Below are 114,313 nucleotides of genomic sequence, written 5' to 3'. Positions count from 1 at the left end.
GTCTACCAGCGCCTGGGCATCCCCACCGTGGCGACCGTGCGCTGGACCGCGGACGCCATCCTGCGCCGGATCGCGCCCGGCGACGAGCAGCTCGCCGCCGCACCCGAGTGGCAGGACGCCTCGGGCAGCCTGACCATGAACGAACTCACCCTGCCGGAGCGCTGGGCGGGCGAGAGCGTCGCCGCTCTGGAGGCCGACTCCCCGCTGCGTGTGGTCTACCTGGTCCGGCAGGGGCGTATCACCCTGGCCCGCTCCGAGGAGACCCTCGTCGAGGGCGACGTGCTGCACGTGGTCGCGCACAGTCGGGAGATGGACGACCTGGCCGAGCGGCTGGGCGAGGGACACGCGGACGAGACGGGGCGTGGGTGACATGCGGATCGCCATCGCGGGAGCCGGGAGCGTGGGCCGCTCCATCGCCACGGAGCTGGCGGGCAACGGTCACGACGTCCTGCTGATCGACCGGGACACCCGGGCGATCGGTGTCGACGACCTCCCCCAGGTGGAGTGGCTGCTCGCCGACGCCTGTGAGCTGGCCACCTTGGAGGACGCCCGGCTGGGCGACTTCGACGTGGTCATCGCGGCCAGCAGCGACGACAAGGTGAACCTGGTCGTGTCCCTGCTGGCCAAGACCGAGTTCGGTGTGGACCAGGTGATCGCCCGGATCAACGACCCGGACAACGAGTGGCTGTTCAACGACTCCTGGGGTGTGGACCTGGCGGTCTCCCCGCCCCGCCTGATCGCGGACCTGGTCGAGGGCGGCGTCCCCGAGGAGGAGGACTACGCGGAGGAGGGCACCCTTCCCCCGCTGCCCGGAGCGGAGATCGCCGAGTCGGTGTTGCGCGCGACGAGCCCGTTCGCGGGAGGCCGTGAGAGCGAGCTGACCGCCGCGCTGCCGGAGGGCGTGGCCCTGGTCGCGGTGGTCGGTCCGGGCGGGGTGCGTCCGCCCGCCCCGGAGCGGACGCTGTCGGTGGGCAACACCGTGGTGTTCCTGGCCGAGCCCGACGCCCTGGGAGCCCTGGAGGAGCTGCTGGACCCGGCGGACGGGACCGCACCCGAGGACTAGGTCGTGGGCCGGCCCGCTCCGGAACCGTTCGGTCAGCGGCCCTCGGCCGGGTCCTCGGCCTCGACCGCGTCACCGGGCTCGGCCGGGGTCTGCGCCTGCCCGTGTTCCAGCGGGGTGCGGCCGCGGGCGAGCAGCCACACCATGCCCGCGAAGGCGGCCACCTGGAGCGGCCATCCCATGGCGACCTTGGACAGGCCCAGGAGGGCGAAGGTGTTGGCCCAGTCGTTGTTGGCCGCGAGCCAGAGCGGGTACTGGACCAGGACCCGGATGACACACGGCAGCACCAGCAGCCAGGTCAGCCGGGAGGCCAGTGTGACCACCGCGGGGTTGCTCCGCCAGGAGGTGAAGTCCTCCTTGTTGCCGATGAACGGGCCGATCATCAGGCCGATCGCTGGCCAGCGCACCAGGACCGAGATGCTCAGCACCACCGCGTAGACCGCGTTGTAGATGATGCCGGGCAGGAAGGCGTCCTCGGCGTTGCCGCTGCGCATCGCGAAGACCGCGGCCAGGCCGATGCCGAAGAGGCTGGTGATCACGTACTGCACCGAGGAGCGCTGCACGAGCCGGATCACGCCCAGGAGCAGGGCCGCGCCCACACCCAGCATGATCGACAGCCGCAGCTCGGAGCTGATGATGTAGGAGATGGTGAAGGCCAGGGTGGGGATCGCGGTCTCGACCATGCCGCGCTTGCCGCCCAGGGCCTCGGCGAGCTTGGTCCGGACCAGCGCCTCGACCGTCCCCTCGGTGACGACGGGTGTGCCCGCCCGGTCCTCGGCCTGGGCCGCCTCGTCGGAGGCCCCCTGCTGCTCAGTCATCCCGCTCCCGCTCCGGTTCTCGCTGTGGGGCCCGCAAGCCGCCGACCATGATGCACCACCCTATGTGAGCCAGGAGCCGACACACTCCGTGTTTGCGCGAACGCGTGCAGCCACACGCCCCCAGCCGCCCGATTTCGTCACGCCTTGCCGCCTGCGGCTTCCCACCCCTCGGCCGAGTCCGTTCGGCGCCCGCCATTCAATCCACCACGCCATTTCACTATAAAATTTATACCTTTCTTCCCTGGGCTCGCGCACCCTCGAACCCCGAGGACGGCATGCGCTTTCTTCAATACTGCGTACTCGAGAACCTGATCACGGGGAGCCTGTTCGCCCGACGACGGCCTGACGTCGCCCTTCGCCGCTCCGACACCGAGAGTGACCAATTGGTGACGATTGACAGGCATGAAGATTTATTTTCTTATAGTGATTGTCCTGCTTCTCCGACTCTGGGAGAGACCAGCATGTCGATCCAGCACACCCCCGCAGAGAAGTCCGGCATCACCTCCTACGTGCCTCCGAACCAGGCGCGTTACAACGACCCCGCCGAGTACATCGACTTCGCCCGGCCCATCGCCGAGAACTACCTCCCCTTCGACAGCCGTTCCAACGGCGACTTGGAGGAGGCGGCCTTCGGTCTGGAGACCGCCCTGGAGCGCGAGCGGGCCCTCTGGGAGTTCGCCGACCGCAGCTCGGCCCAGGCCCTGCCGGTCATCGAACGGTTCCTCAGCCGGGAGACCGACTCCATGGCCCGGCAGGGAGCCCTGTGGCTCGCCCTGAAGACCGTGGGCGCCGAAGCCGTTCCGCTGCTGGAGGCCCACCGCGACGCCGAGGACCCCGAGGTGGCCGACTGGGCGCGCGTGCTGCTCACGGACGCCACCGGGCAGGCGGAGTCCCGGGTCTACACCTCGGCCCTGGTCGAGGAGTCCGGCCACTTCGACCAGACCGTCCCCCTGATCCTCAGCGGCAACGTCATCGTGGACCAGCCCGACGGCCCCGTGCGCGCGGTGGTCTCCCCGCAGTGGTTCGACTCGCTGATGGGCCGGGTCCTGGCCTCGACCAACGTCAACACCATCCGAACCGACCTGACCATCGAGAAGCGCATCGCGGGCTTCCACGAGGACGGGTCCCCGTACCTGGAAATCTATCCCTTCCGCGGTACCTCCGTCTCCTACGCGGGCAACCACCTGGAGCACACCTACCTCTCCGAGACCCTGCGGCCCTACTTCCCCAGCGGGATCGTCGAGGAGGGGGAGCCGGTGAACGTGCCCATCGCCCTGAACCGGATCGCGATGACCAGCCTGGCGAAGCAGGGTGAGTTCGACATCGGAGGCACCGGTGTCCGGGCGGACCGCCTGCGCGCCGCCGAGGCACCCTTCGTGAAGAGCGTGCGGGGCCGTTACTTCGGATGGGCCGCCGTGAACCTGGAGGCCGTCCTGGAGGCGGGCGAGGTCCGGGCGGGGCACATCCAGCTGGCCAACCCCACCGACCCCGTCGCGGGCGAGCGCACCAACGCGCGGCTCTACGGGACCTTCCGCGGGAAGGCCGGCGACTACACCGGCGCGGGTCGCCAGATGACCCTCAACTCCGAGAAGTGCCACGGCCGCCCCGACGGCAGCATCGACGTCCTGACCGACGCCGAGGCACAGGCCTGACCGCAGTGAAGCCGATCCGCGCCGGGCGCCCAGCCCGGCGCGGATCTTTCGCGTACCGAGAGCGAGGCCGCACAGGCCTGGAGAGGAAACACCGATGACAGTGACCACCGAGGCGCCCTACAGCGGACTCGCGGCGGTCTACGACCGGTGGATGGCCGCTGACCGCGTTCCCTACCAAAGCTGGGCGACACACGTGACGGACCGCTTCGAAGAGGCCTGCGTTCCTGTCAGGAGTGTGCTGGACCTGTGCTGCGGAACCGGGATGATGCTGACGATGCTCCAGGAACGCGGATACGAGGTGACCGGGGTGGACGCCTCGGCGCAGATGCTCGCGCACGCGCGCCGCCGCGCGGCCGCCGGCACGCGCTTGCACCTGGCCGCGCTGCCCTCGCCCCTGATCGCCGGGACGGGCCCCTTCGACGCGGTCACCTGCTGCTACGACGGGGTCAACTACTTCGCGTCCCCCGGGCAGCTGGAGGCGGTTCTCGCCCAGGTACGCGGTCTCCTCCGACCCGGCGGGGTGTTCGTGTTCGACCTGGGCACCCGCAGGTCCTTCCAGCAGATGGCGACGGTCGGCCGCACGTGCGCGGACTTCGGGGACTTCGCCTACCTGTGGGACACGCGCCCGATCGGGGGCACCCCGCGTTTCGACTACCTGGTCACCGTGTTCACCCGGGAGGAGGACGGCCGCTACACCCGCACGGACGAGACGCACCGGCAGCGGTGGTTCTCCACCCGCGAGCTGCAGGAGGCGGTCACGGGCGCGGGGTTGGAGACCGTCCTCGTGTGCGACGACTACGGAACCGCGGCGCCCGGTGACCACACGCTGCGGGAGACCTGGACCGTGCGGCGTCCCCGGTGAGGGGGGCGGTCGTGCCGGGAAGGTGCCCGGCACGACCGCGAGCGGGCGGGTTCCACCGCTCAACGGGTGTCGGCGGCCTTCTCCTTGTCGGCGAGGGAACGCAGTTCGCGGTCGACCTCGGCGACAGAGCGGTCGAAGGCCAGCACGACGGTGAGCACACCGCAGACGAGGACCAGGACCATGGCCAGGTCCAGGGAGGTCCATTCGGCCAGCCATCCGTAGACGGTGGGCGAGAGGATGAAGGCCCCGTAGGCGGGCAGCATGACGGCCCCGGCGATCGCTCCGGTGTGCATCGGCGCGATGCGCGAGGCGGCGCTGATCCCGGTCGGCTGCATTCCGGCGTTGGCCAGCCCGGCCAGGGTGAAGGCCAGGACCGAGGCCCATACTCCGGCACCCAGCATGAGCACGGCTCCGGCGACCGCCATGCCTGCCCCGGACAGCACGAAGGACACACGCACGCCCGCCCTGGCCAGCAGCCAGGCGTTGCCCAGGCGGCCGACGAGCATGGTGAAGCTGAACATCGAGAACGCGGCGGCGCCGACCACGATCGGGACGTTCATCAACTGGTCGACGTAGATCACCACCCACACCTGGACGACGCTCTCCACGGCGATGCCGAGGGCGGTCAGCGCGAAGACCACCCGGAACAGGCGGCTGTTGGCCATCAGGGAGCGCACGCCGAGGTCGGGCGCCTCCACGTCCGCGTCGCCCTCGTCCGACTCGGGCGGCGCGGGGTAGCGGACCAGGAAGGTGGCGATGAGGAACGGCAGCATCACCGCGGCGCTGACCAGCAGTACCCAGCGGTAGTCCATGCCCAGGCTGATCAGGACTCCGCAGCCCAGGGCACTGATGACGGTCCCACCGCTGTTGACCGCGTACATCACGTTCATGACGTCTCGGCCGGTGCTGTTCCCCAGGTCCATGAAGACGCTGTTGGTGGAGGTGTCGATCAGTGCGCTGGCCGCACCGGCCAGCGCGAAGGCCACGAGCAGGCCGAACGTGGTGTCGCTCCATGCCAGGACCACGAGCATGCCGATCATCGCCGTCTGTCCCCAGACCGCCAGGTCGCGGTTGCCGTAGCGGCGGTACAGGTACTTCGTACCGAGGAGCGTCACCAACGCGACGACGGGGAACAGCAGGTGCAGCGTGCCGAACACGCCTTCGCCCACGTTCAGGGCGATGATCACTTCCGCCCACATGACGGTCATGACACCGATGGCGAGCCCGAAGGCCAGGAACTGCCCCCCGGAGACCAGGGTCAGGGCACGTGTGCTGGAAGGCGGCCGGTGAGGGCGTTGACGACTGTTCTGCATGTTCGGGCTCCTTGGAGTACCTGGGGGCTCACGCGGACCGGGACGCTGTGAGGTAGTCCCGGAACTCGCCGGAGTTCATCACGTGGTAGAGACTCGCGAACTCGCCCCGGACGATCCGTCCGATGTCGGTCATGGCCACCAGTTGGCCGTAGAGCCGTTCCAGCTCGGGGTCGGCGTCCACCAGGGGCATGACCCTGTCGAAGTCGGCGCGGTCATGGAAGTAGTTGAGCTCGACGTAGAGCGACTCGTCGGGTCGGACCTCGACCGCGTCCGGTATCGCCCCGCAGCCATACTTGGCCTGGGGGTCGGCGACCTCGAACACGCTCCCGCCGATCGCCCCGTGTCGTACGAAGACCTCGATCGCCTCGCGGACGAGGTCGGTGAAGTCGGACCCCTTCCCAGAGGGAACGCGGTGCAGGAACCAGATGATGTACATGGGACCGCCTTAGCCCTGGAGTCGGTGTGCCACCAGAGAATGACGCTATAAGAATAGGTAGTATCCTGCAACACATGAACACACGGCAAAGCAATGTGGAACCGTCGTGACGAACAAACGAGACTACGGCCAGTTCTGCGGGCTGGCGGCCGGCCTGGACATCGTGGGCGAGCGCTGGACCCTGCTCATCGTGCGCCAGCTCCTCATCGGGCCGGCCAGGTTCAACGAGCTCCTGCACGACCTCCCGGGCCTGGCCCCGAACCTGCTGTCCACACGCCTGCGATCGATGGCGGAGAACGGCTTGGTCAGCGCTTCCCCCGCACCCGGGGACGCGCGGGGGAAGGTCTACGAGCTCACCGAGGAGGGGCTCGGCCTGCGCGAGCCCGTGCTGGCCCTGGCCCGGTGGGGGTTGGGCCAACTCAGCAAGAGAGAAGTGGGCGCGGGTGCCGTACGGGCCGGCTGGGGGTTCCTCGCGATCCAGGCCATGGCCATCCCGGAGCTCGTACCGCAGGTCAGCGAGCAGTACGAGTTCCGTATCGACGACGAGGTGTTCGGCGTCCGCGTGGGCGGAGGGAAGGCGGAGTTCGTGCGCGGCCCGGTCACGCCGCCGGATCTGACGATCCACAGCTCAGCGGAGACCTTCGTCCGCGTCGGGACCAGGATCCTGACCCCGTTCGAGGCCCTGGCCACCGGCGACATGCGCGTGGAGGGGTCGGCGGAGGCCGTTCAGCGGTGCAGCCGCATGCTCGGCCTGTCCTGATCGAGGCCGGGGACGGAACACTTCTCCACACGGAGTGTTGATCACTCTTGATATTGATGATTATAGTGATCTCGCTAATAGCCTCTCACGGCACCACCTGATCCCGGACCGGGACCAACCGGAGGTAAGCGATGACCGCTTCGACGCTCTACTCGACCCTCGCCCGCGATCAGAAGTCGATGGTCCTGGTGCGGCGGCTACCCGCCGACCAGGAACAGGTGTGGGCCGCTTGGACACGGATCGACCTGCTCGAACTGTGGTTCGGGCCCGCTGTGAGGGGCGAACCGGGCGACGGAAACCGTTTCGTCCTGGAGGGTCGGGGACAGCACGGCGACACCATCACCTGTGAGGTGCTCTCCTGGGAACCGCCGCGCCACATGGAACTGGCCTGGACCTACACGGGTGAGCCCGAGACCAGGGTCACCCTGGACCTGGCCGCCACCGAGGACGGGTGCACCGAGCTCACCCTGAGGCACGACGGGATGGTCCCGCCGGTCGTCCCGGTCGAATACGCCGCGGGTTGGCACATGTACACCGACTCGCTCGAAGCGCACCTCACCGGGGCCCCGCCCCTGGTCGAGTCCGACGCGCGCTTCTCGGAGCTGATGCCCGACTACCTGCGGACCATCCAGGACTGACCGGTACCCGACGCGCCGCCCAGCCCGCCCCGGGGGCCGGCACGCACGTCATCCGCACGCGATTCCCGACCCCCGACCCCCTATCGGCGAGGAGCAAGCGAGCATGCACGACAACGTGACCGACCGTTCGGCGACACCACCCACCGGCGGAACGAGGCGAACCGCTCTCGTGACCGGCGCGGGACGCGGGCTGGGCGCCACGCTCACCGCGTTCCTGTGCGCGCGGGGCTGGACCGTGGTGGCGACCTCCCGTTCCACCGACGAACTCACCGCCCTGGCGGACAAACTCAACGCCGAGGGGCCGGGCCGGGTCGTGGCACTGCCCGGAGACGTCCTCGACCCCGACCACCGCGCCCGTCTGGTGGTGGAGGCGGACTCCCTTCCCGGCTTCGGCCTGGTCGTGAACAATGCCGCCCTCATGGGCATGAGCCCCATCGCCCCGCTGATCGAGGCGGACGCCGGCGTCTACCAACGGGTCCTGGAGACCAACGTGGTCGCTCCACTGGCTCTGATCCGTGAAGCCGTCCCCCGCCTCGGCGCCGGATCCCTGATCGTCAACATCTCCAGTGACGCCGCGGTGGAAGTCTTCCCGTGCGCGGGGGTCTACGGCGCCAGCAAGGCCGCCATGGACCAGGCCGGACGCATCCTCGCGCTGGAACTGGCCGAGGCCGGCATCGGCGTCGTCGCGGTCGACCCCGGCGACATGGGCACGCGTATGTACGCCGAGGCCGAGCCCGGGGCCGACCTGTCCGCACTGCCCGCCCCCGAGAGCACCCTCCCCTTCTGGAAGTGGCTCCTGGACCAGCCCCCGGCCGAGGTCAGCGGCGAACGCTTCACCGCGCAGAGCCACACCGGCTGACCCTCCCCGCCGATGCGGGGCCGGGCACGAGCTCCGGCCCCGCTCCTCCCCGTGCCCCGAACCCCGCAGGAGCCCCGCCATGCCCTGGTCCCCCAACCCCGCGAGTCGTCTGGCCGCGGTGGCCGTTCTCACCGCCGCCCTGCTTCCCGTCGGCCCGGCCGTGTCCGCCGCCGATGTCACCGACCTCAGCTCCCAGGCCACACTCGAGGTCGTCCACGAAGGTCTCGACAACCCCCGCAAGATCACGTGGGACCCCCTGCGCGAGCGGCTTCTGGTCGCGGAGGCCGGCACCGGCGGAGAGGGGCCCTGTGCACCCGGTGTGGGAGGTTATCCGGCCTGTTACGGGCCCACCGGCGCGATCTTCTCCCACACACCGGCCACGGGGGCCTCGACCCGTGTCGTGGAGGGCCTGCCCTCGGTGGACAACGAGGTCACGGTCATAGGACCGCACGGCGTGGACGTGTACCGGGGCCGGATCCACGTGGCGTTCGGCCTGGCCGGGAGCCTGTCCACCCGTGACGGCATCGGTGACCGCGTCCTGCCGCTGGGCCAGGTGGCCAAGGTCGGCCCGAGCACCAGGGTCTTCCCCTACGGCGACCTCGCCGCGTTCGAGGAGGAGCACGACCCCCATGTCGTGGAGCTCAACTCCAACCCCTACGGTCTGGCCGTCGGCCCCTCGGGGACCGTCGTCGCCGACGCGGGAGGCAACTCCGTCCTGCACGTGTCCCCGCGCGGCCGCGTGGAACTGCTCGCCCTCATCCCCGACCACGAAGTGGACGGCGGTACGGTCGAGGCCGTACCGAGTGCGGTCGTGGAGGGCCCCGACGGCGCCTACTACGTGAGCGAGTTCAGCGCCGAGGAGGAGACCGGGACCGCCCGGGTCTGGCGGCTGACCCTCGACGGGGACCTCGAACTGTACGCCGAGGGGTTCACCGCGGTGAACGACATCACCTTCGACCACGAGGGGCGTCTCGTGGTCCTGGAGATGGCGGCTCAGGGCCTGGAGTCACCCGACCCCACGGGCCGCCTCGTGCGGGTGGAGCCGGACGGCTCCCACGTGGTCCTGGCCTCGGAGGGCTTGGAGCACCCGGGCGGTGTCGAGATCACCCCCGAGGGGGACTTCTACGTCACCACCCGGTCCTGGGACCTGGTCGCCGAAGGCCCGGGACAGCTCGTACGCGTCAGCACCGACGCCTGAGAAACGGGTTCCGCGGACGCCCGCCCCCTTCGGGCCCGCGGAACCCTTCCGGCGCCCTCGTCCGCCGACTTCCTTCGAGCAGAACGACTCCGTTCTCCTCGTTCCGGATTCTTTTTCGGGCACGGCCGTAATGCCGGGGCGGAAGCGGGGAGAATATGCCGGTTTTTTGCGAGTATCGTCCTCGAACTGTTTCCGGCCGGACCGCGGCATTCTCCGTTTCGGCCGCCCCGAGGCTGACCAGCCGATAAATGCGTGAAAGCGCATTCCATTACGAGCCCTGGATGCCATGAGCCCTCGAAAGCCCGACCCGCGGTCACGCGCCGTACTGATCGACACCGCTGCCCGGCTGTTGGCGGCCGAAGGTCCCCCCGGCCTGTCCACACGGCGGATCGCCCGGGAGGCGGGCTGCTCCACCATGGCCGTCTACACCTACTTCGGCGGTATCGGCGAGCTGGTCCACGCCATGGTCGCCGAGGGTTTCCTCCGACTCCAGGAACACCTGACCCGCGTGGCCGCCACGGATGACCCGGTCGCCGATCTGGCCCTCCTGGGGCGGGCCTTCCGGGAGAACGCCCTGGGCAACGAACACCTGTACTCGGTGATGTTCGGCGGGTGCTCACTGGCCGGGTTCCGCGTCTCCGAGGAGGACAGGCAGCACGGCCGCTACACGCTGCGCAACGTGAGCGCCTGTGTGGCCCGGTGTGTGGCCGCCGGACGCTTCCACACGGCCGACCCCGAGCTGGTCGCCCACCGCCTGTGGTGCGCGCTCCACGGTTTCACCACCCTGGAGCTGGGGCGCTACCTGATCCCGCCCTACGACGCGGACCGGTGCTTCGAGGACCAGCTCGTGTCCCTGATGATCGGCTGCGGCGACGCGCCGGACGCGGCCCGGGCCTCCGTGACCCGGTCCGCCGGGCGGGTCCCGCCCCGGGGGGCCGTGGGGGCCTGAACCCTCCGGGGCGGTGACGCGGACCGGACGCGACCGTCAGTCGGCGGTACCGGCGGCGGGCACCGGACGCAGCCCGTGGAATGCGCTGTCGTGGAACAGCAGGGCCGAGCGGTCCGGCCCCGCCGCGGCGTCGAGCACGGCCGCGACGAAGACCGTGTGGTCCCCGGCCGCCACCGCCCGGACCACCTCGCACTCCAGCCAGGCCAGCGCCCCGGTGATCAGCGGCGCCTCCGTGTGCGGACCGCTGTGCCATGGCGGGCGCGCGAACAGCGCCCACCCGTGCGGACGCGCCCGGTCGGCGAAGTGGCGTGCGACGTCCTCCTGGTCCGCGGACAGGACCGAGACCCCGAAGCGGCCTCCCGACGAGAGGGGCCCGTGCATGCGGGCCGCGCGGGACACGCAGCACAGCACCAGCGGTGGATCGAGGGAGACCGAGGAGAAGGAGTTGGCCGTCATACCGTCGGGCCGGTCCCCGCCGACCGTGACGACCACGACCCCGGTGGCGAACGCGGACATGACCCGGCGCAGGTCCGTCACGATCGGACCACCGCCGCTCGTGCCGTGGAGACCGCGTACGGGGCGAGGGCCCCGCGCAGTTCCTCGGGAACGGTGGCGGGGACGGTCGCGGAGTTCGGCCCGCGCATACAGGCGATGCGCTGCCGCCCCCGTGCCACGAGCGACTCCTGCCCCAGGGGGCCGAGACGGACGTAGTCGAAGGCGAACTGGACCTGGGTCCGGGTCAGCTCCTCGAGCCGCATCCGGACGGAGAGCTCGTCGAAGGCCGTCAGCTCGGCGAGGAACTCGCAGTCCACCCGGAGGGTGAAGAGCTTGAGGTCGTCCCGCAGCTCCGCGAGGACGCCCGGGGCCCGGTCCCGCAGGAACATCTCCCTGCAACGCCCCTGCCAGCTCAGGTAGTTGACGTAGTAGACGTTGCCCACGAGGTTGGTCTCCTCGAAGCCGACCGTGTGCAGGATCTCGTAGTAATCGGACATCACTCTCCTCCTTCGTGCAGGACCGCGAAGACCACCGGCGCGGGGTCCCCGGTGAGGGTGGTCCGCCAGGTGGCGATGCGGGCGCCCCCGCAGGCGAGCACGGTCCATCCGTGCTCGCCCGCCGAGTCCAGGACCAGGGAACGGCCCGGCTCGCCCACCTTGCGCAGGCACTCCAGGGCGCTCCACACCCGGGTCGCCGCGGCGTCGTCGGACTCCCCGGTCTCGGTCGCCACCAGGTCCCGCAGCGGCATCAGGTCCGCTCCGAGCAGACCCCTCCAGTCCGCCTCGGAGCGCCGCACGACGGTCTCCACGTCACAGGCCAGAAGCTCCCTCCCGACCACGGCCAGAGTCACCCCGGCCCCGTGCGAGGCCGAGACCCGGGCACCCTCCACCTCGGGACGTCCGTCGGGCCGGTAACGGATCCGGACCGGCCGGTTCAGGGCGCGGCCGACGGCCAGTGCGGTGTGCTCCCGGCCGCCTCGGTCCGGCCCCGCGGAGTCGGGTTCGACGACCACCGTCCTGGCCCCTCCGAGTACGTGTTCGAGCCGGCGTTCCAGGTAGGGGCCGAGCAGCGGCGGTATCCACGGGCCGGTTCCGCCGGTAGCGCGGACCACGCGCAGCCTCAGGCCCTCCCAGCGTTCGACCAGCGTGCCGGAGAGGTCGCGCAGTTCCACGTCGTAGATGTGGGAGTCCCCCTCCTGGGCCCGTTCCCCGGCGCTGAGCAGCAGGTGGGCGGCCCCGTCGCGGGGGGAGGCGCAGACGATGCGCTCCACGCTCTCGGGCAGCAGGGTCCCGTCGGGCACGCAGGCCTGGAGGGCGTGCATCGCGGCGTCCCGGGCCCCGGGGTCGGCGAGGACCCGGTCCTGGGGCATGAAGGTCCCGAACCAGTCGTGCCGCGCTTCGGCGGACAGTTCGGCGACCACGTGACGGGCTCCGGTCCGGTGGTAGGCGAGCAGCCGCTGGAACCTCTTCCCCTGGAAGAGCAGGTTCTCGTAGAGCTCGGAGGGTTCGACCGGGACCCGCGGCAGGGCCCCGGGGGCCGACGCCGTCGAGCGGTGCGGTTCCTCCCGGCCCCGCTCCCCCGGCCAGCGCAGGAGCGCCCTGAAGTGGTCCGCGCCGTAGCCCGTCTCCGCACTGCGGACGACGACCTCCACGCTCTCCCCGTCACGCACGAGTGCCGCCACCCGGACGGTGGTCGTGCCTTCGGGCCGGACCACCACCGGACGGGCGAACCGCACCGACTCCATGACGGGCGCCGTGGTGTGCCCGCTCACCGCGGCCGCGACCTGCGCCATCGCCTCCATCCCGATGACGGCGGGGAAGAGCAGGTCGCCGTCGAGGCGGTGGTCGTCCAGGTAGGGGTCGTCGGCGGGGGAGAGCACGGCCTCGGTGACCAGCTCCACCCCGGGGTAGTGGACGAGCACCCTCTCGGTGAACCGGCCCAGGGGGATCTCCGGGCGCTCCAGGGAGAGCGTGGGCAGCGCACCGGTGCGGCCGCCGACCACCAGGACGGGGCCCGCGGAGCGGTCGTCGAGGATCCGGTGCAGGACAGCGGTCCCCTCCTCCACCGAGATCGGGGTGATGCCGTCACGCATCAGCGCCTCGACCACGCCCATCCTCTCCCCCATCCCGGCTCCGGACCACACCGACCACTCCAGGGCCAGGACACGGGTGCGCGGGTGCTCCTCGCCGTACTCGACGACCCGCTCCGTGAGCCAGTCGTTGGCGGTGGAGTAGTGGGCCTCGCCCCGCAGCCCCGCGCGACCGATGATGCTGCCGAAGGCGACCAGCAGGCGGAGCCGCTCCGGGTCCACCGCGTCCAGGACCGTCTCCAGCCCTTCGACCTTGGGGGCCAGTGCCTCCCGGAACAACGATTCGGAGAGACCGTGCAGGGCCTCGGGTTCGTTGCGCCCGGCCCCGTGGAACACGGCGGTGACGACGCCCAGCCTCCCCTGCAGTTCGCCCACGGCCGCACGGACCTCGTCCGGTCGGGTCACGTCCGCTCGGGCGTAGGCGAAGCGGACCCCGGCCCCGGACATCCTCTCCAGGTTCGCGGCGAGTTCGGGGTCCTCCTCGGGGGCGCGGCCGAGCAGCGCCAGGGCCGCCCCGTACTCCTTGGCCAGGGACAGGGCGCACTCCGCGGTGATCCCCTTGCCCCCGCCGGTGACCAGGACGACGTCCCCCTCGCCGAGGGGCGCCTCCACCGTGCCCGCGGCCTCGGCCCCGGGCGGGAGCACGCGCAGGACGGGGACGGTCCGGCGGCCGTCGGCGTCGTAGCGCGCCTCGGTGTACGCCGTGGTCGCGGCGGTCTCGGCCGCCACGGCGCGCACCGCCCGCGCGATTCCGGCGGCGGAGTCGGGTTCGGGTTCGTTCAGCGTGACCACGGTGGTGGCCGTGCCGGGAGCCTCCTGGTGCAGCGTCCGGGCCACCCCGGCTGCTCCTCGGCGGCCCTGGACCACCACGAACCGCGTCGGCCGCCCGGCCGCCACGGCGGCGCGAGCCGCCTCGAGGAAGGTTCCGACGAGCTCGGGGCCGCCCCGCGCGGGCAGACAGAGGAGGACGCCGGAGCCCAGGGCGGACAGGGCCAGGCGCAGGGGCTCGGCCAACGGGTGGCCGGGCGGGGCGTACACCCGCCACTCCCCCGCGCCGCCGTCGGGGAGCGGCGGTTCGGGGGGCGGGGCCTGGCCGACGTGGGCGACCTCGAAGGCCCGCACCCAGGGAGCCACCCCCGGGGCCTCCGGGGGTTCGGCCTCGGCTCCGGGGGTACCGGCGAGCTGGTCGATCATCCCGGCCAGCTCGCCCAGGGTGGAGGTGGCGTATCCGCTGACGGCCTCCAGGGGCGGCAGGCCGAGTCGGCGGGTGGCCTCGTTGACCAGTTGGCCGACCGTGATGGAGCTCAGGTGGAGGTCGTCGAGCGGTTGCGTGTCCGCGCTCACCGTGGACGCGGGGAGCTCGAGGCGGTCGGCCACGAGTGCGCACAGGAGTTCCAGGGTGTCGGCACCGCTGTCTTCCTCCGGGTCGTGTTCCACCGCGGCGGTGCCGCGGACGGGTGCGTCCGCCGTGCCCGCGGTCCGGCCCAGGGCCGTGTCGGGCGCCGCCTCACACGGGCTGGCCAGGAAGGTGAAGTCCTCGGGCGGGCGGCGGAGCAGGCGGCCGGTGAAGAGAGCCCGCAGGTCCACCGGAGCACCCAGGGCGTAGGCGGCCGCGACCGTTCCCAGGAACGGCTCCAGGGAGGCGGAGTCCGTGTCGACGGCGACCACGGGGACATCGGGGACCGCCTCGGCGGCCAGCCCCGAGAGCACCTGCCCCGGGCCCACCTCCACCAGCAGGTCCGCGTCGCGGGCCAGGCACAGGACCGCTTCGTGGAAGCGGACGGGCAGGACGACCTGGTCCCGGAGCAGCGCGCGGACGTCGGTGTCGGGTCCGAGTTCCCGGCCGGTCACGGTGGACACCGCGCCCGGAGCCGGAGGAGCCGGGGTGAGCTCGCCGAGGGCGCGGGCGATGCCCTCGGCCGCGTCGGCCACCAGCGGTGAGTGGAAGGCGTGGGAGACGGGCAGCCGTGTGGCACCGACACCGGCGGCACGGGCTCTGTCCACGACACCGTCCACGGCGTCCGCGGTACCGGAGACCACCGTCTGCCGGGGGCCGTTGTAGCCGGCGATCACCGGGTCCGACGCGGGGTGGAGCAGGGCCGCGGCCATCTCGGGGGAACAGGCCAGACCGGCCATGGCCCCGTCCGGTCGGCCCGACCGCGCCATGGCCCGGCCCCGGGCGGCGGCAAGCGCCATGGTTTCCTCGGCTCCCAGGACGCCCGCCCAGCACAGGGTCGTCAGTTCTCCGAGGCTGTGGCCGACGGCGCCGTCCGCCAGGATCCCGAGATCGGCCAACAGGCCCAGGGCCGCGAGCGAACCGGTGACGATCCGCGGCTGTGCCACCTCGGTGGCCACCTGGTCCCCTCCCCGAGGGAGGTTGGCGGCGGTGAGAGCGCGCTCCACGCCGGGGAAGCGCCCGCGCAGAGCTCCGCCGCCCCCGGTCCCCGAGCCCTGGCCGGGGAAGAGGTAGCGGACGGACGGCGCGGTGGTCCGGTGGGCCAGGAAGAGGCCGGCCCTGGGGGACACCACCTCGGTCGTCCCGGAGTCCAGGTGCGCCAGCAGGGCTCCCACCCCCCGCTGTGCGGACTCGGGCGAGGCGGCGACCACCGCGGCGCGGGCCGGCCGCCCCTCGGCCCGGTCCGCGAGAGCGGCCGCGAGGTCCGTGAGCTCGGCGGAGGACAGCCGGGGAAGCACCTCGGCGAGGTCCGCCAGGCGCCGGCGCACCTCGGCGAGGTCGGCTCCGTCCACAACGAGCAGCTCGGCGTCCTGGCGTCCGCTCACCAGGTCCCGGGAGCGGGAGGTGAGGCCCGCACCCGGACGGCCCGCGGTGGCCTCGACGGTGACATGGGTGTTGATGCCTCCGAACCCCATCGCCGAGACCCCGGCCCGTACCGGCCGCCCCTCCGGCCAGGGCAGCGCCCGGTCGGGCACCCGGAGCGCCGCCGACTCCTCGAGTACCGGATGGGGGTCGTGGTGACCGGTCCCGGGCGGAATGACCCGGTGGTGCACCGACAGGACCGCCTTGATCAGACCCGCCACCCCGGCGGCCGCCTTCGTGTGGCCGATATTGGCCTTGACGGAGCCGAGCGCCGCCGGCGGGGCGTCCGGGTCGGCGTCGGTCCGGGCCCCGGACAGCGCCGCCAGTTCGGTCGCGTCGCCCAGCGCCGTCCCGGTGCCGTGTCCCTCGAAGTAGCCGACCGTCTCGATGCCGTACCCGGCCCGCGCGTAGGCGCGTTCCAGGGCCAGGCGGTGTCCCTGCTCCTCCGGCCGGGTGATACCGCCCCGACCGTCGGAGGAGATCCCCCACCCGGTGATCACGGCGTAGGGGCGCCGGCCTTCGGCGACGGCGTCCTCCTCACGGACCAGGACCAGGGCGCCGGCGCCCTCCCCGGGCCAGAAGCCGTTGGAGGCCTTGTCGTAAACCCTCATCTCGCCGGTGGCCAGGGCCCCGGTCCTGGCGAAGCCGACCATCTCGAAGGGATCGATGGACAGGTCCACCCCTCCGGCGACGGCGACGTCGAGATCTCCCTGGACCAGGGCGGTGGCCGCGGTCGCCACCGACAGAAGGGAGGAGGAGCAGGCGCCGTCCACCGTGTAACCGCCGCCCGCCAGGTCGAAGTGGTTGCACACCCGCCCGGCGATGGTGTTGGACAGGCCCCCGGCCAGGGTGTCCTCGTCCATGCGCGGGAACGGTTCCTTGTAGGAGCTCTCCAGCTTCGCCAGGAAGCCGTCGGTCTCCTCCCGGTCCCATCCGTGCCCGAGCAGGGCGGCGGACACGGTCCTGCGCACGTAGGGCCAGCGCAGCCGCAGCGTGTTCGCGCGGGAGAACTCCCCGGTGAGGCTGTTGCCGATGACCACGCCGGTGGTGCGGCGCGGCAGCCCCTCACCCGACGGGAACCCCGCGTCCCGGAGCGCCCGGGACACGGTCTCCAGGGCGAGCCAGTGGGTCATGTCCGTCGAGCGGAACGAGGATCCTGACACACGGTAGCGGACCCGGTCGAAGGAGAAGCCTCGGAGAACCGCTGCCTTCCGCGCGTAGAAACGGTCCTCCGCGTCCCTGTCCGCGGACCAGTAGTCAGCCAGATCCATCCTTTCCCGAGGGATCTGGCGAAATGCTCTGCGTCCGGCGAGAACGTTATCCCACAAATCATCGGGAGTACTCGCGTCCGGATAGCACAAACCCATTCCGACTACAGCGATTCGAACGGTTTCCAAGACCCACTCCGAACACTAGAGAATTGATCAGGAAATACTCGATCAAGTACCAAGCATGGGAGATCAGGAGAAAACCGTCTTCTTGTCTTCTGCTGTTCCGGGCAGCCGCTGTTCCATAACAGCGTGATTGTTGCTATACGGCGGAGCCCCTCACCCGGGCGGGTGGTCGGGCGGGTCCCCGCCTCCCCCGCGCCGGGGCCGGAACGCGTAACCCCCCAGGCCCAGGCCGAACAGGACCATGCCCGAGGTCATGATCCATTCGTTCGAGCCCTCCGGACCGTAGACGCGGTTGGCCGCCCCCACGTCCACGGAGGGGACGGCCCGGTCGATCGGGCAGGAGGCGCGGTCCCTGCCGTAGAGGTAGACGTCGGCTCGAACGGGGCCGCCGGTCTCGGGCACGTAGGTGCCGTAACAGGTGCAGGACTCGTGCCCGGGATGCTCCACACAGTCCAACCGGGATCCCGTGAAGGTCCCCGGGGTCCCCTCGGCCCGCGCCGCGCGCAGGCTTCGGTCGGCGTTCGCGGCCCCCAGGGAGACGGTCAGCAGCGCCACGAGCAGCAGGATCCCGGTGAACACCGGGTCACGGCGCCGGGTCGGGCTCACCCGCGCACCCGCCCCGGTTCGCGGGCGCACGAACACCCCGGCGCCTCGCGCCCGGCGGTGTCCGGCCGCGAGTGCAGGTACATGGCCACGGCCATCGGGACGAAGACGACAGTGTTGTAGAACAGGTGCAGTTCCACCCGCGGGATCAGCATCTGGACGATGCTGACCGGCGCGTCGCCCCCGCCGATGTTGGCCCCGTTGGTGACCTGGACGAGCAGGATCAGGTGCTCGAAGTGGTGCCAGACCTGGAGCAGCAGGGACGCCGTCCACCAGGCCCGGCTCCTGCCGTGGAATCCGGGGAGGAGTAGCAGCAGTCCGACGAGCATCACGAACGCGTAGCCGTAGTGCATCCACTCGGAGGTGACCAGCCAGGGGAAGGGGATGCCCAGGACCCCCCGGGCCTCGGGCACGGGCCAGTCGAGCACGTAGACCTGGACGGCCTGGACGATGTGCTCGGCCCAATGGGCGACGACGACGACCAGGTAGATCCGCAGGCACAGCCGGTGCCCGTCGGTGTTGAGCGCGCGCAGGGCCCGGTTGCGGGGTCCGATGCCGGCGACGTTCTCGACGGGGGTCGCGCTCACGTTCTCGCGGGGGGCTCCGCTTGGGTCGTTCACTGGCCGTTCCTGCCTTCCGAGGTGGGGGTGGAGACCGGCTCCGCGCTGGAGACGGCTGGTTCCGTGGCGGATGCGGTGGGCCCCGCACCGGAGACGGCGGGCGCCGGGCCCCTGGTGAACACAGGTGCGGCCAACAGGACGGCTCCCCTCAGGACACAGGTGATGATGAGGGCGAAGAACAGGCCGAACACGATGTGGTTGACGACCAGGAGGCCGTACACCGCGGCCGTGGTCAGCCCGAAGACCACCTGGTTACGCGGTTTGGAGGGCGTCGTGCCCGGATCGGTGATCATGTAGTTGGTGAAGAGGATGAACGCGACGCCGGTCATCGGCAGTAGCGCCGCGACGAGCATGTGGTCCAGGAACAGCCACCGGAGCACGGCCTGGAGCGCGAACCCTCCCACCCAGCCGAGGATCAGCGGCCAGCGCTTGGTCAGGTTGACGTTGAGCATGGTTCCGGCCATGAGGATGCCCAACGGGATGAGCCAGTCCAGGGTGTCGACCGTGTTGTTCGTGAAGTGGTACGGCGGGGCGATGCCCACCCAGGGGAAGAGCAGCAGCGTCACCACGATCCCGAAGTTGGACGGGTTGAGGAAGTGCCTCTTGCGCCCGCCGACCGGGATGCGGAACACGTACTTGCTGCTCACCGCGATGGACACCGCGAACAGGTAGGGCCAGACGGAGGAGTTCCCCCACAGGAGCAGCGCGCAGGCCAGGCCCGCGATGTGCGTGGGGAGCAGGTGGTCGATCATCCGGACGAGCCCGCCCGCGTATCCGGGGGCCCGGTCGGCGGCCCGGGCGTCCAGGGTCTCCAGCGTCAGGTCGAGCACGTATCCGAACAGGACGGCCAGCACGGGGGTGACGGGCGCCTGCTCGAAGCCCAGGAGCAGGTGCCCCAGGACGGTGAACACGGTGATCGAGGTCGCGAACATGCGCAGGGCCAGGACCCGGCGGTCCAGCGGCGGGGCCTTCGGGCTCCCGGCCCCGCGTGGCGGGGCACCGCCGACCGCACCCGTGTCGGTGACGGTGGCGGTTGCGGTACCGGCGTCAGTTTCGGAACCGCCGGTGCGGGGTGTGGTCACGGTCATCGGACTACCGCCGTTCCGTCGTCGTCGAGCAGGATCGTGTGGGTCCCCGGACCGACCTCCAGGTCGGCGGTGTGCCCGGTTCCGTCGGCGTCGCGCCAGGAGACGGTGACCGGCAGGGACCCTTCGGGCGCGGCCAGGTGGACGATGGAGTCGGAGACCCCCACGTGACCGTTGGCGGGGTAAAGCTGGCGGCGCTGTTCCGGATCGCCGGAGCCGCCGGCGCGCACCGAGGCACCGATCGCCGGAACCCGCGCCCCGTCGACGGCCCCGGGGCGCACCAGGCGCAGAACGGCGGCGGGCGGAGCGTCCGGAGCCCGGTTCAGCAGGAGCCGGGAGTCCTGCCACTGGTTGGCGACCACCGCGTCCAGCAGTCCGTCACCGTTGACGTCGCCCAGGGCGAAGGACCGCGTGACGTCGTACTCGGCGATGCCGAGGGGCTCGGCGAGGTCGGCGTAGCTCCCGTCCCGGCCCCGGACCCAGAAGGGGTTGGTCTCGTTGCCTGACAGGTCGTCCCCCGCGGAGAAGTTCGGCCAGGCCCACGGGTACTTGAGCAGCTGGTCGTTGCCCATCGCGATCTCCTGCAGCTCCGGCCAGCGGGTCTGGTCACCCTGCAGGAAACCGGTGGCCTGGAGGATTTCGTCGGTACCGTCGTTGTCGAAGTCACCCGCCTTGATGTCCCAGGCCCAGCCGCTACGGGAGATCCCCAGTTCCTCGCTGGTCTCGGCGTAGGGAATCGTTCCGTCGAGGAGTTCGGAGCCCTCACCGGTCGGTGTGAAGGCGAGGTTGCTCTCATGGAGCGCGTAGGGGCTGGTGATGTTGCTGACGACGATCATGGGCAGATCCGCGCCCTCGTCATAGGTGAAGGCGACGCCCATACCCTTGAAGGAGCCGTTCCCCATGACCTGTGACTTCGGAGTCACCATGTCCCGGTCGCCCTTGACCGCCTCCAGCCGGACGTCTCCGGGCGCGGAGCGGTTGACGAGCATGTTGTCGTTGCCGAAGTCGTTGGCCAGGTAGACGTCCGGAACCCCGTTTCCGCTGAGGTCCTGGAATCCGATGGCCAGGGTCCACGCGGCGGTCACGTGCTCGGGAAGCGCGGTGCTGGCGTCGGTGAACGCCGGGGGTGTGTCCCCCTCCCCCGCGGGCTCGGTCAGCAGCAGGCGGTTGCGACCGCCGTTGGTGGCCAACCCCATGCTCTGCTGCATCTCCATACGGGTGTCGGCCTCGGCGTCGGGGTCGAGCACACTCGCGCCGTCGGGGAAGTAGTTGCCGACGAACACGTCCAGGTGTCCGTCGCCGTCGATGTCGGCGACGTTGAGCGCGGTCGTGTTCCACACCTGCATCGGCTCGACCATCTCGTGGGCGGTGAAGTTCGCCGTATCGGGCGTGGCCCCGGGGCCGGCCGTGTTCATGAACAGGACCGGGGAGCGGCCCCAGTAGTAGACCATGAGGTCCAGGTCGCCGTCCTCGTCCAGGTCCGCGGGCACGCACCCCATGGGCGCCATGGTGTGGTCGTAGGGCAGGCCCTGCGGGGTCAGGGCCACCACGGGGTAGTCGTCCGCACCGCTCCCGGGCGCGTTGCGCAGGGTCACACTGTCGTCCCGGGGATCGACCAGACACACGTCAGCGGATCGGCCCAGGCCGCGCAGGTCCAGGAGGGTTCCTCCCGCACCGACCGCGGAGATCCACCCCGCGAAGTGATCCAGACCCGGTGCGGTCTCGCGTTCGGTTCGCGCGCCCTCGGGCGCCGAGTTGATCATGAGGGAGTCGAAGGCGAAGGCAGCGGCCCGTCCGTCCCTCTCGGTGTCACTCACGGAGGGGCGCACGGTCAGGGTGCCCAACGCACCCACCAGCGCCAACGCGAGCGCTAGCGTCGCCAAACGGTACATCAGCCGCATGAAGGCTCCTAGAAAACGTCAGCGATGCCCTCTTCTGGATGGGCAACGCTGTCCAGAGTCCAGGAGATCAGTGCGGCATTTCCATATTCATTCTTGCCCTTTGCGGAAGAGGGCGACAGAAGTGCCCATCAACACAAGAAGAGGCCCTGAGCAGCACTTATGTCAGACATTACGCAAGAGGAAAAACCAGAGAACGGAGAGGGAAGGGCTCCGATCCGCCCCACGCCGAAGCTCTTCCCAGCACTCAGCGCGGGCGGGGGAGAACCGATTCCGGAATCACCCTTTTCCCCCGTTCCTACGGGCGAACTCCTCGGCCAACGACGAGCGCCACAACTCGTACCGGGGACGCTCGGGGCCGGTCTCCGGGACCTCGGGGCCGGGGCGCAGGCGGCGACACGTGCGCGCCGCTCCTTCCGTGTCCGTCCCGCACAACACGCCCGTGGCGATCTCGTTGTGCGGGACGACCAGATCCGCGCGCACCCGCGCCTCCGCCGCGAAGGCACTCCCCTGCGCGAGCTCCCACCGGTGTTCGCCCGCCCCCTCGCGAAGCCGCGCCAAGCCGTCCTCCCCGACACCGCCGGCGTAGGTGACGGCCAGACCGACACCCGCGTAGAGATCGGCCCGGCGCCCCGGCGGAAACGACTCGACCAGCGCTACGGCCGTGTCGGGGTCCGCCCCGGCGACGAACCACAGGGCCCTGCCGATGCCCTGGTCCGCGACGCGGAGCGCGTAGGTACCGTCACCGGTCCGCCGGGCCGCGCGATGGTCGCGCCGCCTTCGGCGCACGTACTCGTCGGTGTGGAAGTAGGCCTGGTGGAAACCGTATCCGTCGTGAACCAGCCACCGCAGGAGCGGATCCAGGGAGCGGGTGTCCGGCCACAACGGCCGCGGCAACCGGGCCATCGCCCAGCCGATGCCGATGTAGGCCATGTAGATGTGGTCCGAACCCGGCCCGTCGAGGAACCGCGGCGTCCTCCCCTTCCCCGGAAGCAGGCCGTCCAGGAGGGCGAAGCCCATGGCGGCGCCCTCGTAGGCGAAACCGCGGTAGCGGCGGTCCATCCCGACGAGTCCACGATCGGTGCGCTCCGGCGAAGCGGTCTCCACAGCGTCTCCGAGCCCGGTCAGGAAGGACGCCCCCACTGTCTCCAGGACCAGTCGGGCCTGGTCCCCCGCCTCGTGGAAACCCCTGACACCGAGTTCGACCTCGGTCGCTCCGGGGGTCATGATCCGGCGCCGAAGCGTACCCATCGCACTGGACACACCGTCCTCCTGCTCTCACGAGTGGTGTTCTCCTCCGCGCTTCCTATGCTCGCCGCGCGCGGGGCGGCGATCTACTCCGCGATTGCCGAAAGACGGCGCACTCGCGGCGGCGCCCCGCGGCTTCGCCCGCTCGGGTCAGGCCCGCACCGGCCTCGACGTGTCCGCGAGGGTCACGGCCACCGGTGGGTCGGCCTCCGCGGGAGGCTGCAGGGCCAGGTCGACGTGCGCGTGGCTCCCGGGCATGACACTGACGGATCTTCGGGTGGCCGCGGTGAGCACCCTCGTGTCCGCCCCCCTGATCCGCGGCGCCGCCACGGCGAGTACGTGGTGCGATCCGCTGGGCAGCCCTTCCATCTCGAACTCCGTCCGTCCCGACACCGGAAGGACCTGGAAGGCCACGGGCGATCTCTGCGGGGCCGCCTCGGAGAACACCCCGACCATCGCGTCCACCGCGCCCGCCGCCAGGGGGACCTCGATCGTTCCCCGGAGCGTGGTCGTGTGCCAGCACGGCAGGCTGGGGCGCCGACTCGCCGCCATCGCCATCTCCCCGGGTTCCGGCATGCGGGAGAAGTCGAAGGAGGCTGCGACGAGGAGCCTGGAGACGGTGGGATCCCGGTACTGGGTCGGCGACATGCCCACCACGCGGGTGAACCTGCTGGTGAAGGTGCCCACGCTGTTGTACCCGACACTGCACACGATGTCGGAGACCGTCAGGTCGGTGGTGAGAAGCAGGCGCTTGGCTGCGAAGAGCCGGACGGCCGTGAGATAGCGCCCCGGGGTCAGCCCGATAGCCCGCGAGAAGATCCTCGAGAAGTGATAGGGGCTCACGAACACCTCGGCGGCGATCTCATTCAGAGTAATGGGATCCGAGTAACGGCTCCGCATGATCCCCACAGCCCTACGAACGGATTCTTCCACTTTTGTCTCCTCACCGGAACCCGAGGGCCCAGACCAATATACAGAAACAGGGATTTCGACACAGAGAACAAAAACCAAGGACGGGAAAGAAGGCCGAGAACCCCTCGGAGACATCGAGATAAAACGTGGGCCACTCATTCCCCAAAAACCTCCCGCCATCGCTCTGCGTCAGCAACCGAACCCACCTGGAGAACAGGACCCAGCCGAGGAAGCCCGTACACCGCACCATGTTCACACCGACCCATCCGGGGCTCATCTTCCAGATTGCGGTATTCCGATCCGGGAAGCAACGAAAACCGGGGAACCCAATCCGGGTATCCAGGAGGCCGAAAAACATCGGAAGCAGGACGCCTCGAATAACATCAGCATTGCATGTTTCAACAGTTCACCCAGATGGGAACATGAATACGAACCAACGGAACGCCATCCCTGCAGGCACCCGGTCGCAGTGGAATGGCAAGTGATCATTTCGAGCCGGAATTCGACGGAAAACCGAAGCCGGAAGAGGGCCCTACCTGGGAAGAGCTGACCCGACGGGTCCCGACGGGCCCGACCGCCCACGCCCTGGCGCGCTGTCGGCCCCGTTCCGTACGCTGGCGGCCCGCCCGCTTTCGTGAGGAGTCAGGTTGAAGACCACCCGGCAGGAAGAGCCGCACGAGGAGCACCTCCGCTTCGCCCTCGCCCTGGACCCGGAGCTGGTCCGGGAGGGAGCCTCACACGTGTGGTCGCCGTACTCGGTCGGGGCCGTGCTCGGTCTGCTGGCCACCGGCGCGGGCGGCGCCACCCTGCGGGAGCTGGTGGACCTGGTCGCCCCGGTGGACGCCGATCCCCGGGGACACCTGGCGGCCCTGAACGCGGCGGTCGAGGCCGCCGACGGCCTGGACCTGGCCACCCTCAACGGCCTGTACGTGCCCGCGGACCTGCCGCTGCGCCCGGAGTTCGAGGAGCGGGTGGCGGGCCAGTCCAGTGCCGAGGTGGACCGGGTCGACTTCCGGGGAGACGCCGAGGGCGTGCGCCGGAAGGTCAACGGCCGGGTCTCGGAGGTCACCCAGGGGCTCGTCCCCGAGCTGCTCGTCCCCGGAACCGTCCACCCCGATGTGCGGATGCTGCTGGTCAACGCCCTGTGGGTGAAGATGGTGTGGCGGGAGCCCTTCGAGGTCTCCCGGACCCGCGACCTCGCCTTCCACGCGCCGGGCGGTACCCGCCGGGTCCCCACCATGCGGCGCACCGGCCAGATGACGTACGCCGAACACGCCGGCCTGCGGATGGTGACCCTGGAGGGCGGGCACGGGCTGGCCCTGGACGTGATCGTCCCCGGCTCCTCCGGCACCGGGACGCCCGTGTTGGCCCCGGACGAGCTGCGGGGGCTCTACCGGGCGCGTCGCCGGGAGCAGGTGAGCCTGGCGCTGCCGCGCTTCGCCGTGGAGACCGACACCTCGTTGCTCGAACCCCTGGCCGCCACGCCCGCGCACGTGCGCGCCCTGGCCACGGACCAGGCCGACTTCAGCGGGATCAGCGCCGAACCCCTCAAGGTCGACGCCATCGTGCACCAGGCCGTGCTGCGCGTGGACGAGAAGGGCGCCGAGGGCGCCGCGGCCACCGCCGCGGTCATGCTGATGTCCGCAGCGGTCCCGCCCAGGCCCAAGGAGTTCGTCGTGGACCGGCCGTTCCGGTTCGTGCTGCGCCGCCGGGGCGCCGTCCTGTTCACCGGCAGGGTGACCGACCCCGTCGACCCCGGACCCGCGTCCTGACACAGCCCCGCGCCCCGCGGACTCCGCACACACCGCCCGCACCCGTTCGCAGAAAGCCCTCGATGCGCCCGCCCCTCGACCCCGATCACGCCCACTTCGCCGCGTTCCTCGACTGGGCGCTGACCACACCCGGCACCTCGCACGTGTGGTCCCCGCACTCGGTGGGCACGGCCCTGGCCCTGCTCGCCCTGGGCTCCCGCGACGAGCTGAGACAGAATCTGACCCACGCGCTCGTCAACGGTCTGCTCGACGCCACGGACGAGGAGCGTGCCCTCGCTCTGACGGCCCACCTGTCCGAACTCGACAGCGCCGTGGCCCCGCCGGGGGCACGGGCCGCGGATCCCGACGTGGTCTCGGTGAACGGCCTCTACGTGAGCGCGGCGGAACCGGTTCTGCCCGGTTTCGAAGCCGTGCTGCGCGCCCGGCCCGGCTCGGGTGTGCGTTCCGTCGACTTCACGTCCGACCCGGAACGGGTCAGGGAGGACGTCAACGCAGCGGTGGGCGGGGCCACCCGCGGACTGATCCCCCAGGCCCTGCCACCGGGATCCGTCACCGCGGACACGGTGGCGGTGCTGGTGAACGCCCTGTGGGTGAGGATGGACTGGATCACCGCCTTCAGTTGCCACCGCACCACCGATCGCGTCTTCCACACACCGGACGGGGAGCGCGCGGTCCCCACCATGGTCAACACGATCAGCGCAGGGCACGCCCGCGCCGCCGGATGGCGCATGGTGACCCTGCCCGGCGAGCACGGCACCGCACTGGACGTCCTGATGCCCGAGGACGGTGTCACCGATCCACCGACACCGTCACCCGAAACCCTCTCCGGGCTGCACGAAGCGCTCAGGGTGGAACCGGTACGGGTGGCCCTGCCCAGGTTCCGCGTGGAGAGCTCCTTCGAACTCGCTCGGGACCTCGGGGAGATCCCCTTCCTGGACGTCTTCGGCGGGTTCCATCCGGAGCTGGACGGGATCACCGGCCACCCGCTCCGGTTGGACTCGATCGTGCACCAGGCAGTGCTGAGCGTGGACGAGGCCGGGGTGGAGGGCGCCGCCGTCACCGTGACGGCCGTGCCCGGTTCCGCGTCCAGGCCGCCCGAACCGGTCGCCTTCACCGTGGACCGGCCGTTCCGGTTCGTGCTGCGCCGCCGAGGCGCCGTCCTGTTCACCGGCAGGGTCCTGGATCCCGTGGACCCCGGCCCCGCGCAGACGGACCGCCGGGGCGTCCCCGCTCCCTGAACCCGCACCCGCCCGTGACCCCGGTCGCCCCCGGCCCACCGGGCCACCGGGCCACCGGTCGGCCGGGGCACGGGCTCCGAGGCGGTCAGGAGGGGTCCAGGAAGTCTCCCGTGACCTCGGCCAGAGCCTCGTGCGCCTCTTCGTCGGTCAGCTCCGGCGCGCTGTCACCGGACTGCTCGCCGTAGGCACCGAACTGGGCGTGGTTCATTCCCTCGATCACCTCGGTGACGGCGTTCTCCGGCAGGTACGGAGCTCTTTCGGCCATCTCGTCGGCGGTGAGCACACCGTCGTTCCCCCCTGCCACCGAGAGCACTCCGAGGTCGTCGCGCTCGGCCAGCCCCGAACTCTCGGTGGGGTAGGAGGCCCACAGGACCAGTCCCGCCCACTCGACGTCCCCGTCACCGCTGCCCAGGTACTGCGCGGCGAAGGCCCCGCCCATGGAGTGCCCGCCCAGGTACCACTCGGAGATCCCCGGCGCCGCCTCGACGGCGCTCTCACCGCGGGCGGGGTCGAACAGGGCCAGGTTGAGGCGCAGGTCGGGCACCACCACCGTGGCCCCGCTCCGGGCCACCACCGGCGCCCAGGCGGCCGCGTAGGCCTCGGCCTCCACCCGAGCCCCGGGGTAGAAGACCACCCCGACCCCCGAGGGGTCCTCGGCCGGGGCGATCACCACGCTGCCGTCCCGGCGCTCCACGACGACGGCCGGGTCCTCCTCGGCCCGGAGCAGCGGCCCCGGCTCGGCGCGGTAGGGGGTGAGCGCCCAGACCGCGAAGGCCACCCCGGCCACCAGCAGCAGCGCCGTGAGCACCGCAGTCGTCCACAGCAGGGCGCGAACGCCCCTGCTCCTGTTCCTGGCCATGACGGCCCCTCCATCGGTGAGAACGACCACCGGGGACCCCGGTGGCTCAGGTGTCGAAGACCTCGAACAAGGTGGCCAGCGGCACGCCGGCCCGCTCCCCCGCGCGGACCGCGGCCTCCCGCAGGAAGGTCTTCTGGTCGAATCCGTCCAAGTTGGCGAGGTAGACCTCGTGCGCGTCCAGGGACGCGATGCCCGCGGCGAGGTCGTCCTCGTCCAGCTCCACGAAGTGGGTGGCGGACGGGGACGCGCCGAAGGCCGCGAAGCGCACACCCGACCAGGGTTCCTGTCCCTCGACCAGCTGTTCGATGAACACCCACCGGTTGGCGGCGTCGCGGACCGCGTCCAGCAGGGCGGGGCCCAGGACACGGTGGTCGGCGTGGTTGAACCCCCCACCCCCGTCGAAGTACTCACGGAAGTTGATGGAGACGACCACGTCGGGCCTGTGCCGGCGGATCGCCCCGGCCAGGGCTCTGCGCAGCGGAAGCCCGTACTCGAGGGTGCCGTCGGGGAAGTCCAGGAACTCCACCGTGGCCGCGCCCACGGCCGCGGCCGAGGCGCGCTGCTCCGCCATCCGCAGGGAGGCGCAGGCGCCCGGGTCCAGGGAGTCGATCCCGGCCTCGCCCTTGGTCACCAGGAGCTCGACCACGTCCTTGCCCTGGGCGGTCCAGCGGTGGATCGCCGAGGACGCGCCGAACTCCAGGTCGTCGGGATGGGCGACCACCGCCAGGACACGTTCCCAGTCCTCGGGAAGCGGCCGGGGGGCGCTGTTCTGCGTCGTCTGTGTCATGAAGCACACACTACGGAACGGCGCACCCCCGGGCACGGTTGTCCACAGGACGATCTGCCGAGAACCCGGTCTTCCGCGAACCGGGCCCCCGGCCCGCGCCCCTCAGGAAGTGCTGGGAGGACCGCTCGCCGAGCCGTTGGGCGAGCCGCCCGCGTTGCCGCGCTGGGCCGCCTGCTGTGCGGCGCGCTGCTGTGCGGCGGCCGCCATCTGCTCCTGGATCTTCTTCGGCACCGTGATCTGCAGCAGCTCACTGGGCGGTACCGGCTGGTCGCCGCGCACCACCACGATGTTGGCGAAGACCTGCTCGATCTCGGACATCATCTCGGGCTTGGTGGCGCCCTCGCCGCGGATGACACCGCGCAGCACCCAGCGCGGGCCGTCCACGCCGATGAAGCGCACCCGCTGCCCCAGCTGCCTGCCGTCCTCGGTCTTCTTCCCCTTGATGGGGATGAGCGCCTGGAGCTCGGGGCCGAAGGTCCCGTCGTGGTCCTCGGCCTTGCCGCCCTGCGCGGTGACCTGCTCGCGCAGTTCCTCACGCATCTCGTCCCACAGCCCGGAGGACTTGGGCGCGGCGAAGGGCTGCACCTGCAACGCGGTCTTGCCGCGCACCAGGGTGACCCCGATGATCTTCTGCTTGTTCTGCTTGTCCTGGGCGACGTTCACCTGGATCTCGGTGCCCTGCTCCATCGGCAGGAGCATGCTGCCCAGGTCCATCCGGTCGGCCTCGGGGACGTCCTCGGTGGAGTCCCACGGACCGGTCCGACGGTACTGGTCCGCGTCCTTGGCGGGCTGTTCCGAAGCACGCTCCGGCTCGATCTCGTTGTCGAACGAGACCGCGCCGGCGGCGCCCTGCCGCTTCGGCCGGGCCTCCGTCTCCGTGGCTCTCTCGGTCTCTTTGTCCCGCTTCTTGCGGCGGCGTCCAAACACGCCTTCACCTCTCCGCTTGTTCCGTAGGTCCCGGGATCACACCGGGGAGTGGGGGACGTTCACCGCTGCGCGGTGTGGCCCCCGGTCGAACCGAAACCACCCGCACCGCGCACCGAGTCGGGGAGCGTGTCCGCCTCGACGAACACCGCCCGCTCCACGCGCTGGATCACCAGCTGCGCGATCCGGTCGCCCCGTGCGAGCTTGACCGGGGTGCCGGTGTCGGTGTTGAGCAGGGTCACCCTGATCTCGCCCCGGTATCCGGCGTCGACGGTGCCCGGGGCGTTGACGATCGTGACCCCGTGCCGGGCGGCGAGCCCTGAGCGCGGGTGCACGAAGGCCGCGTAGCCGTCGGGCAGGGCGATGGCCAGACCGGTGGGGACGGTCGCCCGTTCACCGGGTTCGAGATGGACGTCGGTGGCGGCGTACAGGTCCGCGCCCGCGTCGCCCGGGTGGGCGTACTCGGGCAGGGGGAGGCCGGGGTCCAGGCGACGGACCGTGATCGGCAGCCGTCCGCCTTCCAGGGATGAGGTACTCACATTCGCCGAGCCTATCGCTCCCCGGGCGCTGCCTTGGTGCTCAGCGTGCCGGTGGGCCCGCGGCGCGGGTGTACGGGGGCGTTCCGGGGCCGGACACGGCGACGGGGCGGGCCCGAGGTGTGCTCGGACCCGCCCCGTGAGTGCCGGTGTCGCTACCGGTGCCGACCTACTCGGGCGCCTCGGTGGGCTCGGCCAGCGTCACCTCGACGCTGAGATCGCCGTCGTCGGTGGTCTCGAACTCGATCCCGGCGGTGCGGCCGGCCGCCGCGATGTCAGCGGATGCGGCACGGGCGGCCTCGGCCTGCTTGCCGCGCACGCGGACGTTGTCGACCTCGGCGCGCATGGACAGCTTGGCCTCGGACTTGGCCTTGCGGACCGAGCGCAGCACCTCGGCGGTGGCGGCCAGGACGGCCGGGTCACCGCCGGCGGCCGCGGCGCGGTACTCGGCGGCCTCGGGCCAGCTCTGGGCGTGCACCGAACCGTCCTGCCACCAGCTCCAGACCTCGTCGGTGACGAAGGGGACGAAGGGGGCGAAGAGCTTGTGCAGGGCGCCCAGGGCGATGAGCAGCGCGGCGCGGGCGGAGGCGCCCACGGCGGACTCGGTGTCGTAGGCCCGGGTCTTGACAAGCTCCAGGTAGTCATCGCAGAAGTCCCAGAAGAAGCGCTCGGTGCGCTCCAGGGCCCGGGTGTGGTCGTAGGCGACGAAGGCGACGGTGGCCTCCTCGACCACATCGGCCAGCGCGGCCAGCATGGCCCGGTCCAGGGGCTCGGTGACCTGCGCGGGGTCGGTGGTGGCGTTCTCACCGGCGACCGACATGACGAACTTGCTGGCGTTGAGGATCTTGATGGACAGCCGTCGGCCGACCTTCATCTGGCCCTCGTCCATGGCGGTGTCGGTGCCCAGGCGGCCGCTGGCCGCCCAGTACCGGACCGCGTCGGAGCTGTACTTCTCCAGCAGCGCGACCGGGGTGACGACGTTGCCCTTGGACTTGGACATCTTCTTGCGGTCCGGGTCCAGGATCCAGCCGGAGATGCCCGTGGTGTTCCAGGGCAGGCTGTCGTTCTCGAAGTGGGCGCGGACCACGGTGGAGAACAGCCAGGTGCGGATGATGTCCTGGCCCTGCGGGCGGAAGTCCATCGGGAAGACCCGCTCGAACAGGTCCTGGTCGCGTTCCCACCCGGAGGCGATCTGCGGGGAGAGCGAGGAGGTCGCCCAGGTGTCCATGACGTCGGGATCTCCCATGAACCCGTTCGCCTGGCCGCGCTGGTCCTCGGTGTATCCGGCGGGCGCCTGCGAGCTGGGGTCGACGGGCAGCTGGTCCTCGGTGGGCAGCAGCGGCCGGTCGTAGTCCGGGTTGCCTTCGGCGTCCAGCGGATACCAGACCGGGAAGGGGACGCCGAAGAACCGCTGGCGGCTGATCAGCCAGTCGCCGTTGAGGCCCTCGACCCAGTTCTCGTAGCGCTGGCGCATGTGCTCGGGGTGCCAGGAGAGCTCGCGGCCGCGCTCGATGAGCTGGGCGCGGATGTTCTCGTCCCGGCCGCCGTTGCGGATGTACCACTGGCGGGTGGTGACGATCTCGAGGGGCTTGTCGCCCTTCTCGTAGAACTTCACCGGGTGGGTGATGGGCTTGGGCTCGCCCACCAGGTCACCGCTGGCCCTGAGCAGCTCGACGGTGCGCTCGCGCGCGGTGTGGACGGTGGCCCCGGCCAGCTGGGCGTAGGCCTCGCGGGCGGCGTCGGAGTCGACGCCCTTGGGCGGGTCGGCGATGACGCGGCCGTCCCAGCCGATGATGGGGCGGGTCTCCAGCTGGAGCTCGCGCCACCAGGTGACGTCGGTGGTGTCACCGAAGGTGCAGATCATCGCGATGCCGGACCCCTTCTCGGGGTCGGCGAGGCGGTGCGCCCGGACGGGGACCTCGACGCCGAAGACCGGGGTGGTCACGGTGGTGCCGAACAGGTCCTGGTAGCGCTCGTCGTCGGGGTGGGCGACCAGCGCGACACAGGCGGCCAGCAGCTCGGGGCGGGTGGTCTCGATGTGGACCGGGGTGCCGTCGGGCTTGTGGAAGGCGACCTTGTGGTAGGCGCTGGGACGCTCCCGGTCCTCCAGCTCGGCCTGGGCGACGGCGGTGCGGAAGGTGACGTCCCACAGGGTGGGCGCCTCCGACATGTAGGCCTCACCGCGGGCCAGGTTGCGCAGGAAGGCGCGCTGGGCGGCGGCGCGGGAGTTGTCGTCGATGGTGGCGTAGGTGTGCCGCCAGTCGACGCTCAGCCCCAGACGGCGCCAGATGGACTCGAAGACCTTCTCGTCCTCGACCGTGAGGATGTCGCACAGCTCGATGAAGTTGCGGCGCGAGATCGGGATCTGCCGCTTGGGGTCGGGCTTCTCCGGCGGCTGGAAGTCCGGGTCGTAGGGGACCGAGGGGTCACAGCGGACGCCGTAGTAGTTCTGGACCCTGCGCTCGGTGGGCAGACCGTTGTCGTCCCAGCCCATGGGGTAGAAGACGGCCTTGCCGTTCATCCGCTGGAAACGCGCGACGGTGTCGGTGTGCGTGTAGGAGAACACGTGGCCGATGTGCAGCGAACCCGAGACCGTGGGCGGCGGGGTGTCGATCGAGTAGACGTCCTCGCGGCTGCGGGTGCGGTCGAAGTGGTAGACGCCGGACTCATCCCATACGTCGACCCACTTCGCCTCGATACCGTCCAGCGAAGGCTTGTCGGGCATGCGGAAGGAATGAGAGCGGTTGGTCATGGGGGCAATGTTAGTGCTCCTGCGACCCTGGTCGCTCCCGCTTTTCCGCCCCGGGCGGGGAAAACGGGGTGATCCCGACCGCGGCCGACGCTGCGGGGGCGGGGGCGGCGTGAAAGGATTCCCGTGCAGACGTTGCGCCTTCGCGCGCACCATCGTACGCACAAGGGAACGGTGAACGATTCACATGGCTAAGAAGGACGGTGAGGTCGGACCGGTCGTCCTCGGACTCATCGCGGGGTTCGCGGCCGAGTTCGTCACGCGCAAGGCTCTGACCTTCGCCTGGACGCGCGCGACCGGTGAGGAGCCGCCGACGGACCTGGAGTCCCCGGACGTCAGCCTGGGCCGGGCCCTCAGCTGGGCCGTGATGGCGGGTGTCGGCGTGGAGGTCGCCAGGGTGCTAGCCGTACGCGCCGCCCGCAAGCAGCTGGTCGGGTCGGGCGGACGCGACCTGGAGGTCTGAGCCCGTGCCCTGACCGGGCACGTAGCGACGACGGTGGGCGGCTCACCACACTGGGGATCCCCCATGTGCGGTCGGCCGTCCACCGTCGTGCTGTGCGCCGCCGTGCTGCGTGCCGACCGGTCGGGCCGGCCGGGCCCCGGCTGGGGGGAAGACGCGCGATGCGCCCCCGGAGGGGACGCATCGGATCGCGGCTCGGGTGTCCCCGGTCGTGACCGACAGCCGATGGTCGAACAGTTCCTGTCCCGCGTCCCTCAGCGTCCTCGAGGGCTGTGGGGCGCCGTGCACGAACCCGTCGCCGTCGGTGTCAGGCGCATTCCTTGCAGACCAGCTGACCGGCGCGCTGCTCAGCGAGCTGACTGCGGTGGTGCACCAGGAAGCAGCGCGAGCAGGTGAACTCATCAGCCTGGCGGGGAAGCACGCGCACAGCGAGCTCCTCGCCGGACAGGTCGGCACCGGGCAGTTCCATGCCCTCGGCCACCTCGTCGGGGTCGACGTCGATGGTGCCGGTGCCCTTGTCCACGCGCCGCGCCTGCAGCTCCTGGAGGCTGTCCTCGTTGATGTCCTCGTCAGTCTTGCGCGGGCTGTCGTAGTCGGTCGCCATCTCTGCTAACTCCATCCCCCTCGTTTAGTGCCTCGTCGCGCGGGTGTAACGCTTGAGAGACCTTCGTTGTGCCCGGATCGGCCGATGAGTTTTCCCGATGTCGATGAACGGTGCCCCCTCCCGGGTCACTGTTCACAGGTCAGCAGCACTTTGACGAGACCGTGACCGGAGGCGGCCAAGGTTCAGTGGCCCCTCGCGGGTCGTTCCCTGCTGTACTACCCGACGTCGGACGCCTCTTAGACCAGAAAACACGTTTGCGCCCACATGCCGGACAAGCGTGGAGCACTCCCCCGAGTACGGGCGAAAACCAAGACATGCCCACGTCAGGAGGGATTCCCTCCGTGTCCACGCCCGGGGAAGCATACCCACCCCGGGTCGACGCTCGTGACAGGGGTGGGCGTGTCTTCGGACACGTATAGATACCACGAAGCGGGGCCGTATGCAGCTTCACCCTCGTTACCGGTGACACTCGGGCCCTCCGTTCCCCTATCCCGGGGGTACGGGAAGGCACACGGTGATGACCAGACCGCCGCCCGCGCGGGGCCAGGCGGTCACCACGCCCTCGTGCGCGCGCACCACCGAACGCACGATGGACAGGCCCAGGCCGGCGCTGCGGCCCGAGCCCACGCGGTCGCCGGAACCGCGGCGGAACGGCTCGAAGAGCCCTTCGATCTCGTAGGCCGGGATGACCTTGCCCGAGTTCTCCACCTGGATCGCGGGCATGCCTTCGTACATGCCGCTGCGCACGGTGATCTCGCCTTCCTTGACGTTGTACTTGAGGGCGTTCTCCACCAGGTTGGCGACGAGGCGCTCCAGCAGCACGGGGTCGCCGATCACCGGTGCCGGGCGCAGGTCCTGGCGCAGCGACAGTCCCGACTGGTCGATGTCGCCGCTGAGCTGGCTGAGCACCGTCGTGGCGACCTCGCTCAGGTCGACCCTGGCCTTGACCTCGAGTTCGCGGTCGGTCTTGGCCAGGAAGAGCAGGCCGTCGATGAGGCGCTCGTGGCGGGCGTTGGTCTCCAAGAGGGTCTGGCCCACGGTCTTGAGGTCCGGTGAGACCTCCGGGGCGCCCAGGGCCACCTCCAGGAGGGTGCGGTTGATCGCCAGGGGCGTACGCAGCTCGTGGGAGGCGTTGGCGACGAAGCGCCGCTGCCCGTCGAAGGCCCGGTCGAGGCGTTCGAGCATGCCGTCGAAGGTGTCGGCGAGTTCACGGATCTCGTCGTCGGGCCCGGACAGGGCGATGCGTTCGTGCAGGGAGCGTTCGGAGAGCCTTCGGGCGATCCGGGTGATCTTCTGCAGGGGTGACAGTGCACGGCCCGCCACGGCGTATCCCAGTGCCACCGCGAGCAGGCCCACGAGGAACAGGGCGAGCAGTGAGAAGCGGGTGACGTGGGTGAGGACCTGCTCGATGTAGTGGCTGTTCTCGATCAGCTCGGCGGGGCTCTCCTCGGCGAGGAGGGCGTTGAGCAGGACCGCGACGACCAGGTAGTTGACCAGGACCAGCAGGGAGCCGGCCGCGAAGAACAGCATCCCGTAGATCAGGGTGAGGCGGGCGCGCAGGCTGATGTTGTCGGTGAAGCGCCGGACCGTGGCGTGGGCGGTGGAGCGTTCGGCGTCGGCCCCGCCCGGGGCGACGGAGTTCAGGCTGCGCCAGGTCCCGGTGTCCCCGGGGCGCGTGGGTTCGACCTGTCCCGGCTCTGGACGCTCCCCCGGTCTCACAAGCGGTACCCCGCCCCCGGGACGGTCTGGATGACCGGAGGGTCACCGAGTTTCTTGCGCAGGGTCATCACGGTGACCCGGACGACGTTGGTGAAGGGGTCGGCGTTCTCGTCCCAGGCCTTCTCCAGCAGTCCCTCGGCGCTGACCACGGTTCCCTGGGCGCGCATGAGCACCTGGAGGACCGCGAACTCCTTCGGGGTGAGCGATACCTCACGGCCGTCGCGGTGAACCTGGTGGTTGGCCGGGTCCAGGGTGATGCCGCCCCGCTCCAGCACCGGCGGCAGCGGGGGCGCCGAGCGTCGGCCCAGGGCGTGCACCCGGGCGATGAGTTCGGCGAAGGCGAAGGGCTTGGCCAGGTAGTCGTCGGCCCCGATCGTGAGCCCCTCGACCTTGTCCTCGACACCGTCGGAGGCGGTGAGCATCAGGATGCGGCCGTTGTAGCTCTCGTTGACCAGGGAGCGGGCGACGTCGTCGCCGTGGGTTCCGGGGAGGTCGCGGTCGAGGACGACGACGTCGTAGTCGTTGACCGCTGTGTACTCGAGGGCGGCGTCCCCGTCGTAGACGACGTCGACCGCCATGGACTCCCGCCGCAGTCCGACCGCCACTGTGTCAGCCAGGACCCGTTCGTCTTCGACCACGAGTACGCGCAACGTTGTCCTTCTCAAGCATCGGTGTCTGGAAACAAAAAGGGGGCCGCTGCCGGCGCATCCCCCAACACACCGGCAGCGGCGTTCTTGGTCCCGGCCGCGTCAACCGTTCTCTCACAGTGGGAGTAAGGAGACGGTAAACCCGTGTGGGCTCCGGGGGGAGCCCCTCTCTCCTCGCCCCCGTGTGGCACGGGCGCTGGACCGGGAGCTTCGCAACTCCCCTACGCACGGGGTGGCCGCCGCCGACGAATCCCCCAACCGTCGGCGACGGCTCAACCCCGCACATCTCAAATCTGACACATCAAGAATAAGAAACAAGTAAGCACAAGCCCTGTTCGGGAAATGTGTCTTGTGACACTCTTTTCGATCGCTTGCCCCGAGTGTTCGTGTCGGTCGGACGCGCACCCCCCACGCGGTCCCGCGGCCCCTCCCGACGGGCCGCTTTCCATCCTGCGGAAGCGGGCCCCACCCCCGTGGAAAATTACGGAAGGATCACGCGCGGGGGGGCGGTGGTTTGACGTGGCTCACAGTGCGGTAGAGGTAGGAGACGCACGCGTGGACACCGGGCACCGCCCCGGACCGCGACGAGCACGCATGTCACAGGGTCGTGACGACTTCGATTCGTGCGGACGCGCAGGCGTGCGCATACGGATGTACACCGGGGCATCGACATGTCCCGGTGCCTACCCCTGGAAGAGGTGCAATGGGCGAGTTCATGGCGGAGATCAAGGTCCGTATCAGCGAGACCTACCGGTCGCTCGAGTCGGCGCAGGCCGCCGGGGACGACTTCCTTGCCGACACCCATGCGTCGGAGCTCGAGGATCTCTACCGCATCGCTGCCCGCAACGGCGTCGACACCCACTGCTGACCGGAGCGGCCGACGCTGTCCCCGCCCCTGAGGGGGACGGGGACTTCTGACGCCGAGGCGGGGCGGGTACCCCAGGGATCCCGACCCCGCCTCTCCTGTACCCCGAACACCGACCGTGCCCCGGACACCGACCGTGTCCGGGGCACTCGCATGTCCGCGCGGGGCGCGGCTCAGGCGTCGGTGTCGGCTCCGAGCGGGGCCAGGAGCGCGTCGAGCTGCTCGTAGAGGCCGGGGCGGGCGACGATCACCAGGTCGTTGCCGGGCGGACCGCCGTGCAGGCCGCCCACCCGCAGCCCGGCCTCGCTGGCGACCAGGCCCGGTGCGGCCCAGTCCCACAGGTGGAGGCCCCGCTCGTAGTAGGCGTTGTAGCGCCCGGTGGCCATGCCGGTGATGTCGACCGCGGCCGAACCGCCCCGGCGGATGTCGCGGATGTGCGGGATCACGCCGGTGAGGACCCTGGCCTGCTGGAGGCGGCGCTCGGGGAAGTAGCCGAAGCCGGTGGCGACCAGGGCCCGGTCCAGCGGAACCGCCTCCGGGGCGCGCAGGGCACGGCCGTCGAGCCGGGACCCGCCGCCGAGGACCGCGTCGAACATCTGCCGGTGGAGGGGCAGGTGGACCGCGGCCGCCACGACCACACCGTCGATCTCCGCACCGACGGCCACACCCCAGTCGGGGCTTCCGTACAGGTAGTTCACGGTGCCGTCGATGGGGTCGACGACCCACCGCACCCCGCTGGTGCCGTCGGCGCCGCCACCCTCCTCACCGAGGACCGCGTCGTCCGGCCGGGCCGCGAGCAGCCGGTCCCGGATCAGGTCCTCGGTGGCGCGGTCCATCTCGGTGACGACGTCGGTGGGGCTGGACTTGGTCTCCAGGACGGTGATGCCCTCCTGCCCCTTGGCCGCGAGCTCCCCGGCCTCCGCCGCCACCGCGACGGCGAGGTCCCGCAGCTTCTCCGGGTCGTGTGGGGACTGGGTGGTGCTCACTGGTGCCCTTCCGCTCGTGGCCGCCAGGCGCGGTCGTGCCTGGACGCTTCCGCCAACGAACTCTACGCCGCGCCCCGGCCGCCGCGGCGTGTCAGGGCCCCGGGGCCGGGTCGGTGCCGCCGGCCCGCGGGGAGCGGGCAGGTCGGCGGCGGGCGAACCCCGGTGCGTGTTCGGAGCGCAGTCCCAGGCCGATGAGGCGGGCCGGCACCGCGGTCAGGAACGGCAGGTGCTCCACCAGGGCCAGCACCGGCCGGGGCGGCCCCAGCCTCCTGCCCTGGATCATCGGTTGTGCCAGGAGCTTCTCCATGACCCGTTGCAGGAGTTGGACGACGACGGTCGGCAGGAGCCTGCGGCGCCGTACCCGCGCCAGGGCGCCCGCGTCGGCGCGGCCGGCCCTGAGCGGCCCGGCCAGCAGGGTCGCCGCCGCGACCGCGTCCTGGACGGCGAGGTTGATGCCCACTCCGCCGATCGGGGACATCGCGTGCGCGGCGTCGCCGATGCACAGCAGCCCGTCGGTGTGCCACCGGCGCAGGCGGTTCAGCCGCACGTCCAGGTGCTTGACCTGGTCCATCGACTCCAGGGCGCCGACCTGGTCGGGGAGTTCCGGGAGGAGTTCGGCGACGTCGGCGCGGAACGCCTCCACTCCCCGGGCGCGCAGCTCCCGGTCGGTGCCCTTGCGACCGATGTAGGCGACCTGGAGGAAGTCCTCCCTCGGGATCACCACGAGGAACCGGCCCAGCCCGACCCGCGGGGTGAGTGCCGTGACGTGCTCCGATGCTCCGGGCAGCCGGAACCACCAGGCGTCGATGCCCACGGGGAACTCGCGGGGGACCAGCCCCGCCTCCCGCCGGACGAGGGACCCTCGGCCGTCGCAGGCCACGGTCAGGTCCGCGCGGATCTCCCCCTCGCCTCCCGGCCCCCGGTACCGGGCCCCGACCACGCGACCGCCCTCGCGGAGCAGCCCCGTGACCTCGGTCCCCGTCCTCAGGGTGAAGGCGGCCTCCTCCCCGGCCGCGGAGGCGAGGAGGTCGAGCAGGTCCCACTGGGGAACCATGGCGATGTGCCGGTACGGGCCGGGCAGCCGCCGGAAGTCGGCGACGGTCACGACCCGTCCCCCGCCGAGCGGGAAGGCCACCCGGTCCAGGGCGCTCTGCGGCAGTGCGGCGAACCGCTCCCCCAGGCCCAGTTCGTCCAACAGGCGCACGGTGGAGGGGTGGACGGTGTCGCCGCGGAAGTCCCGCAGGAAGTCGTCGTGCTTCTCCAGCACGGTCACCGCCACACCCGCACGGGCGAGCAGCAGGCCGAGCATCATGCCGGCGGGTCCGCCGCCGGCGATCAGGCAGGTCGTGTGTTCGGTCATCGGGAACCTCCCGTTCCAGGAAAGGCGGGGCCGTCCCTGTTCAGTGCGGCGGTTCGGTCGCCACGGCCCGGAGGAAGGCGTCGCTGAACACGGCGCAGGTCCCTTCCAGGTCGGGAAAATCGACGTCTGGTACCCCCGCCAGGGCCGGGCGGAGGGAGAAGTGGACCACGACGGGCGAGAGCAGCTGCTGGACGAGCAGGGGCAGGGGCAGATCGCGGACGCGCCCGCCGGCGACCTCGCGGGACAGCCAGCCGCCCATGACGGACAGGGCCCGGGGGAGGAAGCGGGTGGCCATCAGGTTCCGGGTGGGACCGGTGGGCCTGGCGAACACGTCCGCGATGAGTGCCGGCATCACCCGGGGCTCGCGGACGAGGGTGCGGGCGACCAGCAGGTGGACGCCGTGGACGGTGGCGGACAGGTCCTCGCCCGCGTCGGCGAGGTAGGCCTCCAGGCCGGGCAGAGGGCTGTGCCGTTCGAAGATCTCCGCCAGCAGGCCGTCGCGGGAGCCGAAGGCCGCGTAGACGCTGTGCACCGAGCAGTCGGCGGCTACCGCGACCGCCTCCGCGGTGGTGGCGGCCAGACCCAGCTCCCCCATCATGCGGGCCCCGGCCTCGGCCGCCCGTTCCCGGACGGGCGGCCGTCCGCCCGGATCGACTCCGGCCGCACGGACCGCCTCGTCGAGCACCCCGCGCGTGCCTCCGAGGCGGCGCAGGAGGGTGCTGCGGGAGACACCCGCCTCCCGGGCGATCTCGACGAGGGACACGTCGGCCACGTCCTTCCCCGTCCGTTCGGCCGCGCGGATCGCCGCGCCCACCAGATCGTCCGGGACTCGTGCGTGCTCGAAATCTGACATCAGGGCCAACATAGGCCGTAATCGAGTATCAGACAAGGATCTCAGCCGGTGAGCCCGTTCAAGTAGCGACGGCCCCGTCCCGGAACCGGGTCGACGAGCTCGTCCCCGCCTGCCGTCGGGGTCCGGGCCCGGTGGCACCGGACCCGGACCCCGACGGATCCGCCTTCGACGAGCCGGCCCGCCACCGGGGGCCGACCGGCTCTTCGGCCCTAGAGCAGCTCGGGCTTGATCCACTCCTTGCCGTGGACGTGGTGGTCCAGGAAGGCGTAGACCGTCTCGTACCAGACCTGGGCGTTGCCGGGCGTCAGGATCCAGTGGTTCTCGTCCGGGAAGTACAGGAACTTCGCGTCGACCTCGTGCAGGAGCAGGTCGCGCCACAGGCGCAGGCCCTCGCCGATCGGCACCCGGTAGTCCTTGTCACCGTGGATGACCAGCATCGGGGTGCGGATCTTGTCGGCGTGCAGGTGCGGCGAGTTCAGCTGGTAGCGCTCCGGCTGGGCCAGCGGGGTGCCGAACTCGCTCTCCCACACCGGCGGGTAGTCGGTGGTGCCGCTGAACCCGTCCAGCTGCCACAGGGAGGCGTGCGAGACGATCGCCTTGAACCGGTCGGTGTGCCCGGCGATCCAGTTGGCCATGTAGCCGCCGAAGGAGCCGCCCATCATGGCGGTGCGTTCGGCGTCGATGTCCTCGCGGGCCTCGGCGGCGTCCGTGATCGACATGACGTCGGCGTGCGTGCGCGGACCCCACTGGCCCCAGGCCCGGCGGAGCATGTCCTGGCCGTAGCCGGTGGACAGCGCGGGGTCCGGGAGCAGGACGGCGTAGCCGCGGGCGGCCAGCAGCCACGGGTTCCAGCGCCAGGACCAGCCGTTGAAACTCATGTAGGGGCCGCCGTGGACCCAGAGCATGAGCGGGGCGGGGGACGCGGCGGAGGCCTCCTCGGGCAGCACCAGCCAGGACCGGATCCGGGTGCCGTCGTCGGCGGTGGTCTCGACCTCGGTGAGCGTGCCCGGCATGGTCAGCTCGGACCCGGGGGTGCGCAGGTAGGTGGGCCGGCCGTCGGTGGCGTCGGCGTCCAGGCGCACCGGAGCGGGCGGGGCGTCCCAGGCGTCGCGCAGCGCGTAGACGTGGCGGCCGTCGGGGGACGGGTTCAGCGCACTGTAGGCGCCGTGGTCGCCGGTGATCCGGGTGAGCGAGCCGGTGGCCAGGTCCAGGCGGAAGACCGGGCGGCGGCCGTTCTCGTCGGCGATGAGGAAGACCGTGCCGGAGTCCGCCGACCACACGTAGCCCCGGGGCCAGAGCTCGTGCTCGGGCAGCAGGTCGCGGCCCTCGCCGGTGGCCAGGTCGGTGATCCACAGCGTGGCGTTGCGGGGCTCGCCGTCGTAGCTGCCCTCGTCACTGGCGGAGACCAGGACCTTGGTGCCGTCCGGGGAGACCAGGGGCCCGTCGAACTCGAACCCCGCGTCGGGGCCGCCCGCGACGGTGCGGCGCTCGCCGGTGGCCACGTCGATCGCGACGACCTCGTCACGGCGGGCCCCGCCGGAGGTGGGCACGGCCCAGCCGGTGAGCAGGGTGGAACCGTCGGGGGTCAGCGCCGGGGAGGCGCCGAGCAGGGACAGTCCGGCGTCGGGGGTGAGGTCCCGGGGCTCGCCGAGGCGGGCGTCCTCGTCCTCGGGCGGGGTGGCCGTGAAGACGCGGGGGTGGTCCGGACCGACATCGCTGTCCCAGGAGCGGACCGGCAGGGCCTCGTGGAGGATGGCGGTGACCCCGGCCTCCTCCCGGGCCTTCCTGGCCTCGGTGTCGGCCTCGTCGTCCTCGGACCCGGGCAGCACCTTGCCGGTGAAGGCCACCAGGCCGGAGTCGCGGGCGACCGTGAAGGCGCCCACGCCGCCGGGCCGGGAGGCGACCTGGCGGGCCTCTCCGCCGTCCGCCGGCAGCAGCCACAGGGCGGACTTGGGCTTGTCCTCGTCCTTGGCCTCGGGGTCGGCCCGGCCGGTGGTGAAGAGCACCGATCCGTCGGGGAGGAACTCGACGCCGGACTCGCCCTTGGTGGAGCGGGTCAGGCGCCGGGGTGCGCGCCCGCCCTCGGACTCGGGGGCGGTGTCGATCTCCCACAGGGCGCTGCGGAAGGACTTGGCGTCGGGGGCGATGTCGCTCACGGGCGCGACGAGGCGGGTGCCGTCCGGGGACAGGCGCAGCCCGTTCACGCGGCGCAGGCGGACGTACTCCGGCAGTTCATACCAGGAACGAACCAAGACAAAATCTCCTGAAACCGTCGACTTGTGGTCGGAGCCGACCCTATCGGTCCTGGTGACCCGGGTCACTACCTCTTTTTTCGTTTTCCCACCTCAGAGGGCGTCAACATTGTTGACCCAGACCTGGGTCGTTCGCCGAGCGCGAGGGGATCGCGAGGACCGGGGGGTACCTCGCGCTCGGGACCCGGGTCAGGGCCGGTCAGCGCTGCTTACAGCACCGGCCGCCGCTCTCGGCGCAGCGGGGCAGGGAGCTGAGCCGCCGCTCATCGGTGCGCCCGGTGTACTCGCGCACCAGCTCCGTCACCATGGACACGAACGCGGGGTGCGTGCCGGGGCTGAGCGCGCGCTCGTAGCCGATCCCGAGCTTGTCGGCGGTCTCCCTGGCCTCCACGTCGAGGTCGAACTTGACCTCCATGTGGTCGGAGACGAACCCGTGCGGAACGACCACGACGGCGGGCACGCCCTCGGCGGCGAGCTGCTCCATCCGGTCGTTGACGTCGGGCTCCAGCCAGGGCTGGCTGGGCGGACCGCTGCGGCTCTGGTAGACGAGCTCGTAGGGGTAGGCGCGGTCCAGGCGCTCGACCACCAGGCGGGCCACCTCGGCGAGCTGGGCCCCGTAGGCGCCCTCCGGACCGAAGCCCTGGTCCGGGCCGCCGCTGGCCTCGGCCATGGCGGTCGGGATGGAGTGCGCGGAGAACAGCAGGCGCACGCCCTCTCGCTGGTCGGCGGGGAGCTTGTCCAGGGAGTCCTGCGTGTACTCCGCCAGGGGCTCGACGAACCCGGGGTGACTGTAGAAGGGCCGGATCAGGTCGACCTCGGGGGCGTCCTCGCCCAGGTCGGCGAGGGCCCGCTGGATGTCCTCGTGGTAGGCGGTCCGGCTGGACCAGTTGCAGTAGGCGGAGGTGGGCAGCGCCAACACGCGGCGCACCCCCTCCTCCTTCATCTTCGCGAGGGTGTCGGTGAGCATCGGCTCCCAGAACCGGTTTCCCCAGTAGATCGGAAGGTCGATGCCGTTGGCGTCGAAGTCGGCGGTGACGGCGGCGAGCAGGTCCCTGCACTGCTGGTTGATCGGGCTCACTCCACCGAAGAGGAAGTAGTGCTCACCGACCTCCGCCAACCGTTCGCGGGGGATGTTGCGCCCGCGGGTGACGTTCTCCAGGAACGGGATGACCTCGTCCTCGCCCTCCGGGCCACCGAAGGAGATCAGCAAAAACGCGTCGTAAGGCCTCATGTACTTCATGAAACCAGCTCCCCGGGGCCTCCTCGATCCGACCCCGGGCCATGTCGTGGGACTTTCGTACCTTCCGTGACCAGGGCCACTTCCGCTCTGGCCACACAAGTGACTGATCGGTAATGTCGCGACATGACTGATGTGTTGTGGCACACCTGGGCCGACACCCACCAGGCCCGCCCCCGCCGTACGGCTGCCCCCAACAACACCGGCGAGGTCGTCGCCGAGATCACCTCCGCAGCCGCCGAGGACCTGCGCGTACGCATGGTCGGCTCCGGCCACTCCTTCACGGACGTGGCCATCACCGACGGCCTGCTCCTGGCCCCCACCTCCCTGACCCGCGTGCGCTCGATCGACCCCGGGGCGGGCACCGCCACGGTCGAGGCCGGGCTGCCCCTGTGCGACTTCAACGACGCGCTGGCCGCGCACGGTGTGGCACTGGCCAACATGGGCGACATCGCGGTGCAGACCGTCTCCGGGGCGGTGCAGACCGGCACCCACGGCACCGGTCGGGACGCGGGCGGTCTGGCCAGTCAGGTCGTGGGGCTGGAAATGGTGCTGGCCGACGGCTCCGTGGTCGAGTGCTCGGCCGAGCGGGACCCGGAGCTGTTCCACGCGGCCCGCGTGGGGCTGGGCGCCTTCGGTGTGGTGACGGCACTGACCATGGCGGTCCGCCCCGCGTTCCTCCTCCACGCCCGCGAGGAGCCCATGCCCCTGGACGAGGTGCTGGAGCGCCTCCCCGAACTGCGCGCGGAGAACGACCACTTCGAGTTCTACTGGTTCCCCCACACCGGGAACACCAACACCAAGCGCAACAACATCTCCCAGGGGCCGGCGGCTCCGCTGTCGGGCTTCAAGAGCTGGCTGGACGACGACTTCCTGTCCAACACCCTCTTCGAACGGATCAACCGGGTGTGCCGCCGCTTCCCGGCGGCGGTCCCTGCGGTGAACCAGATCAGCTCGCGGGCGCTGTCCGCACGCACCTACACCGACGTCTCGCACAAGGTGTTCACCACGGTGCGCGACGTGCGGTTCGTGGAGATGGAGTACGCGATCCCGGCCGAGCACCTGGCGGACGTGCTGCGCGAGGCCCGCTCGATCGTGGACCGCGGGGACCACCGGGTGAGCTTCCCCGTGGAGGTGCGGTTCGCCCCGGCCGACGACGTGTGGCTGTCGACCGCCTACGAGCGGGAGAGCGCCTACGTGGCGGTGCACATGTACAAGGGGACACCCTACGAGTCCTACTTCGCCGACCTGGAGGCGGTCTTCACCTCCGTGGGCGGGCGGCCGCACTGGGGCAAGATGCACACCCGCGACCGCGCCTACTTGGAGAGCGTGTACCCGCGACTGGGCGACGCGCTCGCGGTGCGGGACCGGGTGGATCCGCAGCGCCGCTTCGGCAACGCCTACCTGGACCGGGTCTTCGGCTGACCGACCCGCTCAATACGACGGACCCCGGCCCTCGGGAACGCGGGGCCGGGGTCCGCTTCGCGTGTCCTGGGAACCGCGCCTCCCGGAGGGGCCGTGCGTCCTGGAGACGGTGTGCCCCAGGGACGGTACCTCCCGGCGAGGGTGTGCCACACGGACGGTAGGCCCCGAGGGCCGCTGTCCGTCCGGGGCTCAGCCGGCGGGGGCCGGGGCGGGTTCGGCCGGGGCGTCGCCCTCGGGCTGGTTCTCCTGGCCGGTGTCGGGCGCCTCGCCACCGCCGCCCGGTTCCACCGGCTCCTCTTCTCCGCCCGCAGGCGGATCGGTCGGCTCGGTCTGTCCGCCGCCGGGAACCTCGGGCTGGGGCTCGACCGGGGGCGCGGTGGGTTCGGGGTCGACCGGCTCGTCGGTCCCCTGTTCCCGGATTCCGGGGTCGTTCTCCCCCTGGGGCCGGTCCTCCCCCTCGGTCTCCGGGGCCTCCTCCTCGACCTGTTCCGTGGTGGAGTGACCGCCGAGCAACGAGGGCGAGGTGGACTCGTCCTGCCCCTGGGTCCAGGCGGTCAGCGAACGCCCGGTCAGCAGCTCGAAGGCCAGGATCACCAGCATGACCAGGGTGAACACCACAGCGGCGGAGATGACGGCGGTACGCCGACTGCGCTTGGGCGGCTCGGCTCCGGTCCCCTCGCCCAAGCCGTCCACGTCCTCCCCGTGGCCCGTGTCCCCGTGCCCCCTACCGTCGGGTCCGTCACCGACCAGGGGCATGAGCTCGGTGGCGTCGGCGGCCGGTCCGCCCACCACCGTGGGGTCCTCGGGGTCGCCGAAGCCGTGCGCGACCGTCCGGCCGGGCAGGTCCCGCCCCACCACGGGCATGGCCATCGTCCGGGTGGCGTCGGCGTCGGAACCGAAGGGGGTGCGGGCGTCGGGGTCCGCGGCGCGGGTGGCGCCGGTGTCGAGCCCCACCTGGTCGGCGTTGGCCTCGGCCTCGACGAGGGCCTGCGCGCCGGCCTGTCTCGCGGCCTTCTTCTCCGCCAGTTCCCTGGCCTGCTCGCTGCTGCGGGTGATCCAGTGCTGGATCACCGGGGCGGCGGTGGTGCTGAGCACGGCCATGACGCCGGTGCCGATGACGGTCCCGTAGACGTTGAGGTAGGAGGCCAGGGTGGCGGCGGTCAGAGTGGCGACACCGGCTCCGGCGACCTGCGCCACGCTCAGGTCGATGCGCTTCTTCCTGCTCTTGTCCTCCTCCGCCTCGGACTCGTCCCCGTGATCGGGTCTTGGCATCGTGCCGTCCCCCTTCGTCGGCCGCGCTCGGGCGCGGCGGGGCTCCTGGTCGTGGGATGGGCGTGTGGTGGGGCAGACACTCCCGCAAGCCCCAAACATCACAAAACGCCCATCAATGGAGACTTCACCATAAGGGGGACTGGCCGCTGATAACGCCATGAAATTAGAAGGATCACTGTGTGGCATCCAACGGCGTGTCGAGTTGCGGATGGCAAGGGGCATCATGTTCGGACCTGGCCCGAGATCGGAGTTTTTCCCAGGCCTGGGGTGATTCGGGGCACCCGGGATACCATCACGGCGGAGCCTTCGTACGGGATCGGCGACATTCCCCCACGATCGCTCCCGGTCGCGGAAGGTTCAGCGTGTCAAGATTGGCACCGGAAGCGACCATAAGAGCCCCGGAACCCCGGGGCGGCTCCCACCGTGGTGCCCACCACGGGCCGGGAGGCGGGCACAGTTCGGACATGCCGGGCGCGGTACTGGCCGAACAGTTGTCGGCCGACCAGACTTGGAGAACGCGGGGGACGGTCTGCCCGGACCGACCTTCGACGGGACGCGAAAGGGAGGGCGATGCACGAGCTTCGCCTCGTGGCTGTGAGTGAGGACGGCACCTACCTGGTGCTCGCCAGCACCGGCCGTGGCACCCGCTTCATGCTGCCCGTCGACGACCGCCTCCGTGCCGCAGTACGCGGCCAGTTCTCCCGGCTCGGCCAGTACGAGATCGAAGTGGAGAATCCGTTGCGCCCCAAGGAAATCCAGGCCCGCATCCGGTCCGGCGAGACCGCGGAGGCCATCTCCGAGATCTCCGGGATACCCATCGAACGGGTTCGCTGGTTCGAGGGACCCGTCCTCCAGGAGCGCGAGTACATCGCGCAGCAGGCCCAGCGCGCCACCGTGCGCTCACACGGCGACGCCGCCCCGGGCCCCTCCCTGGAGGAAGTGGTCACCAAGCGAATCGGTGCCCACCAGCTGGAGACCGGCGACGCGGTGTGGGACTCGTGGAAGCGGGAGGACCGCTCCTGGCAGCTCAAGCTCGTCTTCCTGCACGGCGGCGACGAGCGCGTCGCCCACTGGCTGTACGAGCCCAGACACAACAGCGTCACCCCCGCCGACGAGGAGGCCACCCGGTTCTCCTCCAACGAGCCCCTGGACGCGGTCCCCGCAGCCGGGGCGAACGTCACCCCCTTCGCCCCGCGCCGCAGCGAGGCCACCACCGATTTGCCCCGCCTGGACGCACAGTCCGCCGCCGAGCGACGTCCTGACCACGTCGCCCCGCGCCGCCTGTCGCCCGCGCAGGACACGCCGTTGGACGAACCGCTGCGCCCCGTCGCCCGCCGGCCCGAGACCGACCAGTTCGGCGTCCCGCTCCGCGAGGAACGCCACCGGCAGGAGCCGCAGCACCAGGAGCCCCCGCACCGCAGGCCCCTCGAACGGCCCAGTGAGAGGTTCGCGGAGCGGCGGAACGAGGCACCGCCCGCGGCGCCCCGGCCGGAGACCCCGCGGCCCGCCGCGCCCCGGCCCGAGCCGGTCCACCAGCGGTTCGCCGATCCGGCCGAAGCGCATCCCGCACGTCCCGAGCACCAGCAGTACGAACCCCGCCGGCCCGAGCCCCAGCGGCCCGAGCCCCGCAGGCACGCCTTCGAGGAGACCGAGCCCGCCGCCTACGAGACCCCGGAGCGCACCGAACCGCGCCAGCCCGAACCCCGGCAGAGGCCCGAACCGCCCGCCGCACCGGACTGGCTGGACACCCGGCCCGCACCCGCGCCCGCTCCCCAGGCCGAACCGGAGGAGGCGGCCCCGGACACGGAGGACCCCGGGCAGCAGCGCCCGCGCCGCCGCCGCGCCACCATCGACCTCACCGACAAGGGCACTCCGCGCCGCGCCGCCGAACAGCCGCCCACGGCCCCGGCGATTCCGGCAGCGGCCAACGGCTCTCCCAGCGGCGGCCCGGCCAAGCGCAAGGGCCGGGGGCGCCGCGCCTCGGTGCCGTCCTGGGACGAGATCATGTTCGGTTCGAAGAAGAACGAGTGAACCTCTGAGCGCCCCGGCGCTTCGGACTCGGGGTCCGGAACGCCGGGAGCAGTGACGACAGGGGAGGGCGGTCGCCGTGCGCGACCGCCCTCCTTGCGTTCCCGGGGGTTCTCCCCCGCCCTCAGGCCCGGTCGCCGTCCCGGTCCCGGCCGTCCTCGTCCGTGGCCAGGAAGGGGCGGACCATCTCGGGGGTGATCCGCGCGGCGAAGTCCACGGACTCGTCCAGTGAGGCGTCCATCGCGGTGTAGCCGCCCTTGCCCGCCCCCACGGTGACCTGGAGGTCGGCGAGGGAGGACCGGCGCTGGAAGAGGGTCTGGGTCCAGGTCCAGCCGATCACCGCCGACCGCTCCACCGTGGCCTGTGAACGCGACAGCGAGCCCGAACGCACACTCACGCGCTCACCGTCGTAACCGTGCCCCAGTGAGCGGTAGCGGTCGACACCGAGCGGAACCCCCAGCAGGGCCAGGATCCCGGCGACCACCGCCAGCCAGGTGACGTCCAGGACGGCCGCCGCGGCCGCCACCCCGGCGAAGGGCAGCACGGAGCGGATCAGGCGCCGGTACAGCGCCGCCCGGGGGTGGCGGGTCAGCGGCCCCCGGAACAGGGCCAGGGCCCGGTCCACCACCGGTTCCACCCGCGACCGCGGACCGACCGGCAGCAGGACCGCGCGGGTGGCGGCGTCCCCCAGGCCGGTGACGATGGCGCGCAGCCCCACGGCCCCGCGAGTGCGTTCGAGGGGGTTGTCCAGCAGTTCGTACCCGCGGATGCGCCGCTTCTCCAGGGTGACGCTGCGCCGGGTGAACAGGCCGCGCTCGGCGACCAGGGAACCGTCCCGGTCCCGCAGGGAGAACCCCCAGTGGGTGAGTGCGTAGGAGACCACGGCGAACACCGGCATCAACAGCACCAGCACTGCGACGGACACCGTCCCGAAGAGGACGAGGAAGGCCCGGTCGGCGGTGGTCACCCAGTCGACGAAGAAGTCGGTGGCCATCTCCCCCGCCGACTGCTGGACCATGCCGAACAGGGTCGCCAGGACCACGAACGGGGTCAGCAGGTACCCGATGCTGAGCGCCCCGTACAGGTACCAGCTCCCGGGCATCGTGAAGTGGGTGACGGTGTCGTCGGCGCCGTCGGTGTCCTGGGCCGCGGTCGGGACGGCGCCCGCCGGGAGCGGGGACCCGGCGCCGTCGCGGCCCTCGGGCCCGGAGGTGCCTGATCCCCCGGGGCCGCCCCCGTCCCGGACGTCCTCGCCCTCCCCGGTGTCCCTCTCCTCCCGTACGCCCTGCCCCTGCGGCGTACCCCGTTCCGTGAGCACGGCCTTGCGGTGCAGCAGGACCCGGCGCAGCCGCTCGGCCTCCTCCGCCGAGACGGCGTCGAGCTTTCCGTCCTCGGTGTCTCCGACCGAACCGGCGGCCGCCTCGATCCGGACCACGGCCACACCCAGCATCCGGTGCAGGAGGGTGCTGGTGACGTCCACGCCCCGGACCCGTTCCAGCGGGATGGTGCGCCGCGAACGCCGGATCAGGCCCTTGCGGATCTCGATCCGCTCCTCGCCCACCTCGTAGCGGAAGGTCTTCCACGTGACGAGCCCGCCGATGAGGAGCGCGACGACACCCAACCCGGTGGCGGTCAGCAGCCAGGGGTTGAACCCGCCGACCACCAGACCGGCGAGGACGGGCAGCAGGAGGCTCCTGAGCTGGTTGATCGGCCCGACGACCATGCTGCGCGGGCTGAGCTGGTGGGCGCTCTCCTCGCCGAAACCGACGACGGGGGCGTGGGCGCCCCCGGAGTCCTCGCCCCACCAGGAGCGGGGCTGCCCCTCGGTGGAGGGCTGCCCCTGGGCCCGGTCACCCCCGTCCGGGGGCACGTGGTGCCCCGGATGCGGTGGTCTGCCCTGCGGGGCCCGGGGCGCGGTCCCCGGTCCCGGTTCGGAGGCGGGCGGGGACCACTGGCCCGTGTGGGGCTCGGGCAGCGCCCCGGAGGGGGTGCTGCCCGGCGCGACCCAACCGCCCGCTCCCCCGTCACCGGGAGCGTCCGGCTCGGAGGCGGCGGGGCCGGAGCGGTCCGGGTCGGGTTCGTGCTGTCCGTGCTCTCGGTCCATCAGGTCGCGTCGTCCCGCAGGGTCCCGGCGCGCACGGCCAGCTCCTCGCTGAGCCTGCGCGCCTCTTCGGAGTCCAACCCCTCGATGGTCGAGGAGCCGGCGTAGGAGGCGGTCTGGACCTTCAGCGTGGCCACGTCGAAGATCCGCTCCAGCCAGCCCTGGGTGTGGTCCACGGTCTGGAGCCGGTTGACCGGGACCAGCTGCCAGGCCCGGCTGATCCACCCCACCCGGGTGTAGATGACGTCGTCGCCGACCTCCCAGCGGTGGACCCGGTAGCGCCAGGACGGCACGATCGCGATCTTGGCCAGTGCGTACACGGAGTAGGCGACCGGCAGCATCCAGGCGTTCTCCGAGACCCGGTCCGGAATCCATCCCCAGGGGGCCGAACCGGCGGCCCAGGCGATCAGGCTCAGCACGACCAGGTTGAAGACCGCCCCGAAGAGCAGCCGCAGGGTCCACACCCCGATCGCGCGTCCGCTCACCCTCCGCAGCGGTGGCCGCAGTCGCGCGACCCCGGCCGATCCGGGCGGTTCAGGGGACTCCCCCGAAGGAGGAATGGCGTCGTGGGGCGGGGTGTTCATCACGTGCACGAGTGTAGGGCTTCACCCCCTGACAAGCGTGTACGCGGATGCTGTCAGGAGGGGGCGAACCGGTCTGTCAGCGTTCTGTCAGTGCAGGTCGGCACACTTGGGGACAGACGTTGAAACGGAGGATCACATGACTGACGCCATCCGCGCGGAGGGTCTGGTCAAGCGCTTCAAGGGCAAGACGGCCCTTGACGGCGTGGACCTGACTGCCAAGTCGGGAGCCGTGCTGGGCGTCCTGGGGCCCAACGGGTCCGGGAAGACGACGACCGTCCGCATTCTCTCCACACTGCTCAGACCCGACGCGGGCCACGCCACCGTCGGCGGCTTCGACGTGGTGAGCCAGCCGCACGAGGTCCGTCGCCAGATCGGCCTGACCGGCCAGTACGCGGCGGTCGACGCCGAACTGACCGGTACCCAGAACCTCGTGCTCATCGCCCGCCTGCTCGGGTTCGGCCGCACCGACGCCCGGGCCAGGGCCAAGGAGCTGCTGGAGCGCTTCGGGCTGTCCGACGCCGCCGACCGCCCCGCCAAGACCTACTCCGGTGGCATGCGCCGCCGCCTGGACCTGGCGGCGAGCCTGGTGGGCCGCCCCGCCCTGCTGTACCTGGACGAGCCGACCACGGGCCTGGACCCGCACAGCCGCATCGGCCTGTGGGAGGTCGTGCGCGGGCTGGTGAGCGACGGCGTGACCGTGCTGCTCACCACCCAGTACCTGGAGGAGGCCGACCAGCTCGCCGACGACATCATGGTCCTGGACCACGGCCGGGTGATCAGCCGGGGCACCCCCGAGGAGCTGAAGAACCGCGCGGGCGACCAGGTGCTGCAGCTGCGCACCGTCGACCCCGCACAGCTGCCGCTGGCCTCGCGGATCGTCGAGGCCGTCACCAGCACACCGGTGACGACGGACGGGCTGCTCGTCAGCGTCCCGGTCACCGACTCGGGCGTCCTGCCCGAGACCGTGCGCCGCCTGGACGAACAGGGCGTGGCCGTCGCCGAGCTCTCCCTGCGCAGGCCGAGCCTGGACGAGGTCTTCCTCGCCCTGACCGGCCACACCGCCGAGGACGAGACCGCGGGCCGGCCCGCGAACGAAGGGATCTCAGCATGAGTGCCGTGACGACCCGGCCGAGGTCGGCACCGCGGGGAGGCGAGCTGGTGGCCCCGGTTCGCATCACCCCTCTGACCGCCGTCCAGCACGGGCTCCAGCTCGCCTGGCGCAGTGTCCTGAAGATCAAGGCCAACCCCGAAGAGGTCTTCGGGCTGATGCTGCAGCCCGTGATGTTCGTGACGCTGTTCGTCTTCGTCTTCGGACAGGCGATGATGGGCGACTGGCAGACCTACCGCGACTTCCTGATGCCCGGCATCATCGCGCAGTCGGTCATCTTCGCCACGATGGGCACCGGATTCAGTCTGAGCCAGGACGTGGAGAAGGGGATCTTCGACCGGTTCCGGTCCCTGCCCATCGCGCGTTCGGCTCCGCTGACCGGCGCGATCCTGGGCGACCTGGTCCGCTACTCCATCACCGTGGTCATGGTGATGCTGGTGGGTCTGGCGATCGGGTTCCGTCCCGAGGGCGGAGTGGGCGGTGTGGTGGTCGCCAGCGCGCTGGTGCTGCTGTTCGCGTTCGCGCTGTGCTGGATGTCGGCCTTCGTCGGCATGATGGCGCGCACACCGATGGCCGTGCAGTCGTTCGCGATGATCCTGCTGTTCCCGCTGACCTTCGGCAGCTCGGCGTTCGTCTCGCCCGACGACATGCCTGCCTGGCTGGCCCCGATCGCGGCGAACAACCCGGTGACCCACGTGGTGGACGCCATGCGCGCGCTCATGCTCGGCGGAGACGCCGCCGGACCGGTCGCCTGGACCCTGTTCTGGAGCGTGGTGATCACGGCGGTCTTCTTCCCGCTCGCCGTGTGGGCCTACCGCCGCCGGACCTGACCCCCTCGGCAGGACCGGGCCGCGGGCCCCGCCGCGGACGTCGGCGGGGCCTGCGGCCCGCGGCGGTTCGGTACCCGATGGCCCGACCCGATGACCCGGTGCACCAGGTTCCGGAGCGCCGGACCCGGTGCCCCGGCCCAGTGCCCCCGAGCCCGGGGCGTCCGTTTCCGAGCACCGGATTCACTGCGCCCAGCCGCCGAGCTCGACGTCCTCCGGCACGATCGGGGCGAGCCACTCCGTCACCCGTGCGCGGGCCTCGCCCAGCCCGGCGCGCTCCGCCTCGGCCGACAGCCGCGCGAACCCCTCGGCGCCCAACCGCTCCCCCAGGCGCTCGCGCACCCGCCGCACCTTGGGTGTGACGGTGTCGGTGATTCCTCGCAGGACGGCGGAGTAGCCGATCATGCGCGCGGACAGCTCGGGGTGCTCCTCGACGAGCAGGAGCGCGAACGTGTCCAGGACCTCGGCACTGACCGTGGGCTGCCCGGCCAGGGACAGCCACCAGGCCCGGCCCGCGTCCTTCCAGGCCCGGTCGGCGTCGCCCTCCTCCCAGGCGAGTTCGGCCGACAGCAGCCGCCAGGCGGGTTCGATGTAGGCCGGGGCGAACCCGCCCAGCTTCGCCACGAGCGGCTCGGTCTCGTCGATCAGCCGCCGGGCGTCGGCGGACAGGCCCGCCGCGCGCAGCCACATGACCTGGGTGTGCCGGAACGTCACCAGGTGCTCCTTCTCCGGTGAGCAGCCCATGGCCTGTTTCAGGTCCTGTTCGGCAGCGGCCACGTCGCCCAGGTCGATGAGGATCTGGGCCCGCCGGGCCCGGAACACGGCGGCGATGCCCTCCAGCCCGCCCTCCTCCGACCGGGCGACCCCGTCGGTGATCAGCCGCAGGCACTCCTCGAGATCCGTGAAGCGGGTGACGTCCGCAAGTTGCAGGAGCGCGTGGCACTGCCCCCACACGTCCCCGATTTCCTCCAGGGCCGCCAACGCGGTCGCGGCCCGTTCCGAGGCCAGGCGCGCCTGCCCGAAGACCCCGTCCAGCAGGGCGAGCATCAGGTACGTCATCGCCCGGGTCCAGGAGTCGGTCTGCCCCTGGACGCTCTCCTCCAGGCGCGCGCGGGACCGGCTGTCGGGGTCGCCCTCGGCCATCGCCCGGTAGACGAGGCAGAGGATGAGCACGGGGTGGTCCTCGAAACGTCGGCCCGCGGCCTCCAGTACCTCCTCCACCCGGCTGATCCGCGCCATGACGGCGTCACGGCCCAGCTCCATCTCCCCCGCCAGGTGGAACAGGCAGCCGGCGTATCCCACCTCGTGTCCGATCGGCGGCGTGTCCCCCACCAGCTCCAGGATCTGGTGGGACCAGCGGTTGACCTGCTGCCAGTGCTCGTCCAGGGTCCAGTACCACTGGGAGTGCTCCATCAGGTCCAGGGCCAGGGCCGCGTCGCGGCGGTCCAGTGCCCAGTGGAAGGCGGCCACGCAGTTGTCGGTCTCCGCTCCGAGCCGGACGAGCCAGGCGCGCTGTTCGGGGCCGCGCAGTCCGGGGTCGGCCCTGCTCCACAGGTCACACGTGTAGCGGGCCTGTGCGTCGCGGACCCGCTCTTCCTCGCCGCTGTCCGTCAGCCGCTCGAGGGCGTAGGCGCGGACCGTCTCCAGCTGCCGGTAGCGGGGAGGAGCGTCGTCACGGCTCGGGTTCTCCGCCACCACCAGGGACTTGTCCACGAGGGCGAACAGGACCGTCCACACGTCGTGTCCGGCGACGGTGCCGAAGGGGGCTTCGGGGTCGGAGCCGACCTGCTCGACCGCCTCCAGGGTGGCGCCGCCGGGCAGGACCGCCAGGCGGCGCAGCAGGCGGCGTTCGGGTTCGTCGAGCAGTTCCCAGCTCCAGTCGACCAGCGCCCGCAGCGTGCGGTGGCGGGGCAGCGCGGAACGGCTTCCGCTGGTGAGCAGGCGGAACCGGTCCGAGAGGCGGCCGGCGAGCTGGGCGGGCGACATGGCCCGGAGCCGGGCCGCGGCCAGTTCCAGGGCCAGGGGTACACCGTCCAGCTCACGGATGATGCGGACCACGTGGGCGACGTTGTCGGAGTCGACGGTGAAACCGGGCAGCACCGCCTCGGCGCGTTCGCTGAACAGGGTCACAGCCGGGTAGGCGCGGGCCTCTTCCACACCGGCGCGCTCCGGCGGCAGGGCCAGCGAGGGCACCGGCAGGAGGCTCTCGCCCGCCACCCCGAGCGGTTCGCGGGAGGTGGTGAGCAGGCGCAGGTTGGGGCAGCGGTCCAGCAGGGTTTCCACCAGGCGGGCGGCGTCGGCGACCACGTGCTCGCAGTTGTCCAGCACGATCAGGCCCGAACGCTCGGACAGGAAGGAGACGACCCGTTCCAGGGGCGGTTGGGGCGCGACGGCGGCGCGCGCCTGGAACACGGCGTGCCCGCGCAGCTCCAGGGCGGTCGCGACCGCGTCGGCCAGGTCGGCCTCCGGGCTGACGGGGGCGAGGCCGACGAACCAGACTCCTCCCGAGGCGAGTTCGGAGGCGTCCTCGGCCAGGGTGGTGGCGGCCTCGACCGCCAGACGGGTCTTGCCCGCGCCGCCCGGGCCGGTCAGCGTGACCAGTCGAGCGGTGGACAGCCGGGTGACGGCGGCACCGACCTCGGCTTCGCGGGGCACGAAGCTGGTCGGGTTCCGGGGCAGGCGGACCACCTCGGGCGGTGGCGGGGTCCTGTCGGGGGCCGGCCCCGTGGAGGCGAGCTCCCCGCGCAGCACGCGCAGGTGGACCTGGCGGAGGTGGTCGGAGGGGTCCAGGCCCAGCTCGTCGGCGAGCCGTGTACGGAAACCGTCGTAGACGGTGAGGGCGTCGGCGGTGCGCCCGTTGCCCGCGAGGGCCCGCAGGAGCAGTTCGACGGGCCGCTCGCGGTGCGGTTCGCCGGCGGCCAGCGCCTCCGCCTCGGGCAGGGCCTCCACGAAGCGGCCCAGGTCGAGCCGGGCCTCCAGGTGGTCCTCGCGCGCGGTGCGGTGGGCCTCGGACAGGCGCAGTGCGATGTCCTCGGCCACCCCCCGGGCGGTGAGGTCGGGCAGGGCGGGTCCGCGCCACAGGGCGAGCGCGGCCGACAGCGCGCGTTCGGCCTCCTGGGGACGTCCGGCCAGGAGCCGCTCCCGCCCGTGTCCGGCCAGGTCCTCGAACTCGTACAGGTCCACCTGTCCAGGGGCGACCTCCAGCCGGTAGCCGGAGGCGTCGCCGTGGACCCGGACGTCCTCCCCCAGGGCGCGGCGCAGCCGGGAGGCCAGTGCCTGGAGGGCGTTGCCCGAGGCGGCGGGGACGGCGTCGCCCCAGATGGCGTCGGTGAGCTGTTCGGTGGCCACCTGCTGCCCGGGGCGGAGCAGAAGCAGGGTCAGGAGGGCGCGCAGGCGGGCGCCGCCGATGGTGATGGGCTGCCCCGAGGCGTCGTGCACCTGCAGGGGGCCCAGAATAGAGAACCGCACCGACCCATGATCGCCGATCCGTCGGGGAGAAGGCCCGTGTGGACGGGTGTCCGCGTCGGCGTGACGCGGTTGCGCCGCTGGTCCGCAAGTCCCGTGGGCGCGGCCGATCGCAGTAGGGTTCGCTCAGGACCGTGTTCCGGTACCCGTCGAGGTGCCTGCGCGCACGGTTCCACCGTGACCGGCCCGGGGCCCTCCCGCGTTGTGTCCGGTGTACAGCGAGTCTCGCCTTTTGGCCCGAAAGTCCAGCAGGAGCCCCATTGTTCCCGGTCTTGCCTTCCATCCGGACCACCGCCGCGCACGGCGTACCCCGAACGTCCCCCGGTGCCCGGCTGGGGGCCGTGGCGGCGGGTGCCGCCCTGCTCGTGTCGACCGGTTGCGGGATGTCCTCGGAGCTGCGCGGTGAGATGCCGACCGACATCAACGTGAGCAGCCCGATGATGCAGGAGGGGCAGCCGCTCCCGAGCGCGTACACGTGCGAGGCCGACGGCGAGCCGGTCTCACCGCCGCTGAGCTGGTCGGGACTTCCCGACGAGGTGGGTTCGATCGCGCTGGTCGCGGACGACCCGGGCGACGCCGCCGTGTTCTGGATGGTCTACGACCTGGACCCGCAGCTGGTCGAGCTGCGCCAGAACACCGTTCCGGGCGACGCGAAGGTGGGGCAGAACAGCGACGGGGACACCGCCTACGGGGCGCCGTGCCCCGAGGAGGGTGACATGCACGAGTACCGCTTCACCGTGTACGCACTGGACGGGACCCTGGACCTGCCCGAGGGAGCGGCGCTGAGCCTGACGTTGGAGGCCATCGCCGACCAGGCCGTGGCCAGGGGAACTCTGGTCACCAACAGCGAGTGAAATAGGTCATAATTGGCCTTTTCAGCGCCCCGGATACGGACGGATCCACCCATCTGATGACACGGGGATTAACTCAGGAAGCCTCTGTCGCCCTCTGCACACAGCGCACGGCAGCACATACAGTGGGTCTGTGCCCCTCGCCCCATTTCAGATGACCGATTCCCGTCCACCCGCCCCGCGGCGCCCTGTCCCGAGACCGCGTCGGACCACCGGCGGTAGCACCCTGTCAGCCACTCGGACTCGGTGCCCCAGGGCCACCGCCTCTTCCCCTCGACCGGCCCACGCCAGGCCGGTTCCAGGCGCTCCCCGGGCGCGGCCGACCTCCCCAAGGTAGTGCGTACACCATGACCGTCACCGTCATCATCATCATCGCCGTCGTCGTCGTGCTCGCCGTGCTCGTGCTCCTCCTGCTGGGGATGCGCGCGCTCAGCCTCGGCTCGCGTGAGGACGACTACGACGACGAGTACGAGTACGACGACATCGAGGACAGCGACCGGGACGACCGGCGCGACCGGGACGAGGGCCCCGAGGACGAGGGGGCTCCGCCGCGGGGCCGGTCCCGGAGGTCGCGCCAGGGCGGCGGGGGCAAGGCGGAACGGCGCCCCAAGGGCAGGCGCCAGCGCGAGGTGGACTGGGAGGACAGCGACTCCGACGGGCTCTCCGACAACGACTTCTGGTCGAGCCTGAGCGACGAGGCGCCGGCCCCGGCACGGTCCGGCGGGCCCGGGGACGCCGATGGTTACGCGGACGACGAGTACGACGACGGTTACGACGACTTCGACGAGCCCGAGCGGTCGGACCAGCAGCACACGATGATCATCCAGAATCCGTCCGGCGGGGGCGGCGCCCTGCCGCCCGCTCCCGCGGACCGAGGAGGGCCCACCGGCTCCTCCGACCTGGCGATGCTGGCCAGCCTGGGGCAGGGCAGCACGCCCGTCCAGCCCGAACCGGCCCCGCGGGGGCAGGAGCAGAACCCGCCGGAACAGCACCGGCAGGAGCCGATCCCGGACCGGTCGGCGCAGCCCCCCGCGCAGGGGCTCACCCCGGCCCAGCCCTCGGCCCTCCAGGACGAGGACCCGTTGGGCCCGGGCAGCTGGACTCCCCGTCCCCCTTCGACCGGCGACCCGTTCGAGGGCCGCGAGCCCGTCCGGCCCGCGGAGCGGCGCGATCCGCTCTCCGGCGACCCCCTGGGCGGTGGTCCTCTGGGCGGTGGCTCCTTCAGCGGCGACCCCTTGGGAAGCGGGGGACGCTCGTCCTACGACAGCGGATCCATGAGCCGTTCCGACTACCCTCCGCTGGGTGGCGGCACCGGTTCCGGCGGTGTGGGTTCGAGCGGCACGGGTTCCGTCGGCATGGGCGGTGGCGAGCGCCCCGGCTCCCCCGACCCCCTCGGCTCGGGTTTCCGCCCGGGCCCGTCCGGCTCCGACGAGCCGAGCTCACCGATCTGGTCCAGCATGGACACCGGTTCCCACCAGCGCCCGGACCTGTCCTCTCCGGGCGGTTACGGCGGAGGGATCGGCGGCGGTGGCGGGCTCTCCTCTCCCGGATCGGGTGCCCAGCCCGCGCCGGGACAGCCGCTGGGCGGCCCGAGTGTGCCCGGGTACTCGACACCCGGTGACTCGGACCCCCTGACCGGAGGGTACGCGTCGGGATCGTTCCGTTCCGGCCCGTCCTACGACACCGGTTCCTTCTCCCGGTCCGACTACGACACCGGCACCCACCAGCGCAGCTCCTTCGACAGCGGCACCCACTCACGCCCCGACCACCCCGGCGCCTTCCCCGGCCAGAGCGCCCCCGGCGGGAACCAGAGCGTGCCCGGAAACCCGAACGGACCAGGCCGCCCGGAGTACGACACCGGTTCCTTCTCCCACTCGGCCTACGACACCGACTCCTTCACCCGGTCCGACTACGACACCGGCACCCACCAGCGCAGCTCCTTCGACAGCGGCACCCACTCACGCCCCGACCACCCCGGCGCCTTCCCCGGCCAGACCGGCCCCGGCGGCAACCAGAGCGTGCCCGGAAACCCGAACGGACCAGGCCGCCCGGAGTACGACACCGGTTCCTTCTCCCACTCGGCCTACGACACCGACTCCTTCACCCGGTCCGACTACGACACCGGCACCCACCAGCGCAGCTCCTTCGACAGCGGCACCCACTCACGCCCCGACCACCCCGGCGCCTTCCCCGGCCAGACCGGCCCCGGCGGTCCGGGTGGTCCGAGCGGCGGCAACGCACCGCTGTGGGGCGGCCAGGACGACCCCGGCGCCTTCGGGGCGCCGAGTCGGCCGACCGTGCCGGGCGGGGGACAGAACCCCGGCCAGCCCTCCCCGTTCGACCACGGATCCGCTCTTCCCTCCGGGCAGGCCGGTGGCCAGGGCGGCCCCGCCTACCCCGGCGGGCCCGGCTACCCGACCGGCGCCTACCCTGCCGGACAGCTCCGCGGTGATCTTCCGACGGCCTACCCGGGCCACACCCAGCAGAGCGACCCCTACAGCCATCCCCAGTACCCCGGGGAGCAGGTCGGACCCGGCGGCCCCGGAGGACAGGGCGGTCCCGGAGGACAGGGCGGTCCCGGCGGTCAGGGCGGCTACTCCGACGTCCTGGGCGGCGGCGGGTACGCCCCGCAGCGCCCCGAGCCCGACTACGGTTACCCGCCCCTGGACGGCTGGCAGCCGCCGCGGGGAGACGACGACGGTCAGGGCGGCCCCGGACAGCAGCAGGGGCAGAGCCCCTACGGCCAGGCCCCCTACGGCCGACCCGATCCGGGCCAGAAGTACTACGAGGGCGGTTACGAGGACGGCCACTTCCGGTAACCGACCGGCAGCACCATCGCTTCACACCACCGAGGTGGCGGGCAGCCCCCGCCACCTCGGGTTTTTTCTGTCCGGACGTGCCACGGACATGTGAAGTAGGGAAAATGGTTACCAGAACCACAACAGAACGTAACACAGGGTCACCAAAATTGACTACAGTTAGTGATTGACAAAGCACCCTTCGCGGTGTCTCTGTCGTCACGCGCTCAGCCACGCACCCCCCGTTTCGGATACTGCCGTCCCCGTGCGCCGACGCATCCACCTTGCCTGGTCCAACCCGAACGGAGTAACCATGCGCAACGACGCCCAGGGAGCACCACCCGGTCAGCCGGAGGCCACCTCCCCGCTGCCCGGGACCCACACGGATCGCAAGGGGGTCGCCGCCGACGTCGGCGCCTCTCTCGTGGTCTTCCTGGTCGCCGTCCCCCTGTCCCTGGGGATCGCCGTAGCCTCCGGCGCCCCCCTGATCGCCGGGATCATCGCCGCCGTCGTCGGCGGTATCGTCGCCGGTCTGGTCGGCGGATCGGTGGTGCAGGTCAGCGGCCCGGCCGCAGGTCTGACCATCATCGTCGCCGACCTGATCATGACCTACGGCTGGCGGGTCACCTGCCTGATCACCCTGCTGGCCGGGCTGGTCCAACTCGCCCTGGGGGCCTTCCGCATCGCGCGGGCCGCCCTCGCCGTCTCCCCCGCCGTGGTGCACGGCATGCTCGCCGGGGTCGGCGTCACCATCGCCCTCGCCCAACTGCACGTGGTCCTCGGCGGAGCCCCACAGAGCTCCGCCCTGGCCAACATCATGGACCTGCCCGACCAGATCGCGCACAACCACACCGCCGCGGTTGCGGTCGGCGTCATCACCATCGCGATCATGTTCGGCTGGAACCGCCTGCCCGCCATCGGCCGTGTCCGGCCGGGCATGATCCCCGCCGCGCTGGTCGCGGTGGGCACCGCCACCGTCATCGCCACCCTGGGCCGTTGGGAGGTCGAGACCGTGGCCCTGCCCGCCTCGCTCGCCGAGGCCTGGAACGGCCCCATGCTGCCCGAGTCCGGCCAGTGGCACGGCATCGCCCTGGCCGTGGCGGCGGTCGCCATGGTCGCCAGCGTGGAGTCGCTGCTGGCCGCGATCGCCGTGGACCGCCTGCACACCGGCCGCCGGGTCCAGCTCAACCGGGAACTGTGCGGACAGGGCGCGGCCAACACCATCAGCGGTGCCCTGGGCGGCCTGCCCGTCGCCGGTGTCATCGTGCGCAGCACCGCCAACGTGCGCGCGGGTGCCCGCAGCCCGCTCTCCACCATTCTGCACGGCGTGTGGATCCTGCTGTTCGTCGCGTTCTTCGCCCACGTGGTCGAGCTGATCCCGATGGCGGCCCTGGCGGCGCTGCTGGTGTTCATCGGCGTGCAGATGGTGTCCCTGGCACACCTGCGCAACCTGCGCAGGCACCACGAGGCCAGCGTCTACCTGGTGACCCTGACCGGTGTGGTCTTCCTCGGCCTGCTGGAGGGGGTGTTCATCGGGTTCGCGCTGGCGATGGTCGTGTCCCTGCGCCGTCTGACCAGGCTCACCGTGGTCACCGAGGAACGCGCCGACCGTGTGCACGTCACCGTGCACGGTTCGCTCACCTTCCTGGGCGTGCCCCGGCTGGCGCACGTGCTGCGCACCGTCCCCGAGGGCGCCAAGGTCGACCTGGACCTGCACGTGGACTTCATGGACCACGCCGCCTTCGAGGCCATCCACGCCTGGCGGGTGGACCACGAGCGCACCGGCGGCAGCGTCGACATCGACGAGGTCCACGAGAAGTGGTACGCCCGCAGCTCCACCAGCTCGGCACCGGCCGCCAAGACCATTCCCAAGGGCCGCTGGTGGGCCCCGTGGGACATGCGCCGGGAGTCGGGGGCCGACCTGGTGGTGAACCCGCTGGGACTGCTCACCGCCGGAGCCCGCGAGTACCACGCCAGCACCGCCGACCGGATGCGTTCGGTGATGAGCCGCCTCTCACACGGCCAGCACCCGACCGCCCTGTTCATCACCTGCGCGGACTCCCGGGTGGTGCCGAACCTCATCACCGCGAGCGGCCCGGGCGACCTGTTCACCCTGCGCAACGTGGGCAACCTGGTGCCGCCGCACGGCAGCGCCGACGGTTCCGCCGGGGCGGCGGTGGAGTACGCGCTCAACGTCCTGCGGGTGCCCTCGATCGTGGTCTGCGGGCACTCGCACTGCGGTGCCATGCAGGCGCTGTCGGAGAAGGCCCACCAGGAACCGGAGGAGGTGGAGACCACCCACATCCGCCGCTGGCTGGCCAACGGCGAGGGGAGCCTGCGCCGGGCGGGGGCGGACAGCGGGGCGCTGGCCGGCCTGCCCTCTCCGGAGGCCCTGCGCCGTCTGGCCCAGGCCAACGTGGTCGAGCAGCTCGGCAACCTCATGGGGTACCCGGTCGTCCGCGAACGGGTGGAGTCGGGTGAACTGACCCTGTCCGGGATGTACTACGACCTGGAGACCGCCAAGGTGCACCTGCTGGACGCCGAAACAGGGGAGTTCTCCCCCGTGCAGAGCGCCCAGGACGTGGCCGAGGCGGTGCCGCGCCCCCGTACGGACACGGCGCAGGATCAGCCGCTGGACGGGTCGTCGTCGGGCGCGTCGTCCCGCCCGTCCTGCTGAACACCTGAGGCCTGGTAGGTGGCGAGCAGGATGATCACCACGATCGCCAGGATCGGAAGGCCGAAGAGGACCACCCAGAAGGCGGTGGAGTCGAACAAGAGTCACCCATTCCCGTGAACGCGGATGCCCGTCGGGCCGCCGACCCCGGAAACGTCGGCCCGCGGGCGTTCGCGCTCCGCTGTGCAACCGGGGTCCGGAGCGCAGGCCCAATCTACCGGTGCCACAGGGGATCGGACCATCACCGCCAGGCTGCAACCGTGTACCCACGCGGGTTTCGGCCGCGTCCGAACCCTGCGGGACCGTCATCCCGACGAACGACGAGATCCAGGGACGGGTCATCTCGATCCTCGTCACGGCGACATCTCCCCTGGGGTCGTCGCCGACACCATCAAACGCATGAAGTGCCTACCGGGGGGATGGCTCCAGTGACGACCTACCGAGTGAGGGTCAAACGATGGGAACGCGGCTGGGAACTCCACATCGACGATGACGCGTTCATCGTGGAGATCGAAGGGATCGAGGCCGACGCTGAGGTCGACGCCCCCGCCGACAGGGCCGGTCAGGTCCAGCGAGAGGCCGAGCGGGTTCAGCGGGAAGCGGTACGGATGGTCGGCCGTACCGTCGCGCAGCTCCAAAGACGCGGATTGAACAACCGGGAGATCGCCCGCTACCTGAGGATTTCTCCCCAACGCGTCTCACAGATCTCCGCGAGACAGAGGGGATCCGCTGTGCAGGAGGAAGGAGTCGGCCGATAAGCCGGATTCTGTCGGTCCTCGCGGACCGGACGGTCATCCATCTGGGGCCGCCGTTGCCGACGACCTCGGTGCGGTCTACCCGCGAACTCGGGCGGGCCGCCCTCGAACATCCGCGCGGGAACCCGGAGGTTCCCTTTTTGACCTTGCTCCGGGTGGGGTTTACCTAGCCGGTCGGATCGCTCCGACCGCTGGTGGTCTCTTACACCACCGTTTCACCCTTACCACCGCGAGCGGTGGCGGTCTGTTTTCTGTGGCACTGTCCCGCGGGTCACCCCGGGTCGGCGTTACCGACCACCCTGCCCTGTGGAGTCCGGACTTTCCTCGAACCCGCGCCGTGCGCGGGTCCGCGACCGTCTGGCCGACTCCCCCTCTGCCGGTCAGTCTACCGGCCCGGCAGGGGTCCGGCGGACCCGAAAGGGCCCTACCGGCGCAGGTGTGCGGTGTCGTTGAGGGAACGCACCACCTGGGGTCCGTCGGCGTAGCAGTCCACCTCGGTCAGGCACGCGGTGTCCAGGTGCATCCGGTACAGCGCGCCGACCGGGGCGAGCATCGCCTGCTGGACGGTCACCTTGATCGGGGTGACGTGGCTGACCACCAGGACCCGGCGGCCCCGGTGGCGTTCCAGGAGGGCGTCACGCGCCTTGCCCACGCGCCGGGACACCTCGGCGAAGCTCTCGCCGCCGGGCGGGCCCGTCTCGGGGTCGGACAGCCACCGGCTGACGTGCTCGGGGTCGCGCTCGCGCGCCTCGGCGAAGGTCAGCCCCTCCCAGGCGCCGAAGTCGGTCTCCACGAACCCCTCGTCCTCCTCCACCCGCAGACCGAGCAGGTCCGCCGTGTACCCGGCGGTCTGCCGGGTGCGCAGCAGCGGGGAGGAGACCACCGCGTCGATCCCCCACCCGGCCAGGCGGCGGGCGGCCGCCCCGGCCTGGGCGTGGCCCTCGTCGGTGAGCGCGATGTCACCGCGTCCGGCGAAGCGGCGTTCGACGGACAGCGGTGTCTGGCCGTGGCGGAGCAGGACCAGACGGGTCGGTTCGGTGTCCGGCGCGCCCCACCCCCGGCTCATTCGGCGACGGGAGCGTGCAGCCCCGACTCCTCGGTGCGTACCAGGATGCGGCGGCAGTCCTCGCAGCGCACGATCTCGTCGGCCGCGGCGGCGCGGATCTCGTTGAGCTCCACGGTGCTCAGCGCCAGCTTGCAGCCGTTGCAGCGGCCGTAGCGCAGCGGGGCCGCGGCCACACCGTCGTACTGGGCGCGCAGCTTGTCGTACAGGGCCAGCAGGTCGGCGGGGATGTCCGCGCTGACCCGCTCACGGTCCTGGGTGAGGCGCGTGCGGTCCCACTGGATCTCGGCGGCGGCGGTGTCCCGGCGGGCCGTGACCTCGGTGAACTTGGCGACGGCCGTCTCGCGCTCCTCGGTCAGGCGCGCGGCTCGTGCGTTGAGTTCCTCGGCCTGCTCCATGACCTCCAGGACGGTCTCCTCCAGCTCGGCCTGACGGCGGCCCAGCGAGGCGATCTCCGACTGGAGGTTCTGGAGTTCCTTGGCGTTGGTGATCTGCCCCGACTCGAGGCGCTTGGTGTCGCGGTCGGCGCGGGAGCGCACCTGGTCCACGTCGCTCTCGGCCTTGCGCTGGTGGCGCTCGACGTCGGAGGCCTTGGTCTGGGCGGTGATGAGCTCGGCGTCGATGGCGTCGACGCGCTCCTTGAGCTGGGCCGCCTCGGCGATCTCGGGCAGGCTCCGGAGACGGTGGTCCAGACGCTCGAGCTGGGCGTCGAGCTCCTGGAGGTCGAGCAGTCTGGCCTGAGCGGCGGGTTCGGCTTTCACGTGGGGTCTCCTGGGAATCGCGGTTGGGAGGCCGAAAAGGCCACCCGCGCCCTGTGCAGTTGTGGTCGTCGAGCAGGTGCTACACGTGCTCTACACGTGCTGGAAGGTCCGTGACCAGGCATCCGTCACGGTGGTCGACACGCGGATCTCCACGTTAGCCCCATTTGGACCACCCGTGCGCCCGAGTGCGTCAGCCAGGTGGGCGGCACCGTCGGCCAGCCACGGCCACTCGCTGGCGAAGTGGGCGGTGTCCACGAGCGCGGGAGCGCCCGGTTCCTCGACGAACTCCGAGGCCGGGTGGTGGCGCAGGTCGGAGGTGACGTAGGCGTCGACCCCGGCGGCGCGGGCCGCGCCGAGCAGGGAGTCACCCGCTCCGCCGGAGACCGCGACGGTGGTGACGAGGCGGTCCAGGTCACCGGCCACCCGGATGCCGCCGGCGGTGGCGGGCAGGCCCCGGGTGACCTGCTCGGCGAAGTCACGCAGGACCAGCGGCTCGTCGAGCTCGCCGATCCGGCCGATGCCCCGCCGCCCCTCGGGGTCGCTGGTGTCGGGCTCCAGTGGACGCAGCCGCCCGGTGAGGCCGACCGCGCGGGCCAGGGCGTCGGAGACCCCGGGCGAGGCGGTGTCGGCGTTGGTGTGCGCGGTGTACAGGGCCACCCCGGAGCGGATCAGGCGGTGCGCGATCCGGCCCTTGGGGGTGTTGGCGGCCACACTGGTGACCCCGCGCAGCATCAGCGGGTGGTGCGTGATGACGAGGTCGGCGCCCCAGGTCACGGCCTCGTCGACCACCGCGTCCACCGGGTCGACCGCGAAGAGGATCCGCTCCACCGTCTGCGCGGGGTCGCCGCAGACCAGGCCGACCGCGTCCCAGGAGGCCGCCCACTGGGGCGGGTAGACCTCCTCGAAGGCGGCGGTGACGTCGGACAGGGTGACAGGATGCGCGGTCGAGGTGCTCACGGGCACGAGACTAACGCCCTCCTCACCCCGCGTGACAACACCGGCCCGCCCGGGGCGGGTTCACCGGGGCAGGCCGGTGGCCATCGCGGCCAGGCGCGCGGTGACCTCGGCGGGGGCGTCCAGTTCACGGGTCGCCCCCAGGGACAGGACCACGGCCGTGTACTGGCAGACCAGGTCCAGGGAGTCCGCGCTGATCCTGACCTCGCAGCGGTCCGGCCCCAGGGGGGCGATCCGGCCGGGCAGGGGTCCGTACAGCCGCCGTCGCACCTCCTCCTCGGCCAGCTCCAGCGTGATCGTGACCGTGTGCCGGTACGTGCCCTGGGCGAACAGCCGGGTGAGGAAGGAGGCGGGGTCGGGCGCGGGCAGCTCCCGGGGCTCGAAACGGCCGTGGGTGGGGCGCACGTCGTGCAGCCGGTCCACGCGGAAGGTCCGCCAGTCGCCGCGGTCGGTGTCGTGGGCGATCAGGTACCAGTGGCCGCCGTGGGAGACCAGGTGGTGGGGTTCGACCCGGCGTTCGGTGCGGTTCCCGGAACGGTCCCGGTAGACGAAGTCCGTGACGGCGCGCTCGTGGCGGCAGGAGGCCAGCGACCCCAGCACGGACGGGTCCACCCCGGGGGTGTCCGGGTACGGGACGACGGACGCGGCCCCGCTCACCGCCCTGAGCCGGGGGCGCAGCCGCGCGGGCAGGACCCGTTCGAGTTTGGCCAGCGCTCGCAGGGCGCTGTCCTGGACGCCGGTCGCGGTGGTCAGGGCCAGCGCGGTCGCCACCGCCTCCTCGTCGTCCAGCAGCAGGGGCGGCAGGTCGCGGCCGGAGACCAGCCGGTACCCGCCCGCCACACCCGGGGTGCCCTCCACCCGGTAGTCGATCTCGCGCAGGCGCTCCACGTCCCGGCGCAGGGTGCGGGCGCTCACCCCGAGCCGCTCGGTGAGTTCGGCCCCGCTCCACTCGCGTCGGACCTGGAGCAGGGACAGCAGCCGCAGCAGGCGCTGCGGCAGGCTGCCCCGCACCGACCCCCCGGCCTGCCCGGACTGATCGCTCATGTCTTCCATGCTGCCAGCCATTGCGGCCGACATGTGACCGCATCGGTCCCTACGTTGGCCCCATGAGCGAAACCACACGTGAGACCACGGAAAAGACGGACCCGCTGAACGCACTCCTGCGGGAAGGGGTGCGCGGAGCGGTGCACGCCCCCGGAAGCCGGGGCCACGAACGGGGCCGGACCGGGATGCAGCAGGTGGACCGGCACGCGCCCGACGCCGTCGTGGAGGCGGCCGAGACCGAGGACGTGCGCGCCGCGGTGGCGGTCGCCGCCCGGCTGGGGCTGCCGGTGGCGGCCCAGCGCACCGGACACGGCCACGGCACCGGGATGCGCGGCGGGATCCTGGTGGACACCCGGCGCCTGGACGGGGTCGGTGTCGACCCCGAACGCCGCACCGCCCGCGTCGGGGCCGGGGCCACCTGGCAGGACGTGATCGACGCCGCCGCCCCGCACGGGCTGGCCCCGCTCTCCGGCAGCGCGCCCGGGGTGGGCGCGGTCTCCTACACGCTCGGCGGCGGGCTCGGCCTGATGGGCCGCCGGTACGGGTACGCGGCCGACCACGTCCGGAACCTGGACCTGGTCACCGCCGACGGGGACCACCGCCGGGTGGACGCCCGGAGCGACCCGGAGCTGTTCTGGGCGCTGCGCGGCGGAGGGGGTTCGTTCGGGCTGGTCACGGGGATGGAGTTCGGCCTGTTCCCGGTGGAGCACCTCTACGGCGGCAGCCTGTACCTGGACGCGACCGACTCCCCGCAGGCCCTGGACGGCTGGCGGCGATGGGCCGAGCAGACACCCGAGGAGCTCACTTCCGGAGTGTCCGCGCTGGTCTTCCCGGACATGGAGGGCGTGCCCGGACCCATGCGCGGACGGCTGGTCGTCCAGGTCTCCCTGGCCTGGTCCGGTCCGGTGGAGCGCGGACCCGATCTGGTGGAACCGCTGTACTCACTCGCCCCGGTCCTGATGGACACCCTGCGCGAACTCCCCTACACCGAGTCCGGGGCCGTGTTCGACGACCACGACGACCCGGCCGCCTTCCGAGGCGAGGGGATCCTGGTGGACGCCCTGGAGCCCGGGGCGCTCACCGGGCTCCTCCGGCTGGCCGCCGCCGAGCGCCCCTTCATGAGCGTGGTCTGGCTGCGCCACCTGGGCGGCGCCATGGCCCGACCGCCCGAGGTCCCCGGCGCGGTCGGCCACCGGAACGCCGCCTTCGCGCTGAGCGCGCTCACCTTCACCGAACCCGGTTCCCCGGATGACGCGGCCGCGGCCGCCCTGCGCGCCGAGGTGGCCGGGCTCTTCGCCGACCGCACCCTGGGCCGTTCGGCCAACCTGAGCTTCGGAGCGGTGGACGCGGACGAGGTCCGCGCGATGTTCGCCCCCGAGGACCTGCGGAGGCTGGTGGAGGTGCGGGAGCGGGTCGACCCGCACCGGCGCCTCCACACGAACCGGCCGCTCCCGTCCCCGGAGCGCACCGGTTGACCGGTGGCCGGAGGCAGCGGGCGGGCCCGTGTCCCGGCCCGTCCGCCTGCTCCGGCAGGCCCCGCGCGGCCTCCCCTCCGCCCCACCCTCGCGAGCGGTTCTCCGGGCCGGGCCGGTCCACCCCCGGTCCGCCCGGCCTGTGACCACCCGCACGCCGCACCCACCTGCGGGCCGCGCCTAGAGTTGGTCCGCGATGAACAACACCGAAGAGCGACCCCAGTCCCAGGTCCGGCAGTCCCCGGTCGGAGCCCACGTGCCCGTGGCGGGCGGCATGGCCACCAAGGGCCTGGCCTACGCGGAGAAGATCGGCGCCGAGACGATCCAGGTCTTCGTCTCCAACCCCCGGGGGTGGGCGACCAACGGAGGCGATCCGGCCCAGGACGCGATGCTGCGCGAGCGCACCGACCTGCCCGTGTTCGTGCACGCCCCCTACCTGATCAACCCCGGCACCCCCAGCGAGGAGACCGCCGCCAAGTCCCTCACCTCGATGGAGCACGCCCTGCGCCGCAGCGCGCAGATCGGAGCGCTGGGCGCGGTCATGCACACCGGCTCGGCCGTCTCGGGCACCCGCGAGGAAGGGCTGGCCCGCGCCCGCGAGCGCCTGCTGCCGATGCTGGAGCGCCTGGGCGAGGAGGTGCCGCCGCTGCTGTTGGAACCGATGGCCGGGCAGGGCCAGGTCCTGTGCGCCACCGTCGACGACCTCGTCCCCTACTTCGAGGCCCTGGACTGGCACCCGAACGTGGGTGTGTGCCTGGACACCGCGCACCTGTTCGCGGCCGGGCACGACATCTCCACCGTCGAGGGCATGCGCGAGGCGCTGGACCGGTTCGGCGAGGTGGTCGGCGCCGACCGGCTCAAGCTGATCCACGGCAACGACTCCAAGGCGCCCTGCGGCAGCAACAAGGACCGGCACGAGAACATCGGCAAGGGCCACATCGGCGCCGAGCCGTTCGCGGAGCTGTTCCGCCACCCGGTGACCGCCGGGGTCCCCATCACCCTGGAGACCCCGGGCCCCGAGGGTCCGCACGCCGAGGACGTGACCACCCTGAAGAAACTGCGCGCCGGGGCCTGAGCCGTCCGGCCCCTCGGAACGGAGGCGGCCGGGCCGCCTCCGTTCCGGGCCCGGGGTCAACCCTGGTCCGCCTCGGACGAGAGCCGGGCGGCGGCTTCGTCGGCCAGCCGCGCGGTGTCGGTGATGATCCCCCGGGCCAGGAAGGTGGCCACGAGCACCAGGGCTCCGCCGATGCAGAAGGGCAGGGCCAGGTCCGCCCGGCCGAGCAGGCCGCCCAGCAGCGCGCCGACCGGGGTCAGACCCCAACTGATCGCCCTGCTCGCGCCCGAGACGCGTCCGCGCACCGCGTCCGGGACCACGGTCTGGAAGTAGAGGCTGCCGGCGACGTTGGAGACGACCACGAAGAACCCCACCCCGGCCAGGGCGAGGAAGGCCGGGTAGGGGTCGCCCACGAGTCCCGTGACCACCAGGCACAGTCCGAAACCGCTGTATCCGCCGATGACCACGGCGCGGCGCCCGACCCGGCGCAGCAGACGGGACACCACCAGGGAACCGGCGAACCCGCCGACCGCGCTGGAGAGCAGGAAGAGCCCGAAGAGGGCGGCCGGGACCCCGAGGTCGTTCCGGACGTAGAGCACCAGTACGGCCCCCGCCATGGTCATGCCGGTCATCGTCCCGGCGTTGCAGAGCATGTTGCCGCGCAGGAGCCGGTCGGTGAGGACCAGGCGCACCCCCTCACCGAGCGGCCGGAGGAAACCCCTCTCCTGCTCGGAGGCGAGACCCGGGGGATCCTCCACCGCGGGCAGCGGGGCGGGACGGCGCCAGACCATCGGGACGGCGCACAGCAGCACGACGCACAGCGCGTAGGATCCGGCGATCCCCAGGAGCGGCGCGGTCGCGCCGGCGGCGAACAGGAAGCCGGCCACGGGTTTGCCCAGGCAGTCCTGGGCGACCAGGCGGCCGCTCTCCACCCTGCTGTTGGCCCGGTCCAGCAGTCGGGCGGGAACCAGTCGGACCACGGTGATGCGACCGGCCGGGTCGGAGACCGTCTCGCAGGCGATGACCACGAACATCGCCGCGTACAGCGCCCAGACGGAGAGGTGGCCGGTGAGCATCGCGCCCGCCAGCGCGACCATGGTCAGTGCCGCGACCGTGTTGGACACGACCATGGCGCGCATCCGGTGCACCCGGTCGATGAGCAGGCCGGAGACCGGGGCCAGCAGCAGCCAGGGCAGGAACCGCACCGCGGTCAGCCCGGAGATGAGCAGCGGGTCCTGGGTCAGGGAAAGGGCGATCAGTGGCAGCGCCACGACCAGCATGCCGTCGGCCAGGTTGGTGAAGACCCCGGCGCCCCAGAAGCGGTGGAAGGTGCCGCTGAGGCGCTGGTCCCGTGGGGTGGTCGCGGGGGTGGTGCCGGAGTGTGCGGTGGTCACTGCGGTGCTCCTGAAGGGGGGTGGGTCCAGGTGGCTCAGCGCGGAGGGTCTCCCGCCTGGCCATGGCTGTCGTCGTGGCTTCCGCTCGGGCCCTCGTCTCTTTCGGAGGGGTCCGGGACGTCGACGAGGTTGGGGAACAGGTCGGTCTGCAGCTCGACCGCTTCGGTCTCGGGGTGCTCCTCGGCGGTGCGCCCCTGGTAGCGGCGGGCCCACTCCCGGGCCAGGGCGTTGATCTCCCCCGCGAACTCCTCGGTCTCCTCGGGGGTCAGGCGCAGGTGGGAGACCGAGTCCTGGAACGCCCTGCTCCAGCGGCGCACCTTCGGGGAGTCGGTGTGTTCGCGGGCGATCCGCCGCCAGCGCTCGGCGCGTTCCTGCCGCCCGCGGTAGTAGCCGTCCAGGACGATCTCGGCTGCCTCGCGGGTGGCGGGGCTCCGCAGGAACTCCGTGCCGCGCATGTTCCAGCCGCCGGGGCGGGCCCGCCACCAGCGGTCGCGCCCGCCCGAACGCCCGGGGTCGGTCTCGACGAACCCGAACCGGGAGAGCTGGCGCAGGTGGTAGCTGGTGGACCCGCTGCTCTCCCCCAGGCGCCTGCCCAGGATGGTGGCGGTCGCGGGCCCCTGGACGGAGAGTTCGTCCAGGATCCGGGCGCGCAGCGGGTGGGCCAGGCCACGCAGGGCCTCGGCCCCGATCTCCATGGAGCGGGGGCCGGGCTCCGTCGTTTCCTCTTCTTCGCTCATGCCCCGAACCGTACTCCAAAGACTTCTTTGCAAAAATACCTTTGCAGAAACTTCTTCGGAAAACTTTCGGCACCGCGTCCTGACTCCCGGGGAACCCCGACCCCTGAAGAACCGTCCGATGGGCGACAATGGGCACGGGCCCCGTGGCGGGACGGAGCCCGGCAACCGAGGAGGGTGTTCACCGGATGGAACCGTTTCTCATGGTCATCGGGGCAGCGATCGCGGCCGCCGGCTACTTCGCGGGCCGACGCACCGCCCGCCGCGAGGCCAGGCGGGAACTCCAGCAGCACCAGGGCTTCCCCCAACCCCAGCTCCAGGGGCAGCGCACCCCCCAGGCGGTCTGCGGCTGCGGCCACAACCTGGTCTTCCACGACCAGGAGACCAAGCGGTGCCAGACCCAGGTGGTCATCCCCGGCCGCTGGACCGGCCAGGCCAACTCGACCTACCGCCAGTGCATGTGCCAGGGGTACCGCGGCCCCATGCCCGTCGACGAGTACTACGCCCCCGACTACCTCGACGGCACCAACCCCTGAACCCGGCCGGTCCCCGAACCGCCCGGTTCCCGCCACGGTGCGGAGCCCGCCTCGCCCGGGCCCGCCACCCGCCCGCGGGTGGACCCGGGACCGAGCACCGGCGTTCGTGCGGGAACCTGGGAGTGCGGACGGCGACGCGCCGGGATGACAACACCCGCGCGCACCGCGAGAATGTCCGCGCACCGAACAGCCAGAGAGTGGACGTTAACCAGTGACGACCCCTGTGACACCCACGATCGACCAGCTCATCGCCGAGGAGCTCGGCGTAGGCGCGCACCAGGTCAGTGCCGCCGTCGACATGCTCGACGCCGGGTCGACCGTGCCCTTCATCGCCCGGTACCGCAAGGAGGCGACCGGAGCGCTGGACGACGCCCAGCTGCGCGCCCTCGAGGAACGCCTGCGCTACCTGCGTGAACTGGCCGAACGCCGGAGCGCGATCCTGGAGTCGATCCGTTCCCAGGGCAAGTTGGACGACGAGCTGGAGGCCCGCATCAACGCGGCCGACTCCAAGGCCCGTCTGGAGGACATCTACCTCCCCTACAAGCCCAAGCGCCGTACCAAGGCCCAGATCGCCCGCGAGGCCGGCCTCGAACCGCTCGCCGAGGGCCTGTTCGGGGACCCGAACCAGGACCCGCAGGAGGTCGCCGCCGCCTACGTGGACGCCGACAAGGGCGTGGCCGACATCAAGGCCGCCCTGGACGGGGCACGCGCGATCCTGGTGGAGCGCTTCGCCGAGGACGCCGACCTCACCGGCACGCTGCGTGAGCGCCTGTGGGAGAAGGGGCGCCTGGGGTCGGCGGTCCGCGAGGGCAAGGAGGAGTCCGGGGCCAAGTTCGCGGACTACTTCGACTTCTCCGAACCCCTGACCGCGCTCCCCTCGCACCGCGTCCTGGCCATGTACCGGGGTGAGAAGGAGGAGGTCCTCACCCTCACCCTGGAGCCGGAGCCGGCCCCCGAGGCGGGCCCCGACGGAACCGTGCCGCGCAGCACCTACGAGAACGCCATCGCTTCCCACTTCGGGATCGTGGACCGGGGGCGCCCCGGCGACCGGTGGATGCAGGACACCGTGCGCTGGGCCTGGCGCACCCGCATCCTGGTCCGCCTGGACATCGACGTGCGCATGCGCCTGTGGCAGCAGGCCGAGGACGACGGCGTCAACGTCTTCGCCTCGAACCTGCGCGACCTGCTCCTGGCCGCGCCCGCCGGAAGCCGCGCCACGCTGGGTCTGGACCCGGGTCTGCGCACCGGTGTGAAGGTCGCCGTCACCGACCCGACCGGCAAGGTCGTGGCCACCGACGCCGTCTTCCCGCACGCCCCGCGCCACGACTGGGACGGGTCGATCGACCGCCTGGCCAAGCTGTGCGCCGCCCACGACGTGGAGCTGGTCGCCATCGGCAACGGCACGGCCTCGCGTGAGACGGACAAGCTGGCGGGCGAGCTGATCCAACGCCACCCCGAGCTCAAGCTCACCAAGGTGATGGTCTCCGAGGCGGGCGCCTCGGTCTACTCGGCCTCGGCCTACGCCTCCGAGGAGCTGCCGGACCTGGACGTGTCCCTGCGCGGAGCCGCCTCCATCGCCCGGCGCCTCCAGGACCCCCTGGCCGAGCTGGTCAAGATCGACCCCAAGTCCATCGGGGTGGGCCAGTACCAGCACGACCTGGCCGAGGCGAAGCTGTCGAGGTCGCTGGACGCCGTGGTCGAGGACTGCGTGAACGGTGTGGGCGTGGACGTCAACACCGCCTCGGTTCCGCTGCTGACCCGGGTCTCGGGCGTGACGTCGACCCTGGCCCGCAACATCGTCTCCCACCGCGACGCCAACGGCCCCTTCCGCACCCGCGACGCCCTGCGTTCGGTGCCGCGGCTGGGCCCCAAGGCCTTCGAGCAGTGCGCGGGCTTCCTGCGCGTACCCAACGGCGACGACCCGCTGGACGCCTCCGCGGTGCACCCCGAGGCCTACCCGGTGGTGCGGCGCATCCTGGACCGGACCGGGACCGACCTGCCGTCGCTGATCGGTGACAAGAAGGCGCTGTCGAGTGTCCGGCCCGAGGACTTCGTCGACGACAAGTTCGGTCTGCCGACCGTCACCGACATCCTCAGCGAGTTGGACAAGCCCGGCCGCGACCCGCGCCCCGCCTTCACCACCGCCACCTTCAAGGAGGGCGTGGAGAAGCTGAGCGACCTGGAGCAGGGCATGATCCTGGAGGGGGTGGTCACCAACGTGGCCGCCTTCGGCGCGTTCGTGGACGTGGGCGTGCACCAGGACGGCCTGGTCCACGTGTCGGCGCTGTCGCGCAAGTTCGTGGAGGACCCGCGCGACATCGTCAAGCCGGGTGACATCGTCAAGGTCAAGGTGCAGGACGTGGACATCCCGCGCAAGCGCATCTCACTGACCATGCGCCTGGACGACGAGGCACCGGCCCCCGCAGGCCAGGACCAGGGCGGCCGGAACCAGGGCGGCAGGGGCGGCGGCCGCGGCAACCGCGGTGGCGGCCAGGGCGGCAACGGCGGTGGCCGCGGCGGCGAGCAGCGCCGTGACAAGGGCGGCCAGGGCAGGGGCGGCCGCGGCAACGGTGGCCGGGACAGCGCTCCGGCGCCCTCGGGGGCCATGGCCGAAGCTCTGCGCCGCGCCGGTCTGACCAAAGGCTGAAACTCGCCCACGGGCGTGAGAACACGGCTGAATGCCACGGGTGAGAGACCGGTGGGAGAGCTGTGAGCGACGGAGGGGGCCTGGGCCCCCTCCGTTTTTCGTGCCGCCCTTCTCCGCCCGTCTTCCACACCATCCTCACACATCACCCCAAGGGAACGAACGAGCACTCAAAGTGGCCCTCCTTCGTCGATCAAGTTATATTTTGCCAGTGATTTGACAAGGGCTGACGTCGTTTTTTCTTTTTTTCTCCCAGGTGCTACCCACCGGTGGGCTTCCTTGTCCGGACTGCCGATCGCAAGGCGCCAAAGATCAGAAATTCCCTCACACACTCAGAGTTCTCTGACACCGGACAACGCAAACACCGGCTCTCCAGAGTTTGCCGTCCATGTGCCCTTCTTTGCCTCCGCCGCATTCAGGTGAGCCACCGGAGGAGATACGTCTTGGGAGAGGGACAGTTCCGTCCCCCGTGTCTCTCGTAAGGGTTCTGACCTCATGGGCAACGAGCAGCGCACCGAAAAGCCCGCACCCCGGCGCCGGTCCACCGAACGCCCCTCCCCTGCCGAACGCCTGCGCAAGGCCCAGGAGCAGTTCGAGGAACTCACCGGCATCGAGGTCGAGTGCGTCTCCGGCATGGAGAAGTCGGGTGAGGGCTGGACCCTGAACCTGGAAACCCTGGAACTTCGGCGGATACCCGACACCGTCAGCTTGCTGGCCACCTACGCCCTGGAGGTCGACGAGGACGGCTCCCTGGTCTCGTACCGCAGGACCGACCGCTACACCCGTGGCCGGGCCAACGGCTCCTGAGACGACCCACCGCGTGGCCCGCTCCTGGTCAACCGCCGAAACCGAACAGCCAAGGAAAACCGACAGGAGGCAACCCCCATGACCGTCATGCAGCAGTCCTCAGGCTCGGGAGGACGCTCCGGCAACCTGTACGAGGTCCTCGACCTGATCCTCGACAAGGGGCTGGTGATCGATGTCTTCGCCCGGGTCAGTGTCGTCGGGATCGAACTCATCACCATCGACATCCGCGTCGTCGTGGCGAGCGTCGACACCTACCTGCGCTTCGCCGAGGCCTGTAACCGCCTGGACCTGTCCGCCAGCGGAGGCGCGGGGTTGCCGGACATGCTCGACAGCGCGACCCAGAAGGGCGCGCACAACAAGACCAAGGGGGCGCTGAGCGGCGCGAAGGAAGCCATCACCGGCTCCTTCGAACAGGGGCGCGAGGACGAACGCGAGGGCAAGGAGAAGGAGGCCGCAGCCCCCAAGCAGCGTGATACGGACGAGGCGGACCGTCCCCGCAAGCGCAGGAGCGCGTCCGGTTCCAGCAGAGGGGCCGAGAAGTGAGCACCTACGTCTACGGCATCGTCCGGAGCACGTCGGCCCCGGACCCGTCCGCCCTCGGCGGAGTGGGAGACCCCCCGGGCGAGATCCGCCTGGTCCGCTCGGGAGACCTCGCTGCGGTGGTGAGCACCGCACCTGAGGGCCTGCTCCCCAAACGACGCGACCTCAGCGCCCACCACGACGTCCTGATGTTCCTGGGGGAACGGGGAGCGGTCCTGCCCATGCGCTTCGGCGCGGTGGCGCCGGACGACGCCGAGGTCACGTCGGAACTGGAACGGGGCAGGCAGCGTTACGAGGAGCTGCTCGACCGGTTGGAGGGGCGCGTCGAGTTCAACGTCAAGGTCTCCCACGTCGAGGAGGCCGCTCTGCGGGCCGTGCTCACAGAGGACCCGGAGCTCCGTCAGGCCAACGAGCGGCTGGTGGCGGCGGGCGGGGGCAGTCCGCCCGACCGCATGGCCTTCGGAGAACAGGTCGCGCACGCGTTGGAGGACCTCGAACGCCACCACGCCGACCTCGTCACGCCTCCGCTGGCCGCTCTGGCCGAACGCGTGGTCACGGGCCCTCCTGTCGGCACCAGCCTGGCCAATCTCTCCCTTCTGGTCCCCCGAGAGCGCATGAAGGAGGTCGAATCCGAGGTGGACGGGCTGCGCCGCTCCTTCGGGCCTCTCATGGAGTTCCAGCTGAACGGCCCGCTTCCCCCCTACAGCTTCGTCGACGACCCGGACGAATGACATCCGCCCACCTCCGGAAAGGGACGAGAGCCATATGGGACTGCTCAAGGCGATCCTCACCGCCCCACTCGCGCCGGTTCATTTCGTCGAATGGACGGCGCAACAGGTTCTGGACAGCGCCGAACGAGAACTCTACGACCCCTCCGTGATCCGACAGAGGTTGGCCGAGCTCGCCGAGAAAGTGGATTCCGGCGAGATTTCCGAGGAGGAGTTCGACCGTGCCGAGGACGAACTCCTGTCGCGGTTGTCCGAGCCCGGGCAACCCCAGGACGGTGAATGAGACGGGGGACGAATCATGAGCAACGCCGCGAAGATCGTGTTGGCCGCCATTGGCGGCTACGTCCTGGGGCGCCGAAAAAAATTCAAGCTCGCACTCGCGCTGGGCATGTTCTTCGGCGCGAAGAAACTGAAGATCAAGCCGCAGGACCTGGTGAGCGGTCTGCGCAAGGAGGTCGCCGAGTTGCCGATCGTGAGTGAGCTGGGCGAACAGACCCGCGAGCAACTACTCACCGGGGCCCGGGACGCAGTCAACAAGATCGTGGCCAAGTGGGCCGAGAACATGGCCGACGCCCTCACCGAACGGACCGCGAACCTCACCGAGGCCGCGACCGGGACCGGCGGTACCGAAGAGCCTGAGTCGGACGAAGCCGAGGAGAAGCCCGAACCCGAGGGCGAAGCCGGGGAGAAGCCCGAACCCGAGCCCGAGGCCGAGGAGAAGCCCGAACCCGAAGACGATTCCGAGGAGGAGCCCGAACCGGAACCCGAGCCCTCGGCACGGAAGCGCCGCAGCCGGGCCAAGAGCTCCGAGACCAAGCAGTCCTCGCGCCGGAGCTCATCCGCCGCCAAGAGCACGTCGAGCGGATCACGGAGCGGCACGCGCAAGACCACCACCCGCAAGCGGACGAGTGCGAAGAAGCAGGAGCAGGACGATGAGCGCGAGTGAGGACGGGGAGCGCGGCCCCCTCGCCAAACTGCGGGAAGCCGCGGACCGCAACGAAGGCACGTCCAAACTGGCCGACGCCCTCCAGGACTACCTCTCCGTCAAGGCGCGCGACGTGGTGAACGGCGCTTCCCGAAAGCTCGGTCAGACCGTCGAGCGCATGACCGGCGAGGGCGGCTCCGGCGGTGCCCTGGCCAAGGGTGCCGAGAAGCTCTCCGAGGGCGAGGGCCCGGTCAAGGGCGTCATGGCCGCCGCGGGTCAAGGGGTCAAGGACAAGGCCAAGAATGCCTTCAGCGCGCTGACCGGCGGGGGCGGCAGCGGTGGGGGGAGCGGAGGCAACAAGGCCACCAACATCGTCGAGGACATCGACGTCGGTGTGCCCGTGCGCGTGGCCTACAACCAGTGGAGCCGGTTCACCGACTTCGGCGAGTTCGCCCACCGGGTGGAGAGTGTCGAACAGGAGGACGAGACCACCACTCAGTGGCGGGCGAAGATCTTCTGGTCCAGCCGCAACTGGAAGGGCACCGTCACCGAACAGGTCCAGGATCAGCGGATCGCCTGGACGAGCGAGGGCGCGAAAGGCACCACCAGGGGTGTGGTCACCTTCCACCCCCTCGGCGAGAACCTCACCCGGGTCCTCCTGGTCACCGAGTACTCGCCCCAGGGGTTCTTCGAGCGCACCGGCAACCTCTGGCGCGCCCAGGGCCGGCGCCTGCGTCTGGAGCTCAAGCAGTACCGCCGCCACATCATGATGCTCAGCGAGGAGGAGGCCGGCGACCTGGAGGGATGGCGCGGGGAGATTCGCGACAGCGAGGTGGTCCGCTCCCACGAGGACGCCGTCGAGGAGGAGCAGGAACCCGAGGAAGGCGGGGAGGACCAGGAACCCGAGGAGCCTGAGGAGGGCGAGGAGGACCAAGAGCCCGAGGAGCCCGAGGAGGCTGACGAGGGCTACGAGGACGATCAGTACGACGAGGAGGAGGACCAGGAACCCGGGGAGGGCGAGGAAGAGCAGGAGGACTACGACGAGGAGGCTGACGAGGGCTACGAGGACGACGAGCCCGAAGCAGACGAGAAGCGCTGAATCCACCCCTGCCCGCCCCCTGCCGGACCGAGTGATGGAGTTACCAGGAGGCATACGTGACGGAACCGACGCCCTGGCGGAGTCATCGGCAGGAGGTGCGCCCCCGGGGTGGTTCGTCCTCGGCGAGTCTGGCCGACGTCCTGGAAAGGGTCCTGGACAAGGGCATCGTCATCGCGGGTGACATCAAGATCAACCTGCTCGACATCGAACTCCTCACCATCAAGCTCCGCCTGCTCGTGGCATCCGTGGACAAGGCCAAGGAGATGGGAATCGACTGGTGGGAACACGACCCCGCGCTGTCCTCCAAGGCCATGAGCCGGGGTGACGAGGAACTGGCCGAGGAGAACCGCCGGTTGCGTGAGCGCATCGCCGCCTTGGAACAGCACCGCTCGCCCGAGCTCGAGAAGCAGGGCCGAGACCTCCCGGAGACAGGGTCGGAGGCCGACAGCCGTGAGAGGGCACCGGGCCCGCGCACCGCCGAGGAGGAGTAGTGAGCCAGCCGGAACAGGCCAGCTACGTGTACGCCGTGACCCGGCCGCTCCCGTCCGGGGAGCTCGGCAAGGTCAGGGGGGTGGGTCGGCACCCGGTCCACCCGGTCGAGGAGGACGGTCTGGTGGCTGTGGTCAGCACCGTGCCGCTGAACGAGTTCGACGAGGACGCGCTCCGGGCCAACCTGGAGGACCTGCGCTGGCTGGAGGAGACGGCTCGGGCCCACCACTCGGTGGTCGAGGCCCTGGCGAACACCGCCACGACCGTCCCGCTGCGGCTGGCCACGGTGTACCGGAACGAGGACCGCGTGCGCGAGGTCCTGCGGCAGGACCACGCGATGTTCGACGCCGTGCTGAGACGGCTGTCAGGCCGGACGGAGTACAGCGTCAAGGTCTACGCCGACCCCGCTGAGCGCGCCGCGGCGGTGGAAGCGCCCCCGCAGCCCGACCCCGGAGAGAGTCCGGGCAAGGCCTACCTGCGCAGGCGCCGTGAGCAGCGCGAGCGCCAGGACGACACCTGGCGGGTCGCCGCAGACCTGTGCGAGAGCACCGACGCCGCGCTGACGGCGTGGGCGCGGGCCCGCGCCCAGCACCGTCCGCAGGACTCCTCCCTGGCCGGGGTGCCGGGTGAGAACGTCATGAACCTGGCCTACCTCGTCGCGGCAGAAGACGTGGAACCCTTCCTGACCGAGGCCCGGCGGCTTCAGGACCGAGCGCCGGCCGGCACCAGGGTCGAGGTTTCCGGGCCCTGGGCCCCGTACTCCTTCGCCTCCGCCGAGCCCTCCGGATCCCGCGAACCCGACGGAGACCGGGTATGAGCTCCGACGGCTTCTCCGGTTTCCCCGAACACGAGGGGAGCTTCACCGGGATCCCCGAGAACACCAGCAACCTGGCGCGGCGGCCGGACGACGACCACCCGCCGGCGGACCGTGACATCTCCCTGGTCGACCTGCTCGACCGCGTCCTGGGCGCGGGGGTGGTCATCACCGGGGACCTCACCATCTCCATCGCCGACGTCGACCTGGTGCGCGTCTCACTACGCGCCCTGGTCTCGTCGATCAACGAGGACGTGCCCTCGCCCTGGGAGCACGGCCACCCGGTCAGGGGCGTCGCGGGGAGGGAACGGACATGAACGAGGAACACCGGGAGACGGAACCTCCCCGTGAGGCTTACGAAGAGCCCCGGGAGGGCTACGTGTACGACCTCGACGACGAGAGCTGGCAGGAGGACGGCGCTGGGCCCCGGCTCCTGGACCGCCTCCAGCAGGCTCTGGACGGAACCGTGCCGCACCCGCGCTCCGAGCCCCACGGGGTCTCCCGTGCCTCCGGCGCCGGAGACCGCAGCCTGCGCCAGCGGATCGCGACCGATCCCGACACCGTCGAACGCGACCTGATCAAACTGATCCTCACCGTGGTCGAGCTCGTGCGCCAGCTCATGGAACGGCAGGCGCTGCGCCGGGTCGAGCAGGGCGACCTCAGCGACGAACAGGAGGAGCGCATCGGAGTGACGCTCATGCTGCTGGAGGAGCGGATGACCGAGCTCCGTGAGCGCTACGACCTGACGGTGGACGACCTCAACCTGGATCTGGGACCTCTCGGTTCGCTGCTACCCCGGAACGGGGGCGGCCCCGACCGCTGAGCCCTCCCAGGTGATCGCCCCCGACGACCCGCGAGGTGCACCTGGCCGAGGTTGGCACCGTGCACACGGGGGTGCTCACGCGCCCGTGCGACCGGGTAGGAACGGGCGAAGCGTTCGGCCGGCCAGGGCGGGTGTTCCGACCAGTCCCGCACCTCCGCGGTGCCTGCCACCACGTCCGCCGTTCGGGCCAGGTCCAACTGCACGGCTGTCCGGTGCGCAGGAACCAGGGTGTCGGCGTCGGTGGTGGTCAGCCATACGTCCTCCATCGCCCCGGGGCGGGCCAGCTCCAGGGCACAGGCCGCACCCGCGCGTCGGGCGGCGCCCACGTTGCGGTGGGCGGCCTCGATGACGTGGGCCCCCTCGCCCCGGGCGAGGGCGGCGACGAGTGTTCCGCCTTCGCCGAGAGGGCCTCGGTCCTCTCCAGCAGGAGGTCGAGGTCGGGGTCGGGGTCGGGGTCGGGGTCGTCGAAGTAGTGGAGCAGCTCCGAGAGGACCACGAGGTCGAACTCGCCCGGCGGCCACTCTTCGGGGCCCCTGGCCCGCGACACCTCGACGTGGGGTGACTCCACGAGGTCACGCTGCGCCGGGTCGCTCAGGGCGCGCCACCGCTGCCGGGTCCGGCCGCCGCCCGGGAGCGGGAGGTCGGGTTCGCCCTACGCCACGGCCCGGACGAGTGTGTCGGCGACCCATGCGGGAGGGGCGTCGCCGCCTTCGGTCAACCGTGGCCCTGGCCGGGCGACCGCGGTCGCCCGTGGGTCCGGTCCGTTCATGTCCCCCCTGTGCGCCCCGCCCCCCGATGAGGACGGGGCCGCGTGCTGTGGTTGCCGTGGCGGTGCCCACGACGGCACCGCCGCCCGTACGGGCCGGTCGGTTTCCCTCCGGTCAGCGCAGGAAGCGGTCCGGGGTCAGGGGTAGCTCGCGCACCCGCACCCCGGTCGCGTGGTGGGCGGCGTTGGCGATGGCGGCGGCCGTGCCCACGATGCCGATCTCACCGACCCCCGCCGCGCCCATCGGGTTCAGGTGCGGGTCGGACTCCTCCAGCCAGTGGGCCTCCACCTCGCCCACGTCGGCGTTGGCCGCCACGTGGTACCCGGCGAGGTCGCCGTTGACGACGTTCCCGAAGCGCGGGTCCACCACGCCCTGCTCGTGCAACGCCATCGACAACCCCATGACCATGCCGCCGACCAGCTGCGACCGGGCCGTGCGCGGGTTGATCACCCGGCCCACCGAGTACACGCCCAGCATCCGCGGCACGCGCACCTCGCCGGTGTCGGCGTGCACCCGCACCTCGGCGAAGTGCGCCCCGAACGAGTACATCGCGTAACGCTCCAGGTCCGGGTTCTCCGGTGCCTCCGCCCGGGTGCGCGCCCCCGGGCGGGGGTCGGCCCCGTGTTCCCCGCGGAAGGCGCGCGCGGCCGCGTGGACCGCCGTCCCCCACGAGGAGGTCCCCGAGGAGCCGCCCGCGACGGTCGCCCTGGGCAGGTCGGAGTCACCGATCCTCAGCGTCACGCGGTCGACGGGGCAGCCCAGCGCCTCGGCGGAGATCTGGGTCAGCACCGTCCAGGCTCCCGTGCCGATGTCGGCGGCGCCGATGGAGACCGTGTACCGGCCGTCCGCGCCGTACTCGATCTCGGCCGCCGAGCCCGGGCTGGTCAGGCGCGGGTACACGGCCGAGGCCACCCCGGTGCCCACCAGCCACGCCCCGTCCCGGTGGTGCCCGGGCACCGGGTCGCGGCCTTGCCAGCCGAACCGTTCGGCGCCCTCGCGCAGGCACTGGACCAGGTGCCGTCCCGACCACGGCCGTCCCGTCTGCGGATCCGCCCCGGGGTCGTTGCGCACCCGCAGTTCGACGGGGTCCACCCCGCACGCCACGGCCAGTTCGTCCATGGCGCTCTCCAGCGCGAACATGCCGGGCGCCTCGCCGGGCGCGCGCATCCAGAACGGGACCGGTACGTCCAGGGCGGTCAGCCGGTGCGAGGTGGTGCGGTCGGGCGCCGCGTACATCATCCGCGAGCTCAGGCCGCTCATCTCGGCGTACTCCTTGGTTCTGGAGGTCAGCTCGGTGACGTCGTGGACGAGCGCCTCCAGACGGCCCTCGGTGTCGGCGCCGAGCCGGATCCGCTGGATGGTGGGCGGGCGGTAGCCGGTCAGGCTGAACATGTGCCGCCGGGTGAGCGCCAGCTTGACGGTGCGGCCGGGCAGCGCGCGGGCGGCCAGCCCGACCAGGACGTTGTGGGCCTTGGCCGCGCCCTTGGAGCCGAACCCTCCGCCCACGTGCGGGGCGATCACGCGCACGTTCTCCTCGGGCAGCCCGAACACGGTGGCCATCGTCGCCCGGACGGTGTGCGCGCCCTGGGTGGAGTCGTACAGGGTGAGCCGCTCCGGGAGGGTCTCCCAGAAGGCGACCGTGGAGTGCGGTTCCATCGGGTTGTTGTACTCCCGGGGTGTCCGGTAGGTCTGGTCGACCAGGACGACCGACCGGGCCAGGGCGGTGTCCGTGTCGCCCTGGTGGGAGTCGGGCGCGGCCCCGGCGACGGCTTCGCCCGGTGTGTACAGGTCCTGGTGGTCGGAGCGCAGTATGACGTCGTGGGGCCGCTCCTCGTAGTCCACGCGGACCAGGGCGGCCGCCTCCCGCGCGGTCTCGGGGCTGTCGGCCGCCACGGCGGCGACGATCTGACCGTGGAAGGTCACCTCGTCGCTCTGGAGGACGGCGAACTCGAGGTCGGACGTGTCAGCCAGACGCGGGGCGTTCTTACTGGTCAGCACGGCGCGCACCCCGTCGAGCTGTTCGGCGTCGCCGGTGTGTACCGCGGTGACGCGGCCCCGGGCCACGGTCGAGAGCACGGGGTGCAGGTACAGCGGCTCGGTGGTCGGGTGCTCGTAGGCGTAGGGCGCCGTGCCGGTGACCTTGGCGCGGCCCTCGATCCGCGCCATGGGCTCGTCGGCCGCCGGGGGCTGTGACACGGGCGTCGCCGGGTTTCCCGGTGCGGTCGCGGTCATCGGTCCTCCTCGGTGAGTTCGCGCAGGACCGACGCGAGCGTGTTCACGGTGAGCGGCACCTTGTAGGAGTTGTCGCGGCCGGTGCGCGCCTCGGCGAGTTCGGCGTCGGCCGCCACCTGGAAGGATTCCTCGGTCACGGGTCTGCCGCGCAGGACCTCCTCGGCCCGGCGCGCACGCCAGGGGGCGTGGGCCAGGCCTCCGAAGGCGATACGGGCGTCGACGAACTGGCTGTCGCGCACCTGGACGAGGGCGGCCACGGAGACCAGGGCGAAGGCGTAGGAGGCGCGTTCGCGGACCTTGCGGTAGGTGGAGCGCGCGCCCGGCACCGGCGGTGGGAGTTCGACGGCGGTGACGAGCTCGCCGTGGGACAGGACGGTGTCCCGTTCCGGGGTGGCTCCGGGAAGCCGGTGGAAACCGTTCACCGGAATGGTGCGCTCGCCGTCGGGGCCGAGGACCCTGACCCGGGCGTCCAGGGCGCACAGGGCCACCGCCATGTCGGAGGGGTGGGTGGCCACGCAGAACTCCGAGGCGCCCAGGACGGCGTTGTCGCGACCGTGGCCCTCCAGGGCCGAACAGCCCGACCCGGGTTCGCGTTTGTTGCAGGGCGTGGTGACGTCCTGGAAGTAGACGCACCGCGTGCGCTGCAGCAGGTTCCCGCCGGTGGTGGCCATGTTGCGCAGCTGGCCGGAGGCCCCGGCCAGCAGGGCCGCGCTGAGCACCGGGTAGCGCCGGCGGATCTCCGGGTGCGCGGCGAGGTCGCTGTTGGGGACGCCGGCGCCGATGCTGGTCCCGCCGTCGGCGAGGGTCCGAACCGTGTCGTCGAGGGCGTCGCGTACGTCCACCAGTGCGGTGGGGGCGGTCAGGCCCAGTTTGAGGTGGTCCACGAGGTTGGTGCCGCCCGCGAGGTAGCGGGCGCCGGGGTCGGCGGTCACCGCGGCGACGGCCTCTGCGGCGCGGGCGGGGCGCGTGTACTCGAAGGGCCTCACCGGGACACCTCCCGGATCGCGGCGACGATGTTGGGGTAGGCGCCGCAGCGGCAGAGGTTGCCGCTCATGCGCTCGCGGATCTCGGCGTCGTCGAGTTCGGTCGCGGCGGTCAGGTCCCGGGTGGCGTGGCTGGGCCACCCGGCCTCGGCCTCCGCGAGCATGCCCACGGCCGAACAGACCTGGCCGGGTGTGCAGTAGCCGCACTGGAAGCCGTCGTGGTCGACCATCGCCCGGGCGAGCGGGTGGAGCTCTCCGTCGGGCGCCAGGCCGGCGGCGGTGGTCACCCGCGCGCCGTCGTGCGCCACCGCCAGGGCCAGGCAGGCCAGGATGCGCCGGTCCCCCAGCAGGACGGTGCAGGAGCCGCACTGGCCGTGGTCGCAGCCCTTCTTCGGCGAGGTCACCCCCAGCCGGTCGCGCAGAGCGTCCAGGAGTGTGGTTCGGGTGTCGACGGTGAGCGTGTGCTCGGCCCCGTCCACGTGCAGGGTGATCGTGGTGTCCACCGGTGACGACCTTCCGCGACGATGCCGGCCCTGGTCGGGCCTCGGTCCTCCCCCTCGCCTAACCCGGGAGGGGCGTCCCGAAACCGGCTTTTGCCCGGCCTTGGCCCCGGGGTGAGACGGGCCGGCCAAGGATTCGGATGTCAGTTTGATTTGACATCACTTCCGTTGTCAGTTCAGACTGACACCATGAACGCGGGACATGTGACCTCCGAACCGGCCGCCCACGACCCCGAGACCGGCCTGCGCGCCGCCCTGGCCCTGCGCCGCCTCGCCGAACGCGTCGAGGCCAACCAGGTGGCCGCCGCCCGCCGGGCCGGCTGGTCCTGGCAGCAGATCGGGGACGCCCTCGGCGTCACCCGGCAGTCGATCCACACCAAGTACGGCAGGTGAGGCGGTGATGGGAACCAGCACACGCACCGGACTGGGCCAGGTCTACCTGGACGCCAACACCGAGGCCCTGCTCCGCGGCGACCGCAGGGTCAGCACCGAACACGTGCTCCTGGCGCTCCTGCACGACGGAGGATCGGCCCCCGCCCGGGCACTGGGCGTGGACCTGACCGTCGCCCGCCGGGTCCTGGAGCAGCTGGACGAGACCGCTCTGGCCGCGCTCGGCATCGCGCCCCTCTCCCCCGGCCCCGTCCTGCCCGGGCGGGCCGACGACCGCCTGCCCATGACCCCCGCCGCCAAGGCGGTCCTCAAGGGGCTGCGCGCGGAAGCCGGAAAGGAACGCCCGGGCCCGAAGCACATCCTGCTCGGGCTCCTGAACCGCGGGGCGCCCGACCCGGCCGCCGCCCTCCTGGACGCCCTGGACGTGGACCGGGACGCGGTCCGCTCACGGCTCGCGAAGGACTGATCCCGATGACCACCGCGTACCCCGCCCACGGGACCGGCTCGACGGCCTCCCGTGACGGCACCGTCCTCGGCTACCGCCGCCTGGGGTCCGGCCCGGCGGTCGTGCTCACCCACGGCTCGCTGATGACCTCGCACAACCTCCTGAAGCTGGGCGCCGCACTCAGCGACCGGTTCACCGTGTACCTGCCCGACCTCCGGGGACGGGGCCTGAGCGGCCCCCAGGGCCCCGGCCACTCACTGGAGCGCGCCGCCGAGGACGTGGCCGCGATCGTGGAACACACCGGGGCACGCGGGATCTTCGGTCTCAGCGGGGGCGCGGTCCCCGTCCTGAAGTGGGCGCTCGGGGCTTCCGAGGGGTATCGGGTCGCCCTGTACGAACCCCCGCTGCCCACGGGCGCCTTCTCACCGACCGCGTGGCTGCCCCGCTACGAGCACGAGATGTCCCAGGGCCGCGAGGCCGCCGCGATGGCCACCGCGGCCAAGGGCACCCAGGACCCGCCCTGGCTGCGCCTCGTCCCCCGGACCCTTCTGGTCCCGCTCATGCACCTGGGCCTGAACGCCCAGGCCCGACGGATCGGGCAGACCCTCGACCTGGCCGGGGGCCGCTCCGACAGCGAGGTCCCGCTCCGGGACCTGCTGCCCACCCTGGGCCCGGACGCCCGCACGGTGGCGGAGGCCGCGGACCTGGCGAAGGCCGCCGCGGACGTGCGCGCCGACGTCCTCCTGCTCGGCGGCACCAGGAGCGCCCGCTACCTCAAGGAGGCGCTGGACACCCTCGAGACCACGCTGCCCCGCGTCCGCCGGGTGGAGTTCGCCGGGGCGGGCCACCTGGCCGCGGACAACAGCGGGCGGCCCGAACGCGTGGCCCGTGCCCTCGCCGGCTTCCTCGACCTCCGGGTCAGTCCGAGCGCTCGGAGTTGACCCGGTCGGCCAGCGCCCGCAACAGCTCCTCGGCCAGCGGCAGCTTGCGCAGCTCCTCCGGCCCCGGCAGCGGGGTCTTGGCCCGGTCGCCCTCCTCACGGACCTCCCCGTGCAGGCGCTCCATGGTCACGTCCAGGCGGTTGGCGGTCTCGGCCGCCTCACGGATCTCGTCCAACAGCCGGTCGGGCACCGACTTGTCGTACTTGTAGTAGATCTTGTGCTCCAGGCTGGCCCAGAAGTCCATGGCGATGGTGCGGAGCTGGATCTCCACCGGCACGTCCAGGATGCGGTCCGACATCCGGACCGAGGTCTCCACCAGCAGGTGCAGACTGCGGTAGCCGTTGGGCTTGGGCTCACGGATGTAGTCCCGCTCCTCCATCACCTTGATGTCCTCGTGCCCGATCAGCATGTCCCGGATCGCGTAGGTGTCCGAGATGAAGCTGCACGTCACCCGGATGCCGGCGATGTCCAGGATCGCCCCCCGGATCTCGTTGAGGTCGAAGGGCACCCCGCGCCGGCGCGCCTTGTCCATGATGCTCGCCGGGGACTTCAGCCGCGAACTGACGTGCTCGATGGGGTTGTGGTCGTGGGTGTAGCGGAACTCCTCGTTGAGGATGTTGACCTTCGCCATCACCGTGTCGATGGCGAACTTGTAGGACATGAGGAAACGCGCGACATCGTCACGAGCAGCCAGCAACGCCTCCGGAACGTCATCCACCACGAAACAACCCCCGTCACAGCAGTACCGAATCCCCGTGACCGAATGTTACCGATCACGGGGAGTCGCTCGGCTGCTCGGACGTCATCTGGGAGCGAAGGACACGTCCGCCCACAGCGCACGCACCGGCGAGGCGTCACCCTCCGTCAGGGAGTCCTCGATGTCCCAGACCCGCACCACGGTCGTGTCCGGCCGGACCGCCGGCCACCCCGGGTCACCGGTGGCCGCGAAGGCGCTCCAGGCCGCGACCATGCGCCCCGACAGTGCCCGGTACCCCTCGTCGGGCTCGCCGTCGCACAGGAACAGCGCCAGGTCGCTGTCCAGGTTGCCGAAGGCGAAGGGCAGGTCGAAGGCGTGGCAGGCGCCCAGACGACCCTCCATCGTGCGGCTCTGCGCGGCGAACCGGAAGAAGTACGCGCTGCCGCCGGCCGCCGCGTGCGCCTCGGCGAAGCGGACGGAGTACTCGCAGAACAGGGCGTCACCGCGGATCTCGTTGAAGAGCTCGCGCAGGGAGGCCCCGGGGTGCACCGCCCGGTAGGCCCCGACCGCGCCCTCCCCCAGTCCGAGGCGGCTCGCGGTGGCCGCGAGGGCCGACTCGTCGTCGATCTCCACCGTCTGACCGAGCTCGGTGAAGAGCCGGTACTCCTCGGTGTTGTGGCCCACGAGCAGTGCCACGTCGGCGGCCGCGCCCCGGGCGATCGCGTCCAGCGGGGGCTCGGGGAGCTCGGGGCCGCCGACCACGGGGGCGTAGCAGGTGAACTCCTTGGTGCGCACGCCCTTGCCGCTCTTCCCGCTTCCGGCGAGGACCTCGTCGGTGGCGGCCAGGATCTTCTCGGGCGCCACCGCGGCCAGGGCCTCGGCGTCCAGGGGCACCCCGGCCGCACCGGCCACGCGCTCGGAGACGAGCCGGGCGGAGTCGACGGTGATCATGTCGCCGGGGACGCTGTGCGCGACGGCGCGGTGGAAGAGCCCGCGGGCCTCGGGCGAAGCCATCAGGCAGACCACGGAACCGGCCCCGGCGGACTCCCCCGCGACGGTGACGTTGCCGGGGTCCCCGCCGAACGCGGCGATGTTGTCGCGCACCCAGCGCAGCGCGGCGACCTGGTCCAGCAGGCCCCGGTTGTCGGGGCGGCCGGGGACGTGGCCGAAGCCCTCGAAGCCCAGCCGGTAGTTGACGCTGACCACGACCAGGCCGGTCTCGGCCAGGCGGGTGCCCTCGTAGGTGCCCTCGGCACCGGAACCGACGATGTAGGCACCGCCGTGGATCCACACCAGGACCGGCGCGCCCCCGTCCGGGGCGGCCGGGGCGGCCGGGGCGGCCGGGGTCCAGACGTTGAGGACCAGGCAGTCCAGGGAGGTGTCCGGGCTCCAAGGGGCGGCGCCGATGAGCTGGGTGCCCTGGGGCGCGGGCGGGCCGGGTTCGGTGCAGTCACGGACCCCGTCCCAGGCCGGTGCGGGCGCGGGGGCCGTGAAGCGGTGCTCCCCGAAGGGGGCCGCAGCGTAGGGGATGCCCCGGTAGACCGTGATCCGCCCGTCCTGCGAACGGGGTGAGACGGCGCCGCGAACCGGTCCGTTCGCGGTCGTCACGGTGTGCTCGGCGTCCACGTGTGCCTCCTAGGGGTCGGTGCTCCCACCACCTAACATCGTTAGGTTTGCCCGCGCAAGCCCTGGCGCCGAGGACAGGACTCCGGACCTGGAAGGCCGACGCCACCGTCACCAGACGGGGCGCAGCGGCGGCAGTTCCGGCCCGGACAGCCCCCGCACCAGCTCGGCGAGCTGACCGCGCAGCGACGCCAGGCCCTCCTCGCCCAGTTCCTCACCGATCTGCCGCTCCAGCCCGTGCATCGTGCGCCCGGCCACCGCGAGGTGCTCGTGCGCCCGGTCGGTCAGCACCACCAGCCTGCGGCGGCCGCCCCCGGCGTGCTCGACCCGCCGCACGTAACCGCGCTCCTCCAGGTAGGCAACGATCTGCCCCGCCGCCTGCTTGGTGACGCCCAGCCGCGCGGCGAGTTCGGTGCTCGTGGCCCCGCCGTGGCGGAGCACCTGGAAGGCGAACCCGTGCACGGGGCGCAGGTCGCCGTAGCCCTCGGCCTCGACCCGTCGCACGAACTCGGTCAGGGTCAACTGGAAGGCCATGCCCAGCAGGAACGTCAGTTCGGCGTGCTCCAGCGGGTCCTCATCACTCATGGGCCCATCTTGACACAGACGAGTCAAGCAACTTTACTCAGGTTGAGTAAAGCAGCTTTACACACAACGCCGCACACCGAACCCGAGGAGCACCGGCATGGCCGTCAACGTCGTCAGCGAGACCCCGGACCGCCTCATCACGACCCCGAACGGCGTCGTGCACCCCCTCGCCGGCCCGAGCCGGGGAAGCCACCAGCTGAGCACCTGGCGGATCCGCATGAAACCGGGTTCGTCCTCCCCCGAGCACATGATCGACCGCGACCAGGTGTGGATGCCCGTCTCGGGCGGATTCGAGGTCACGGTCGACGGCGAGACCGCGAGCCTCCTGCCCGGGCAGGCCGTCGTGATCCCCGCCGACCTGCTCCGACAGGTCCGCACCACCCGCACCCACGGCGAGGCCCTCGTCTGCATGACCCCCGGAGGCCGGGCCTCCGTCCCCGGCGGGGAGGGCACGGTGCCGCTCCCCTGGGCCGAGTAAGGGCGCGGCGCCCCGGCGGCGGAGCCGGAGGCAGCTGTCGGGGTGGGCGGAACCGGTGACCACGCGCACTCGTCGAAGCCAGACGATAGGTTTTCAGCCGGAATCCGATGCATCATCCGCTCCGCCTCCCCCGACCCGACGGCCCCCGCCGCCCCGAGCGACAGCGCCGGAAAGGCCCCCACATGCACGCACCCCTGTTCACCGCACCCGTGCTGCTGGTCGAACAACCCCGCCGCCTGTTCGCCGCCGAGGGACACTACGAGGTCCTCAGCGAAGCCGGACAGCCCCTGGCGTACGTGAACGAACACATGACCGCGTGGTCGCACACGCACCGGCGCGACTCCCAGCTGCCCCACCGGTTCACGATCTACGCACCCGAAGGCCACCCGCTCCTGACCCTGGACAAGCCCTGGGAACGGGGCCGCCCCTACATCCACGTGAGCGGCCCGCACAACGAGCCCTACGGCAGCATCGTCCAGGACCGCTCCTTCATGGGCTCCCGCTTCCGGCTCAACGACCCCCGGGGCCACACCGTCGCCGAGATCCGGGGCGACTGGAACGGCTGGGACTTCACCGTCCTGGACCACGCGGGGATCGAGGTCGCCCGGATCGGCAAGGAGCACCCGGGCCTGGGCGGGCAGTTCTTCACCACCGAGGACCGCTACGCGCTGGAGTTCGCCTACGACCTGCCCTGGCCGCTGCGCCGCCTGATCATCGGCGCCGCGATCACCATCGACGTGCTGCTGCACGAGCGCGAACCGGAGTTCTACCACTCCCACTACGCCGACTTCCGCCGCTACCCCGATTACGGCTACCTGCCCCGCCACCACTGGCACCACCCCCGGCGCGGCTACGTCGTCACCCGGCGCAGGCGCCCGCCGCTGGCGGTCCACACCTGGCAGCCGGTGCGCCGCCGGGGCTACGTTCCCGTGCGCGAACGCGCGGTCGGCTCCCGGTCGGGTTACCGCACCCACTCCTCCCGCTCCTCCCGGTCGGAGGCGCCCGCCTCCCGGAGCAACCGCGCGCCGCGCGTCGAACGGCGCGGCGGGGCGGGGTTCGCGTCGCGCTCGGAGGCCCCCGCCACCGGGTCGGCGGCCCGACGTGAGCGCCGGGGCCGCGCCCAGGGCGGCGGCGGTACCTCGCGTGCGGCCAGGGTGAAGCGCGACGCCTCCCGGAACAGGACCGCCGGGCGGGCCGGCGACTCCATGCGCGGTGGTTCGAGGGCCTCGTCGCCGGGTTCGGCCCTGGGGTTCAACCGCTCCTCGAGCCCGTCCTCGAAGGGCACGTCCTCCTCTCGGAGCACATCCTCCTCCCGGGGCACGTCCTCCTCCCGAGGCACATCCTCCTCGCGAAGCGGTTCCGTCTCACGCCGCGCCTCGAGCGGTTTCCGCAGCGCCGGGGGCAGCGGCTCGAGCCGGTCCTCCGGTCGTTCCGGCGCGGGTCGTTCCAGCGCAGGCCGTTCCAGCGCAGGCCGTTCCGGGGGCAGCCGCCGTTCCGGAGGCGGTCGCTCCGAGGGCCGCAGCTCCCGCCGCAGGTAGCCGCCACGGCGTCCGCCACCCAGGCACCAACGGGCCCCTCGTCCACCGCGCGGTGGACGAGGGGCCCGTTCGCACCCTGCCGTCACGGCTCCGGCCCGTCCCCGATCCCCACGGCATACCATCCGGTCGGTATGATTTCCGCCTGTTGCCGCTCCACCACCAGGAAGGGCCCACCATGCGCGCCATCCAGATCACCGAGTTCGGCGGACCCGAGGTCCTCGTGCCCACGGAGCTCCCCGAGCCGGAGCCCGGCCAGGGCGAGCTCCTCGTCGACGTCGCCCTCAGCGGGGTGAACTTCGCCGACACACACCAGGCCGAGAACAGCTACCTGGCCCCCTCGACCCTGCCCATGGTCCCCGGCGGCGAGGTCGCCGGGCGCACCTCCGACGGCCGCCGGGTCGTGGCCCTGCTCAACGGCGGCGGCGGTTACGCCGAGCGCGCCGTGGCCGACCCCAACCTGGCCTACGACATCCCCGACGGCGTCTCCGACGCGGCCGCGCTGGCCCTGATCGTCCAGGGCGCCTCGGCCTGGCTGCTGCTGCGCAGGACCACCCGGATCTCCCCCGGTGAGTCCGTCGTGGTGCACGCCGCCGGCGGCGGCGTGGGCACGCTCGCGGTCCAGCTGGCCAAGCAGTTCGGCGCCGGCCGGGTGATCGCGGTGGCCAGCACCGAGGAGAAGCGCAAGCTCGCCCTGGAGCTGGGCGCCGATGCCGTGGTGGACTCCGCCGCCCCCGACATGACCGCCGCGCTGATCGAGGCCAACCACGGCAGGCGGGTGGACATCGTCCTGGACATGGTGGGCGGCCGGGTCACCGACGAGAGCGTACGGGCGCTGGCCCCGTTCGGCCGCCTGGGCTTCTACGGGATGGCCTCGCGCGAGCTGCCCAGCCCGGTGAAGCTGCCCAACCTGATGCGCTTCTCCGTCACCGTGGGCGGTATGTGGCTGCCGCACGCCTTCCTGCTGCCGGGCGACGTGGTCGGACAGGCGATGAACGAGCTCTTCACGATGGTCGCCGAGGGCAGCCTCCGGCCGGTCCTGGGTGAGACCTACCCGCTGTCGGAGGCCCGCCGGGCCCACGAGGACCTGCGGGCCCGCGGCACGGTCGGCAAGCTGACCCTCGACCCCTCGGCGTAGGAGCGAACCCCGGCGAGCGAAGCCGTGAGTATTTTCGGAACGCCCACCTTTACGAAGTAGATTCACATATGTCCGTTTCCTTGTTCCGGGTCGCGCCGGCACGGCCCGGAACAGGGAGACGGTGACGGGTCCGTGGGCGGGTCAGCCCCGGCCCGCGCGGACCGCCGCACGGACGGCGGGGGCCACCTCGGCGGCGAACAGCTCCACCTGGGCGGCGGAGCCCCCCGCCGGGCCGAGCACGAAGGTGTCCATGCCGCACTCCAGAGCGAGCTCGGTGAGGGTCTCCACCCACAGGCCGACGGGGCCCTCCAACGAGCCCTGCCCCTGTGGCGCGCCGTCGGTGATGGTGCCCCACAGGTTGTACACCCGACGGATCGCGGCCGGATCGCGTCCGGCCCCGGCCGCGCCCGCGTCGATGCGCGCGTGCATCTCGGGCAGCTTCTCCGGCCCCACGTAGGCGTGGGAGACCACCCAGCCGTCGGCGCTCCGGCCCACCGCCTTCAGCATCCGGGGGCCGCCCACGCCCAGCCAGATCCCGATGTCGTGCGCGGGGGCCGGACCGGGTCTGACCCCGGCCAGCCGGTAGTGTTCCCCCTCGAAGCGGACCGACCGCTGGTCGGACCACATGAGCCGGATCACCTCCATCGCCTCCAGCAGGGAGTCGGCGGCCTCGCGCGGGGTGCGGCGCTCGCCGCCCATGGCCTCGATCGCCTCCCAGAACGCCCCCGCGCCCAGCCCCAGTTCGAAGCGGCCGCCGGAGAGCACGTCCAGACTGGCGGCGTTCTTGGCCATGACCGCCGGCGGGCGCAGCGGCAGGTTGGCGACGTCGGGAAAGACCCGGAGCCGTTCGGTGCGCGCCAGCACCGCGGCCATCAGACTCCAGGCGTCCAGGTGCCTGCGCTGGTAGGGATGGTCCTGGATTCCCGCGAAGTCCAGCCCGCCGCGTTCGGCGGCCTCGATCACGTCCCAGGTCCGCCGGAGCGTGTCCGCGTCCGCACCGGGGTCGGGAAAGACCCCGAAGGCGATCTCCCGCCCGTAGTCGGCACCCATGTCAGCGCCCCCTCCTCACTCGGCCCCGTGCTCCCACCGCCCCCGTCACTGGTACACCAGGTCGGCGTAGTCCCGGTGGCGCTGGATCCAGCCCTTGACGAAGGGGCACAGCGGGAGCACGGCCAGTTCCCGGGTGCGCACGTCGTCCAGCGCCTCGCGCACCAGGACGCTGCCCAGCCCCTTGCCCTCGAAGGCGGGGTCGATCTCGGTGTGCGTGAAGGTGATGAGGCCTTCGGTGAGGATGTACTCCGCGTATCCGGCGACCTCACCGTCGGACCTGACCTCGTAACGGCGCCTGTCGGGAACGTCGGTGACCTCTGCGGCCATGGCGGCACCTCCTGCGTGTGGGGTACGGGCGGCCTCGCCCGCGTCCGAGCCATTGTCGTCCTTGACCTGCCCGCGTAGCCCTTGCGGCACGCACCTTCGCGGACATAGAGTCTCCGTGACATACCGACCAGTCGGTCTAAGGAGTACGCATGACTTCGCGGTTCGGCGGGCGCACCGCCATCATCACCGGTGCCAGCCGCGGCATCGGTCTGGCCATCGCCCAGCGGCTCGTCTCCGAGGGTGCTCGCGTGTGCATCACCGCACGCAAGCCCGAGCCCCTCAAGGAGGCCGTCGAGGCCCTCGGCGGCCCCGAGCACGCCATCGGGATCCCCGGCCGCGGCGACGACCCGGAGCACCAGGACGCCGCGATCGCCGCCACCCTGGAGGCCTTCGGCAGCGCCGACCTGTTCGTCAACAACACCGGCATCAACCCGGTCTACGGCCGTATGGTCGACCTCAACCTGGACGCCGCGCGCAAGATCTTCGAGGTCAACGCACTCTCCGCGATCTCCTGGGTCCAGAAGGTCCACAAGGCCTGGCTCGCCGAGCACGGCGGGGCCATCGTCAACGTCTCCTCCGTGGCCGGGACCAAACCCGCCCCCGGCATCGGCTTCTACGGCGCCACCAAGGCGATGCTCACCCACATCACCGAGGAGCTCGCGGTCGAACTGGGCCCGAACATCCGCGTGAACGGGGTCGCCCCGGCCGTGGTCAAGACCCGCTTCGCCGAGGCCCTGTACGAAGGCCGCGAGGAGGAGGTCGCCGCCCAGTACCCGCTGGGCCGCCTGGGCCTGCCCGAGGACGTCGCGGGCGCGGTCGCGTTCCTGCTCTCCGAGGACGCCGCGTGGGTCACCGGCCGCACCCTGGTGCTGGACGGCGGCGTCACCCTGACCGGAGGGGTGTGAACAGCATGGGGCTTCAGGGAACACAGCTGAACGAGATCGGAGCCGTGGTCACCGGCGGCGGCAACGGGATCGGCGCGGCCATCGCCCGCCGCCTGGCCGGGGCCGGGGCCCGTGTGGTGGTCAACGACCTGGACGCGGGCGCCGCCGAGGCGGTGGCCGGTGAGATCGGCGGGATCGCCGTCCCCGGGGACGCCGCGAGCGAGGAGGGCGTGACCGCCCTGGTCGCCGAGGCCGGGGCGCACCTGGGCGGGATCGACCTGTACGTGGCCAACGCCGGGATCGCCCTCAGCGGCGGACCCGAGGCGCTGGAGTCCGACTGGGACCGGTCCTGGCAGGTCAACGTGATGGCGCACGTGCGCGCCGCCCGCGAGCTGGTACCGGGCTGGTTGGAGCGCGGCCAGGGCCACCTGCTCACCACCGTGTCCGCGGCGGGCCTGCTCAGCATGCTGGGCAGCGCACCGTACTCGGTGACCAAGCACGCCGCGCTGGCCTTCGGCGAGTGGATGTCGGCCACCTACGGGGACCGGGGCATCACCACGCAGTGCCTGTGCCCCCTGGGCGTGCGCACCAACATGCTCGACGACTCCGGCCCCGAGGGCCAGGCGATCCTGACCGGGGACGCCATCACCCCCGAGGAGGTCGCCGACGCCGTGATCGCCGGACTGTCCGACGGCCGCTTCCTGATCCTGCCGCACCCGCAGGTCGCCGACTACTACGCGGCCAGGGCCACCGACACCGACGCCTGGCTGGCCGGGATGCGCCGCCTCCAGGCCAAGGTGTTCACCCCGGAGGAGCAGGCATGAGCGACGAACTGCCCGGGCTGGACCTGGACCGGCTGCGCGCCCACCTGGACCGCGAGGTTCCCGGTCTGGTCGCGGGGCCGCTCGGCGGACGGGTCGTCGCGGGCGGCAAGTCCAACCTGACCTACGTGGTCTCCGACGGCGCCGGCTCCTGGGTGGTGCGCCGCCCGCCCCTGGGGCACGTGCTGGCCACCGCCCACGACATGCCCCGCGAGTACCGGGTGATGACCGCTCTGAGCGAGACCGCCGTGCCGGTGCCGCGCACCCACCTGCTGTGCGAGGACACCGAGGTCCTGGGCGCGCCGTTCTACGTCATGGAGTACGTGTCGGGCACTCCCTTCCGCACCCTGGACGAGATCGCCCCGCTCGGGGTGGAGGGCGTGCGCAGGGTCGCCGACGAGCTGGTCACCACGCTGGGGAACCTGCACGCGGTGGACCCCGAGGAGGTGGGCCTGGGCGACTTCGGCCGCCCGGCGGGCTTCCTGGAACGCCAGGTGCGCCGTTGGAGCAAACAGCTGGAGTCCTCCCGCAGCCGGGACATCCCCGGGATCGACGACCTGCGCGACCGGCTGGCCGCCGCGCTGCCCGAGCAGGGCGCGCCCGCGATCGTGCACGGTGACTACCGGCTCGACAACGTACTGGTCACCGGCGACGGGAAGCTCACCGCGGTCCTGGACTGGGAGATGGCCACCCTAGGCGACCCCCTGGTCGACCTGGGTCTGATGCTCGTCTACCGGGAGCAGCCGGTCACCGGCGGCGGTACCCCCGCCACCTCGGCCGAGGGTTTCCCCAGCTCCGCCGAGCTGGTGCGGATGTACGCGGAGGCCTCCGGCCGGGACGTGTCCCGGCTCGGCTGGTACGTGGCCTTCGGCTGTTTCAAGCTCGCGGTGATCGCCGAGGGCATCCACTACCGGCACAGCCGGGGACTGACCGTGGGCGCGGGTTTCGACGGGATCGGCGACGTCGTCGCCCCGCTGGTCGAACGCGCCCACACCGTGCTCAAGGAGGACTAATGGATTTCGCTTACGATGCCGAGACCGAGGAGTTGCGCGAGCGGCTCCTGGCCTTCATGGACGAACACGTCTACCCCGCGGAGCCCGTGTTCGCCGCACAGCTGGAGGAGCGCGAGGACCCCTGGGCGATCCCCCCGGTGGTCGAGGAGCTCAAGGCGGAGGCCCGCAAGCGGGGGCTCTGGAACCTGTTCCTGGCCGGGCACCCCGAACACGGCGGGCTCCCCAACCTCAAGTACGCGCCGCTGGCCGAGATCACCGGACGCAGCTCCCACCTGGCTCCGGTGGCCCTCAACTGCGCCGCCCCGGACACCGGGAACATGGAGGTGCTGACCATGTTCGGCACCCCCGAGCAGAAGAAGCAGTGGCTGGAGCCCCTGCTGGACGGGCGCATCCGGTCCGCCTTCGCCATGACCGAGCCCGAGGTCGCCTCCTCCGACGCCACCAACATCACCACCCGCATCGTGCGCGACGGTGACGAGTACGTCGTCAACGGACGCAAGTGGTACATCAGCGGGGCGCTCAACCCGGCCTGCGAGATCCTCATCGTGATGGGCAAGACCGATCCCGACGCCGAGCGGCACAAGCAGCAGAGCATGGTGCTGGTCCCCAAGAACACCCCGGGGCTGCGGATCGGGCGCGGCATGAGCGTCTTCGGCTACGACGACAGCGACCACGGCGGTCACGCCGAGGTGTTCTTCGACGACGTGCGCGTGCCCGCCGAGAACCTGATCGGCGGCGAGGGCGAGGGCTTCGCGATCGCCCAGGCCCGGCTGGGCCCTGGCCGTATCCACCACTGCATGCGCTCCATCGGCGTCGCCGAGCGAGCCCTGGAGCTGACCTGCAAGCGGGTGCTGGACCGGGTGGCCTTCGGGCGCCCCCTGGCCGAGCAGGGCGTGGTCCGCGAGTGGATCGCCGAGGCCCGGGTGGCGATCGAGCAGCTGCGCCTGCTGGTGCTCAAGACCGCCTACCTGATGGACACCGTGGGCAACAAGGGCGCGCACAGCGAGATCCAGGCGATCAAGATCGCCACCCCGCGCACGGTGGAGTGGATCCTGGACAAGTGCGTCCAGGCGCACGGCGCCGCCGGGGTCAGCCAGGACACCCCGCTGGCGGGGTGGCAGGCGGGGGTGCGATCGCTGCGCCTGGCCGACGGCCCGGACGAGGTGCACCTGCGCTCGCTGGCCCGCGCCGAGCTGCGCAAGTACTCGTAGAGGACTCAGGAAGCACAGCCGCGTAGCGGACCCAGAAAGCGCTGTCGCGTAGAGGACTCAGGAAGCACAGCCGCGTAGCGGGCCCGGAAGGCGCTGTCGCGCAGCGGGACGGAACGCACGCGGAACACGGTCGCGCGGCGGGTCCGGGTGAGCGGCACGAACCAGAAGGGCCGGGGACGATGGGCGCCCCCGGCCCTTCGTTCGTGTTCCCGGGCCCTAGCGGGTCAGTCCTGAGGGCGCAGGCCGGCGAGGAGCAGGTCGGCGAAGTGGCGGCCGACGTCGGTGCCGGTGAGTTCGCCGTCGCGCCGGTACCAGGTGCCCAGGTGGTGCACGGAGCCGAAGAAGTAGTCCACGACGAGGTCGGCGGGCACGTCCTTGCGGAAGACGCCCTCGTTCTGGCCCTGCTCGACCATGCCGCGGAAGAGCTCGTGGTACCTGCGGCGTTCGGCGCGCACGCTGCGCTGCTTCTCCGGGGCGAGCTGGTGCATGGACCGGAAGAAGATCTTGGTGTCGTCCATGTTGGCGATGCTGGTGACGATCACGTCCGAGGCGGCGGCGTGGACGCGTTCGGCGACGGGGGCCTCACGGGAGGAGATCTCGACGAGGTGGTCGGTCTGCATCCGCAGGACGCGGGCGTAGACCTCGTGGAGCAGGTCGTCCTTGGAGCCGAAGTAGTGGTACATGGCGCCCTTGGTGACACCCGCGGCGGCCACGACCTCCTGCACCGACGTGCTCTCGAACCCGCGCTCGGCGAAGAGCCGCGTGGCGGCCCCCAGCAGGCGTTCGGGCACGGATCCGCGCCCGGCTTCGGTCTCGGCCGTCCGCTGTGCTCGTGCCATGTCCTGCCTCACCTCGTTGCCCCCGTCCCCCGGTGGCGGGTCGAATCCCGACCGAGCCAGCATACCGACCGGCTGGTACCTCGTGCACGCGTGTGGGAGATCCTGGGGAAACGGGGCGGACCGAGGCGGTTCGGCCGGGCCCGTTCACCCGTGTCCGCTCGGCCGGTCCCGTTCAGTCGAGGAACTGGGCGGCGAACTCCTCCGAGGGGGCGATCGGAGTGATGACGTCGACCAGGACCCCGGTGGGGTCGGCCACGATGAAGTGCCGCTGCCCGAAGCCCTCACTGCGCAGGGAGAGGACGGGTTCGAGCCCGCCCTCGACGACGAGGCGCTCCCACGCGGCGTCCGCGTCGGCCACCTCGAAGTTGAGCAGCGTTCCCTGGGCCGAACGGGCCCGGTACCCCTCGGGCAGGGTCGGATGGCCCGCCTCCAGCAGGCCGAGTTCGAGGTCGGGCGGCCCTGGGCGGCGCAGGCTGACGTACCAGTCGCTGACGAAGGCGTCCTCGAAGCCGAACCATTCCGTGTAGAAGGCGCGGCTCTCCTGGAGGCGGGGAGTGCACAGGACCGGATAGAAGCTGCTGATGTTCACGACACACCTTTCACATACCAACGGTATGTCGAGTTACGCTATTCACATACTTTCGGTATGTCAAGAGGAGGACCGTTGCCCAAGGACACCGGAACCCGGGCCGAACAGAGGGCCCGCACCAGGCGGACCCTGATCCGGCAGGGGCGCCGCCTCTTCGCCGAGCACGGATACGGCCAGGTGGGCCTGGCCGGGATCGTCGCCGCGGCGGAGGTCACCAAGGGCGCGCTCTACCACCACTTCGACGGCAAGGCCGCCCTGTTCCGAGCCGTCCTGGAAGAGGTCCAGCAGGAGGTGGGCGCGTCGGTGGCCGGGGCCGCCGACGCCCACACGGACCCCTGGGAGCAGCTGACCTCCGGGTGCCGCGCCTTCCTCACCGCCAGTACCGCCCCGGACGTGCGCCGGATCATGCTGGTGGACGGCCCGGCCGTGCTCGGCTGGCGCGAGTGGCGCGCACTCGACGAGGCCTCCTCCGCCCACCACCTGCGCGAAGCGCTCGCTTCACTGGTCGACGCGGGGATCCTCGCCCCGCAACCGGTCGCTCCCCTGGCCAACCTGCTCTCGGGCGCCATGAACGAGGCCGCGCTGTGGCTGGCCGACTCGGGAGGCGAACAGGACCTGGAGGACGTGTGGTCGGCACTGTCCCGCCTGCTGGAGTCGCTGCGCGACAACTGACGGCCGTCCCGTCGCCACGGGCGATATCGTGGCCTGCATGGCGCAGGGGGCACAGGGGGAACGGGCGTTGGACGCGGGTGTGGTGGACAGGGACGACACGGAGGAGTTCCGTGACGACTTCGTCGGGCGTTTCGCCGCGTACTGGCAGTCCCAGGGCCGCCCCAAGACCGAGGGGCGCATCGTGGGCTTCCTGCTCGTGGCCGACCGGGACGCGGTCAGCGCCGAGGAGGTCGCCGAGGGCGCCCGGGTCAGCCGGGGCTCGGTCTCACAGTCGGTGCGCCGCCTGCGCGAGCTGGGGTTCGTGACCCTGGTCGAGGATCCCGAGAGCCGCTCGCGGCTGATCAGCATGGACGAGGACGTGTGGGGCGGGTTCCTGCGCAACGAGCGCTCCTACCTGCGCCAGCAGCGCGACCTCGCCGCCTCCGCCCTGGAACGCCTCCCCGACCTCGGTGAGTCCTCCCGCAACCGGCTGCGCAACATGTACGACTACATGACCTGGCTGGACGGCTACCACGACGTCCTCCTGGAGCGCTGGGAGGAGTACAAGGCCGAACGGGGCAGGGGGACCGGTACGGAGCTCCGAGCCCTGCGGGGCAAGGGATCCGGAGCCTGGAACCCGTACACGGAGGGCTAGTGGCGCAGGCGCACGCGCCCAGCCGCCGAGGAGCACCCCCGCGGCGCACGCCGGCCCTCGCCCTCACGGGGCGACCGGCCGACCGCCCCGGACCCGTTCAGCGCTTCGCCTCCGCGATCGTCGCGGGGACCGCGCGCTCGTGCGGGACGACCAGCGGGGTCCCGGTCCGGGGATCGGGAACCACGTCGCAGGCCAGTCCGAACACCGACCCCACGCGCTCGGCCGTCACGACCTCCTCGGGCGTGCCGTCGGCGACCACCGCTCCCCCGTCCATCATCACCAGGCGGGTGGCGAACCGGGCCGCCTGGGCGAGGTCGTGCAGGACCGCGACGACGGTGCGGCCGCGCCGGTGCAGGTCGGCGAAGAGCTCCAGCAGGTCGTACTGGTGGGCGATGTCCAGGTAGGTGGTGGGCTCGTCCAGCAGCAGGGTCGCACTGTCCTGGGCCAGGACCATCGCCACCCAGGCGCGCTGGCGTTGGCCCCCGGAGAGCGAACCGACCTGGACGTCGGCCAGGGCGGTGAGCCCGGTGAGTTCCAGTGCCGCGGCGATGGCCGTCTCGTCCTCCGGACTCCACTGCCGCAGCATGGTGTGGTGGGGGAAGCGGCCGCGCGCCGCCAGGGCGCGGACGGTGATGCCCTCGGGGGCGAGGGGGCTCTGCGGGAGCAGCGCGAGCTGGCGGGCGACCGCCTTGGGGCGCTGGGAGCGCACGTCGCGGCCGTGCAGGAGCACGCGCCCGGACTCGGGCTTGTTCACCCGGCCCAGCGCCTTGAGCAGGGTGGACTTTCCGCAGCCGTTGGGCCCCACGATGACGGTGAACTCGCCCTGGGCGACGGTCAGGTCCAGGTCGCGCACGACCGGGTCGGCACCGTAGCCGAGGGTGAGGCCCTCCGCGGTCAGCACGGGAGCGGCCGGTGTGCTCTGACTGCTCACAGTTTTCCCTTTCGCCATTCACGGATGAGCAGGTAACCCAGGTAGACGCCGCCGATGGCCAGGGTGAAGACCCCGACCGGAAGGCCATCGCCGATCGGCGAGTGCTGGACGGCCAGGTCGGCCACGACCAGCAGAAGCGCCCCCGTCAGGCCGGACAGCACCAGGTTGGGGCCGGTCGCCGCGCTCAGCCTGCGGGCGATCTGCGGGGCGGTGAGGGAGACGAAGGCGATCGGCCCGGCCACGCTCACCGCGGCGGCGGACAGGACCACCGAGAGCGCCACCGCCGCGGTGCGGCTGGCCGAGGCACGGGCGCCGAGGGAGTCGGCGAGCTCGTCGCCCATCTCGTTGACGGTGATCGGCCCGGCCAGGGCGAGGACGAACGGCACCGACAGCAGCAGGGTGAGCCAGATCGTGGCGGCGTGGTCCCAGGAACGGGCGCCCAGGCTGCCGTTGAGGTAGGAGGAGAGGATGCCGGCCTGGTCCCTGGCCATCACGGAGACCACGAACTGGGTGAAGGCCTGGGCCATGGCGGCCACGCCGATCCCCGCGACGATCAGCCGCCCGGGGTTGCGCAGCCCGGTTCCGGTCGCCGCGGCCACGACCGCGATGGCCAGGACGGCCCCGGCCAGGGCGCCCAGCGGCACGGGGACGACACCCGGCAGCATGAGCGCGGCCAGGGCCGCACCGGCTCCGGCGCCCGCGTTGAGCCCGATCACGTCGGGGCTGCCCAACGGGTTGCGGGTCACGGACTGGAAGAGCGCGCCCGCCAGGCCCAGGGCGACCCCGGTCCCCACGGCGACGGTGAGCCGGGGGCCGCGCAGCCGTTCGAGGGCGAACAGGTGGGTGGCCTCGCCCCGGCCGGACAGGACGGCGGGCAGCTGGGTGAGGGGGACACCGAGGCGGCCCAGGCTCAGGGTGGCGGCGGCCGCGGCCAGCAGGAGCACCAGCAGCAGAGCGCCGACCACGAGCGAACGCGGGTGGACCGGGAGGGCGATGTGGCGGCCCATGCGCAGGACGGGCCCGGAGGGCCGCGGCACCGGCCCGGGTGCGGGTTCCGAGGGCTGTTCGGGGCTCGGCCCGGGTGACGGCCGGCCCCGTTCAGCCGGAGGGGTTCGGGTCTGGTGGTTCAAGAACTCGCCTTCATCTTCCGGACCACGTACAGCAGGACGGGAGCGCCCACGAAGGCTGTGACCACACCGACCATGAGCTCCATGGGGCGGGCCACGGTACGGCCCACCACGTCGGCGACCAGCAGCAGGGTGGGTCCGGCCAGCAGGGCGAAGGGCACCTGGAGACGGAAGTCCACCCCCACCATGCCGCGCACCACGTGCGGGACGGCCAGGCCGACGAAGGCGATGGGGCCGGCAGCGGCGGTGGCCCCGGCGGCCAGCAGGGTGCCCGCGACCAGCCCACCCGAGCGCGCCAGGAAGACGTTGGCCCCGGTGGCCACGGCTGCTTCCTCGCCCAGGGCCAGGGAGTTGAGTGAGCCCATGACCAGCAGCGCCATGAGCACGCCCAGACCGATGACGGGCAGGACCGAGAGGACGACGTCGTACCCGCGCCCGGCCAGGGAGCCCACGACCCAGTAGCGGTAGCTGTCGAAGACGTCGGGCATGCTCAGCGAGACGGCCTGCACGTAGGCCATGAGTACCGCCGAGACCACGGCCCCGGCCAGGACCAGGCGAACCAGGCCGCCGTCGCCGCCGCGTGTGCCCACCGTATAGGCGGCCAGACCGGCGACCAGGGCACCGGGCAGCGCCCACCAGACGGTGGCTGCGGTCGAGGAGGGGCCGAGCAGGGCCGTGGCGGTGACCACGGCCGCGGCCGCGCCGGCGTTGACACCGAGCAGGCCGGGGTCGGCCAGCGGGTTGCGGGTGACACCCTGCATGAGGGTTCCGGCCAGGGCCAGCGCGGCCCCGGCCACGACACCGAGGAGGGTGCGGGGCACGCGGCTCTCCACCACCGTGGCGGTGAACGGGTCCGCTTCGCCGAACAGCACCTGCCACACCTCGACCGGCGAGGTGGGTTTGCTGCCCGCGACGAGGCTGAGCAGGACCGCCCCGGCCAGGGCCGCCGCGCCGACGCCCAGTACGAGCGCGGCGCGGGCGGGCCCGGCCTTCGGCGGCACCGTGTGTGTCTTCACGATCGCCTTGCCGTGGTGGGTCAGTCGTCCAGGGTCTGGGCGGCCTCTTCGATGAGGGGCACGTAGCGGTCGATGACCCAGGGGACCGTGAGCGGGTTGATCAGCGAGGACGCAGTGACGAAGGAGTTGTCGTCACTGGTGACCACGGAGCCGCGCTCGATGGCGGGGATGGAGCCGTACAGGTCCTGGGACTCGATCTCGGCGCGGGTCTCGGGGTCGGTGTAGAACGTGAAGATGAGGTCGCTGTCGCCGAACTGGTCGGCGTTCTCCAGGCCCACCAGGGCGGAGTCGGTGCCCTCGGTCTCGGGGAAGGTCTCCACGACCGGGTCGACCTGCAGGCCCAGGCCGCGCACCATGGCCACGCGCTGCTCGTCGGGCAGGAAGACGCCGAGCGTGCCGGGGCCGTCGGTGTAGACGTAGGAGAAGGTGAGGTCGGCGAACCCGGGGTTCTCGGCCGCCGCGTCCTCGAAGCGCCCCTCGATCTCGCCGATGAGCTCCTCGGCCTCCTCGGGCTGGCCGAGCGCCTGGCCGATGATCTCGATCTGCTCGTCCCAGTCGGTGCTCCACGCCAGGTCGGGGTAGGCGACGGTGGGGGCGATGTCGGTGAGGATGTCGTACTGCTCCTGGGTCACCCCGGACCAGGGGGCGAGGATGACGTCGGGGGCGAGTTCGATGATCGCCTCGAAGTCGATGTCGTCGGCTCCGGCGAACTGCTCGGGGAGCTCCTCCCCCGCCTCGGTGACGGCCTCGTGGATCCAGGGCAGGTAGCCGGTGTCGTCGCTGCCCCACTCGTAGCTCTCGATACCGACGGGCACGGTGCCCAGGGCGATGGCGGTCTCGGCGGAGCCCTGGCCGAGGGTGACCACGCGTTCGGGGCGCTCGGGGATCTCGGCGGTGCCGAGGGCGCTCTCGATGCTGACGGGGAAGGCGCCGTCGGCGCCGTCGCCCGAGGAGGAGGTGTCCCCGGCGTCGGGGCCGCAGGCGGCCAGGCCGAGGGCGAGGGTCGTGGTGAGTCCGATACCGCCGACACGGCGCAGGGTGGAGTGCATGCTCGCTGCTTTCTTCGTCACGGGGTGCGGCCACGTAGGCCCGACGGGCGGGAACGCGCGGCGGGCCGGTTTCGTGCAGGGGAGAGCCCTCGGATGAGGGCAGCACGAAAGAACCAACAAAACGGGAGGACCCCGACATCAACGAAGGTTAGTCTAACCTCACTTGAGGCTATTTCAAAAAATCTGAACCCGGGGCCGACGACTGTCGGCCCCGGTCCGGCCGGGCGGCTCTCAGGGGCGGCGGTCGGTGAGGATGTTGCTGACCCGGCCCAGGTAACCGACGTACTGGCGAGTGGCAAGGGCGCTGACCCGGTCCTTTCCCAGGAACCGGGGCGGCGAGAAGCGCGTGGCCGCCTCCGTCCCCGAGGCCAGGGCCGCCAGGGCCGCGGGCCCGCGGCGCGCGGACTCGTACCGGCGCAGCGCGGCCGCCGGATCCGCCTCGGCCCCCTCGTCGGAGAGCGCCAGGCTCAGCGCCCACGCGTCCTCCAGGGCCTGGTCCGCGCCCTGCGCCGTGAACGGGGGAAAGGAGTGGGCGGCGTCGCCCAGCAGGGTCGCACCGCCCTTGCCCCAGACCTTGGGCACCCGGTGGCGGACGTGTTCGAACAGTCCGAGGTCCTCGTCCTTCGCGTGTTGCAGTACCGTGCGCACGTCCGGGTCGGTCCAGTCGCCGAACAACCTGCGCAGCACGCCCACCGGGGACGCGGGGCGGGGGATGTCCGGACGCCAGCGCACGTCGAACCACCACTGCACGAGACCGTCCCCGGCGGGCATGATCCCGCACATGCCCTGCCGCCCCTGGACGACGGCCGCGACGGTGCCCGCGGCCAGGCCGACGGGCACCGGGGTGAGCGCCTGCCAGCTGGCCCACCCGGTCGGGCGGGCGGGGTCGCCGTCCCACAGGTCGCGCCGGGCCGCCGAGCGGATCCCGTCGGCGCCGACCACGACGTCGCCCGTGGCGCTGCTGCCGTCACCGAAGAGCGCGCTCACGGTGCCGTCGGGGTTGACCCGGACCCGGGTGCAGATCCGCCCGTAGCGCACCGTGCCCTCGGGCAGCCCGGCGGCGATGAGTTCGAGGAGCTCGCGCCTGGGCACGGTGCGGCACTCGAAGCCGTAGTGGTCGCGGACCGCGTCCACGTCGAGGGTGTAGCGCACCCGCCCGGAGGGGGCGCGGTTCTCCAGCCCGTCGATGCGGCGGCCGATCCCGCCGAGGTCCACCCCCAGGGCCTTGAGTGCGGCGGTGCCGTTGGAGTGGAGGCCGAGTCCGGCCCCGCCTTCCCGCGGCTCGGGTGAGCGCTCGTGGACCTCGACCTCATGGCCCTGGTCGCTGAGGCCGCGGGCCAGAGCCAGCCCGCCCACTCCAGCTCCGACGATGACGACACGCATCAAAGAGGCACCCCTGAACGTTCGGCTGTCTGCACGTTACTGACAGACCGAACATAACGGACCGGGGGTCGGCCGGGCGGCCCGTCGGGCCGGCGGATCCGCTTCGGCGGCCCGGTACGGGCACGGACGCAAGGAGCCCGCCCCGGGAGTGTCCCGGGGCGGGCTCTGCTCGGCGGAAGCGCGGTCAGCGGATCAGGTGGACGCGGGCCTCCCAGGGGCGCAGCGGGGCCTTGGCCGGCCCGGGGTCGGGGAGGTTGCCCAGGAGCAGTACCGCGTCGGCCTCCGCCAACTCCTCCGGCAGCTCCGCCTCCGCGCTGTGCCCGCTCCAGTTGGCCAGCACCAGCAGCACCTGGCCGTTCAGCTTGCGGGTGTAGGCGTAGACCCGCGGGTCCTCCTCCAGCAGCGGGCTGAAGAGGCCGTGCACGATGACCGGGTACTTCTTGCGGAGCGCGATCAGGCGCCGGTAGTAGTGGAAGACCGACCCCTGATCGGCGACGGCGGCCTCGGCGTTGATCCCGACGTGGTTGGGGTTGACCCCGATCCACGGTGTCCCGGTGGTGAACCCGGCGTTCTCACCGGCCGTCCACTGCACGGGGGTGCGCGCGTTGTCCCGGCTCATCCGGGCGATCCCCGCCATGGCCGTCTTCTCGTCGACCTTGCCGGTCTCCACCATGGTGCGGTGGTAGTTGAGGGTCTCCAGGTCGCGGTAGTCGGCGATGTCGTCCATGTGGGCGTTGGTCATGCCCAGTTCCTCGCCCTGGTAGACGTACGGGGTGCCCTGCATCATGTGCAGCGTGGTGGCGATCGCGGTCGCCGACTCCACCCGGTAGCGGCCGTCGTCACCGAACCGCGAGACCACGCGCGGCTGGTCGTGGTTGTTCAGGTAGAGGCTGTTCCAGCCCCGGTCGTTGAGCCCCACCTGCCAGCGGTTGAGCGAGGCCTTGAGCCGGACCAGGTCCAGGGGCTGGGGGTCGAACTTGCCGCCCGGCCCGTGGTCCAGGTCCACGTGCTCGAACTGGAACACCATGTCGAGCTCGCGGTTGACCGGGTTGGTGTGGATACGCGCCTGCTCCACGCTCACCCCGGGCATCTCCCCCACGGCGAGCACGTCGCGCCCGGTGAAGACCGTCTCGTGCATCTCGTGCAGGAACTCGTGCAGGCGGGGGCCGTTGATCGCGTGCTCGGCGAAGATCCCGTAGTCGCCGGCCACCGGCCCGTCCGGGAACTTGGGGTTCTTGGACACGAAGTTGATGACGTCCATCCGGAACCCGTCCGCGCCCCGGGCCAGCCACCACAGGGCGACCTCGTGCACGGCCGCGCGCACCCGCGGGTTCTCCCAGTTCAGGTCGGGCTGGGAGGGGCTGAACAGGTGGAGGTAGTACTCGCCCCGGCCCTCGTCATAGGTCCAGGCGGGGCCGGAGAACACCGAACCCCAGTTGTTGGGCGGGCCGCCGTCGCGACCGGGGCGCCAGAAGTAGAAGTCGCGCTTGTCCTCGTCGCCCTCACGGGAGGCGGTGAACCAGGGGTGCCGGTCGCTGGTGTGGTTGACCACCAGGTCCATCACCAGGCGCATACCGCGCTCGTGCAATCCGTCCCGGAGCCGGTCCCAGTCCTCCAGGGTCCCGAACCGGGGGTCGATGCCGGTGTAGTCGCTGATGTCGTAGCCGTTGTCGTCCCACGGCGAGGGGTAGACCGGCGACAGCCACACCACGTCCACGCCGAGGAGTTTCAGGTAGTCCAGTTTCTCGATGATCCCCGGCAGGTCACCGACACCGTCGCCGTCGCTGTCGTTGAAGCTGCTCGGATAGATCTGGTAGACGACGCTGGACTTCCACCAGTCGGCACTGGGTTCAGGCATGGTTTCCTTCTCCACTCGGGGTCGGGAGCACCATTCAATCGGCTCCGGTGACTGCTTGGGGAGGGGAACCGCGGCGTCATCGGCGGGCTTCGGGTCGCTCCCGCCTCGGCTCCGCCGGGATCCCGCCATGACTCGGTACCCCTCTGTCGCCAACCGAACCGGTGGGACGGCACGACCGGCCCGCGGGGAGGCGTGACGGAGCGGTCCGACCGGAAGCGGAGCGGGCTGGCCCCGGAGGGCGGGATTCTGGAAGGCTTGCCCCGGCCGTTCCCGCGGGCACATCCCCGGGGACGCACGAGACGAAGGGGACGCCATGTGCTTGCACGGAACCGGTGAGACCGTGAGGGCCCGAGCCGACGGTGCCGCGCCCTCCGGCCCGCCGGCCCCGCCGACCGCCCCCCGCCCCTGGCCGAAGGGGTTCCGGCGGGTGGCCGACCTGAGCCACACCCTCTCCCCCGGCATGCCGTCCTGGGACGAGGACAAACCGGTCCGGGAGACGCTCGCACCGCCTGCGGCCGAGGGGGAGTTCGGGTTCTACGTGCAGCGGTGGAGCATGTCCGAGCACACCGGCACCCACCTGGACGCCCCGGGGCACGTGATCGGCGGCGGGCGGCTGGTGCCCGACATCGACCCGGGTGAACTCGTCGCTCCGGCCGCCGTGATCGACATCCGCGCCAGGGCCGCCGAGGACCCCGACACCACGGTGACCGTGGACGACATCCACGCCTTCGAGCGGGCCCACGGCCCTGTCCCCGCCGGAGCCGCGGTCCTGATGTGCTCGGGCTGGAGCTCGCGCTGGGCGGAGGGCGACGAACGGGTCCGGGGCGTGGCCGAGGACGGGTCGTGGCACTTCCCCGGCTTCTCTCCCGACGCCTGTGAATTCCTGGTCTCCCGGCGCGCGATCGCCGGGACCGGCGTGGACACCCTGAGCACCGATCCCGGGAACTCCACCGAGTTCCCCGCCCACGAGGTGGTGGGACGCGCCGACCGGTGGGGGCTGGAGGCGCTGACCGGCCTGGAGCAGCTGCCGCCGAGCGGAGCGGTGATCACCGTGGGGGTACTGCCCGGCCTGGACGCCTCGGGCGGCCCGAGCCGGGTCCTCGCCCTGTGGTGATCCGGCTGGCGGAGCGCCCTCTCTTCGCCGGTCACCGGCCTGACGTGTGGGCACGCTACTGTTGCACACTGCGGGAACCGGTTCGGCGAGACCGGGTCCACCGTTGACGCGGATTCGAGGATGAGGGGCGTAGGGCGATGTCCGGCACGAGGCACATGCAGATCGGCGAGGTCGCTGAGCGGACCGGGCTGTCTCTGCGGACCATCCGCTACTACGGAGAGGTCGGTCTGGTCGAGCCCTCGGCGCGCTCCCGGGGAGGTTTCCGCCTCTACACCGAGGAGGCCGTGGACCGCCTCCAGCTGATCAAGCGCATGAAGCCGCTGGACTTCAGCCTGGACGAGACCCGCGAACTCCTGGAGACCCTCGACCTGTTGAACGCGCCCGAGACCAGCCCTCGCAAGAAGGAGGAGCTCAGCGCCGTTCTGGACGGGTTCGAGGAGTCGATCACCGAACGCTGCCAGACCCTGCGCAAACAGCTGTCGATGGCCGAGGAGTTCGGTGATCGCCTGCGCACGGAGCGGTCACGGACCAACACCGCCAGGTGAGGGCGGGCACCTGAAGCGCGAAGCGAGCGCCTCTCACCGGGCTCCGCGATCCGGTCGGCCAGCTGTTGCCCGAGCTCCGCGAAGGACCTCCGACCGGGGACAGCGGCGGGGCCGCCGGAGGATCTCCGGCGGCCCCGTCCACGGGTAGGTGCTGCGGGTCAGTGACCGCCCACCAGGTTGCCCGTCAGCTCCTTGTGCAGGCGCTCGCTGGGCTCGTTCAGACCGGTGATCTCCACCTCCACGTCGTGCCTGCGGAAGTGCTCGGTGACCTGGTCCAGGGCGGCCACGGCCGAGGAGTCCCACACGTGGGCCCCCGACATGTCCACCACGACCTTGCTCAGCCCCTGCTCGGCGTAGTCGAAGCGCTGGACCAGCTCACCGGTGGAGGCGAAGAAGACCTCACCGTTGACCGAGTAGACGCGGGTGCCGCCCTCGGGGTCCAGGACGCTGGTGACGTCGGCCTGCATCGCGGCCTTGCGGGCGAAGAGCACCATGGACACGATCACGCCCACGATCACACCCAGCGCCAGGTTGTGGGTCCAGACCACCACGACGACGGTGACGACCATGACCACGGTCTCGGTCCAGGGCATGCGCCTGACCGTCTTGGGGGCGATGCTGTGCCAGTCGAAGGTCACGATCGCGACGAAGAACATGACCGCCACCAGCGCGGCGATCGGGATCATCCCGACGATGTCGCCCAGTCCCACGCACAGGATGAGCAGGAACACCCCGGCCAGGAAGGTCGAGACCCGGGTACGGGCGCCGGACTTGACGTTGATCATGGTCTGGCCGATCATCGCGCAGCCGGCCATCCCGCCGAAGAAGCCGACCAGCACGTTGGCGATGCCCTGGCCGCGGGCCTCGCGGGCGTGGTCGGAGGAGGTCTCGGTCTGGTCGTCGACGACCTTGGCGGTCATCAGCGACTCCATGAGCCCCACCAGGGCCAGCGTGATCGCGTAGGGCAGGATCAGCGTCAGGGTCTCGAGGTTGACCGGGACGTCGGGGATCAGCGGGACCGGGAAGGTGTCGGGCAGCTCGCCCATGTCACCGACGGTGCGGGCGGGGACGCCCATCGCCAGGGCGCCCACGGTGAGGACCACGATGGCCACCAGCGGAGAGGGAACGGCCTTGGTGATCAGCGGCAGGCCGAAGATGATGACCAGGCCGATGGCGACCATCGCGTAGATGGGTACCCCGACCCCGGCCAGGTGCGGCAGCTGGGCCAGGAAGATGAGGATGGCCAGGGCGTTGATGAACCCGGTCATCACGCTGGGCGGGACGAACCGCATCAGCTTGGCCACCCCGAGCAGGCCCAGGGCCACCTGGATCAGGCCGGCCATGATGGTGGCCGCGATCAGGTAGTCGACCCCGTACTCGATGGACAGGGGCGCTGCCACCAGGGCCATCGCGCCGGTGGCGGCGGAGATCATCGCCGGGCGCCCGCCGAGGAAGGCGATGGACACGGCCATGATGAAGGAGGCGTACAGGCCCACGCGGGGGTCGACCCCGGCGATCAGGGAGAACGCGATGGCTTCGGGGATCAGCGCCAGGGCGACGACGAGCCCCGCCATGGTGTCGGCGCGCAGCTGAGCGCCGCTGGGCATTTTGGACATCAAAGACCGAGGGGTCTTCACAGGCAGATTCATGGAACCCATCTGGGTCGGGCAGCCCACGGTTCGGGGCCGCGTTGTTCACGTCTGGTGTTCGGCGACGGCGCGCGGGGGCCGTGTCCGCCGGCTCCGGGAGTCGGCGGCGGCTGACCGCTAGGGGTTCCGGTGCGGCGCCCGGCGGGCGCCCCGGAGCGCGGCTTCGTCGCCGCGTGCCCGATCGCGCCCGTGGGGCCGACCGGGAAGTGCGCGGTGATCCGCGTGGGTGTGCGCGTGACCGACCTGAAGCAACCTTACGCTTACGTAAGGGTTCGAGTCACGCAGGGCGACTGAGACAACTCTCACACGGTCGACTTCTGCTGTGTTTTCCCACTTGGAAGCAGAGTTTTACGGTAAAAGGCTCGTTTCTGTCCCCATAACACAAAGTGACTTTTTGATACGAGGCCTGGGACATTCACACCAGGGGATCATCCGGGCAACCGGGACGCACGGCGCTCTCGGACCGGACGGGTGAATCACCGCCGGTCATTCACCCGCCGCGGCACGCGCGTGCCCGTGCGCATCGCTGCGTCGTGGGCGCCGGGCGAAACACACCGCCACCGCCACCAGGGCACACAGCAGGGCCAGGCCCAGCACCCCGGGGCGGTAGGAACCGGCCCACTGGTAGGCCAGGGAGAGCAGGATCGGGCCGACCGCGGTGGAGGCCACGGCCACGGACTGCGTCAACCCGCGCAGGGTTCCCAGCGTGGCCGTGCCGAAGTAGAAGGGCAGCGCGGCGCTCTCCACCGCGCGGGCCCCGGAGGCCGCCGCGCCCAAAGCGATCCCGTACACCAGCGCGCCGGGGCCGGCCGCCACCCACGGCAGCAACACCAGAGCCCCCGCGTGCAGGGCCATCGCCACGCTCAGCAAGATCTTGGGCGAGAAACGGTCGACCGCGAAACCGAACAGCAGCGCCGAGCCGAGCCCCGCGCAAGTCTGGGGAAGGAAATTGGCCGCGGCCTGGACGGGTGAGAGTCCCTGCTCTCCCAACACGGAGATCTGGTGGAAGAACACCGCGGTGGAGACCAGCCCGCTGCACGCGATCGCTCCGGCCATCGCCCAGAACATCGAGGTCCGCACGATCGCGCCGATCGGCCACGACGCGTCAGCGTCCCCCTCCCCCTGCTGCGTGTCGGAGGCGGCGGCCTGCCGACCGCTGGTGGGGACCCCTCGCAGCCCCCACCAGGCCACGGGCAGGACCACCGCCCAGATCAGCACCCCTTCGGCGATGAAGGTGTACCGCCATCCCAGTACGGTGATCAGCCCTTCCGCCAGCAGGGGGAACAACGAGATCCCGGCCGCGCCGAGCGAACTCGTCAACCCCAGCAGCACCCCGCGGTTGCGCGTCACCGAAAGGGCGACGGCGGTGGTCGCGATCATGGTCATGCCGCCTTGGCCCAGGGCGCGTACCCCGACGAACCCGGCCGTCAGCCCGACGAGTCCCTGCGCCCCGGCCAACAGGACGAGGAAGGCCCCGAAACCGAGCGCCACGAGCGCGAGGACGCGTCTGACCCCGAAGCGGTCCACCGCACGGCCGATCCAGGGGAGCGCGAGCGCTCCGCCCAGGGTTCCGACCATGTAGGCCAGGGAGACCGCGGAGCGGCCGACATCCAGATCGGTGATGACGTGGTCGACGAAGACCGCGATACCAGCGGTCTGACCCGGACCGCTCAGGGCCAGGACCAGAGCCGACGCGGCCACGATCCGCAGGGTGGAGCGCCCTCCGGCGACACCCCCGGCCCGAAGTTCACCCACACGTGCGCCGGACAGTGTTGCTCCTTCGAGGTACGAATCGGATGAGGTCGTGGAAGAGGTCTTCGGGGAGTTCACGCAGGTGCTCGGAGCAGAACCGGTCGAGCCCTTGCTAGTACTCCTCCTCGACGCCGCCGGCCAGCAACGGCTCCATGAACAGGGACGGGTGGTCCCGCTCGATCACCCGCAACCGCCACTTGTTGTGCACCAG

At 71.6% G+C, this 114,313-nt stretch carries 104 protein-coding genes and 1 other RNA gene (1 of these 105 cut by a window edge); 48 read left to right on the top strand and 57 right to left on the bottom strand.

All coding sequences use genetic code 11. From position 1 onward, the window contains the following. Both D458_RS0120280 and D458_RS0120275 read left to right on the top strand, forming a co-directional pair. Positions 1–369, top strand: partial view of a potassium channel family protein gene (locus D458_RS0120280; RefSeq protein WP_026119514.1) — the 3' portion only. Its footprint begins 318 nt before the window's first position; the window shows 369 of its 687 coding nt (coding positions 319–687); its start codon lies off the left edge, out of view; it ends in the stop codon at positions 367–369. Then, positions 362–1,063 (top strand): potassium channel family protein, encoded by a 702-nt coding sequence (locus tag D458_RS0120275; protein WP_017588566.1) that lies wholly within the window; start codon positions 362–364, stop codon positions 1,061–1,063. Before D458_RS0120280 ends, D458_RS0120275 begins: the two co-directional genes overlap by 8 nt. 32 nt (positions 1,064–1,095) lie before the next feature. Here the strand turns inward: D458_RS0120275 and D458_RS0120270 are convergent, their stop codons facing one another. Beyond that, positions 1,096–1,878, bottom strand: coding sequence for a DUF3159 domain-containing protein (locus D458_RS0120270; protein ID WP_017588565.1), 783 nt, complete (start codon positions 1,876–1,878; stop codon positions 1,096–1,098). A gap of 461 nt (positions 1,879–2,339) precedes the next feature. Between D458_RS0120270 and D458_RS0120265 the strand changes: the two genes are divergently transcribed. Both D458_RS0120265 and D458_RS0120260 read left to right on the top strand, forming a co-directional pair. Next, entirely contained in the window at positions 2,340–3,530 is a 1,191-nt protein-coding gene (locus D458_RS0120265) for a hypothetical protein (RefSeq protein ID WP_017588564.1), read from the top strand. A 94-nt stretch (positions 3,531–3,624) separates the two neighbouring features. Further along, positions 3,625–4,392 (top strand): class I SAM-dependent DNA methyltransferase, encoded by a 768-nt coding sequence (locus D458_RS0120260; protein ID WP_026119513.1) that lies wholly within the window; start codon positions 3,625–3,627, stop codon positions 4,390–4,392. 59 nt (positions 4,393–4,451) lie between these two features. Here D458_RS0120260 and D458_RS0120255 read toward each other — a convergent pair whose 3' ends face one another. Both D458_RS0120255 and D458_RS0120250 read right to left on the bottom strand, forming a co-directional pair. Next, complete coding sequence (locus tag D458_RS0120255; RefSeq protein ID WP_017588562.1) at positions 4,452–5,705, bottom strand: MFS transporter; 1,254 nt, start codon at positions 5,703–5,705, stop codon at positions 4,452–4,454. Positions 5,706–5,733: 28 nt separating this feature from the next. After that, positions 5,734–6,141 (bottom strand): DUF1428 family protein, encoded by a 408-nt coding sequence (locus D458_RS0120250; protein ID WP_017588561.1) that lies wholly within the window; start codon positions 6,139–6,141, stop codon positions 5,734–5,736. Positions 6,142–6,247: 106 nt separating this feature from the next. Between D458_RS0120250 and D458_RS0120245 the strand changes: the two genes are divergently transcribed. The 5 genes from D458_RS0120245 to D458_RS0120225 all read left to right on the top strand — a co-directional run bounded on the left by D458_RS0120245 (position 6,248) and on the right by D458_RS0120225 (position 10,545). Beyond that, on the top strand, positions 6,248–6,901 hold the full coding sequence (locus D458_RS0120245) for a winged helix-turn-helix transcriptional regulator (protein WP_017588560.1): 654 nt from the start codon (positions 6,248–6,250) through the stop codon (positions 6,899–6,901). Positions 6,902–7,032: 131 nt separating this feature from the next. Next, positions 7,033–7,539, top strand: coding sequence for an SRPBCC domain-containing protein (locus D458_RS0120240; protein ID WP_017588559.1), 507 nt, complete (start codon positions 7,033–7,035; stop codon positions 7,537–7,539). Positions 7,540–7,642: 103 nt separating this feature from the next. Continuing rightward, positions 7,643–8,398, top strand: a complete 756-nt coding sequence (locus tag D458_RS0120235; RefSeq protein WP_017588558.1) for an SDR family NAD(P)-dependent oxidoreductase — start codon at positions 7,643–7,645, stop codon at positions 8,396–8,398. Positions 8,399–8,477: 79 nt separating this feature from the next. Further along, positions 8,478–9,596: a ScyD/ScyE family protein gene (locus D458_RS0120230; RefSeq protein WP_017588557.1), complete on the top strand. Its 1,119-nt coding sequence runs from the start codon at positions 8,478–8,480 to the stop codon at positions 9,594–9,596. A gap of 286 nt (positions 9,597–9,882) precedes the next feature. After that, positions 9,883–10,545, top strand: coding sequence for a TetR/AcrR family transcriptional regulator (locus tag D458_RS0120225; protein ID WP_017588556.1), 663 nt, complete (start codon positions 9,883–9,885; stop codon positions 10,543–10,545). A gap of 36 nt (positions 10,546–10,581) precedes the next feature. On the opposite strand, the gene D458_RS33790 is transcribed toward D458_RS0120225, so the two are convergent. The 9 genes from D458_RS33790 to D458_RS33775 form a co-directional block, all read right to left on the bottom strand. Next, positions 10,582–11,082, bottom strand: a complete 501-nt coding sequence (locus D458_RS33790; RefSeq protein WP_017588555.1) for a flavin reductase family protein — start codon at positions 11,080–11,082, stop codon at positions 10,582–10,584. Then, on the bottom strand, positions 11,079–11,537 hold the full coding sequence (locus tag D458_RS0120215; protein WP_017588554.1) for an acyl-CoA thioesterase: 459 nt from the start codon (positions 11,535–11,537) through the stop codon (positions 11,079–11,081). Before D458_RS0120215 ends, D458_RS33790 begins: the two co-directional genes overlap by 4 nt. Then, positions 11,537–17,344, bottom strand: coding sequence for a type I polyketide synthase (locus D458_RS0120210; protein ID WP_026119512.1), 5,808 nt, complete (start codon positions 17,342–17,344; stop codon positions 11,537–11,539). Before D458_RS0120210 ends, D458_RS0120215 begins: the two co-directional genes overlap by 1 nt. A 150-nt stretch (positions 17,345–17,494) precedes the next feature. Further along, a complete protein-coding gene (locus D458_RS33785; RefSeq protein WP_152521180.1) occupies positions 17,495–17,947 on the bottom strand; it encodes a hypothetical protein in 453 nt (150 codons plus the stop codon). Beyond that, on the bottom strand, positions 17,944–18,564 hold the full coding sequence (locus tag D458_RS0120200; protein WP_017588551.1) for a hypothetical protein: 621 nt from the start codon (positions 18,562–18,564) through the stop codon (positions 17,944–17,946). Before D458_RS0120200 ends, D458_RS33785 begins: the two co-directional genes overlap by 4 nt. Beyond that, entirely contained in the window at positions 18,561–19,652 is a 1,092-nt protein-coding gene (locus tag D458_RS33780) for a hypothetical protein (protein WP_017588550.1), read from the bottom strand. Before D458_RS33780 ends, D458_RS0120200 begins: the two co-directional genes overlap by 4 nt. Then, the gene (locus D458_RS0120190) at positions 19,649–21,550 is read right to left on the bottom strand and encodes an FG-GAP-like repeat-containing protein (RefSeq protein WP_017588549.1); all 1,902 of its coding nucleotides are present in this window, start codon (positions 21,548–21,550) and stop codon (positions 19,649–19,651) included. Before D458_RS0120190 ends, D458_RS33780 begins: the two co-directional genes overlap by 4 nt. Before the next feature lie 276 nt (positions 21,551–21,826). Beyond that, on the bottom strand, positions 21,827–22,810 hold the full coding sequence (locus tag D458_RS0120185) for a DUF1702 family protein (RefSeq protein WP_026119510.1): 984 nt from the start codon (positions 22,808–22,810) through the stop codon (positions 21,827–21,829). Between the two features lie 135 nt (positions 22,811–22,945). Beyond that, the gene (locus D458_RS33775; protein WP_152521200.1) at positions 22,946–23,695 is read right to left on the bottom strand and encodes a helix-turn-helix transcriptional regulator; all 750 of its coding nucleotides are present in this window, start codon (positions 23,693–23,695) and stop codon (positions 22,946–22,948) included. Positions 23,696–24,354: 659 nt separating this feature from the next. On the opposite strand from D458_RS33775, the gene D458_RS0120175 reads away from it, so the two are divergent. Together D458_RS0120175 and D458_RS0120170 are read left to right on the top strand one after the other, a co-directional pair. Then, positions 24,355–25,479: a serpin family protein gene (locus tag D458_RS0120175; RefSeq protein WP_017588546.1), complete on the top strand. Its 1,125-nt coding sequence runs from the start codon at positions 24,355–24,357 to the stop codon at positions 25,477–25,479. A gap of 62 nt (positions 25,480–25,541) precedes the next feature. Beyond that, a complete protein-coding gene (locus D458_RS0120170; protein WP_017588545.1) occupies positions 25,542–26,717 on the top strand; it encodes a serpin family protein in 1,176 nt (391 codons plus the stop codon). An 85-nt stretch (positions 26,718–26,802) separates the two neighbouring features. Here the strand turns inward: D458_RS0120170 and D458_RS0120165 are convergent, their stop codons facing one another. The 5 genes from D458_RS0120165 to valS form a co-directional block, all read right to left on the bottom strand. Beyond that, complete coding sequence (locus D458_RS0120165; protein ID WP_083936366.1) at positions 26,803–27,576, bottom strand: alpha/beta hydrolase; 774 nt, start codon at positions 27,574–27,576, stop codon at positions 26,803–26,805. Between the two features lie 46 nt (positions 27,577–27,622). Next, a complete protein-coding gene (locus D458_RS0120160) occupies positions 27,623–28,363 on the bottom strand; it encodes a PIG-L deacetylase family protein (RefSeq protein ID WP_026119508.1) in 741 nt (246 codons plus the stop codon). Between the two features lie 102 nt (positions 28,364–28,465). Continuing rightward, a complete protein-coding gene (locus D458_RS0120155; protein ID WP_017588542.1) occupies positions 28,466–29,290 on the bottom strand; it encodes a DUF3710 domain-containing protein in 825 nt (274 codons plus the stop codon). A 59-nt stretch (positions 29,291–29,349) separates the two neighbouring features. After that, positions 29,350–29,826 (bottom strand): dUTP diphosphatase, encoded by a 477-nt coding sequence (gene dut / locus D458_RS0120150; RefSeq protein WP_017588541.1) that lies wholly within the window; start codon positions 29,824–29,826, stop codon positions 29,350–29,352. Positions 29,827–29,992: 166 nt separating this feature from the next. Then, a complete protein-coding gene (gene valS / locus D458_RS0120145; protein ID WP_017588540.1) occupies positions 29,993–32,575 on the bottom strand; it encodes a valine--tRNA ligase in 2,583 nt (860 codons plus the stop codon). Between the two features lie 184 nt (positions 32,576–32,759). Here valS and D458_RS0120140 point away from each other — a divergent pair, with 184 nt between their 5' ends. Further along, positions 32,760–33,035, top strand: a complete 276-nt coding sequence (locus D458_RS0120140) for a DUF4235 domain-containing protein (RefSeq protein ID WP_017588539.1) — start codon at positions 32,760–32,762, stop codon at positions 33,033–33,035. A gap of 304 nt (positions 33,036–33,339) precedes the next feature. Here the strand turns inward: D458_RS0120140 and D458_RS0120135 are convergent, their stop codons facing one another. From D458_RS0120135 to D458_RS0120125, 3 genes are all read right to left on the bottom strand, one after another. Next, positions 33,340–33,636 carry a DUF4193 domain-containing protein gene (locus tag D458_RS0120135; protein ID WP_013153901.1) on the bottom strand — a complete coding sequence of 99 codons (297 nt, stop codon included), beginning with the start codon at positions 33,634–33,636 and terminating at the stop codon, positions 33,340–33,342. A gap of 486 nt (positions 33,637–34,122) precedes the next feature. Beyond that, on the bottom strand, positions 34,123–35,355 hold the full coding sequence (locus D458_RS0120130; protein ID WP_017588538.1) for a sensor histidine kinase: 1,233 nt from the start codon (positions 35,353–35,355) through the stop codon (positions 34,123–34,125). After that, the gene (locus D458_RS0120125; protein WP_026119507.1) at positions 35,352–36,005 is read right to left on the bottom strand and encodes a response regulator transcription factor; all 654 of its coding nucleotides are present in this window, start codon (positions 36,003–36,005) and stop codon (positions 35,352–35,354) included. The genes D458_RS0120130 and D458_RS0120125 overlap by 4 nt, the downstream gene beginning before the upstream one ends. Before the next feature lie 700 nt (positions 36,006–36,705). Between D458_RS0120125 and D458_RS37030 the strand changes: the two genes are divergently transcribed. Further along, a complete protein-coding gene (locus tag D458_RS37030; RefSeq protein WP_017588536.1) occupies positions 36,706–36,870 on the top strand; it encodes a hypothetical protein in 165 nt (54 codons plus the stop codon). Between the two features lie 170 nt (positions 36,871–37,040). Here D458_RS37030 and D458_RS0120115 read toward each other — a convergent pair whose 3' ends face one another. From D458_RS0120115 to D458_RS0120095, 5 genes are all read right to left on the bottom strand, one after another. Beyond that, positions 37,041–37,853: an inositol monophosphatase family protein gene (locus tag D458_RS0120115; protein ID WP_017588535.1), complete on the bottom strand. Its 813-nt coding sequence runs from the start codon at positions 37,851–37,853 to the stop codon at positions 37,041–37,043. 91 nt (positions 37,854–37,944) lie between these two features. Continuing rightward, complete coding sequence (locus D458_RS0120110; protein ID WP_017588534.1) at positions 37,945–39,213, bottom strand: FAD-dependent oxidoreductase; 1,269 nt, start codon at positions 39,211–39,213, stop codon at positions 37,945–37,947. 40 nt (positions 39,214–39,253) lie between these two features. Further along, positions 39,254–40,066 (bottom strand): TetR family transcriptional regulator, encoded by an 813-nt coding sequence (locus D458_RS0120105; protein ID WP_026119506.1) that lies wholly within the window; start codon positions 40,064–40,066, stop codon positions 39,254–39,256. 209 nt (positions 40,067–40,275) lie between these two features. After that, positions 40,276–42,318, bottom strand: a complete 2,043-nt coding sequence (locus D458_RS0120100) for a S9 family peptidase (protein WP_017588532.1) — start codon at positions 42,316–42,318, stop codon at positions 40,276–40,278. Between the two features lie 199 nt (positions 42,319–42,517). Next, complete coding sequence (locus D458_RS0120095; RefSeq protein WP_040702618.1) at positions 42,518–43,549, bottom strand: ferrochelatase; 1,032 nt, start codon at positions 43,547–43,549, stop codon at positions 42,518–42,520. A gap of 132 nt (positions 43,550–43,681) precedes the next feature. Here D458_RS0120095 and D458_RS0120090 point away from each other — a divergent pair, with 132 nt between their 5' ends. Then, the gene (locus D458_RS0120090) at positions 43,682–44,980 is read left to right on the top strand and encodes a D-arabinono-1,4-lactone oxidase (protein WP_026119505.1); all 1,299 of its coding nucleotides are present in this window, start codon (positions 43,682–43,684) and stop codon (positions 44,978–44,980) included. Between the two features lie 189 nt (positions 44,981–45,169). On the opposite strand, the gene D458_RS0120085 is transcribed toward D458_RS0120090, so the two are convergent. Beyond that, on the bottom strand, positions 45,170–46,252 hold the full coding sequence (locus D458_RS0120085) for a hypothetical protein (RefSeq protein WP_017588529.1): 1,083 nt from the start codon (positions 46,250–46,252) through the stop codon (positions 45,170–45,172). Between the two features lie 570 nt (positions 46,253–46,822). Here D458_RS0120085 and sepH point away from each other — a divergent pair. Further along, a complete protein-coding gene (gene sepH / locus D458_RS0120080) occupies positions 46,823–48,283 on the top strand; it encodes a septation protein SepH (RefSeq protein ID WP_017588528.1) in 1,461 nt (486 codons plus the stop codon). Positions 48,284–48,404: 121 nt separating this feature from the next. On the opposite strand, the gene D458_RS0120075 is transcribed toward sepH, so the two are convergent. Together D458_RS0120075 and D458_RS0120070 are read right to left on the bottom strand one after the other, a co-directional pair. Continuing rightward, a complete protein-coding gene (locus tag D458_RS0120075; RefSeq protein ID WP_017588527.1) occupies positions 48,405–50,384 on the bottom strand; it encodes a PH domain-containing protein in 1,980 nt (659 codons plus the stop codon). Continuing rightward, positions 50,384–50,965 (bottom strand): PH domain-containing protein, encoded by a 582-nt coding sequence (locus D458_RS0120070; RefSeq protein WP_193374635.1) that lies wholly within the window; start codon positions 50,963–50,965, stop codon positions 50,384–50,386. Before D458_RS0120070 ends, D458_RS0120075 begins: the two co-directional genes overlap by 1 nt. Before the next feature lie 136 nt (positions 50,966–51,101). On the opposite strand from D458_RS0120070, the gene D458_RS0120065 reads away from it, so the two are divergent. Then, positions 51,102–52,076: a daunorubicin resistance protein DrrA family ABC transporter ATP-binding protein gene (locus D458_RS0120065; protein ID WP_017588525.1), complete on the top strand. Its 975-nt coding sequence runs from the start codon at positions 51,102–51,104 to the stop codon at positions 52,074–52,076. After that, entirely contained in the window at positions 52,073–52,903 is an 831-nt protein-coding gene (locus D458_RS0120060) for an ABC transporter permease (protein WP_026119503.1), read from the top strand. Before D458_RS0120065 ends, D458_RS0120060 begins: the two co-directional genes overlap by 4 nt. Positions 52,904–53,083: 180 nt before the next feature. Here D458_RS0120060 and D458_RS0120055 read toward each other — a convergent pair whose 3' ends face one another. Beyond that, positions 53,084–56,368 carry a BTAD domain-containing putative transcriptional regulator gene (locus D458_RS0120055; RefSeq protein WP_026119502.1) on the bottom strand — a complete coding sequence of 1,095 codons (3,285 nt, stop codon included), beginning with the start codon at positions 56,366–56,368 and terminating at the stop codon, positions 53,084–53,086. Positions 56,369–56,625: 257 nt separating this feature from the next. Here D458_RS0120055 and D458_RS0120050 point away from each other — a divergent pair, with 257 nt between their 5' ends. From D458_RS0120050 to D458_RS0120040, 3 genes are all read left to right on the top strand, one after another. Next, positions 56,626–57,219 (top strand): YbhB/YbcL family Raf kinase inhibitor-like protein, encoded by a 594-nt coding sequence (locus D458_RS0120050; RefSeq protein WP_017588522.1) that lies wholly within the window; start codon positions 56,626–56,628, stop codon positions 57,217–57,219. 344 nt (positions 57,220–57,563) lie between these two features. Continuing rightward, positions 57,564–60,035 (top strand): hypothetical protein, encoded by a 2,472-nt coding sequence (locus D458_RS36775; protein ID WP_026119501.1) that lies wholly within the window; start codon positions 57,564–57,566, stop codon positions 60,033–60,035. A gap of 292 nt (positions 60,036–60,327) precedes the next feature. Next, a complete protein-coding gene (locus tag D458_RS0120040) occupies positions 60,328–62,691 on the top strand; it encodes a SulP family inorganic anion transporter (protein WP_017588521.1) in 2,364 nt (787 codons plus the stop codon). On the opposite strand, the gene D458_RS37025 is transcribed toward D458_RS0120040, so the two are convergent. From D458_RS37025 to D458_RS0120010, 7 genes are all read right to left on the bottom strand, one after another. Further along, positions 62,640–62,789 (bottom strand): hypothetical protein, encoded by a 150-nt coding sequence (locus D458_RS37025; RefSeq protein WP_017588520.1) that lies wholly within the window; start codon positions 62,787–62,789, stop codon positions 62,640–62,642. The two genes, D458_RS0120040 and D458_RS37025, sit on opposite strands and share 52 nt — an antisense overlap. Positions 62,790–63,041: 252 nt before the next feature. Beyond that, positions 63,042–63,326 carry a hypothetical protein gene (locus D458_RS35115; protein WP_063825740.1) on the bottom strand — a complete coding sequence of 95 codons (285 nt, stop codon included), beginning with the start codon at positions 63,324–63,326 and terminating at the stop codon, positions 63,042–63,044. A 101-nt stretch (positions 63,327–63,427) separates the two neighbouring features. Further along, positions 63,428–63,812: RNase P RNA component class A (gene rnpB, locus D458_RS34935), an RNA gene on the bottom strand. A 55-nt stretch (positions 63,813–63,867) separates the two neighbouring features. Then, complete coding sequence (locus tag D458_RS0120025; RefSeq protein WP_017588518.1) at positions 63,868–64,509, bottom strand: histidine phosphatase family protein; 642 nt, start codon at positions 64,507–64,509, stop codon at positions 63,868–63,870. After that, complete coding sequence (locus tag D458_RS0120020; protein ID WP_017588517.1) at positions 64,506–65,267, bottom strand: zinc ribbon domain-containing protein; 762 nt, start codon at positions 65,265–65,267, stop codon at positions 64,506–64,508. The genes D458_RS0120025 and D458_RS0120020 overlap by 4 nt, the downstream gene beginning before the upstream one ends. A 90-nt stretch (positions 65,268–65,357) precedes the next feature. Beyond that, complete coding sequence (locus D458_RS0120015; protein WP_017588516.1) at positions 65,358–66,230, bottom strand: Nif3-like dinuclear metal center hexameric protein; 873 nt, start codon at positions 66,228–66,230, stop codon at positions 65,358–65,360. 54 nt (positions 66,231–66,284) lie between these two features. Then, a complete protein-coding gene (locus D458_RS0120010; protein WP_017588515.1) occupies positions 66,285–67,265 on the bottom strand; it encodes a helix-turn-helix transcriptional regulator in 981 nt (326 codons plus the stop codon). Between the two features lie 62 nt (positions 67,266–67,327). On the opposite strand from D458_RS0120010, the gene D458_RS0120005 reads away from it, so the two are divergent. Together D458_RS0120005 and D458_RS0120000 are read left to right on the top strand one after the other, a co-directional pair. After that, positions 67,328–68,740, top strand: a complete 1,413-nt coding sequence (locus tag D458_RS0120005) for an FAD-binding oxidoreductase (RefSeq protein WP_017588514.1) — start codon at positions 67,328–67,330, stop codon at positions 68,738–68,740. A gap of 193 nt (positions 68,741–68,933) precedes the next feature. Further along, positions 68,934–69,812 (top strand): deoxyribonuclease IV, encoded by an 879-nt coding sequence (locus D458_RS0120000; RefSeq protein ID WP_017588513.1) that lies wholly within the window; start codon positions 68,934–68,936, stop codon positions 69,810–69,812. A gap of 56 nt (positions 69,813–69,868) precedes the next feature. Here the strand turns inward: D458_RS0120000 and D458_RS0119995 are convergent, their stop codons facing one another. Together D458_RS0119995 and D458_RS33765 are read right to left on the bottom strand one after the other, a co-directional pair. Then, positions 69,869–71,185, bottom strand: a complete 1,317-nt coding sequence (locus D458_RS0119995; RefSeq protein ID WP_017588512.1) for an MFS transporter — start codon at positions 71,183–71,185, stop codon at positions 69,869–69,871. A gap of 35 nt (positions 71,186–71,220) precedes the next feature. Further along, positions 71,221–71,922 (bottom strand): winged helix-turn-helix domain-containing protein, encoded by a 702-nt coding sequence (locus D458_RS33765; protein ID WP_040702599.1) that lies wholly within the window; start codon positions 71,920–71,922, stop codon positions 71,221–71,223. Positions 71,923–72,107: 185 nt separating this feature from the next. Here D458_RS33765 and D458_RS0119985 point away from each other — a divergent pair, with 185 nt between their 5' ends. The 12 genes from D458_RS0119985 to D458_RS37635 all read left to right on the top strand — a co-directional run bounded on the left by D458_RS0119985 (position 72,108) and on the right by D458_RS37635 (position 81,324). Then, positions 72,108–72,455, top strand: coding sequence for a hypothetical protein (locus tag D458_RS0119985; protein WP_017588510.1), 348 nt, complete (start codon positions 72,108–72,110; stop codon positions 72,453–72,455). Positions 72,456–72,666: 211 nt separating this feature from the next. Next, complete coding sequence (locus tag D458_RS0119980; protein WP_040702598.1) at positions 72,667–75,102, top strand: Tex family protein; 2,436 nt, start codon at positions 72,667–72,669, stop codon at positions 75,100–75,102. Between the two features lie 492 nt (positions 75,103–75,594). After that, positions 75,595–75,906, top strand: a complete 312-nt coding sequence (locus D458_RS0119975; protein ID WP_017588508.1) for a gas vesicle protein GvpO — start codon at positions 75,595–75,597, stop codon at positions 75,904–75,906. Between the two features lie 78 nt (positions 75,907–75,984). After that, entirely contained in the window at positions 75,985–76,449 is a 465-nt protein-coding gene (locus tag D458_RS0119970; protein ID WP_017588507.1) for a gas vesicle structural protein GvpA, read from the top strand. Then, entirely contained in the window at positions 76,446–77,177 is a 732-nt protein-coding gene (locus tag D458_RS0119965) for a GvpL/GvpF family gas vesicle protein (RefSeq protein ID WP_017588506.1), read from the top strand. Before D458_RS0119970 ends, D458_RS0119965 begins: the two co-directional genes overlap by 4 nt. Before the next feature lie 34 nt (positions 77,178–77,211). Further along, positions 77,212–77,457, top strand: a complete 246-nt coding sequence (gene ccmI, locus D458_RS0119960; protein ID WP_017588505.1) for a c-type cytochrome biogenesis protein CcmI — start codon at positions 77,212–77,214, stop codon at positions 77,455–77,457. Between the two features lie 15 nt (positions 77,458–77,472). Beyond that, positions 77,473–78,120 (top strand): hypothetical protein, encoded by a 648-nt coding sequence (locus tag D458_RS36770; protein ID WP_017588504.1) that lies wholly within the window; start codon positions 77,473–77,475, stop codon positions 78,118–78,120. After that, positions 78,107–79,198, top strand: coding sequence for an SRPBCC family protein (locus tag D458_RS0119950; protein WP_017588503.1), 1,092 nt, complete (start codon positions 78,107–78,109; stop codon positions 79,196–79,198). The genes D458_RS36770 and D458_RS0119950 overlap by 14 nt, the downstream gene beginning before the upstream one ends. 56 nt (positions 79,199–79,254) lie before the next feature. After that, a complete protein-coding gene (locus D458_RS0119945; protein WP_040702597.1) occupies positions 79,255–79,689 on the top strand; it encodes a gas vesicle protein in 435 nt (144 codons plus the stop codon). After that, positions 79,689–80,504 carry a GvpL/GvpF family gas vesicle protein gene (locus D458_RS0119940; RefSeq protein ID WP_017588501.1) on the top strand — a complete coding sequence of 272 codons (816 nt, stop codon included), beginning with the start codon at positions 79,689–79,691 and terminating at the stop codon, positions 80,502–80,504. Before D458_RS0119945 ends, D458_RS0119940 begins: the two co-directional genes overlap by 1 nt. Beyond that, complete coding sequence (locus tag D458_RS0119935) at positions 80,501–80,818, top strand: gas vesicle protein (protein ID WP_017588500.1); 318 nt, start codon at positions 80,501–80,503, stop codon at positions 80,816–80,818. The genes D458_RS0119940 and D458_RS0119935 overlap by 4 nt, the downstream gene beginning before the upstream one ends. After that, on the top strand, positions 80,815–81,324 hold the full coding sequence (locus D458_RS37635) for a gas vesicle protein K (RefSeq protein WP_017588499.1): 510 nt from the start codon (positions 80,815–80,817) through the stop codon (positions 81,322–81,324). The genes D458_RS0119935 and D458_RS37635 overlap by 4 nt, the downstream gene beginning before the upstream one ends. Before the next feature lie 247 nt (positions 81,325–81,571). On the opposite strand, the gene D458_RS37240 is transcribed toward D458_RS37635, so the two are convergent. The 4 genes from D458_RS37240 to D458_RS0119910 form a co-directional block, all read right to left on the bottom strand. After that, positions 81,572–81,892, bottom strand: a complete 321-nt coding sequence (locus tag D458_RS37240) for a hypothetical protein (RefSeq protein ID WP_083936365.1) — start codon at positions 81,890–81,892, stop codon at positions 81,572–81,574. A 313-nt stretch (positions 81,893–82,205) separates the two neighbouring features. Beyond that, positions 82,206–84,323, bottom strand: coding sequence for a xanthine dehydrogenase family protein molybdopterin-binding subunit (locus tag D458_RS0119920; protein ID WP_017588498.1), 2,118 nt, complete (start codon positions 84,321–84,323; stop codon positions 82,206–82,208). Next, positions 84,320–85,309: an FAD binding domain-containing protein gene (locus D458_RS0119915; RefSeq protein ID WP_017588497.1), complete on the bottom strand. Its 990-nt coding sequence runs from the start codon at positions 85,307–85,309 to the stop codon at positions 84,320–84,322. The genes D458_RS0119920 and D458_RS0119915 overlap by 4 nt, the downstream gene beginning before the upstream one ends. Continuing rightward, positions 85,306–85,809, bottom strand: coding sequence for a 2Fe-2S iron-sulfur cluster-binding protein (locus D458_RS0119910; RefSeq protein WP_017588496.1), 504 nt, complete (start codon positions 85,807–85,809; stop codon positions 85,306–85,308). The genes D458_RS0119915 and D458_RS0119910 overlap by 4 nt, the downstream gene beginning before the upstream one ends. A gap of 186 nt (positions 85,810–85,995) precedes the next feature. Between D458_RS0119910 and D458_RS0119905 the strand changes: the two genes are divergently transcribed. From D458_RS0119905 to D458_RS36105, 3 genes are read left to right on the top strand one after another with little or no spacing between them, the layout of a single operon-like run. Continuing rightward, complete coding sequence (locus D458_RS0119905; RefSeq protein ID WP_040702596.1) at positions 85,996–86,199, top strand: hypothetical protein; 204 nt, start codon at positions 85,996–85,998, stop codon at positions 86,197–86,199. 7 nt (positions 86,200–86,206) lie between these two features. Beyond that, entirely contained in the window at positions 86,207–86,662 is a 456-nt protein-coding gene (locus D458_RS0119900; RefSeq protein WP_017588494.1) for a Clp protease N-terminal domain-containing protein, read from the top strand. A 5-nt stretch (positions 86,663–86,667) separates the two neighbouring features. After that, positions 86,668–87,582: an alpha/beta fold hydrolase gene (locus tag D458_RS36105; RefSeq protein WP_017588493.1), complete on the top strand. Its 915-nt coding sequence runs from the start codon at positions 86,668–86,670 to the stop codon at positions 87,580–87,582. Here D458_RS36105 and D458_RS0119890 read toward each other — a convergent pair. The 3 genes from D458_RS0119890 to D458_RS0119880 form a co-directional block, all read right to left on the bottom strand. After that, positions 87,560–88,243 (bottom strand): GTP pyrophosphokinase, encoded by a 684-nt coding sequence (locus tag D458_RS0119890; RefSeq protein ID WP_017588492.1) that lies wholly within the window; start codon positions 88,241–88,243, stop codon positions 87,560–87,562. The genes D458_RS36105 and D458_RS0119890 overlap by 23 nt on opposite strands. A gap of 141 nt (positions 88,244–88,384) precedes the next feature. Next, positions 88,385–89,905 carry a carboxylesterase/lipase family protein gene (locus D458_RS0119885; protein WP_017588491.1) on the bottom strand — a complete coding sequence of 507 codons (1,521 nt, stop codon included), beginning with the start codon at positions 89,903–89,905 and terminating at the stop codon, positions 88,385–88,387. A 108-nt stretch (positions 89,906–90,013) separates the two neighbouring features. Further along, complete coding sequence (locus D458_RS0119880; protein ID WP_017588490.1) at positions 90,014–90,487, bottom strand: MarR family winged helix-turn-helix transcriptional regulator; 474 nt, start codon at positions 90,485–90,487, stop codon at positions 90,014–90,016. Between the two features lie 97 nt (positions 90,488–90,584). On the opposite strand from D458_RS0119880, the gene D458_RS0119875 reads away from it, so the two are divergent. From D458_RS0119875 to D458_RS0119865, 3 genes are all read left to right on the top strand, one after another. Beyond that, the gene (locus tag D458_RS0119875; protein WP_017588489.1) at positions 90,585–90,965 is read left to right on the top strand and encodes a cupin domain-containing protein; all 381 of its coding nucleotides are present in this window, start codon (positions 90,585–90,587) and stop codon (positions 90,963–90,965) included. Between the two features lie 182 nt (positions 90,966–91,147). After that, entirely contained in the window at positions 91,148–92,503 is a 1,356-nt protein-coding gene (locus D458_RS0119870; protein WP_017588488.1) for an LURP-one-related/scramblase family protein, read from the top strand. A 175-nt stretch (positions 92,504–92,678) separates the two neighbouring features. After that, positions 92,679–93,638, top strand: coding sequence for a quinone oxidoreductase family protein (locus tag D458_RS0119865; protein ID WP_017588487.1), 960 nt, complete (start codon positions 92,679–92,681; stop codon positions 93,636–93,638). A gap of 141 nt (positions 93,639–93,779) precedes the next feature. On the opposite strand, the gene D458_RS0119860 is transcribed toward D458_RS0119865, so the two are convergent. Both D458_RS0119860 and D458_RS0119855 read right to left on the bottom strand, forming a co-directional pair. Further along, complete coding sequence (locus D458_RS0119860) at positions 93,780–94,688, bottom strand: LLM class flavin-dependent oxidoreductase (protein WP_017588486.1); 909 nt, start codon at positions 94,686–94,688, stop codon at positions 93,780–93,782. A gap of 45 nt (positions 94,689–94,733) precedes the next feature. After that, positions 94,734–95,015: a GNAT family N-acetyltransferase gene (locus D458_RS0119855; RefSeq protein ID WP_017588485.1), complete on the bottom strand. Its 282-nt coding sequence runs from the start codon at positions 95,013–95,015 to the stop codon at positions 94,734–94,736. Positions 95,016–95,164: 149 nt separating this feature from the next. Here D458_RS0119855 and D458_RS0119850 point away from each other — a divergent pair, with 149 nt between their 5' ends. From D458_RS0119850 to D458_RS0119835, 4 genes are read left to right on the top strand one after another with little or no spacing between them, the layout of a single operon-like run. After that, positions 95,165–95,920: an SDR family oxidoreductase gene (locus tag D458_RS0119850; RefSeq protein WP_017588484.1), complete on the top strand. Its 756-nt coding sequence runs from the start codon at positions 95,165–95,167 to the stop codon at positions 95,918–95,920. A gap of 5 nt (positions 95,921–95,925) precedes the next feature. Further along, the gene (locus D458_RS0119845; RefSeq protein WP_026119496.1) at positions 95,926–96,723 is read left to right on the top strand and encodes an SDR family oxidoreductase; all 798 of its coding nucleotides are present in this window, start codon (positions 95,926–95,928) and stop codon (positions 96,721–96,723) included. Next, on the top strand, positions 96,720–97,733 hold the full coding sequence (locus tag D458_RS0119840) for a phosphotransferase family protein (protein ID WP_017588482.1): 1,014 nt from the start codon (positions 96,720–96,722) through the stop codon (positions 97,731–97,733). The genes D458_RS0119845 and D458_RS0119840 overlap by 4 nt, the downstream gene beginning before the upstream one ends. After that, positions 97,733–98,944 carry an acyl-CoA dehydrogenase family protein gene (locus D458_RS0119835; protein ID WP_017588481.1) on the top strand — a complete coding sequence of 404 codons (1,212 nt, stop codon included), beginning with the start codon at positions 97,733–97,735 and terminating at the stop codon, positions 98,942–98,944. The genes D458_RS0119840 and D458_RS0119835 overlap by 1 nt, the downstream gene beginning before the upstream one ends. Before the next feature lie 224 nt (positions 98,945–99,168). Here the strand turns inward: D458_RS0119835 and D458_RS0119830 are convergent, their stop codons facing one another. Then, on the bottom strand, positions 99,169–99,783 hold the full coding sequence (locus D458_RS0119830) for a TetR/AcrR family transcriptional regulator (protein ID WP_017588480.1): 615 nt from the start codon (positions 99,781–99,783) through the stop codon (positions 99,169–99,171). Positions 99,784–99,955: 172 nt separating this feature from the next. Then, positions 99,956–100,372, bottom strand: a complete 417-nt coding sequence (locus D458_RS0119825) for a VOC family protein (protein ID WP_017588479.1) — start codon at positions 100,370–100,372, stop codon at positions 99,956–99,958. A gap of 75 nt (positions 100,373–100,447) precedes the next feature. Here D458_RS0119825 and D458_RS0119820 point away from each other — a divergent pair, with 75 nt between their 5' ends. Together D458_RS0119820 and D458_RS0119815 are read left to right on the top strand one after the other, a co-directional pair. Continuing rightward, positions 100,448–101,044, top strand: a complete 597-nt coding sequence (locus D458_RS0119820) for a TetR/AcrR family transcriptional regulator (RefSeq protein ID WP_017588478.1) — start codon at positions 100,448–100,450, stop codon at positions 101,042–101,044. A 37-nt stretch (positions 101,045–101,081) separates the two neighbouring features. Next, positions 101,082–101,678: a GbsR/MarR family transcriptional regulator gene (locus D458_RS0119815; protein WP_239648010.1), complete on the top strand. Its 597-nt coding sequence runs from the start codon at positions 101,082–101,084 to the stop codon at positions 101,676–101,678. A 97-nt stretch (positions 101,679–101,775) separates the two neighbouring features. Here D458_RS0119815 and D458_RS0119810 read toward each other — a convergent pair whose 3' ends face one another. The 6 genes from D458_RS0119810 to D458_RS0119785 form a co-directional block, all read right to left on the bottom strand. Beyond that, positions 101,776–102,579 (bottom strand): ABC transporter ATP-binding protein, encoded by an 804-nt coding sequence (locus tag D458_RS0119810; protein ID WP_017588476.1) that lies wholly within the window; start codon positions 102,577–102,579, stop codon positions 101,776–101,778. Between the two features lie 26 nt (positions 102,580–102,605). Continuing rightward, positions 102,606–103,616: a FecCD family ABC transporter permease gene (locus tag D458_RS0119805; RefSeq protein WP_083936382.1), complete on the bottom strand. Its 1,011-nt coding sequence runs from the start codon at positions 103,614–103,616 to the stop codon at positions 102,606–102,608. 119 nt (positions 103,617–103,735) lie between these two features. Further along, on the bottom strand, positions 103,736–104,752 hold the full coding sequence (locus D458_RS0119800) for a FecCD family ABC transporter permease (RefSeq protein ID WP_017588474.1): 1,017 nt from the start codon (positions 104,750–104,752) through the stop codon (positions 103,736–103,738). A gap of 20 nt (positions 104,753–104,772) precedes the next feature. Further along, the gene (locus tag D458_RS0119795; protein WP_017588473.1) at positions 104,773–105,801 is read right to left on the bottom strand and encodes an iron-siderophore ABC transporter substrate-binding protein; all 1,029 of its coding nucleotides are present in this window, start codon (positions 105,799–105,801) and stop codon (positions 104,773–104,775) included. Between the two features lie 231 nt (positions 105,802–106,032). Beyond that, the gene (locus tag D458_RS0119790; RefSeq protein WP_026119495.1) at positions 106,033–107,184 is read right to left on the bottom strand and encodes an FAD-dependent oxidoreductase; all 1,152 of its coding nucleotides are present in this window, start codon (positions 107,182–107,184) and stop codon (positions 106,033–106,035) included. Between the two features lie 184 nt (positions 107,185–107,368). Continuing rightward, positions 107,369–109,042, bottom strand: coding sequence for a glycoside hydrolase family 13 protein (locus D458_RS0119785; RefSeq protein ID WP_017588471.1), 1,674 nt, complete (start codon positions 109,040–109,042; stop codon positions 107,369–107,371). Positions 109,043–109,355: 313 nt separating this feature from the next. Between D458_RS0119785 and D458_RS0119780 the strand changes: the two genes are divergently transcribed. Together D458_RS0119780 and D458_RS0119775 are read left to right on the top strand one after the other, a co-directional pair. Further along, a complete protein-coding gene (locus D458_RS0119780) occupies positions 109,356–110,156 on the top strand; it encodes a cyclase family protein (RefSeq protein WP_017588470.1) in 801 nt (266 codons plus the stop codon). Positions 110,157–110,293: 137 nt separating this feature from the next. After that, a complete protein-coding gene (locus D458_RS0119775) occupies positions 110,294–110,701 on the top strand; it encodes a MerR family transcriptional regulator (RefSeq protein WP_017588469.1) in 408 nt (135 codons plus the stop codon). A 158-nt stretch (positions 110,702–110,859) separates the two neighbouring features. On the opposite strand, the gene D458_RS0119770 is transcribed toward D458_RS0119775, so the two are convergent. Then, on the bottom strand, positions 110,860–112,359 hold the full coding sequence (locus tag D458_RS0119770) for a SulP family inorganic anion transporter (protein ID WP_026119494.1): 1,500 nt from the start codon (positions 112,357–112,359) through the stop codon (positions 110,860–110,862). 477 nt (positions 112,360–112,836) lie between these two features. Continuing rightward, positions 112,837–114,105: an MFS transporter gene (locus D458_RS0119765; RefSeq protein ID WP_017588467.1), complete on the bottom strand. Its 1,269-nt coding sequence runs from the start codon at positions 114,103–114,105 to the stop codon at positions 112,837–112,839. Between the last annotated feature and the right edge of the window lie 208 nt (positions 114,106–114,313).

This window comes from Nocardiopsis ganjiahuensis DSM 45031 (assembly GCF_000341085.1).
GTDB classification, from domain to species: Bacteria; Actinomycetota; Actinomycetes; order Streptosporangiales; family Streptosporangiaceae; genus Nocardiopsis; species Nocardiopsis ganjiahuensis.
This window is presented reverse-complemented; position numbering and strand designations above follow the sequence as displayed.

Bases quoted from the DNA above. Each gene is read 5' to 3' on its own strand.
- D458_RS0120270 (WP_017588565.1), bottom strand. From the start codon at position 1,878: ATGACTGAGCAGCAGGGGGCCTCCGACGAGGCGGCCCAGGCCGAGGAC.
- D458_RS0120265 (WP_017588564.1), top strand. From the start codon at position 2,340: ATGTCGATCCAGCACACCCCCGCAGAGAAGTCCGGCATCACCTCCTAC.
- D458_RS0120260 (WP_026119513.1), top strand. From the start codon at position 3,625: ATGACAGTGACCACCGAGGCGCCCTACAGCGGACTCGCGGCGGTCTAC.
- D458_RS0120255 (WP_017588562.1), bottom strand. From the start codon at position 5,705: ATGCAGAACAGTCGTCAACGCCCTCACCGGCCGCCTTCCAGCACACGT.
- D458_RS0120250 (WP_017588561.1), bottom strand. From the start codon at position 6,141: ATGTACATCATCTGGTTCCTGCACCGCGTTCCCTCTGGGAAGGGGTCC.
- D458_RS0120240 (WP_017588559.1), top strand. From the start codon at position 7,033: ATGACCGCTTCGACGCTCTACTCGACCCTCGCCCGCGATCAGAAGTCG.
- D458_RS0120235 (WP_017588558.1), top strand. From the start codon at position 7,643: ATGCACGACAACGTGACCGACCGTTCGGCGACACCACCCACCGGCGGA.
- D458_RS0120230 (WP_017588557.1), top strand. From the start codon at position 8,478: ATGCCCTGGTCCCCCAACCCCGCGAGTCGTCTGGCCGCGGTGGCCGTT.
- D458_RS0120225 (WP_017588556.1), top strand. From the start codon at position 9,883: ATGAGCCCTCGAAAGCCCGACCCGCGGTCACGCGCCGTACTGATCGAC.
- D458_RS0120215 (WP_017588554.1), bottom strand. From the start codon at position 11,537: ATGTCCGATTACTACGAGATCCTGCACACGGTCGGCTTCGAGGAGACC.
- D458_RS33780 (WP_017588550.1), bottom strand. From the start codon at position 19,652: ATGACCGTGACCACACCCCGCACCGGCGGTTCCGAAACTGACGCCGGT.
- D458_RS0120190 (WP_017588549.1), bottom strand. From the start codon at position 21,550: ATGCGGCTGATGTACCGTTTGGCGACGCTAGCGCTCGCGTTGGCGCTG.
- D458_RS33775 (WP_152521200.1), bottom strand. From the start codon at position 23,695: ATGCGGAGCCGTTACTCGGATCCCATTACTCTGAATGAGATCGCCGCC.
- D458_RS0120170 (WP_017588545.1), top strand. From the start codon at position 25,542: ATGCGCCCGCCCCTCGACCCCGATCACGCCCACTTCGCCGCGTTCCTC.
- D458_RS0120165 (WP_083936366.1), bottom strand. From the start codon at position 27,576: ATGGCCAGGAACAGGAGCAGGGGCGTTCGCGCCCTGCTGTGGACGACT.
- D458_RS0120160 (WP_026119508.1), bottom strand. From the start codon at position 28,363: ATGACACAGACGACGCAGAACAGCGCCCCCCGGCCGCTTCCCGAGGAC.
- valS (WP_017588540.1), bottom strand. From the start codon at position 32,575: ATGACCAACCGCTCTCATTCCTTCCGCATGCCCGACAAGCCTTCGCTG.
- D458_RS0120140 (WP_017588539.1), top strand. From the start codon at position 32,760: ATGGCTAAGAAGGACGGTGAGGTCGGACCGGTCGTCCTCGGACTCATC.
- D458_RS0120135 (WP_013153901.1), bottom strand. From the start codon at position 33,636: ATGGCGACCGACTACGACAGCCCGCGCAAGACTGACGAGGACATCAAC.
- D458_RS37030 (WP_017588536.1), top strand. From the start codon at position 36,706: ATGGGCGAGTTCATGGCGGAGATCAAGGTCCGTATCAGCGAGACCTAC.
- D458_RS0120110 (WP_017588534.1), bottom strand. From the start codon at position 39,213: ATGACCGAACACACGACCTGCCTGATCGCCGGCGGCGGACCCGCCGGC.
- D458_RS0120105 (WP_026119506.1), bottom strand. From the start codon at position 40,066: ATGTCAGATTTCGAGCACGCACGAGTCCCGGACGATCTGGTGGGCGCG.
- D458_RS0120095 (WP_040702618.1), bottom strand. From the start codon at position 43,549: ATGAGGCCTTACGACGCGTTTTTGCTGATCTCCTTCGGTGGCCCGGAG.
- D458_RS0120090 (WP_026119505.1), top strand. From the start codon at position 43,682: ATGACTGATGTGTTGTGGCACACCTGGGCCGACACCCACCAGGCCCGC.
- D458_RS0120085 (WP_017588529.1), bottom strand. From the start codon at position 46,252: ATGCCAAGACCCGATCACGGGGACGAGTCCGAGGCGGAGGAGGACAAG.
- sepH (WP_017588528.1), top strand. From the start codon at position 46,823: ATGCACGAGCTTCGCCTCGTGGCTGTGAGTGAGGACGGCACCTACCTG.
- D458_RS0120075 (WP_017588527.1), bottom strand. From the start codon at position 50,384: ATGGACCGAGAGCACGGACAGCACGAACCCGACCCGGACCGCTCCGGC.
- D458_RS0120070 (WP_193374635.1), bottom strand. From the start codon at position 50,965: ATGAACACCCCGCCCCACGACGCCATTCCTCCTTCGGGGGAGTCCCCT.
- D458_RS0120065 (WP_017588525.1), top strand. From the start codon at position 51,102: ATGACTGACGCCATCCGCGCGGAGGGTCTGGTCAAGCGCTTCAAGGGC.
- D458_RS0120060 (WP_026119503.1), top strand. From the start codon at position 52,073: ATGAGTGCCGTGACGACCCGGCCGAGGTCGGCACCGCGGGGAGGCGAG.
- D458_RS36775 (WP_026119501.1), top strand. From the start codon at position 57,564: ATGACCGTCACCGTCATCATCATCATCGCCGTCGTCGTCGTGCTCGCC.
- D458_RS0120040 (WP_017588521.1), top strand. From the start codon at position 60,328: ATGCGCAACGACGCCCAGGGAGCACCACCCGGTCAGCCGGAGGCCACC.
- D458_RS0120025 (WP_017588518.1), bottom strand. From the start codon at position 64,509: ATGAGCCGGGGGTGGGGCGCGCCGGACACCGAACCGACCCGTCTGGTC.
- D458_RS0120010 (WP_017588515.1), bottom strand. From the start codon at position 67,265: ATGAGCGATCAGTCCGGGCAGGCCGGGGGGTCGGTGCGGGGCAGCCTG.
- D458_RS0120005 (WP_017588514.1), top strand. From the start codon at position 67,328: ATGAGCGAAACCACACGTGAGACCACGGAAAAGACGGACCCGCTGAAC.
- D458_RS0120000 (WP_017588513.1), top strand. From the start codon at position 68,934: ATGAACAACACCGAAGAGCGACCCCAGTCCCAGGTCCGGCAGTCCCCG.
- D458_RS33765 (WP_040702599.1), bottom strand. From the start codon at position 71,922: ATGAGCGAAGAAGAGGAAACGACGGAGCCCGGCCCCCGCTCCATGGAG.
- D458_RS0119985 (WP_017588510.1), top strand. From the start codon at position 72,108: ATGGAACCGTTTCTCATGGTCATCGGGGCAGCGATCGCGGCCGCCGGC.
- D458_RS0119975 (WP_017588508.1), top strand. From the start codon at position 75,595: ATGGGCAACGAGCAGCGCACCGAAAAGCCCGCACCCCGGCGCCGGTCC.
- D458_RS0119970 (WP_017588507.1), top strand. From the start codon at position 75,985: ATGACCGTCATGCAGCAGTCCTCAGGCTCGGGAGGACGCTCCGGCAAC.
- ccmI (WP_017588505.1), top strand. From the start codon at position 77,212: ATGGGACTGCTCAAGGCGATCCTCACCGCCCCACTCGCGCCGGTTCAT.
- D458_RS36770 (WP_017588504.1), top strand. From the start codon at position 77,473: ATGAGCAACGCCGCGAAGATCGTGTTGGCCGCCATTGGCGGCTACGTC.
- D458_RS0119950 (WP_017588503.1), top strand. From the start codon at position 78,107: ATGAGCGCGAGTGAGGACGGGGAGCGCGGCCCCCTCGCCAAACTGCGG.
- D458_RS0119935 (WP_017588500.1), top strand. From the start codon at position 80,501: ATGAGCTCCGACGGCTTCTCCGGTTTCCCCGAACACGAGGGGAGCTTC.
- D458_RS37635 (WP_017588499.1), top strand. From the start codon at position 80,815: ATGAACGAGGAACACCGGGAGACGGAACCTCCCCGTGAGGCTTACGAA.
- D458_RS0119920 (WP_017588498.1), bottom strand. From the start codon at position 84,323: ATGACCGCGACCGCACCGGGAAACCCGGCGACGCCCGTGTCACAGCCC.
- D458_RS0119905 (WP_040702596.1), top strand. From the start codon at position 85,996: ATGAACGCGGGACATGTGACCTCCGAACCGGCCGCCCACGACCCCGAG.
- D458_RS0119900 (WP_017588494.1), top strand. From the start codon at position 86,207: ATGGGAACCAGCACACGCACCGGACTGGGCCAGGTCTACCTGGACGCC.
- D458_RS36105 (WP_017588493.1), top strand. From the start codon at position 86,668: ATGACCACCGCGTACCCCGCCCACGGGACCGGCTCGACGGCCTCCCGT.
- D458_RS0119890 (WP_017588492.1), bottom strand. From the start codon at position 88,243: ATGTCCTACAAGTTCGCCATCGACACGGTGATGGCGAAGGTCAACATC.
- D458_RS0119880 (WP_017588490.1), bottom strand. From the start codon at position 90,487: ATGAGTGATGAGGACCCGCTGGAGCACGCCGAACTGACGTTCCTGCTG.
- D458_RS0119875 (WP_017588489.1), top strand. From the start codon at position 90,585: ATGGCCGTCAACGTCGTCAGCGAGACCCCGGACCGCCTCATCACGACC.
- D458_RS0119870 (WP_017588488.1), top strand. From the start codon at position 91,148: ATGCACGCACCCCTGTTCACCGCACCCGTGCTGCTGGTCGAACAACCC.
- D458_RS0119865 (WP_017588487.1), top strand. From the start codon at position 92,679: ATGCGCGCCATCCAGATCACCGAGTTCGGCGGACCCGAGGTCCTCGTG.
- D458_RS0119860 (WP_017588486.1), bottom strand. From the start codon at position 94,688: ATGGGTGCCGACTACGGGCGGGAGATCGCCTTCGGGGTCTTTCCCGAC.
- D458_RS0119855 (WP_017588485.1), bottom strand. From the start codon at position 95,015: ATGGCCGCAGAGGTCACCGACGTTCCCGACAGGCGCCGTTACGAGGTC.
- D458_RS0119850 (WP_017588484.1), top strand. From the start codon at position 95,165: ATGACTTCGCGGTTCGGCGGGCGCACCGCCATCATCACCGGTGCCAGC.
- D458_RS0119845 (WP_026119496.1), top strand. From the start codon at position 95,926: ATGGGGCTTCAGGGAACACAGCTGAACGAGATCGGAGCCGTGGTCACC.
- D458_RS0119840 (WP_017588482.1), top strand. From the start codon at position 96,720: ATGAGCGACGAACTGCCCGGGCTGGACCTGGACCGGCTGCGCGCCCAC.
- D458_RS0119835 (WP_017588481.1), top strand. From the start codon at position 97,733: ATGGATTTCGCTTACGATGCCGAGACCGAGGAGTTGCGCGAGCGGCTC.
- D458_RS0119830 (WP_017588480.1), bottom strand. From the start codon at position 99,783: ATGGCACGAGCACAGCGGACGGCCGAGACCGAAGCCGGGCGCGGATCC.
- D458_RS0119815 (WP_239648010.1), top strand. From the start codon at position 101,082: ATGGCGCAGGGGGCACAGGGGGAACGGGCGTTGGACGCGGGTGTGGTG.
- D458_RS0119805 (WP_083936382.1), bottom strand. From the start codon at position 103,616: ATGGGCCGCCACATCGCCCTCCCGGTCCACCCGCGTTCGCTCGTGGTC.
- D458_RS0119795 (WP_017588473.1), bottom strand. From the start codon at position 105,801: ATGCACTCCACCCTGCGCCGTGTCGGCGGTATCGGACTCACCACGACC.
- D458_RS0119790 (WP_026119495.1), bottom strand. From the start codon at position 107,184: ATGCGTGTCGTCATCGTCGGAGCTGGAGTGGGCGGGCTGGCTCTGGCC.
- D458_RS0119785 (WP_017588471.1), bottom strand. From the start codon at position 109,042: ATGCCTGAACCCAGTGCCGACTGGTGGAAGTCCAGCGTCGTCTACCAG.
- D458_RS0119780 (WP_017588470.1), top strand. From the start codon at position 109,356: ATGTGCTTGCACGGAACCGGTGAGACCGTGAGGGCCCGAGCCGACGGT.
- D458_RS0119775 (WP_017588469.1), top strand. From the start codon at position 110,294: ATGTCCGGCACGAGGCACATGCAGATCGGCGAGGTCGCTGAGCGGACC.
- D458_RS0119770 (WP_026119494.1), bottom strand. From the start codon at position 112,359: ATGGGTTCCATGAATCTGCCTGTGAAGACCCCTCGGTCTTTGATGTCC.